Below are 115,343 nucleotides of genomic sequence, written 5' to 3'. Positions count from 1 at the left end.
AATGAATTAAGTTCGTTTTTATTCGCTCTATTTGTTCTTGAGTGAGCGAAATTTCTTTACTTAGTTCCCTTTCTTCGCTCAAAAAGGTATTATAGCTTTTCTCTTTCTCCCTTGCTTTTTGAATTGCCTGGGAGCTTTGCTTTAATTCAGCCAGCTTTTGATTCAGAATAGGCTTCTTTCCACCTGGCTTAAATAGACTGTCCATTTGCTTTTGCAAGCCTGCTTCCATCTCCCAAAGCCTTTCACTGCCACTCATGCCAGCAAAAAAGAGATATTTGCCCAATTGATCTTCTTCCAGACGATAGATATCCTGCAAGCCGTCTAGATTAAAGGAGTATATAGATTCATAGAAGTTTCGGTCGACTCCCTTCAACCATTCTTTTATTTTCTCCTCCCCCCCTATTCTCCCAAACCTGTTATAAACTCCACATTCTGTACCCTGGTGCCCTTTAACTCTTTCAATCGTTATTTCACCTATTTCAGGGAGCTCAATGACCAGTTTTCCACCATACCGGCCGCTCCCCGACGGTTCGTAGGAGGCTGTTGTTTGGTTCTTAGCAGGGAATCCAAATAACATGGCATGGATAAAGGAAAAAATCGTTGATTTACCAGCCTCATTTTCTCCGTAGAATACATTTATATCTGATGTTAATTCTTGTTTGTAGTCTACAAATTTACCAAATCCATATATATGTATTTTCTTTATAATCAAAGCATTTTCTCCTCATTTTTAACGATTCAGGCGCTTTACTAATTCAAGCGTTGCCTCGTCCAAGATTTGCTGCCACTCGCTATCCTCCCATGGCTCTATATATTTCCTTGCCGCAGAATGAGTAAAGAGAGCTTCGCCGTATTTCAGATACTGCTCAGAATTCATATTGGCAGTTGTCCTCAAAAGTTCATCAATAAATGTATCTGACAGCTCTCCGCCTCTGCTTGCATAGCGGGGTGGAATCAGTGTACAGGAATGGATCCATACAGAAATCTCATCCATCTCCTCATCCTGGAGACCTTCAAGTAAATGATCCATATCCACAAACAGCCATTCAGGATTCATTTTGCAATCAGATGCATCGATCATAATATTCAGCAGAATAGACTTATCCGGCTCATACGCACCCTCTTTTATTTTATCCATTTCAGCTATAAGTTCGTTTACAGATGAAATATGATCTGCCTGAATGGTTTCTGTTTTCCATTCGACTGTCGATACAGGTACAAATTCTAAAGAAGTATCTGACCCTGACATAGAGACTATATAGAACCCTTTTTCACCTGTCTCTTTTTTATTTCTCCCCTGCAAGCATCCTGGATAAATGGCTGGTGGATCCTGCAGGATTTCCATTCGTTTATGGATATGCCCCAGAGCCCAGTAATCAAATTGCTTACTAAGCAGTTCACTTCTGGTAAAAGGAGCATAGTTTCCATGAGCACTCTCTCCATCTAAATTACCGTGTAAAATACCAATATGATAATCACCATCGTCTGCCTTTTTATACTCCTGAATAACCCGGTCATGTATATGACGCTTGTCGTAACTGAATCCATAAAGATTTACGGCAGTTGCATCATTTTCTTTAATAAATTGTTTAACTTCTACTTCGCGTCCAAACAGATGAACATTCGCTGGTAAGCTTATATCAAAGTAATTCCCATTCATGTAATCATGATTTCCATGAATTAAATAGACAGGAATCGAATAGGTTTCCAATCTTTCCATTTCAGCCTTAAATTTCAATTGTGCTTTCAAGTTTCGTTCTTCATTATCATAAATATCTCCAGCAAAAATAACAAAATCAATTCTTTCCTGAATTGCCGTGTCCACGAGCCTTGTTAATGCTGAATATCCGCTGTTTTTTATTTTTTCATAAATGGCACTATGCATATGCTGAAATCCTGAAAAAACGCTGCCCAAATGCAAATCAGCTGCATGTATAAATTTTACGCCTCGCACTGTACCACACTCCTTCCATGCCATTTTACTACAAACGATTGTTCTTTTAATCAAAAAAAACGTAAATTTAATTATCTCATATACAAATATTATTAGATAATTGTTACCTCCCCGTAATCAGCCAGGTGATTGCAAAGGATGCCTTTATTTAAGCAAATCAAATATCCTGCTAAGAACCATAAAAAACTCACTTCCCATTTGGAAGTGAGTCCTTGTTTACTTATTGCTGTTTGTTAAATCAAGTGCTTTTTTAATATCTTTAAAAGAACTTGAATTTCCATACATTAAAACTCCGCCTTTATAGACTTTAGCTCCAAAATAGGCTAATAGTCCAATCGTCACAAGCAGAATACCAATGCTTATCGCAATTTCGATATTGGATATTTCAAGCATTCCTATACGCATAAACATTAGCATAGGCGTGAAGAACGGAATATAGGATGACACCTTTATAAAGGTTGCTTCCGGATTGCCAAGCCCGGTCATGGCAAGCATGAAAGCCAGGATAACCAGCATGGTCATTGGCATGATCATTTGTTGCAAGTCTTCAATCTTACTTACTAAGGAACCAAGAAACGCTGCCATTGTTGCATATAATAAATAGCCTAAGAAGGTAAATATAACTGCATAAACAATCGTCTTCGCTTTCATATTGTCAAAGCCAAAAGCCTCGAAAATTTCTCCCATCCCACTGCTGCTTTTAAATGATAAATATCCAACCAGCACAAATATGGCAAGCTGTGTCAATGTCAGCAGAGCAATTCCAGTGATTTTCGCGAACATTTGCTGAATTGGTGACACACTTGAAATTAAGATCTCCATCACACGTGATGATTTTTCAATGGCCACTTCGTTGGCAATCATACCGGCATACACAATAACAGAGAAATAAATGACAAAGATCATCACATAGACTAGGCCGCGGGCCTGATTAAGCTCTTCCTCTGATTTAGCCTGATTATTTAATGGGACGACTTCAAAGGAAACGGGCTTATAGATAGCTGCCAGCTGCTCATCTGTTATGTTAACCTGCTTTGTTAGAATACTTGTTTGTATTTGCTGCAAAGCATTTTGAATTTCTGTACTTTCATTTGAATTGGCGATGGATTGGGCCTTATACACACCTATTGGAATACCGTCTTGCTCTTCAAGCAATAAATATCCTTCCAATTCTCCCTCTTCTTCAGCTTTCTTTACTTCAGTTTCAGATTTATATGCTTTCAGGCTTAATTCGCTCCCACTACTATCAAGCTGCTTTTCCAGCGCGGCATAGAAATTGCCTGAATTTTCCACAACTCCAATTGTTGTATCACCTTCATCAAACAAACCGATAATTCGATCCAAGTTCGTAAAAGCGAGAACCATTAATAAAATAACTGCAGTCGAAATGACAAATGACTTACTTTTAACCTTTGATATATACGTCTGAAATGTCATAATCCAAAACTTATTCATATTGAGCACCAACCTTTTCAATAAAGATATCCTTCAAGGATGGTTCTTCCAATTCAAATTTACGTATGAAACCACGCTTAACTGTATCCTGTAAGATTAATTCGGCATTCTTCTCATCCGCAATTTGCAAATGAATTCCTTCCGTTACTTCTACTGCTTTTGTCACACCAGGATAATCAGTCAGGAATTTAAGATCAAAATCAGCATGTATAGATACATTCTTTTTGCCATAGGAACGTTTGATATCCTTTAGTGAACCATTAACGACTGCCTCTCCTTGCTTAAGTATGCAGAGCTGTTCACATAATTCCTCTACGTGTTCCATACGGTGGCTGGAAAAGACGATAGTTGTTCCGTTTTTTCTTAAATCATGAACCGCTTTTTTTAATAATTCAACATTTACAGGGTCCAAACCGCTAAATGGTTCATCCAAAATTAACAATTCTGGCTTATGTATAACAGAGGCAATAAATTGTATTTTTTGTTGATTTCCTTTAGAAAGGTCACCAACTCTTTTATCGAAATATTCCGGGACATTAAAGCGATCCAACCAGACTTTTGCTTCTTGCATTGCATCCGATTTGTTCATCCCTCGCAAACGAGCCAGATAAATTAATTGTTCACCCGTTTTAATCTTTGGATACAACCCTCGCTCTTCAGGAAGATAACCTATCGTCGAGCTTGTGGAATAGTCAATTTTCCTTCCCTTCCAACTAATGCTCCCTTCTGTAGGGTCCAATAAACCAAGAATCATTCTGAAAGTAGTAGTCTTACCAGCCCCGTTTGCCCCGAGCATACCAAACATCGTTCCCTCTCCCACATCAAGTGAAAGATGATTTACTGCTGTAAATTCTCCAAATTGTTTTACTACGTTATTTACCAGTAAAGTCAAAAGCATTTCCCCCTTTTATCAATTTTTATGTCTATATATATTCTAATATATCCACCTGATAAATTGAAAGGTAATTCTAAACTTTACAAATTTTGTCTTCTTATGCGAAAATAATATCAACTGCTGATCAGCTGAATTTAGGAGGAATAAAGATGAAATTCTATAAATTAACCGTGTTTGAAGCAGATGGTGAAAAGATTTTAGAAGAATCGATTCAGGCAGAGAATGATGAAAGCGCAAAAGAACTTGGACAAAAGCTTTTAGCTGAAAAAGAATACGAAGAAAAGACACATCGGTTCACCTCACCGCTTGGCAAGCTACTATTATTCCATAGATAAGAAAGGGTTTGTATGATCCGTTTATAACGGAATCATACAAACCTTTTTATTTCCCTTTAAAATTAGGCTTCCTTTTCTCAACAAACGCCTTGATACCTTCTTCATGATCCTCTGTTTGTCTCATTACATATTGCGAGTATTTCTCCAATTCAAGCATCTTCAATAGCTTAGGACGATTTGTTTCAGCAAGAATTTTCTTCGTCCGGATCATAGACAAAATTGGTTTTGCCTGCCATTCTTTTACCTTTTTCTGAACCTCATCCTCAAGGCTATTCGTTGTTACCAGATCAACCAATCCAATTTCTGATGCCTGCTCAGCGCTCATCACTTTACCTTCCCAGATTACTTCCTGAGCTTTCAATTCTCCCAGTCTTCGTTCTAGAAAGAAGTGCCCTCCGCCATCAGGAATCAAGCCGATCCCAATGAAATTCATGGCTAATTTACTCTCCTGCTCTGCAATAATGCAGTCAGTGGCCAAGGCAAGGCTGAATCCAAGTCCCGCTGCTGCCCCGTGAACTGCTGCAATTGTTAATTTTGGCATCGTATACATGGCCATGGCTAGTTCGTTAATACAATCCATTATTCCATAAAAATCTTTTTCACTGCCTAAATTAAACATCGATTTTATATCGCCGCCTGAGCAAAATCCGTTGCCATTTCCTTTAAGAATAATAATTGTAATTTCCTCATCAAGACTCAATGCTTTTAATTCCTTGTTTAATTCAACAAGCATCTCTTTATTAAGAGCATTTAATACTTCAGGACGGTTTAATGACACGGTAGCTACAGTGCCTTCCTTTTCCACAAGCACGCTCTTGATAATAGAGGCAGGTTTCACTGGCAAAATCCCCTTTCAAATTTGATATATATTTATTATAAAGGTTTATGTAAGCGTTTTAACACAAAAAAGGTGTAATTTATTAGAATTATTTGTATATTAGAAGAAAAAATAACCGAGTTCTTCATCCAAACAAGAACTCGGTTTGTTAATTTCAGCGCAAAAATAATTCTTTTAAGTAATCAATTTTTTTAGTTGTATAATGCTCATAACTATCATTATAGGATTTTGGATCTTTTGGGTTGGCAAAGTGCGTGATTTTTCCAGTATCAGGATCAATGAATTTACTTGCTGCCCCACATCCAAGTCCTATGATCGTTTGCTGCTCCTCCATAATCAGGATATTATACAAGCTCTCCATTCCAGGTAATGAATATCCGACATTCTCCAGGTTACCCAGTATATTCTTTTGTCTGTATAAATAGTATGGATGGTATCCATGGGCTGCAGTCCACTTTTCAGCTTCATTCATCATTTGTTCTACTTCCGTACGATCCGCAACCTTATAGCGCATTTTATTTCTCGTCATCTCAGAAGCCCGTTTAAAGGATAACGTATGAACAGTCAATGATTCCGGCATCAATTTTTCTGTTTCGTGTAAACTATTCTTTAATTCAGGGACACCTTCACCCGGAAGCCCTATAATTAAATCCATATTCACATTATTCATACCGGCCTCTTTAGCCAGTTTATATTTTTCAATTGTTTCCTCTACCGTGTGATGTCGCCCAATCGCCTTCAATGTTTCCTGTGTATAGGACTGTGGATTAATACTGATTCGATCAATATTCCATTTTTTTAAGACCTTCAATTTTTCCGGTGTAATCGTATCCGGCCGACCTGCTTCCACCGTAATTTCCCGTACATTTTTAATATCAGGGAATGATTCATATAGTTCCTCGTAAAGAATGTCCATTTCTTCAGCTGATATACTCGTAGGTGTACCGCCGCCAAAGTAAATAGTAGTAATTTTTATATGATTGTCCTTCAGCCATTTACCGATTTCTCGCATTTCATAATGCAGTCCACCCAGAAATGATGTTACATTTCCCTGACGTCCATTAATTGCATAAGCGGGGAATGTACAATAGGCGCATTTAGTAGGGCAGAAAGGAATTCCTATATAAATGCTCACTTCCCTTTTCAAATCATATAAATCTGGAATGACTTCTAATTGACGGTCAGCAATTTCCTCCAGTAAATTTAATTTCTCGTCTGTAATGGAGTAGGAGGCGCTCAGCTCTCTCTTGGCAACAGATGCATCTATATTCTTTTTCACATATTGATGCCACAATTTTGTGGGACGAACACCTGTCAACAATCCCCACTTCTGAATCATTCCTGTATGTTGTTCCAAAACCTTTAAAAAAACATAAGAATAGGAATGCTTTTTTTGCTTAAAAAGAGCCTTTTCATCCGTCTGATTCAAGACATCTCTTTCAAATGTGGATTCATGTACTTTATTAGATGTAGAATCCTCTAGTATCGCTTTTGTATATAATGTATGATTAATCATTTCTTGTTTTAATGTAATTGATAAATCCGATGGTGATTCATCGCTATTAAGCAGTGTTGCCTCTTCAAAAAATAAGTCCGCAATTAAAGATAAGGGCCGATACAGCCTTTCATCCTCAATGCCATTTATTAAAATACGCATGCCTATCCCCTTTTCAAAAATTCAATCCATATCAGTTTACTGAACATCAAGACAGCGGTCAATCACAAATAAACCATCTCTTCCTTATCATGACTATTTGGGAATGAAGCTATTCAGCCAATAAAAAAGCTTAGGAGACTGCCTAGGAGCGACAAGCATAAGAAGAGTACTGAGAGGAAGGGTCCTATTGAGCAAAGACTAAGAAGCACCACATCGCGTAGAAAGATCATTGTGAACTAAATCCTGCAGGCCTCCGCTGAGTATTTACTGATGACTTGAGTTCCTAGAAGCCGAAGCTGGATTCCATCAAAAGAGTAAAGGAATGGCCCCATTTAGGCGTTTGGCTCGATTATTGTTTGAATCGGCTGGATTATTACGGAGTTTGGCTGGATTTTCAGCTGAATCGGCCGGATTATTACGAAGTTAAGCTGAATCTATGCTCAATTCGGCTGGATTCATCCTCGTTGGGCTGAATATCCTACATCTCTTGCCAAGAATTAAGTACACAAAATTAATTTAATTGCCAAGAAAACTGTTTCAGCCCTACATAGCACCTTTATCATCATAACGAAACCCTAAACCGACAATATTTATTACCGAAGCCCAATAAAAAAGGATAACCCCAGAGGAGCCATCCTTTTGGTAGGTGGTAAAAAACACCTTCAACACCTATTTAGTCAGTTTTGATATTCATCTTTTTTAAGAAGCCAATTGGATGCTGTCTTCTGAATACCTCTTTAATGAGATAGGCCACACCCAGTTCATCATTACTGCGGGTAATCCATTTGGCTGAGCGCTTTACCGCTGCATCAGCATTTGCCACAGCTACACCAAGTCCCACATTTCTTACCAGCTCCGATTCATCTTGATCACTGCCAATTAAGACCACTTCATTTGCTGCTATACCCCTGTTTTTTAATAAGTAGTTAAAAGCCTTCTCTTTTGTGACTTGTTCTGGTAAAATCACAAGTTTATTCGGATGACTCTCCTGGATCATTACGTTTTCAAACATCGCTTCAAGACCAGACTTTGCATCTATTCTGTCCTGTTTCTTATCTATATATATATCAATTTGCAATGGAGACATCGGATGGGTGCGTAAATACTCATCTAGAGAATCTACAAATTGCTGGGCATATATATTGGTCTCTCCCGGCGTCCATTTGATTCTTGCAAAGAGCGGTGTTGGAAGATCCATTCTATTTCCGATTGTCATATCCTCATGAATTAAACGGATGTGCCCGCTTAATTTTTCTAAAAAACGAACGATATCGAGGGTAGTGTTCTCAGGTATTCGCTTAACAAAAATAGGATTATGAAGATTCTCCAAAATAAAGCCACCCTGATGCGCAATAATATGCGGATTACATCTAAGAGCTTTTCCGGTTCTTTGTGTATAGTCATAATTTTCAGAGGTCATCAGAGCTACTTCTACTCCCTTTTTAGCAACGTATTCAATTGATTCTCTTGTATGAGTGTGGAGTTTTCCTTTTGAAGATAATAGTGCACCATCCATATTAATCATTAACAGTTTATATACCATGATGTCCAATCCACCTTTCATGATGCCCATATACATTCTGTATGAGGATTTTGGCAGAAATAGAACAGTTATAAAGAAAAAAGAACCGATTTAGCGCCCTGAACTTCCCTTCACCAATTAAATAAATCTAACTGGCAGAGAAGCTTCGACACTAATCGGTTCCATATATGCTTAGGATTGTGTTCCGTACAAGTCTTCCAATGGTTTTGTGATAATACGATTGAGATCTGTTAGGATGACGCTCATTTTTTGTTCAGCATCCATTAATTTAGAAATCGCTTCATGTTGTTGCACAAGCGCAACAGTTTTTTGAGCCTGCATTACTTCTTCTTCAGTAATTTCCTGACCCATCATTTGTTTTTGCTGAAGATTTAGCTGAATATCTCTGAAATTGTTAAACATCGTTCTTGCTTGCTCATCAGCCATTATCGCATTGTATTGATTCTTTAGTTCTTGGTATTCTGCACTTTCACGTATTCCTTTTTCTACTGTATACGCTAAATCATATAAATTAACTGACATCATATACCTCCTGTTTTCTATTACACTGAAGTCTCTCTTACTATACCATTATCGAAAGCATTATACATCCATTGTATGTTTACTGGAATGGTTTTAATTCATCAAAATCATAAAGATTCCCTGGAAAACTCCAATCAAGCCTCCTAATAGGGCTCCTAAATACGTAATCATTTTCAATTCACTTTTTGTGATAGACAGTACCATTTCTTCCAGACGAGCCACCGGAAAAGAAGCAACCTGATCACGGACAATTTCCTTTAGTTTCAATTTTTCCATTATGCTTGGTACTTTTTCAATTAAAATCGCTGCAACCTCTTCAATAACATTTGGCAGCAATCTTCCCTTGATGGTCTCATTCCATTCACCAGTTATCTGATTAAGTGTCAGATTAGATAAATCCACTTTTTTATAGCCGGTTATAATTCCTTTATGGAGTAAACTTCTCATTTCATCCAATGAATAGAATTCCTCCACGTCTGAAATCTGCTTATGTTTTATTTTATGCCACTCACTATGCAGGAGTTGTGTCAGCGTATCCCTAGTCCCAGGATTTGAGAGAAATTTAATAATCTCCGGCTGAAGTTTCTCGCCAAGATTTACATTTCCTAATAGCATCTGCATAATTCCACCGAGTTTTCCCCGTTCCCTCATGAAATCATCTGCCATTTTTTGAAGTCTTTCCTTACCTTGATTGCTGGCAAAAAAAGCGATTCCCTTATCCAAGATATAATGAGATACATCCGGTATTTTGTTCTCTATTTTCTCCTCAACACTTGCTGGTATAAAGGCTGCTATAGGTTTATTTTTATGCTGCAAATACCAATCCTCTAACCAATTTGTTGAATGGGATTCAATTTTTCTTACGATTAAATCCGGAATATCAGCCAACCCAGCTTTTTCAAGCGCCTTTTCTATAGAGATATCAGAAAAAATTGTTTTATCTAATATATTTTCTCCAATTCTCTTAGCTTCCACTTTGACAGTACCAGTAAGCAATTTATTTTTAATACTATCTGGAGTGATTAAGTGTTCTACAACCATCTTCCCCATCTGCTCGGCCAATTCGTCTCGTCTTTTTGGTATTAACCCAGGCGTAAATGGCAAGCGTTTACCAAAGATATAAATAGCCTCATAGGGGTGGAATAGCATTTTTATGGCCAAGGCGTTTGTAATACCGCCTATTAAGGCCCCTACTACAACCACTGTGATAATCGTTATAAATGTACTCATAAGTAACTCCTTTTTAAAACTTCCTGTTTGTAAGAAATAGTTTAGTCTTATCTACTATTAAATTGCAACCATCGGTGTCCATTTTTCAAAGATTTTGATGATAGCTTTCTTTATGCGAGGTTGTAATTGGATATAAATGCTTATTTAAAGTGTATAATTATAATTATTGCTATTAAATTTAGATTTGAGGTGCAATCTATTGATTAATCATTTTGAATGGAAATCATTATATGAAACAGAAAAAATACCTGGTTGGAAGTTTTCCTTCTACTTTGAAAAAAAACGGTATAAAGGAGTTTACCATAAGGATGGTTCTATTACTTGGATTGAAACACAGCCATCTGACTATGCTAAACCAGAATTAGAATCCAGAGTACACGAATTGATGCTTTATCATGTATATGATAATCAATAGACTATGATACAAAATATTTGGAGGATTACTCATGAACACTGACTTACTTATACTCTTTCCCAACGCAATCCGTGTTTCATATCCGTTGGAGGATCAATCCTATTATTGGTACATAGAAAATGCGAATCAATATATCGGTATTCCAAAAAGGTCTGTATCATCTGATCAATTGGCTCTATTAAATATTTTTTTAGAACCCTTTTTGCTTCATACTGAAGAACTTAATAGATCTGCCCAGCAAATGCATTGGCACAAATTATTATACCAACAGGATTCTGCACCATTGCCGAAAATTGAAGATGGGTCATACCGCTTTATTCATTATAATCTTCCAAACAATGATATTAATATTACAGACTTCTCCGATGCTATAAATGGCTTTTTTCATGACCCGGTCATTTGCTGGAAGGACCCATCTAGCGGAGTCATTATAGAAAACACCAAATCCACTTTGCTCACAAATCAAGATTTTAATGCTGTCATTCATACCCTTGAAAGCGATTTATACGCACATTTCCGTTTATTTATAGGAAATAATTATCCGCTTTCGAATGAAATCATAACGTATTTTTCTTCAGAAGATACTTGCTTTAAAACCATACGTCTGTATAACTCAAAAGATAAAGTCATTACTTTTTCTTCAGCTTTTTTGGATCTTTTATTACTAGGTAAAAATCAAACTTTATGTATAACTCTAGCTAAAAATCTACTCGGCACTTTAGAAAATGAAAAAGATCTACTCCAAACTATTATGATTTACATTAAAGCTAATGCCAATGCTACTGTTGCTGCAAAACAGCTTTTTCTTCACCGTAACAGTCTAAAATATCGTCTTGATAAATTTTATGAAATTACCAATCTCGATGTTCGAAAATTCGAAGACAGCTTATGTGCCTATTTAGCTATCCGGTTACTGGAGAATACAAATTAACTATAAGTGCAACCAGCCCATTTCATAATCATTATATTTGTGCAAATTGAACATATATTTTTAACTATTAGACTAGTAAAATTATTTGTGAAAAGGGTTTCATTATTACATAGTTATCAAGGAGGACATTTCAAGATGGCTCAGTTAAAATTAGAAAATATTTATAAAGTTTATGATAATAAGGTAACTGCAGTAACCGATTTTAATTTACACATAAAAGATAAAGAGTTTATCGTTTTCGTAGGTCCATCTGGATGTGGTAAATCCACAACCTTACGTATGATCGCCGGATTAGAAGAAATCTCTAAAGGTGACTTCTATATTGATGATAAACGCGTGAATGATGTACCTCCAAAAGACCGTGATATTGCAATGGTTTTCCAAAACTATGCATTATATCCTCATATGAGTGTATATGATAATATGGCTTTTGGACTAAAGCTTCGTAAATTTGATAAAGCTGAAATCGATCGCCGCGTTAAAGATGCTGCACGTATTCTTGGTCTCGAGGAATATTTAAATCGTAAACCAAAAGCTCTTTCCGGCGGTCAACGTCAGCGTGTTGCATTGGGCCGTGCTATCGTTCGTGACGCAAAAGTTTTCCTTATGGATGAGCCTTTGTCTAACCTGGATGCTAAATTGCGCGTACAAATGCGTGCTGAAATCGCTAAGCTTCATCAAAGATTAAATACAACTACAATTTATGTAACACATGACCAAACAGAAGCAATGACAATGGCTACTCGTCTGGTAGTTATGAAAGACGGCTTCATCCAACAAGTCGGTGCACCGAAAGACGTTTATGAAAATCCAGAAAACATCTTTGTAGGTGGATTTATCGGATCTCCTGCCATGAACTTTATTAATGGGAAATTAGAAGATGGATATTTTGTAACCGGCAGCACTCGCATTGCCGTACCTGAAGGTAAATTAAGCTATTTGCGCAAACAAGGCTATATAGGTAAAGACGTTGTCCTTGGTATTCGTCCTGAGGATATCCATGATGAACCTATATTCATGGATGCATCCCCAGAAACTACAGTCAGCTGCATAATTGAAGTGGCAGAATTAATGGGTGCTGAAACGATGCTCTATACTCAAATTGAAGGTCAATCCATCGTAGCACGTATCGATTCCCGTTCTGATATCAGTCCAATGGATACCATTAAATTAGGATTAGATATCAACAAAGCACACTTCTTTGATAAAGACACTGAGTTAAGAATTCGCCCATAATTAATTATAAAAACTCAAAGCCAAATCTCTCGGGATTTTGGCTTTTTTGTTTCCTGATATGGCTTTAATTCAGTTTTCAGGAATTATAATTATTCTCAAATATACATTTCGTGAATAGATACTACCTCGTCGTTTCCACATTGACTGCAGGATAAAAGATGTTGGCATATATTTTGTCTTACCGATTGAGGATCTCCGTCCGTTTGTTTTTGTATATTGGTTTCCAGGTATGCACTATAGTCGTCATAGTAATCCATTACCTTCCCAAAGTCCTCCATATTTATATCACAATTTTTACATAAGTATTCTATAGAAGTTAGACCATTACATAAAGGACATTCCATATTATCCTCTCCAAACCTTTTCTTTTCCTTAGCGTTTCACCCATGAGATTTTTTATGTTCATGGAATCCAGATAATATTTTCCTGCTTGTACACCCTTACGAATCTTATCAACTCCAGCTTTTACCTTTTTATATCTATGTATAAATTAAAGTGTGACCTTCCATACTAGCTAGTAGAAAGACGCACTCACATCAATGGGTCAAGCCGTTTAGGGCTTAGGAGATTTCATACGATAATCTCCTGTATGTCGGTTCAAATCCGACTGACCCAGCCAAATAAATCATTTTTTTAAAGGAGATTAACATCATGGCTCAAAACAGCTCAAACAATAACTCTAATCAATTGGTTGCTCCAGGTGCAGCAGAAGCAATCAATCAAATGAAATACGAAATTTCTACTGAGTTTGGAGTACAACTTGGTGCTGAAACAACAGCTCGTGCAAACGGATCTGTTGGAGGAGAAATAACAAAAAGACTTGTTCGTATGGGTGAACAACAAATCAGCGGCAGATCTCAATCTTAATTAAAAATTTCATATAAAATGGCTAAAACCCCCTTCCGAACAATTCGGAAGGGGGTTACGAATGTTTTTAGGATTTTTGTTTGACCATATCTTTTGGATTTACCCATTGATCAAATTCTTCCTCAGTTAAATAACCCAATTTCAAGGCTGTTTCTTTTAACGTACTGTTATCTTTAAAGGCAAGCTTAGCAATTTCAGCTGCTTTCTCATAGCCTATATGCGGGTTTAGTGCCGTTACGAGCATAAGGGAGGACTCTACATTTTTTTGAATGCTTTCAATATTAGCCTCAAGTCCAACCAGGCAATTAACCCTGAAGGATTTAAGCGAATCTGACAATAATCTGGCAGATTGCAGGAAATTATAAGCAATCACGGGTTTAAATACATTTAATTCGAAATTCCCCTGGCTTGCAGCAAATCCAATGGATGTATCATTTCCCAATATTTGAACAGCTACCATTGTTAAAGCTTCACTTTGCGTTGGATTTACTTTACCAGGCATAATCGAACTCCCAGGTTCATTTGCAGGAATGGTAATCTCCCCAATACCACTGCGAGGGCCGCTTGCCAACCAGCGTATATCATTGGCCACCTTCATCGCATCCATAGCCAAAGCTTTTAATGCACCATGCGCATAAACAATCTCATCATGGCTGGTCAATGCATGAAATTTGTTTGGTGAAGAAATGAAGTTATAACCGGTTTGTTCAGATATATATCCCGCTGTTTTATCCCCAAATTCGAGATGGGCATTAATGCCTGTACCAACAGCAGTACCTCCTATCGCAAGGCTAAGCAGCTTCTCGGCACTTTCCCTAATCATCTGTTCTGAACGTTCAAAACTGAATCTCCATCCGCTTATTTCCTGGCCAAGTGTTAATGGTGTAGCATCCTGCAGGTGAGTACGTCCAATTTTAACAATTCCCATAAACTCCTGCTCTTTTTCTTGAAGTACTTTCCTAAAAGCAATAATTTCAGGCAAAACATTTTTATGTATAGTTTCATAAGCTGCAATATGTAAAGCCGTTGGGTATGTATCATTGGAGCTTTGAGACATGTTTACATCATCATTAGGGTGCAGCGTTGCTTCAAACCCATTATTCTCCAGCCATTCATTCCCTTTACGTGCTACTACTTCATTCACATTCATATTGCTTTGGGTTCCACTTCCAGTTTGCCAAACTTTTAGAGGAAATTGACTATTTAAATTTCCTGCGATAATCTCATCACATACGTATGATATCGCATTCTTTTTTTCTTCCGATAAATTACCTAAATCAAAATTGGAATAAGCAGCGGCTTTTTTTAGGTGGGCAAAGGCATATACAATCTCAATTGGCATTAATTCTTGTCCAATTTTAAAATTGTTGCGGCTACGCTCTGTTTGAGCCCCCCAATAGCTATCAGCTGGAACACGCACTTCTCCCATCGTATCTTTTTCAATCCGATATTCCACCTTCATCATCCCCTATAAAGTATTATCTTACTATTAAGAACATACTCTCTATTATAGCAGATGGTCAAATGATAGCGCTTAAATCTAGCCCCCTTGACTGTTAGCTTTTAGGAGATATTAGGTTTACGCATCCCAAAGCATGTGCCCGATAAAAAAGCCTAAAGTCATGATACTAGCTATAGCAAGCGTTACAGTATAATCAATCATTTCCCCTACCTCCTCATATCCTTATAATGATAAAAATAGCACATTTAACTCTGGGCTGACCGGTTAAAAAATGAAAATATTTTACAATTCTATGACTATCACTCATGTTGATTCCAATCCATCATTAATTTCCCACGTTATCTATATTTTGTTTAATTAATTTAACACAGGGTAAATAGTATATAAATTAGCTCAATAACAGAGGAAAAGGTGAGACAAAATGCAAAAATATGAAATCGGTTCTTCTGAACTTTCCATTCAAAAACAAATAACACTTCCACAATTAATGTGTATAGCACAATATGCGAAAAACTTTAATGGAACAATCAAATTGGTAAGGAATACACAAGAAATTAACGTAAAGGATATTTCTTCTTTAACAGCTTTTTTCCTAACATTAGGTACGGATGCACATGTTAAAGTCCTTGTTAAAGGCGAAAATGCTCAAGGGGCAATTGAGCAAATCGAAACAATATGTCTGACAGAAAATACTGAGTTAACACCCTCTATGTCTTAATTACAGCATAGTAGAAAAGCCCATTTGAGACCGTAAAATTTACGATTTCAAATGGGCTTTTTTCATTCCTATTGAATATGGAAGGCAACTTATTTTTTAATTAATTTTTCCAGCGATTGATCCATTCATCAAAGTTTTTCTGAATCTTTTCCTTTTGCTCAATCCAATAGTTTTTAAAACGGTTCTTTTCTACTTCCTTTTCCATATCATCTATTGTTGGAACATCAAATGTTTGATTTTCGACATTTTGTAAGGCTTTTGTCATGATTTCCTGAAAAACAATATTTGCACCGCTTATTTTATCTTTGTAAAGATACTGATTGGCTGTTGTTTTATCATAGCCCATCCACACGGCACCAACGAGGTTGGGAGAATAACCGACAAACCATTGGTCCTTTACCGCGTCCTGTCTAGACACATTATCTACCTGAGTTGAACCTGTTTTTCCAGCGATATCTCTATTTTCAACCTTTGCATTTGTTCCAGTTCCACCTTCATAATCAACCACACCCTTTAGCATGGCAGTCATATTTTTTGCTACTTCCTTGGTCGTTACTTTAATTTTTTTCCCTTTAAAGACAGCAACTTCTTTGCCGCTCGCATCTACAATCTTCCGGATAAGGTGTGCTTCCTGACGTACACCTCCATTTGCAAATACAGAATAGGCTGAAGCCATCTGCAGTGGAGATACTCCCTCGTTTAGCCCACCTAAAGCAAGACCCAGTGTTCGGTCATTCTTTCCAAGTTTAATGCCAAATTTCTCTGCATAATCCATTCCAGCTTGTATGCCTATTTCATTCAAAAGCCAGACTGCAGGGATATTTTTCGATTTATACACAGCCTCGAACATCGGAACTTCTCCTTCATACTGATCATTATAATTCTTCGGTGAATAACCTCCTGCAAATTCCATCTCCGTATCTTTAATCAAATCTGTAGGTTTATATCCTTTTTCAAGGGCAGGTGTATAAACTGCGAGCGGCTTCATCACTGAACCTGGCTGGGCTTTTAATTGTGTCGCTCTGTTATATCCAAGAAAAACATGCTCTCCCCTTCCCCCAATAAGGGCTCTGACACCGCCAGTCTTTGGATCAAGCAAAACGGCACTGCTTTGTACTAATTCATCTGCATTTGAACCTTTTGCAAACAAATCATCTTGTTTATATACTTCTTCCATATCTTCCTGCATACCTTGATCTAGTTCTGTGTATATTTTATATCCACCTGTTAACAACTCGTCCTGCTTTATTCCATATGTTTTGTCAGCTTCCATAATCACCTGGTCAACATAGTAGGGAAACATTCCTTTTAAGGGATCGCTTAACTCTGTGAAACTTATTTCTTCTTCAGCTGCTGATTCCCTCTCTTCACTCGTAATAAACCCACTATTTTCCATCTGAACCAACACTACTTCTTGCCTTTTTTTTGCCGCCTCAAAGTTTTTATAAGGATCCAGAACAGAGGGAGCATGTATTAAACCAGCTAACAAAGCTGCCTCAGATAGATTGACCTTTTCGATTTCTTTTCCAAAATATACTTTGCTGGCATTTTGAATTCCCCAAGCGCCATGCCCAAAATAAATTTGATTTAAATACATCTCCATGATTTCATCTTTTGAGTATTCACGTTCAATCTGGCTGGCTATCGAAACCTCCTTCAGCTTTCTCTTCAAGGTTTGTTCAGGCGTTAAAAGTGTTATTTTTGCTAGTTGCTGCGTGATAGTACTTCCACCCTGAACAACAGTTCCTGCAGTGAAATTCTCATATGCTGCTCGAATAATCCCTATATAATCAATCCCACTATGTTCATAAAAACGTCGGTCTTCTATTGATATAACAGCATCAATCACATGCTCTGGAATCTGATTAATTGAAACCCCTTCTGTCTTATTTGCTGAAATTTTACTAGCCTCTTCTCCATCCATATCATAAATGATGGTTGGCTGCATAAGCTCAGTTTTCAGATGAGACAAATCAACTTCCTGATTTAAGAGCAGATAAAGGAATGAACTTATGATAAGGGCTATGAACGATAGACCAAGCAGAAGAATGTGTACTAAACGAGAATGGTCAAATATTTTTAAAAACTTATAACCCATCCAATTCTCATCCTCTCTAAAAATCAACTAAATTTCTATCCATTGTTACATATTATACACAAAAAATAAAAAACAACTGATAGACAGTTGTTTTAGGTTTACCTATATCTTTCACTTGTTAATCTCATTATTCGAGTTTCCAATTTCTTTATGCAATGTTTCCATATACATATAAACAATTTGCTTTAATTTTACATCTGCTCCCAAAACATCCAAGTGAGTTAAGCATTTTTTAATAATTGGGTGAATATCCTGGGGTTGTTTTTCATCTAACATCCTCATCACCTCTTTTTTCTATAATACAAGAATACAAGATATTTGCTGGTATGACCATTGGTCTTTTGGCATATTTATCTATTTTTCGAACTTCTAAATAGGTAATCTTGATTTGACCCTATTTCACAACAAATTAAGACCAATTTTCCAAATATCCCAAAAATAACATACCTACTCTTTTAAGGCATAAGGTCACTATATAGGATATTGGATTGACAGGTTCCCTTGCCTGATGTTTCCAAAAGCCAAATAAAGGATAAATAATAACGAGTGCAAATAAAATGAAGGGACTGAGTTATATGTTTAACCATATATTGGTGGCGTTCGACGGCTCAGATTCGGCTAAATTGGGTTTATCAATGGGATTAAATTTTTGTAAGAGTAAAGAGAACTCCTTATTATCAGTAGTTTATGTTTATGAAGAAAATAATGAAGGATTAATTCCTGAGAATACATTTGTAGCCTCAACCAATAGCACATTTTACGCAGACTCCAGCCAGGGGCAGGCAATCGTTCCAGAAACTAATTCTTTAATAAACAATAACTCTGCGAATAACAATCGACTTGAGGAAATTGAACGCTATGTAAACAGCTTGGAAGGTAATAATCTTATCCATTCACATTTTGTAGTACTTGAAGGGACAATTGATGATATGATTCTTCAATATGCTGAAAAAGAGGGAGTCGATTTAATTATTGTCGGCAATAGCAGCACTACCGGTCTTCGTAAATTGTTTCTCGGCAATATCTCTGAAAAAATCATTAAAAATGCCTCATGTCCTGTGTTAGTGGCAAAATAATTAATTGTTCCTTAACTATATAAGGCCTCCTGCCTCATAGAGAGCAAAAGGAGGCCATTTATTTTGCTAGAAAATCCAAATCTAAAAAAATCATCAAACTAAAAAAAGAGACATTCCAGGCAACTTCATACACACGTACGTTCAACAGGAATCTCTCAATATCAGAGTATTATTGCAACACTTTATTAACCAATTCTTTATATTTATTATGTGCATCATTCTCGTTTAATGAACTATAGATTCGATACTGATCCCCATCTAAAATACGATAGTGCTCACTAATCATATTTTGCTGCAGAACATACCCGCCATCATTAAGAATATCTTTCCACCATACCTTACCGCCAAGCATTTTTTCTTTCCTGTAATCAATTCTTTCTCTTGAAACCGTTTCAATGACCTCGAGAGGGTCCCCGCCAAATAAAGTCTGCACTGTTAATGTTTCACGAAATAATGAAACGACAGCCACGACAGTAGTCCAGCTTGCTTCATTACGCTCTTTTTCAATTTGTACCAATGTTTTTTTAGAAATACCGATTATTTCGGCCATCTTGTCTTGTGTATAATCAACTTCCACACGGATTAATCGCATACGTTCAGATATTAGACGAATAATTTCATCCTTACTCATAATCATCCCACTTCCCATCAATATAAAATATAATATTTATACTCCAAATTTAATGTTCACTACTATCATTATAATAGAAATAAATGGAAGATAGGTATTATTATGTATAAATTTACTAATTTTTTTATATTCTCTTCTTCTTTTTACAAAAAACTGCTTTCTATTAATTAAAAAGGACGATAGAACTATAACTCTTTCAGGAGCGAAGCCAAGATGGGTCGGGTTCAAGTACATGGAATGAGAAAAACTCAAAAAGACTTTCGACTATGTCGAGAGCCCTAAATTCAAATTATTAATCTTTTTAGGAATGATGTACAGATTTCCGCAAGATAACCCGTGGTGCTGCTGCAAATAATAGCATCATTACCATTCCGCTTACAATAACACTTGGCAGCATATAGGATAAATTATAAAACAATGAGAAAACTGCGACTGATTGGCCATCTGCTGCGCCAGTTCCAAAGAAAACCATTCCAGCAATAAAGTGTGCAAAAAAACGCATCGTACTTCCCAGTAGTATTCCTAAAACAATAATACCTGATGTTTTAATATCCTTTTTGCCAATTCGTTCTCTATCTGCATATTTAAATACAATCCCAGCTAAGCCAACAACCGTATAAGCGACAATATAATCGAGAAAACCTTGTACAGGATGCATGATATAAGCAGTTCCTGATAGAATTTGTAGCAAACCCAACAGTAATCCTGTGGTTACGCCACCTTTAACACCCCATCGATAAGCCATTAAAAAAACAGGTACCATAGCGATTGACACGCTGCCACCCTGCGGCCATAAACTAAAAGATACAACAGTGGCCAACAAATCAAAAATAAATGCCAAAGCAGAAAAAACAGCAATCTCCACCATAAATAATAATCGTTTGTTTCTCATCTTACTTCCCCTTTCTAATCAAGAGCTCCTGAATCGTAACCTCCATCTTGATCGGGCATCCAAAAATGCAAAAAAGCAATGCTCGCACAAAAATGGCTCGCATTGCTTACATTACATTCATTCAGCCACATTCCTACGCTAGTGCTAACTAACAGGTTCGAAGGGTCAGAACTCGATCGTTCACTCTCAGCCATAGGCTCCCCTTGTGGAATACTATTCATTTCTTACATCGTACTAATTTTTCCATACATTAGCAAGTATTATTAATCCAAATCTAACTAAGCAGTCATTTCTTCTATTTTTATTGTATCTGCTTTATCTTCTTTTTCTTCACGTTTCTTTTCAGATTCGGCAATAATTACAGCACAAGATGCATCTCCAGTAATATTAACTGCTGTTCTCGTCATATCAAGTAAGCGATCAATACCGAGGATCAAACCTACACCCTCAACTGGAAGGCCAACCTGGCCAAGAACCATAGTCAACATGATTAATCCTACACCCGGCACACCTGCTGTTCCAATACTTGCAAGAACAGCTGTCAGGATGACAGTAATTAATTGCGTCATTGTAAGGTCCACACTATATGCCTGGGCAATAAATACAGTAGCAACCCCTTGCATAATAGCAGTTCCATCCATATTAATGGTAGCGCCAAGCGGCTGCACAAAGCTGCTGATACTTTTTGGTACATTCAGCTCTTTTTGTGTAAGCTCCATAGCTACCGGCAAAGTTGCACTGCTCGACGAAGTACTAAACCCGACTGTCATAGCTGGGAAAAACTTTTTGAAAAACTCTATTGGATTACGTTTCGCGAATATTGCAATCGCTCCCCCGTATATGACAATTGTATGAGCCAATAATGCCAAAAGAACTACGATCATATAAAGACCCATATTTTTAATAGCCGGAAGACCTTGGCTTCCGACAGCAGTTGCTATTAAGGCAAATGTTGCATAAGGTGCTGCCTTCATAATTAGGTTAACTAAATACATCAGTACTTCATTACCTTGCTCCAAAAGGTTGATAATACCTTTTGTTTTTTCTCCAAGAGCCGTAATTGCGATCCCAAAGAAAATAGACATTACAATTACCTGAAGCATATTTCCATCCGCCATTGCCTGAATTGGATTCTTTGGAATGATATTAATGAGAGTTTCAGTTATAGAAGGGGCTGTAGTGGCTGTATATTCAGCTGAGGCAATATCAAAATTACCTCCGTTCCCTGGTTTAATGACTAAGGCCAGGAATATACCAATTGTGATAGCAAATGCAGTCGTTGAAAGAAAATAAAGAATGGTTTTACCACCAATTCTGCCGAGTTTTTTAGGATCCCCTAAACCCGCCGTACCTAGAGTAATTGAGATAAGTACAATAGGAACAACCAGCATGGTAATAGCGTTAATGAACAGACTGCCGATTGGTGAAAATACTAAAGCATTTAAGATTTCAAATGATTGAGGTGAAAAAATGTTAAGCATCAATCCAACAATCGCACCAAAAAACAATCCTAATATAATTTTAACTGTAAGGTTCATAGATGTCCTCCTTCAATTATCTATTAGAAAAAATCTACTATACTCCACATAAAAGGAGAATTTAACGAAAAAACACCCCACAAATTAGAATGGTTTTTCTTATTTCTATATAATAATAGTAGATTATTCCTAAGATGACAATGGAAAGAATTACAGGGAGGTGTGTACAATCTTGCTCTTAGCTTGAGTGAGGGCCTGTTTTTCTCGTTTTGTCCCTTGATCACATAAATATAAATTTTTATATTTCCGTCTTTTCTGCATATCCTCATACAACAGCAAAAAAAGACGCATACATGCGTCTTCTGTGAAATGATCGTATTTTTAACTAATATGTATGTATGAGATTGATTAATGACTTTTTAGTTCTACTTCCTTCTTGGACTCAGATGCTTCCTCAGCCATTAATTCATGACCCAAATCAGAGAACCCTGAAATAAATACATTTGAAAATATTTCATTACGTGATTTTGTCTTTTCAATGATAATTCCCTGCACCTTAAATTTAGATACGATATCCATACACACTATCTCCACCTCTAATTTATACTAATCCATACAAATATACCCTTATATTAATCCCTCAAACCAAAATACAAGCATTTTATTTGACATTTATATCTGTTTTATTTACTAACTGATTTTATGTAAATAACACTATAATTATGTTACTTATGTAAATAATTCCACAACTTAAATTTTACTAAATTGCTGAAAAAAAGATAGTCCCAAATTTCATATTTATTGAAAATATAGTCAAATTATTAAATTAGGAATAAAAACAAATGCTATTCATTTATAAATTTAATATAATGGATAGTAATAACTCTTTTTCAAATACTTCTCTTTTATAATCCAAGGGGTGATTCACATGGGAAGTTGATGACCAAAAACATTCATATAGTCGATCTTTTATATTTAAACCATTTAGCTGATAGCAGCTTATTACTACAGGAGGTGACTCCTTGACCGTCATAAACGGTTAAAGGAAATTTATTGGACATATGGAATTTGGTTTTTATAGCCATTTTGATTGCATTAACCGCATTTTTTGTTGCATCGGAGTTCGCAATTGTTAAAATTCGTTCTTCACGGATAGATCAATTACTTGAAGAAGGAAATAAAAAGGCAATAAGCACCAAAAAAATCATCACAAATCTGGATGAATACTTGTCTGCCTGTCAGCTTGGCATAACGATGACGGCACTGGCACTTGGCTGGATCGGAGAAGAAACCTTTGCCACTATCATATCTCCAGTAATATCATTCTTGACATTACCGGATGCTGTTGCCAAAACACTGACCATCATTCTCTCTTTTATGTTAATTACATTTATTCACGTAGTCATTGGTGAATTGGCACCAAAGACTGTTGCCATTCAAAAAGCGGAATCAATTGCTCTTCTTACTTCAAAGCCACTTATGACTTTCTATAAAATCATGTATCCTTTTATATGGGCTCTTAACGGGTCAGCAAGGCTGATTGCCAAATCAGTCGGAGTTGAACCCGCATCAAAATATGAGATTGCACATACAGAAGAAGAACTGCAAATTATTTTGTCTGAGAGTTTGAAGAGCGGCGAAATTAATCAATCTGAGTTTAAATATGTGAACAATATATTTGAATTTGATAACCGAATTGCAAAAGAAATTATGGTACCACGAACAGAAATGATTTCCTTATCAAAAGATGACCTCGTAAAGGAATTTATTGATGTATTTCATGCTGAGAAATTCACTCGTTATCCTATTATTGATGGAGATAAGGATCACATCATTGGATTAGTAAATGTAAAAGAAATACTGACAGATATCGTCCAGCATAAACAGGTGACAACTGTCACTCTTGATCCCTACATTAGGCCGATAATCCGTGTCTTAGATACCATGCCGATTCATGACTTATTAGTCAAGATGCAAACTGAACGCATTCACATGGCTGTTCTGATGGATGAGTATGGCGGAACTTCAGGTTTAGTCACTATTGAAGATATAGTTGAAGAAATTGTTGGAGAAATCCGCGACGAATTCGATGCTGACGAGATACCTGAGATTCGTAAAAATCCAGACGGCTCCTATATCGTTGATTCAAAAGTACTTATCAGTGAAATTAATGACTTGCTTGGAACTAATTTGGATGACTCAGATATTGATACAATCGGCGGATGGGTTCTAACCGAAAATTATGATGCCAAGTTGGGGGATACGATTGACCTCGAAGGATATGAAGTAACCATCATCGATATGGAAGACCATCATATCCATTATGTTGAAATTAAGCAAAAGGTTAAAGAATATCAGATAATCGGTATACCACAAAAAAACGTCGCTGAAGAAGATAATGTCCTCTTCTCTTAATATTTAAATTATTTATAGAATACCAACCAACAAACCGCTTCTCCAAATTGGAATTTAATTTCCTTAGAGAAGCGGTTTTTATAATGTATGCCTCTTTTCCTGATTAGCTACAAGATCCTTTCGAGCTAGCTTATTTACTTCAGGAAAACAAAATTAAGCAGAACCTTAACAGGTCCTGCTCAATCATTACTCGGTTATAACAGTCGTTTTCGTCTTATACAATCTATAGAGCCTTACAATATTTTTGGTGATCGTTTTTACAACAGCATAGGTCGGCACGGCTAATATCATCCCCATTATACCAGCTAAACTTCCTGCAACCAATAATATCAAGATAATGGTCAATGGATGAATATTAAGTGATTTCCCAATAATCAACGGAGAAATCAGATTACCATCAATTTGTTGAACTATTACAATCACTAAGATGACCAAAATAGCTGTTAGCGGCGATTGGAATAGACCGACTACCACTGCCGGTGCAGCCCCAATAAACGGGCCTACATAAGGAATAATGTTTGTAATTGCAATTACTAATCCCAGCGTCAGTGCATATGGTAAATCCAGTATTAAGAAACCGATAAAACAACACGTACCGACAAAAATACAGACAATAATTTGTCCCTGTATATAGCTTGCCAATGTCTCAGAGGTTTCCTGAATAATAACCATTCCTTCTTTCCTAAAAGAAGATGGTAAAAATCTCATGATTGCATTGGGAAGTTTATTCCCATCCTTCAACATATAAAACAGGATGAACGGAACTGTTATGATAATTAATGTCAGATTTGTGATAAAGGAGAAGACGGCCGAGACTCCAGTCGTTATATTCTTTGTCACAGTGGTTGTGAATTCAAGCAATCTGTCCTTCAGTTCGTCTATTTTAACTATATCCTGTTGAATTACATAATTAACCAAAGGGGAATCAGATGCATCCTCAATGATTCTTCCAATATCATCAATGATTTTAGGCGTATTCTCGACTATATCTGTTATTTGATTCGAAACGATTGGCCCAACTGTTGCTCCACCAAATATAAATAAACCAATCAGGGCTATGTATACGATCAAGATTCCAATGATTTTTGGTACTTTCCGCTTTATCATAAATTTTAAAAGTGGATTTAATAAATAAAACAGAAATCCTGAAATCAAAATTGGGAAAAAAAGCGTAGATATGAAGATCCCAATCGGATTAAATAAGAAGGAAATTTTTGTACTTACGAATATAATCAATAACAGTAACAAGATTTCCAATGTCCAAAAATGTAATTTTGATTTCAATTGTATCCTCCTCTCCTCATATTCGGTTATTCCCCATTATATCGTATTTATTCGTTAGAAAAAACATTCCCATTAATATAATGTTTTAATACATTAGATGTCATACTTTTTATAAAAATCTGTTTTCCTACTGATTGTTGTATAATATTGGTAAGGCGGTGTTTAAATTGAAGAACTACACAGTGATGTTTCTGTTGATATTTGTTGCAAGTATCGCAGGTGGTATGGCGCTAAAAAACATTTTCGGATATTCAATGTTAGTTGGAGTTGGGTTAGCATTCATATTTTTGCTTTGTTCAGCTTTTTCACTAAGCATAAACAACCATAAGAACCAAAACACAGAAATGGGAGATGAAATTAGAAGATTGTCTTAATATTCAATTCCCGAACTTTGAAAAGGGTATAACAATTCACCAGCTATTACGGAGTATGGATAGAGAAACATAATGATGAGATTTTCAAATATCATATTATGAGTTATGACCCGGGAGTTAGTTTCCATTCGGCATTTTATCCTAAGATGTCAATCACAGCCGTAATATGTTCTAACAAATCTAAAGGTGCATATGATATTACGCAGGAAATTGAGAAAGAAATTTTAACCCTTTGGGATCATAGAAAGAGTAACTCAGGTTAAAGTGAGGTTAATCCATAACAATGTTTAATGTAGAATTAATGGACTTATAGAAAAATACTATGTAAAGGAGTGACACTATAGTGGAAACAGTAAAGCCAGAGGTGGAAACATCGAATTTTGTAGATATCTTTACGAATGTTTTACCTTTTTTTCTATTGGCGGTAATGATTTTAATTATTATCGCTATTATATATATTGTTAAGATTTTTAAGCGTTATCTAACTAACAGTAAAATAGTTGAGCAAAAACTAAAGCTGATAGAAACAGATATACAGGAGACTAAACAACGTCTTGACCGAATTGAAAAAAATCTTAAATAAAATTTAATATATTTTTTTAGTATGCTAGCTAGGGGCTTCAAACAAAGTAATGACAGCACAAAAGCTGTCTTTTTTTATTGAGATATCAGCAATATACTATTAGAAAAGAACTAATACAAATAAACCGGAACTTTTATGTTCCGGCTCTATCTCCAGCTTTGTTTAGAACGCCCAATTCCCTTTTCGGAAAATAGGTTCTTTTGTTCCATCCGCCAATTCTCCATCAATGTCCATTTCAGCAGAACCAATCATAAAATCAACATGATTAATACTTATATTGACACCATCATTCGCTAATTGATCTTCATTCATCTCTTTGCCTCCTTCAAGACAAAAAGCATAGCCTGAGCCAATAGCCAAGTGATTGGATGCATTTTCATCAAAGAGAGTATTATAGAATAAAATATTTGTATCAGAGATTGGTGACTGATGAGGTACTAGGGCAACTTCACCAAGATAGCGAGATCCTTCATCAGAGTCAAGAAGATTCTTAAGAACATTCTCACCTGTTTCTGCCTTTACATCTACAACTTTTCCTTTTTCAAATGTTAACGTGAAATTGTTAATGACATTTCCGCCATAGCTTAAAGGCTTCGTGCTTGTAACAGTTCCATTCACGCCTTCTTTATAAGGAACCGTAAAGACTTCCTCTGTTGGCATATTAGCCATAAACGATATACCTTTTGAATTCACACTACCGGCTCCGCACCATATATGTTTATCAGACAGCTCAATGGATAAATCTGTTCCTGGCGCTTTATAATGAAGAACTTTATATTTTTTTGAATTTAAATAGTCTGCTTTTGTACGCAGGGTTTCATCGTGTTCCTTCCAAGCAGCAACTGGATCCTCACTATCTACTCGGACTGCTTTAAAAATCGCATCCCAAAGTAATTCCACACTGTTTTCGGAATCAGGGAAAATCTTGTCAGCCCAGGCCTTCCCTGCAGCAGCTGTTACACACCAGCTCACTTTATCAGATTGTGTAGCTTGTCTAAATTTATTTAATGCAGTGCCTGCCGCTTTTTGAAAGCTAGCAATTCGATTCGGATCGATTCCTTTTAATAGGTCAGGACTCTGAGAAACAATTGATAGGAAAGCACCACCTTTTTCTACCAACTCCTCTCGTTGAGCCACTATCCATTGCGGAAATTCATTAAAGGCTTCATCTGGAGCCAATTCATATTTGATTCTGCTAACCTCTTCATCAGCCCAATCCACGTATACATGCTTTGCACCGGCTTCATAAGCTTTTTTAACAACTTGGCGTGTAAACGATGCTGATTCAATTGAGGATGAGATTACCAAAATTTGCCCTTCTTGAATATTGACTCCCACTTTAACAACCAATTCTGCATATTTGTTTAATTTTTGTTCAAAATTCATTCTTTCAGCTCCTTTAAAACATCATTCCCATTCGTTACTATTTTACCACTCCTTGTTGGAATACACAGTTGAACGAATTGGTTTTTTTGAAAATTATAAAAAAAGAGAATACCTTTATCAATACTGGTTATTATCACTTGATTCAGTAACTGGACTTCCCGCTGTTCTTTGTTTAATCATACTCAGGAAATTTTCCACTGTCTTTGCCAGATATCTTTCTTTGGACCAAATAACACCCACCGTAGATGTTAAATCTTTTTCTTGAAGCTGATAACTGTATAATTGGTGTGTATCATATGTCTTTACAACTGATTCCGGTACAACAGTGACCCCAAATCCCTGCTTTACCAATTGAAGTAATAGCTTGATGTCTGAGCATTCGCTTTTCACTAACGGTTTTATGTGCAGCCTTGAGAATTCACTGACAATCATTTTGTAGATTCCCAATCCTTCATTGCTTGGTAGAATTAATGGTTTTTTACTAATGCTTTTTAAAGAAACGATTGTTTCAGAGCTCTCTATTTTTTCATTTGTTAAATAAACAAATGGCTCTGTTTTAATGGGCAGTATATTCACCTCATGAGACTCAATTGGAAAGATGACATATCCAATGTCAAGCAGCCCCTCCTTAATCATTTTCGTCAATTCCACTGAATTCCCTTGATAAACGGTGTAATAAACATTAGGATATTTTTGATGAAAGTCATTTAGATAACCTGCTAATTGATAATCAGAAAATGTATTTACTCCAATGCGGAGATTACCACTTAATCCTTCCACCATTTCTTTCGTTTCAGTTATCATTTCTTCAAATACTCTAATGATATCCACTGCTTTTTGATAGAGAGAGGCTCCTGCCTGAGTTAATTCAAGAGTGTTTCCTTTCCTATTAAAAAGGACAACTTCTAATTCATCTTCCATTCTCTTTAATTGTTGACTGAGCGGCGGCTGAGCCATATGCAATCGTTTTGCCGCTCTAGTAATTTGTTTTTCTTCTGCAATGGCTACAAAATAGCGTAACTGTTTTATATCCATATCCTGTCCTCATTTCCGTTATATCAAAAAGATATACTTATCATACAAAATAAATATTTTTCATATATTACACACAATGATAGCATGGGAAGGTAGCTTTTTAAAAAGGAGAACGACACATCATGGAAAAATTATTTAAATTGGATGCGCACGGTACTACCATAAAACGTGAAATCCTCGCTGGCTTTATTTCTTTTATCACCATTGTTTATATCGTAATTGTCAATTCCAAAATCCTATCAGAAGCCGGAATACCATATGACGCAGCTATGATCGGAACTATACTTACCTGTGTATTCGGTTGCATGATTATGGGACTTTGGAGTAATACTCCCATCATCGTCGTCCCGGGCATGGGAATTAACGCAATGTTCACATATACAATTGTTATCAATGGTAACTATAGCTGGCAGGAAGCACTTGGAATTGTTTTTCTTTCAGGTGTGCTTTTCATGCTTATTGCGTTCACACCGTTAGCTAAAAAAATTACTGAAGCAATCCCGCATTCCTTAAAAGCAGGAATTACAGTTGGGATTGGAATTTTATTAATGTTTATAGGGTTTGAGCAAAGCGGAATTATCGTTTCCTCACCTGAAACTATTGTTGCTCTTGGTGACTTAACAAATGCGGAAACCTTGTTAACCATTCTTGGTCTTATAATTACCTTTATTCTATTTACTCGTAATATTCCTGGAAATCTCCTAATCAGTGTCGCTATCATCACCATCCTGGCCATCTTTCTTGGAGTGGTAAACCTTGATGGGTTTGAATGGACTCAACCATCATTTAACTCGTATGGAGAAGTTTTTGGAGCCATGTCATTTACCAATATCTTCTCAATCGGTTTTCTGTTAACTTCTTTTTCAATGGCCATGGTTGTAACCTTTGAAAATATTGGTTTAATTCATGCGCATACCGCATCAATTAAGCAACCAGAAAAAAATAATAAAGCACTTAAAGCGAATGCTATATCTGTCCTGACATGCGGTATATTTGGATCTAGCCCAACTGTTGCCACTGTCGAAACAGCTGCTGGAATTACAGCAGGCGGACGTACCGGTTTAACTGCAGTGACTACAGGTTTGTTTTTTTTAGCTTCATTGTTTTTATTACCTATAATTAAAATCATTCCAAATGCAGCTATATCCCCTATTTTGATTTTAATTGGGGCATTAATGATTCAAAATATCGCAGAAATCGATTTAAATGACTTAACTGAAAGCTTCCCTGCTTTATTGGTAATTGTTTTAATACCATTGACATTCAGCATTGCCAACGGAATGGCTATTGGTTTCATAGCTTATCCATTAATTAAGCTATTTATAGGGAAAAAGCGCGATGTTTCAGTACCACTTTATATTATCGCTCTTTTATTTACGCTCAATTTTGTCTTTCAATATACTTCGATATAACAAAAAAACCGGACAGGTGTGAGATGGCTGTCCGGTTTTTTAATGTTAATTAAATTTTGAACGTTGGATAACTAAAATATGCGGTGGGACAGAACGAAAAAAGGCCAATTTACAATTAACATGTAAATTGGCCTTCGTTTATTCCGGAAAGTATGGATTTAAATGAATGAGCACTTCTTCAATATGGTCAAATTTCTCCTTTAGAGAGTTCTTAATCTCTCTTGATAGGTCATGACCTTCTTTAATTGTTTTATCTTGATCAATTGAGATACGAATATCCATTATTATGTAGTGACCGTGTTCTCTTGCCCTTATTCGGTCAATACGTCTGACTTCATCAAAACTAAGGATAACAGCCTCAAATTGCTCCATCATTTCCGGCTGTACATTGCGTTCGATTAGAATATGGAAGGCTTCTGTCAGCATTTCCCTTGCAATTTTGAAAATCAAATAGGCTACAAATATACTTGCCACTTTATCCCCATACAAGAGAAAGGTGATTCCTAATTTATCCCCAAGATAAGATAAAAGTATACCTATTGCTGCAGCCAATGATGCCACTATATCCGCCTGATGATCATATGCTACCGCTTCAATCGCTTTACTGTTTACCCGTTTACCGACATTCATGGAATAACGGAATAAGCATTCTTTCGCTACATAAGAAAATAAAGCAATCCAGAAGGCAATCATACTTGGGGTTTCAATAGGATGGAAAAATCCCGCTACACCTTCATACACAATATAAAGGGATACTAATAATAACAAGATTCCAATTACCCCGGAAACAATTACTTCAGCTTTGCCATGTCCGTATGGATGCTCAAGATCCGCAGGTTTATTTGAAACTTTAAGTACCAATAATACGATAACCGCTGCAAAAACATCTGCTGCTGAGTGTATCCCATCCGCGAATAAGGCATCACTGCTTGCGATTATTCCGATTACGATTTTTCCAACCGTAAGAATTATATTGCTCCAAATACTAATCCAGGCTACCCTTTTTGCCATTGACTCTCTAAGTTCCAAAATAATTCACCCCATACTTTTACACCTTTATGAAATAGTCCATACATTAGTGCAGAAAAATGTTATATCACTTTTTTATCGAACTGTACAGAACATGTTACCAAACAAATCAATTATGAACACAAAACAATATTTTATCTTTTTCACGAAAGAGACTCAACATATTTAGCTTACCCCAAAAAAAGAGATAGCTTTTGCTATCTTCAAAAGTATCTCTTTTTCCAAAATATTATAGTTGTAATGGATGATAACAATAGGGCAACACAAATAACACCTATAAACGCATACGGGTTATTTTGAAATGGTAAATTAACGTTCATCCCATATATACTTGCTACAATGGTCGGGAATGATAAAATAATTGTAATGGAAGTTAAAAATTTCATTACGATATTCAGGTTATTAGAAATAACTGAAGCAAATGTGTTCATCATACTCGTTAAAATGGAATGATACGTCTCAGCCATCTCAATCGCCTGGGTGTTTTCAATAATGACATCTTCTAAAAGATCCTTATCCTCTTCATACATTTTCAAATGATTCAACCGCAAAAGTTTTTGCAATACGATTTTATTGGATTTTAGCGATGTCGTAAAATACACCAAACTCTTTTCTAATGAAAGGAATGCATAGAGCTCTTCATTTTTCATAGATTGGTGTAATTCTTTTTCGATGTCATCTGTTTTACGATTGATTTGTTTTAAATATCTTAAGTAATAGCTAGAGATATTAAACAGTATTTGAAGAGCAAATCTTGTCTTTTTATACGTAAAAAATCCCTTCATTTTCTTACTCACAAAATCAGTAATAATGGGATTTTCAATGAGTGAGATTGTAATAAAGCATTCGTCCGTTACAATCAGACCAATTGGGAGAGTTTCATAAAGCGGGAATCCCCCATCATCATACGTAATGTATGGAAAGTCTACAATGATTAATATATGATTATCTTCTCTTTCAAGCCGAGACCTTTCTTCATCATCCAATGGGTCTTTAATGAAATCTTCCGGTATATCCAAACGATCCGAAATTAACTTGATTTCAGCTTCACTTGGCGCAACCATATTGACCCAGCACCCTTTTTTCAGTTCATCAATTTTCTGTAATTTACTATCTGTATCTGAGATATAATATTCTAACATTGATTTAACCTCCTCTCATTATGAGGAAGCAACAACTCTTTTTAATGGAATGACAATTATCTTTCCCCACCTTTTATAAAAAGCACTGTTGGTTTCCTCAGGCAAGCTCGTGTCTGGGTCACTCGAATCGTAGTTACTCAATAATTTCAACTCCTTTGAAGATAGTTTTGCCTCTTACATCTTATACCTAACATTCAAAGCTGTGCAATGGGAAATTAACTATTCATAAAAAGATTACCTTAGTCTGACTGTCATACTCCCTTTTTTTATAATAGCCTTTGCTCTTTCGTTCTCTAAAAAGACAATTAACCCCCTTACTTATCCCAACTGATTGGAAAAAGCATTTCTTACACCCTAAATAATAAAAAATAAAATCTACATAAAAACAAAGCATCCCCTTTTAATCTTAAGGGATGCTCTGATTGCGTATATCAATTACTTATTATTTCTATATTCTTTTTCTGTTCCGTCATTAAATGAAATATCTATATCAATCGCCTGATAATTATCATCTAATTCAAATGCTGAAATAACTTTGGATATAACATCATCCTGTGATGTATTAGAATCAATATCTAATTTTTTAAATATAGGATTTAAGCGGTCAACTGCATCATTACCATTTACTCGCTCATTATTTCGATCATCTTCAATCGAAGCTTCTACTCCATCGTTATCATTTTCGTAGCTAACCTCATAATCCTTATTATTTTCGTATTTCACTTCAAGATCAAAATCTCTAAAAGAATAAGCTGAATCATTTGTATTAGTACCCGTATTATTGTCTGTTGCTTGATTGTTTGCGTTGTTATTGTCTGTCGCTGTATCATTCGCATTGTTATTTTCTGTTGTTTGATTGTCATTTGCTTGATTATCTTTTTGTGCATCATCATTATTATTGCACCCTGCTGCAAATACTGTTAAAACGCACATACACATGATTAATGATAATTTCTTCATAATGTCTCCTCCTAAGTTTGTTATGTAACTGTTGTTTTAGTATTTCCCCACTTAGCTTCTAAATACACTATCTTTTCATATTTATAGTGATAATTATTTCATTATACTTACCGGGTAAAACCTATGATAAACTGCTTTTAAAGTTTAAAATGTTATATAGCGGGAGGATATATCTTGTATACATGGGTATAGAGAATTGTGGCACATAGAGCTAAAAGAGGAGGTTTATTGAATGATGTATACATATCGTAAAATAATCTTAGTGATTTGGATTATTTTCACATTGGTAATGGGATTCTTCGCTCTAAAAATGCCTGGTATTCTGCAAGGCAGCGGCTTTGAGATGGAAGAGTCCTCCTATGATAAAACAAATGAGCTATTAGAGGATCGGTTCGGCCAATCAGCCTCACCTTATATCATTTTATTTGAAAATAAGGATAATTTAGAGGAAAAGGATTTTAAACAAAAGATAAACTCAGTATTGAATGATGTGAAAAAAATCGACGGGTTTAGCTCAGTAGAATCCCCCTTAGAAAATGATTCACAATATAAAAAGGAGATTGCCTATGCCTATATCTCTTTTGACGAAGACACACAAGAACCTGCAGATTATATTAAAGCTTTAAACCAAGAGATTGCTGGCCAGGATATATCCGCTTCTCTGACTGGTAGCCATGTCATTGAAGAAGATATGAGCAAAGCATCTCAAACTGATTTAAAAAATGCCGAAATGATTGGGATTCCAATCGCCATGATTGTATTGTTATTAGCTTTTGGAGGATTGGTTGCTGCTTCCATTCCCCTGATGACCGGGATTGTAGCCGTTGTATCCTCGATGGGGATTATTTATTTTATTGGTCAGAGTATTAATCTTTCCGTGTTTGTTTTAAATGTTGTTCCCATGATTGGGTTAGCAGTCAGCATTGATTTTGCCCTTCTCTACATCCATCGATTCAGAGAAGAACTGCAGCATCATGAAGTCAGTAAAGCCGTGAGCATTACAAACAAAACTGCCGGGAAAGCAATTGCTTTTTCTGGAACCTGTGTTGTTCTTGGTCTTGCAGGGATGTTTTTCATTAATATTGATATATTCCGAAGTATAGCTGTCGGCGGTATAGTCGCTGTTTTCATTTCTGTCATTTCTGCCCTTACCTTCCTGCCGGCCTTATTAGGCATTATCGGTAAAAACATTAACAAAGCTATGATTCTAAAAACTAAAGAAAACTCGGACAGTAAATGGAGAAGTTTCGCAAACTTCGTAATGAAACGCCCTATAATTATGGCCTTAGCCGCTTTACTCATTTTAATGATTGCAGCCACCCCTATTCGCAATATTGATTTAGAAATACCTAATGCTGATTCTTTGCCGGCTGACAGTCAAACAAGAATTGCATATGAAAAATTTGAAGACTCTTTCCTTCCAAGCAATCAGTCAAACGTACCGATTGTTTTAGAAACAAAAAATCAAGAGGACATATTATCAAAGGAATCCCTTGAGAACATAGAAGCATTTATAAATGAGCTTAAGGAAGATGAGCTTGTCGATCAAGTTGATTCAATATTTACGTATACAAACACAAACTCCGCTGAAGAGTTATATCAAACCTTACAATCTGATGCGGCTAGAGAAAAAATGGCTCCTGTCCTCGAAAAGCTAGTGAACGAAGATACAACCCACATAACGGTTAAACTCGATGCAGCATACAAAACCGCGAAAGCAAAAGATTGGGTTCGAGAGGCTGAGAATCAAGACATACATCCAGAGCTGACTCACACTATTGGCGGTCAGGCAAAATTCACACAAGAAATTTTTGATGAAATCCTGGAGCAGGTCCCAAAAGGTTTATTACTGATTATCGGGGCTACTTATTTGATTTTATTAGTTGCATTCCGGTCTGTACTCATTCCGGTGAAAGCTATTCTGATGAATATCCTTTCCCTTGGAGCTGCCTTTGGTATCATTGTATGGATTTTCCAGCACGGGAATTTAGGAGTTGATCCTAACCCAATTGCACTAATGATACCTATCTTAACCTTTGCAATTGTTTTTGGATTAAGTATGGATTATGAAGTTTTCTTAATCTCCCGTATCCAAGAGATTTATCTCGAAACTGGAGATAACGATAAAGCTACCCTTGAAGGCTTAACTACAACAAGCAAAATTATCACCTCGGCAGCCGCCATAATGATTGCTGTTACAGGTGCCTTTGCTTTTACAGATATTGTACCGGTAAAGCAAATCGGGGTTGGCGTGGCCTTAGCTATTTTTATAGATGCCACCCTTGTCCGTATGGTCCTTGTTCCTTCTCTAATGAAATTGCTGGGCAAATGGAATTGGTGGTTCCCTGGACAAAAAAGGGCGAAAAAAAGCAATAATTGATTGTATACCAAACTCGCATCCTCAATTGTTTTGGATTACACTTTAACTGAAGAGATTTATCAATTTGGAGGTGTTTGGCAATGAACAACCATGAAATTGATTACAAGATATACGGAGACGATATGCAATTTGTAGAAGTGGAATTAGATCCGAAAGAAACAGTCGTGGCCGAGGCCGGAAGCTTAATGATGATGGATGAGCAGATTCAAATGGAAACCATTTTCGGTGACGGTTCTTCTTCCCAATCTGGAATGATGGGCAAATTATTCAGTGCCGGAAAAAGAGTCCTGACTGGAGAAAGTTTATTTATGACCACCTTTACAAATGAAGGAACTCAAAAAAAGCATGTATCTTTTGCTTCTCCATATCCGGGAAAGATCGTTCCTTTGGATTTAAGTGAATTGGATGGAAAGGTAATCTGCCAGAAGGACTCCTTTTTAGCAGCTGCGAAGGGTGTATCAGTAGGTATAGAATTCCAGAAAAAAATTGGGGCTGGCTTTTTTGGCGGTGAGGGATTTATCATGCAAAAACTCGAGGGTGATGGGATGGCTTTCGTGCATGCCGGAGGGACATTACATCAAAAAGTATTAGCTCCAGGAGAAAAAATACGAGTAGATACCGGCTGTATCGTTGCAATGACCAGAAATGTCGATTACGATATTGAATTTGCCAAAGGTATTAAAACCGCGTTATTTGGCGGAGAGGGTCTGTTTTTTGCTACATTGCAGGGTCCTGGAACAGTCTGGGTTCAATCACTCCCCTTCAGCCGCCTTGCAAGCAGAGTGTTTTCCGCTATGCCGTCTAGAGGCGGGTCAAGCGATGAAGGCAGTGTAGCAAAAGGTCTTTTCGATATGTTTGGTGGAAAATAGAAGAATAGCAAATTAGTAGCCCAATAGAAAAGTCTATTGGGCTTTTTTTGTTTTATCCCCTATTCATTTGAATTATATGGTAATTTAAAGTAAAGGGAATATTTTCATAGTCTCTAATCCATAAATTGCTTCCAAAAAATACGCACTTCAATCCCTTTACAATCACGTTTTTAAGTCCTTATTTTCGGGACAACTCCTCTCCCACATAGGAGGTGTTATAACTTCCGTAATTTTACCTGTCATTATTCTTGAGCAAACCCGTTCTATAGCAATGGGTAGAGTAATCTCCATTAATTCCTTACTCTTTATCAGTATCCTTTCTTTTTTCAGTATCCTTGTTAATAGATTGAATCGTGTCTAACTTATCCCGCTTGTCGGTTTGGCTGTGAAACGATTCATATGGCTCTAAGTATAGCTATTTTAAAATCGTGTTTCTTACATTCCAGCACAATGAAGTTCGCATTTTTAATTAAATTAGGAAAGATGAAAACAGGAATAACATGTTATAATTATATTAATATAATAAATTTTCTGAAAGGTGATGCTATATGAGTATCTTGAATAAGTTTCACCATACCAACCCAACTGAAGAACTTTTATATAAAGCACTTAATGCTGATGAAAACACAGAAACGGATACAATTATTAAGCTTTTAGAAACCGCCCTGCAATCCATCTCGGGTAAAATGCCAAAGAGGGTCAGTAAAATGGTGTTTCCTGCTACAATCCTTTTGGCTGATCAATATATAAAAGTGAATAACCTGCAAAAAGCTAGAGATACATATGAAGCAGCCTTATCACTGGCTAAAACAGACATGGATAAAATGCGTGTTCATGAATCAATCGGGAAGATGAATTACTTACTTAGTGATTTTGAAAAATCAGCAAGCCATTATCTTAAGTCCCTGCACTATGCCGCTAAGTACACACCTAAAGATGCGATAAAAAATGTCCACTCCCATTTATTGCATCAACTAGGTCACGTATTACTCGATAACCATCGTTCTGTTACGGAGGAACAAAAAAAGCAAGCTGATGAGTTTCAAAAATATTTACTGAATCAACCTAACTCCTATAACTTAACAAAATTAAATTTTTATCGGGATATTGGAATGGATTGGTGGAAAGAGTTTCATCTATTTAACCAGTAACTAAGTAAGACCGCGAATGACCATTTCCGGTCTTACTTCTTTTTATATCCATATAGTAATCAGTCATTTACTTCGCATCTATCGCTAATAACCCTTATCCATTTTTATGGAATATTTTAGCTGACTGTTAAATTGAGTATAATAAGAGAACCTAGAAAAAAAGCGAAGAAAGCTGGTTGTACTCGATGATTTTATTTGAAAAGGAATTTTGGAAATTTAATATGGTTGGCATTGTAAATACAATCAACTATTATATTTTGTATTTACTTTTTAAAGAAGTGTTTCAGATGAACTATATGACTGCCCATTTACTTGGTTTTTTTATCAGTATGATTGGCTCCTTTTATCTGAATTCCTATTTTACCTATCGAACGAAACCAACTTTAAAAAAATTCCTTCAATTCCCATTAACCTATGTCGTTAATATCTTAGTGTCCACGCTTGCCATTTATATTTTAGTCCAGTTGCTTTCCATACATGATAATATAGCACCTATAATCGCTACTATTATTGCGATTCCTTTTACCTTTTTACTCTCAAAAATGATTCTTGCAAAGGATTAATTTAATTCGGGATTAAGATTTGAAAGTATTGATCAACCTTGAAATAAAAAAATCCTATAAAAGCATATCATCACTGCTTTTATAGGATTTTATTTTTAGAAAGCATTAATGGTGGTGTGTATGGATAAATTTTGTATTTCTTGTATTTGCGCCTACCAGTAACAAGGAGTGGGTACTCATTTTCCCGCTTGGTAACTTCCTGACTCCATTCAAAAACATACCGTCGGTGATTGCCGTTGCAGAAAATAAACAATCATCTGTACGAATAATTTCATCCAGCTCGAAAATTTTAGTTGGATTTTCAATACCCATTTGTACACATCGGTTATATTCTTCCTGATTCATAGGAACTAGCTGCCCCTGAAAATCTCCTCCCAGACATTTTAGTGCAGTTGCAGTGATGACACCCTCTGGAGCTCCGCCTGTACCGACAAGCATATCAATATCCATTCCATCGATTCCAGTTGCTATAGCGCCCGTTATATCAACATCAGAGAATAACTTCAACTTCGCTCCCAGTTCGAGAACCTGTGCCATTAAAGTACTATGCCTGTCGCGGTCCTGAATCATAATGGTCAATTCTCTTACATCTTTTCCAAGGGCCTTCGCAACTGATTGCATATTCTCTTTTAAGGAGGCATTTATATTAATACATCCTTTTGCATTTGGCCCAACTGCGATCTTTTTCATATACATATCAGGAGCATGAAGCATGCTTCCACTTTTCGCAGCAGCCAACACAGCCATTGAATGATTTTTCCCTTTAGACATTAACGTAGTACCTTCCACCGGATCAACAGCTATATCAATTGCCGGACCGTTCCCATTTCCCAGCATTTCATTGATATAAAGCATTGGCGCTTCATCCATTTCTCCTTCACCAATTACGACTCTTCCACACATATCGATTGTATTTAAATGATGCCTCATAGCCCTTGTCCCTGCACCATCTGCTTCAATCTTATTTCCCTTTCCTATCCAGGGATATGAAGCAATAGCTGCCTGTTGAGTAACATGTAGCAGATCTTCTGCAATTTGCTGTACGGTGTGTTTCTTACTCGCATACTTGGTGAATTCCATAATCAACTTCCTTCGTTTAATAGTAAATTTCCCTATCCATTTTAGGGTTCATTTATACAAATAAACAAGTTTATAATTTTGGTAATAAACTATGCAGCCAGATAAGCATTTTAATTAGGAAAAAACAACTTTATTTACATGTAAAGATAAGGCTGTTTTCATAACATTATTGCTAACGACTAATAAAAAAAGTAGACAGCTTTTTAACTGTCTACTAAGAAACCTGCACAATCAACTAATCCTAAAACACCTTCTAATTCCTAGAGTGGATGATGACCGTTTATGTAAACAACTTTAGCAAGATTTCTCACTCTCACAAACAAATTGCTCCAACTTCTGAATTGCTTCCACTACCCTCTCAGCTGTAACCAATCCAATTGACATTACATGAATCGACTCACCCGTAACTGTTGCTTTTTCAGCAACCTCAGCAATCAGCGCTTCCGTTATATCTTCCACACCTAAATCTGTTAAGGATAATGGAAGGCCCAACTCCTCATAAAACAGTCGAAGCTCTTCAATTTCTGTCCATTTGTCTTCCAGCACTAGCTGAACTAAAATGCCATATGCCACCTTATCACCATGCAAGGCGTGATGAGTTTCTTCAAGTACCGTTAAACCATTGTGAATCGAATGAGCGCCAGCAATTCGACCGTAATAATCACCATAGCCCCCAACCATGCCACCAAACATAATAATCGTTTCCACTACTTTGACGAAATCATCATTTACTTCCCCAGCCTTTGCAGCTTCAACAGCTCCACGGGCGAATTTTAGCAATAAATCCTTACATTCTCTTGCAGCAAAATGAGCAATTTGCAGTGGAACAGTCTTATTATCAATTACAGCCATCTGTACATCCGCTTCGTACCATTTCGCAAGAGTATCTCCAATACCGGCAATTAACATTTCTATTGGAGCATCAACTAAAATTTGCGGCTCCACTAGCACCAGACTGGTACAAACCGGATATATATCATAACGAATGAAAGCTCCGGAATCATCATATATAACGCTTAAAGGCGTCCATGGCGAACAATTAGATGCCAATGTCGGAATGAGAATGGACTGCCTTTCAGTCGCATCGCAAACCGCCTTAACAAGATCGAGTATCTTTCCGCCTCCGACACCTATTACCGCATCCAATGAATGATGCTTGACCAGCTTAGTAACCGCCTCGATTTCGGCAAATGAGCACTCGCCTCCGTACGTATATTCTTCCAATTCTACCTCTGCCATTTGCGGCCAATACGGCTTTACTGCCTCCCAGGACTTTTTCCCACGAACCACAAGAACTCTGCGGAGATTGCGTTCCAGCAGCTTAGCTTCCAATAAATCTAAAGCGTTATCTTTCAAAATATATTCACTTGGAGCACCATGAACTGAAAAAACAGTCATTTTCATCACTCATTTCTATTTGCTGTTAAAAACATTAATAAAGTGGGAAGTGTTATCTTTATATATTCTGTATGTCTAACCTTACACCCGCCATGCTCCTTCTATGGTTTTGTATTGTTTACGAATTAGTTGTTTAATCTAAGGGATATACAGCCTTAGTATTTATACATAAAACAAAGAGAGAACTGAGGACATTTTTTCTTATTATTTCATCCATTCAGGCTTGCCGAAGCCGACAAATTCTTCATCGATTATTTTTTCGAATTCATCAGATTCTACCACTGATAAAATATCCTTAGCTAGCTGTGAATCATCATTATTAGCCTTTACAGCCACTAAATTTCGATACGGATCAAGCATATTCTCAAGCGCTAATGCACTTAATAAGTCCATATCTGCAGCTAATGCGAAGTTTCCTGGTACTGCTGATAAATCTGCACTGTCAATAGATCGAGGTAGCTGTCCTGACTCTAGCGGCTGGAATTTTAAGTTTTTCTTGTTTTCGATTATGTCCTTTTCAGAAACTTTAAGGGGTTCTGCATTTTCATCTACTACAATTAATCCTTCATCTTGAAGTGTATTGAATGCGCGAGCTGCATTTACCGGATCATTCGGAATTGTAATCGTCGCTCCGTCCTTCACTTCATCCAAAGATTTATACGTGTTTGAATAAATACCCATCGGCGCAGTCGGTACTTTAATTAACCCTGTCAAATCCATGCTGTTCTCTTTTTCAAAGTTTTCCAAGTAAATAGTATGCTGAAAAAGGTTCGCATCAATATCTCCACCATCTAACGCTTTATTCGGTTGAATATAATCACTGAACTCCACCACTTCTACTTTGTATCCCAATTCTTCCAAGCCTGGCTTGATTGCTTTCGTTGCCATATCACTATAAGGACCAGAAGTAGCTCCAATTTTAATATCCTTTGACTCTGAGCTTGCATCCTCAATGCTTTCATTGCCGCTGCAAGCTGCCAATGTACCTACCACTAAGAATAAAATAAATGCTGTTAACCCCTTTTTCATGAAATAATTCCCCTTTTCTATTATCTTTTATCTATAACTTTTGCGATGAAATCACCGGCAAGTTGGATAACCTGAACCACTACGATTAAAATAATAACAGTTGCAATCATAATGGTATTATCATAGCGATAATACCCATAGCGAATCGCTAAATCACCAATACCGCCACCACCGACCGTTCCTGCCATAGCAGAAAACCCAATCAAGCTAATTAATGTAAGTGTAATACCCGAAATGATACCTGATCTCGCTTCGAGCAATAGTACTTCCTTAATAATCATCCACGGTGTCGCACCAGCTGCTATCGCGGCTTCAATAACACCTTTATCAATTTCTCGTAAAGACGTTTCAACGATTCTCGCAAAAAACGGAATAGCTGCGACTGACAGCGATACGCTAGCAGCTGTTGGTCCAATCGTTGTCTTTACAACAAATTCGGTCAATGGCATAAGAGCAACCAATAAAATAATAAATGGTATTGATCGGACCAAATTGACGACAAATCCTAATATCCTCTGAACCGTTTTGTTTTCCCAAAATAAACCCTTTTCTGTCACATATAATAGAATTCCAACTGGTAAACCAATCACGATTGCGACAGCTAAAGAAATGGAAATCATGTAAATCGTCTGCAAAAATGCTGTGTTAATTTCAGGAATAAGCTCTATAAAGTGGTTGAAATCAAAGCCCATGTTGGAACACCTCCACTTCTGCCTCTCGACTTTCTATATAAGATATCGCTTTATTAATCTCTTCCTTCTGTCCGCGAAGCTCCATGATAAAAATACCTAAAGGCAATTCCTGAATATATTCAATTGAGCCATGAAGAAAATTGCCTTTTACATTAAATTGCTGAAGCGTATCCGATATGACTCCCTCACCGGCAACCGTTCCCCTAAACGTCACCTTGACAATCGGACCCTTGCAACTTTGGTAAATAGCGTCAGGTATATCGAACGAAACAACACTGTTAATGAATTCCTTCGTAAGATCGGCATGGGGTTTAGCAAAAATATCATACACCGAGCCTTCCTCAATGACCTTGCCATCCTGCATAATCGCCATTCGATTACAAATTTCCTTTACTACATTCATCTCATGTGTAATCAACACAATCGTAATATTGAGCTCCTTATTGATTTTTTTCAACAAATTCAATATTGATTTCGTTGTCGTCGGATCTAGTGCTGAGGTCGCCTCATCACAAAGGAGTACTGTCGGGTTATTCGCCAACGCCCTTGCAATCGCTACACGCTGCTTCTGTCCCCCACTTAGCTGCGAAGGATACACTTCACGCTTTTCAGCTAATCCGACCATTTTCAACAGTTCTTCTACTCGGTCTTGTATTTGAGTCTGCGGCACTTTTGCTGCCTTTAAAGAAAAAGCTATATTTTCAAAAACTGTTTTCTGGCTAATAAGATAAAAGTGCTGAAAAATCATCCCGATTTTTAAGCGTGCATGACGCAATTGCTTGCTTCTCAACTTAGCCAGATCAATTCCATCAACTGTGATATTTCCCGATGTTGGACGCTCCAACAAATTAATACAGCGTAGCAGCGAGCTTTTACCTGCTCCTGAGTACCCGACAATCCCGAATATCTCGCCTTTTTTAATTGTTAAGGAAACGTTGTCAACTCCATTTACTATACCGCTTTTAGTTTTGTAAATCTTATTAATATTCTGAATTTTTATCATATGCCAACCTCTATCTCTACACATTTTTTGAAACAAAATGCCCCTCTCATCTGAAAGGGGCATCGAAATACATCTATCTCGACTTATCTTTCAGAATGTAATACATTCTGCAGGAATTGGCACCTTCCCTATTAAGGGGGTTGCCGGACGTCATAGGGCCTAGTCCCTCGGTCGCTCTCGATAAGCTATAGCTTTATTTGATTTGTTTATGATATTACAGACTTCAGAATAGTCTGTCAACAAAAACCTTTTTGACGTAAACTGTTGAACCGCTTTCATCATTGCAATTTCAATAAAATATTCCAATCCACATACATCGGATTAAAAAACTCCCCATTCTTCTTCGTAGGGCTGAACTGACGATAATGTAAAACTCTACATTTTCGCAAGCTTACTGAATAACACTTTCATCGCTCACTATTTTCATCTGCCAAACAAGCTCATTTAATGTATAGTCTCCACATTTCACATTTTCCGAAAAACAATCATTTCTGAAAAAGCTACCACACCCACTTCATCAAACGTTCCCCTATAATCTATGACTCAGCAAATCTAATAACCATTTACTACCGCTATATTCAAATTCTTTCAGCTCACTATAGACATTTCTAAATAAAGGTTATAGAATTTTATCTATTATTTAAATATTCAAAACTATATTCTCTTCGTAAAGGTGAATTATATGACATATTCAGAACGCTTAAAAAAACTGCCAGTCCAATTTTTTGCAACACTTGTCCTAAAAGTTAACAGCGCTATAGCTGAAGGCAGAGACATTATTAATCTCGGACAAGGAAATCCTGATCAACCTACTCCTGCGCATATCGTCAAAGCCCTGCAAGTGGCGGCTGAAGATGCACAAACTCATAAATATTCTCCATTTCGGGGTTTGGAAGAGTTGAAAGAAGCGGCAGCACAATTTTATCACAAGCAATATGGCGTCGAGGTTGACCCTAAAACTGAAGTTGCCATCCTTTTTGGAACGAAGGCCGGACTAGTTGAGCTACCAATGTGCTTGCTCAACGATAGAGAGCTAATGCTCTTGCCAGACCCAGGCTATCCCGACTATTTATCTGGAGCTGTATTAGCAAACGTAAACTATGAAACTTTTCCACTAACAAAAGATAATCAATTTTTGCCGGATTATGAAAGCATCCCTTTAGAACAAAGGACCCATGCAAAGCTAATGTATTTAAACTACCCAAATAATCCTACCGGAGCTACCGCAGATCATGCTTTTTTTGAAAAAACAGTATCATTTGCAAAAGAAAATAACATTACCGTACTTCATGATTTTGCCTATGGAGCTATTGGCTTTGATGGACAAAAACCTATCAGTTTTCTTGAAACGGAGGGTGCAAAAGAAGTCGGCATTGAAATGTACACACTCTCGAAAACTTACAATATGGCAGGCTGGCGTGTTGGCTTTGCTATCGGAAACCCAGCTATCATCGAAGCACTCAATCTCATTCAAGATCATCTTTACGTCAGCCTCTTCCCTGCTGTACAAAAAGCGGCAATCGCAGCCTTGACAGGGGAGCAATCCTGCGTAGAAGAGCTTATCGAACGCTATGAACGACGACGAAATTCCCTCATTGGCGCTTGCAATAAAATCGGCTGGAAAGTCGAAGCCCCAACTGGTTCATTCTTTGCTTGGCTTCCTGTCCCTGCCGGTTTCAAGAGCGAGAGCTTTGCTGATTATTTGCTTGAAAAAGCAGATGTAGCCGTTGCAGCAGGAAAAGGCTTTGGTGAATACGGAGAAGGCTACATTCGTGTCGGCTTATTAGTAGACGAAGACCGGCTAATAGAAGCTATTGAACGTATTGGAAAGCTAGGAATATTCACTTAAACAACTGCGGTATTGAACTGCTCCCTGTCTAGTAAACAATGAATATAATAAAAGCAGAACCCTGAATTCTAAGGGGTTCTGCCGCTCAATCTCTATTGATAACGTTGTTACAGATGCTATTAACGCCTCTTTTAAAATTCGTTTTTTTAATAATACTATTCTATTTTACTGTGCCCCAAAATGAATCGCCCCATGTGATCAATACAGCGTTCTTTTTTTTGAGCACAGAAAAACTCCCCATTAGGTAAGCCAGATTTTTCAAACTGTCTTACCTAATGGGGAGCATAAAAAAAGACCGTCAACATGACAGCCTTGATTTTCTGCTATTGACCTGTTAAAACAATAGCTACGGTTTACTTATAACTGGATATAGAGAGATTATATTCTCTAATTCTTTAATCAAATCATCTAAATATGATTGATTTGATACAAATTCAAAGGATAATACAGCACCACTTCCTGTCGGATAACAAGTCTCTCCAGACCATTCTATATGCCCCAACTTATCCATTTCACATTCAAAATAAATAAAGCTATCTAAATTTTTCAATATAGCTTTACCCGATAAATCCTTATTCATTAACTTCAAATCATTTAAAAAATCCCTAATGTCATCAGTTCTTAAACTAGCAATAAAATCAACATAATATCCAGGGATTTCAACTTTCACGTTTGAAATAACCCAGTTTCCATCCCAATAATCAAAGCTATTCGGATATTCACGAGCTATGATATCTATTTCTACTTTAGCTTTTTCTCCCAATAGATGGAATTTCATTTTACCACCTCATATTTTATAACTTATTAGCTTTGGTCATCTTGTACTAATCTGTTCCTTTAACCGAATAGCAAAAAAGAGCTGATCAACCAGCCCTTGATATGAAAGTAATACCCTCGTTAGGGAATAAGACTATTTTTCTATAATTATATAATCTTTCGTTTTAGAATATGGAATACCATGTTTGTTAGCAAAATCAACTAATTCTTTGAAAACGTCGTTGGGATTGAAATTTACAATTCGGATGGTAAGTCCTTTTTTAACTTGCATAAAAGCACCTTTGGTATACCAATTGACTCGTTTAAATTTAATCTGTTTTATTTGATGGGGAAATATACTTGTTTTATATAAAGGCCATTTAAAAAACAATATTTGATACGTCAAATAGTCATTATTTATCACAAATTTATATCTGATACATAATAAAACAAGAATAACTAAAGAAAATATCATTTGGAAGTATAATAACCAATCGAAAAAGTCATTTATTGAAATTGTCAATATCATTAATAGCATTATATACCATAATGCTACTCTTTGAGTCTTTGCGAAATAAACCAACTATCTCTCCTCCCTACATGTTCACTTTAACATAAATATCCATACTCCATTGAAATATACTGCCCCTAGCTGCATAGCAAAAAAAGAGCTGATCAGTATTACACCCCAAAAGTCAGATTTCTAACTTATTGGGGTCACTACATCACAGCTCTGATATTGGAGCGGGTACTCCCGATAGTTTCAGTTTATTCTTTCACAAAGAGAGTTAGCATTAGCTAAGTGCTTCTTTTTCCTCAAAGTTTTACTTCAGCTGAGGATTAGCTCTCCCTTTTTCTTAAAAGTTGCAAAGTCCCTTTTTTCTGTTCTTTAAAGTCCTCTAATTGTCTAGGAACATTAGTTACTCCATGATATATTGCATAAAACTCTTCCCACGGTTTTCCATCCAAGCGATAATATTTTTCTAATATATCTATATAAGTAAACAAAGCCTGTTCCACCACAATTTCAGATAGCTCATACTCGCTTGGCAATTCCATATCCAATCTTTCGCATAACAATTTTTGTATTCTCTTTGCATACTTTATCTGTCCCATGGAAACATCTAGCTTCTCATATTCCTCTTTAATGCTCACTTTCATTTGGTTCCCTTCCGATAAAAAGTCGTTACAAATTATACTCTAATTATTAATTAAAAACAGATAATTTACAATACCTACTATAATATTAAGATAATAACTAATTTAGTTCCTAATCGAATTGCAAGTCATTCAACCAATTACTAAATGTTATTAAAAATCAGTCTTTTTCTACAAGTTAATCATCAATTTATTCCATGTATGGATTAATGTAGACTTGAAAGTTTACAATGCACTATTAAATGTAATGTCTTGACTTGAGTAAACATCAGCAAACCAGCGTAATACACCGTTATGATGGTTTATAATTTGTTGGGCAGTAAGGTCTTCTGAATCCCAAGTGCTGTGTGTATCTGAAGCTAAAGTGACTTTATATCCCATACTAAAAGCTCTTCTGCAAGTTGTATCAACACAGGCTTCTGTTTGAATTCCGGCAAGTATTAAATGTTCAATCCCTTGTCTTTTCAGTTCATCATCTAAAGTAGTATTAAAAAATGAATCAGGGGTAGTTTTTTGAATAATGATATCTTGATTATTTGGATTAATTTTAGGATGAATCTCCCAACCTTTTGTTCTATATTCTAATAGGTGTCCAGCAGATGCATTATGCTGTATATAGAAAATCGGTATCTTAGAAGAGCGTGCCTGATCAATCAGTCCTTTTAATTTTTTTAGCAGGACATCTCCTTTATACACAACGTTCCCTTCTTGAAACATTCCATTCTGAACGTCTATAACCAATAGTGCTTTTTTCATTATTCTCCCCCAATGTTTCTTTGAATAGATTCTACTTTTGTTTTTCATTGCCTTCATCCGCTAATCTTCACCTGTTCTATAAAGAATAAAGAATGCAAATTTACAGACTCGACCTTAAACTCTATTTGATATCAATATTTTTCAGCTGTTTCTTGAGCTCCCATTGCTTTGGTTTCTCTTTCTCCTGAAACCATTTAGCTCCCTTTTCTATCCACTCTTCTCGATAACTTTCAAATGTATATCCCAACTCTTCATCGTCGTACCCTGGTTGAAATCCACAGCAAGCACAAATAAGGCTTACATCAGGAATATCTTTTTCAAATAAAGGTCCCGGTAAATGATCATAACCACATACCCGAGCAAACAAAAAATTTCTTCTTTCTAAGAAACATTGCATTTCCCTCTAAAAAATATTTCTCTATTATTACTGAGATTCGTTCTTCCGCTAATCTCCCTTAATAGATAAAGCTATCCCAAGTGGCTATCTTTATTTAATGGTACCACGAAATGGATATTTACTCCTTTATATACAGGAACAACAATCTATACGATAACAGCCAAAAATAAAGACAGCTATCGTTTTTTCGATAACTGTCCTCCCTCTTAGTATTCATCTAAAAATTGATCAATTAATTTAACATAGTTTTCTTTTGGGTAACTCATATAGAGCCCTGAAGCCAATCTGACTGCGTCGCCAAAAAAGAATCGTTCATACAGGGATTGTCGCGTTCCGAAAGCACTCATGGATATATCCCATGCCAACCGAAAAATCTTCACTTTTTCTTCTGCTCCAACGATGGCTCCCTGCATATACAAATCAAGATCCGCACCGATTTCTGATGAAAAATCAGCTTCTGTTGGAATGGCCATAAGCCCACTCGCTCCGATTAATTGAAGAATTTCCGTACATCTTGGATACAAACGAGCAAACAATAAAATGGATGCCTGTAACGGATTTGCATCCGGTACCATTGTTCCCCACTTATCCGCCTTGGCATTTACTTCAGATGCAAGCAACAAAGCCTTTAATGATTCCAATCCGACATATATTTCACTTATTTTTTCATGTATATGCTGATACTCCCCCACCTGTATGGAATCAATTAGCTTTTGGGCAATTCCTAATACCATCTCCAGCTTGATGATTCTTCTGCATGTAACCTGATGTGCAGCTAGTAAATGGAAGCTGCTTTCCTGATAAATTTTTTGAGCTATAAGAGGATTCTCATAAAAGAGCACTCTATCCCAGGGAACCAATACCTGATCAAACACGACAATGGAATCCACTTCATCAAAACGGGAACCAAGCGGATGATCAAATGCCGAATCACGGTAGCTAAATGGTTCTCTGCATATAAATCTCAATCCAGGCGTGTTGCTTGGAATGGAAAAGCCATAAGCCAAATCTTTATTATGCCCAGCGGCATTGGCAGGGAACACTAGTATTTCATCCGTAATTCCTCCCTGTGTGGCTAAAAGCCTGGCTCCATTTATAACAATCCCATCATCCTTTATTTCTGTCGTCTGTGCTGATATTGTCTGGGTGAAATTTTCAACATAATAGGATGAGCGATTAACCTGTGGATTAATAAATGTATGGGTGAAAGATAAATCTTGCTCGCGGGCATTCTCAAATATCGTCAGCATGTTTTTAGTGAAGCGTTCATCCTGCTCAGAAAAAATGACCGCGGCAGACGCAAAGGACATCATCACAGTATTCATGTAGTCTGGTGATCTGCCCAAAAACCCTCCGCTTGATTTAGCCCATACTTGTGTCATCAGTCTTCTTTTTTCTAAATCCTCTTTTGTTTTTGGTTCCAAAAAAGAGGTCCCAACCAGATTGCCAGTAACAGGTGAACGAAATGTCATGATATCTCGGTTGAATTCCTTTAATTGTAAATCATATAAGGCAGCCTGACTTTTCATGACTCCTTTAAAAGCTTGATGTTCAGAAATTTTACCATTTACTTTTTGTCCATCGATCCATATCGTTGAATGAAGATTATCTATTCTCTCGATGTATTCCAAACCAGATCTTATCGGCATAAAACTCCACCCTTATATTTCAGATACAATAGACTATGTACATACCATCCTAATAATGTATGTACGATTGTCTGTTAATTATCCAAAGGGCATGATCTTTTTTACCGAATGTTTATCCTCTGCCTGCCTGGAAACCTGGATATTGTGTCATTCCACCATCTACAAATAAGCTTAATCCTGTCACATAGCTTGATTCCTTCGAAGCAAGCCAAACTGCACACGCCGCAACCTCTTCAGGCTTACCGATATATCCCATCGGAATAAGATCAAGAACTTGCTTCTTCGCTTCAGGATCATTGAATTTTTCTTCATTGATAGGTGTATTGATTGCGCCCGGACATATATTATTTACGCGAATTCCTTTCGGAGCATACTCCAAGGCAAGCGTTTCACTCATTAGTTTAACCCCACCTTTACTTGCCGCGTAGTGGACAAAATGGGGCCATGGAATTTGCTCATGTACAGATGACATATTAATGACGGAACCCTTTATTTTATGTTCAACCATATACTTAATGGCTTCTCTGCTTCCTAAAAAACATCCTGTTAAATTCGTGGAAATAACCTTATTCCAATCTTCAAGGCTTAATTCGTGTGAAGGCATTTCATTTTCAACTCCAGCATTATTAACCATGACATCAAGTGTACCAAATGTCTCAACTGCCTCATTTATTAACCTTTTAACGTCCTCTTCTTTCGAAATGTCCGCCTGAACAGTGATGGCGTCCCCACCACAGGCTTTAATGATTCGAACAATCTCATCTAGATCTTTTTCAGTTGAACGATAATTAATAACTACTTTTGCTTTCTCTTCCCCAAAACGAAGGGCCATTGCCTTTCCAAGCCCTTTACTTGCTCCAGTTATAACAACAACTTTACCTTCTAAATCTTTATACATAGTACGTTTCTCCTCTCGACTATTTATTTCTTGGTATATCCCAATATAACGCCTCCGGCAATAACAAGGAGACAGCCTGCGATGACCATTATCAACCTTTTCTTATCCTTTTTCTCACCCAATAAGAAAATCCCCCCGAGCGTGGAAATCACAATACCTGTTTGAGAAAGAGAATAACTTGTGGCTACTCCGATTTTTGGAACTGACAGAAGAAGTGCAATATTACCCGTTGCCCAAACAAGCCCCGAAAGCATATTTCTCACTGTATATTTATCAAACGCATGTTTCCAAAAGCCTATTACAAGACCAACAATTAGCATTCCGGTAGCCTGCGGAAGAATAGCTGACCAGCCATCAATTTCATACCATCTGATAATAACAACATAGCCTATATACCCTAATGACGATAATGTCAGAGTGATTAAGCCTTTTTTTAACTGACTTCCTTCTTCATCGCTATCATTTCCGACTGAATTAAGAATCACGCCTGCAATCAAACAGCAAAGAGCCAGTATCCCCATAATAATTTGAACCTTCGTGCTCCATTCATTAAAAACAATCAAACCAAATAAAGAAGTTCCGATTAATTGCATGCCCGTTGAAATGGGTACTGTTTTCGATACACCTATATACTTGACGCTAATAAACTGCCCTGTTTGCCCAATTGCCCACAGTCCTCCTGAAATCAACCCTACAATCCAAACTGTAGGATTAAATACAGGTTCAGAAAAAAACAACATAATTACAGCAAAGAGAAATGCACCCAATGTGATTCCCAATGTTTGGCTATAAGCATTTCCACCAAGTTTTACGCTAATTAATACCAAGCTGCCCCAGCATACAGCAGCTAATAATGCTAGTAATATTCCCGACATACATATCCCACTTTCTACCCTTATAGAATCTTTTTACTTTTATATGGCTGTAAAATACCCTTATTTACCTATCCGGAAACGTTAGGCTGAATTTCCTATTTATATTTAATTCATAATTTTTCACTTGCTTATTATGTAAGCGCTAACATATAGTAATAATTGACAGAATTATCAAAATACTCCTTCGCAAGAACTCGAACCCCTTCGCTTTGTCATGGACTACTTTTTATTTTAAGGAGGAATTGGTTTGAAATCGAAAGTAACAAATCTTATTTTGGTCACAGGATTAATCATTAGCTTTTTTGCTTTTTTGCCACAGACAAAGGTGAGTGCCGCTGAAAACCAAGGCAATGATTATCCTATCGTGTTGGTCCATGGTTTAGGTGGATGGGGAGAAGGCGAATTTTTAGGTTACAATTATTGGGGCGGACTAAAGGATGTTCCGGAGTACTTAGAAAGCATGGGCCATCAAACATTTGTAGCAAGTGTCAGTCCAGTAGCCAGCAACTATGATCGTTCAGTAGAACTCTATTATTATATTAAAGGCGGCACGGTAGATTACGGAGCGTCCCATGCCAAACAGCATGGACATTCACGTTATGGGCGCACCTATGAAGGGGTCTACCCTGAATGGGATGCTAATCATCCGGTTCACCTTGTAGGCCACAGCATGGGAGGATTAACAACACGCAGTTTAGTTGATCTTCTAGAAGACGGCAGTGCAGAAGAACGTGACTATCATCAGGTCCACCCGAATGAAAGTATGTCCTCTCTTTTTGAAGGCAATAAATCGTGGGTGCACAGTGTGAGCAGCATTGCTACCCCACATAACGGTACAACATATGCAGATGATGAAAATAGAATAATATCTTTTGTTAAAGATCTAATCATTAATGTCGCCAGTGTTACAGGAATCAGCCAAGAAAACTTAGTATATGATTTTAAATTGGACCATTGGGGAATTCGCAGAGAACCCGGGGAGTCTTTTAAATCGTATCTCTCCAAAGTCATTAACAGTAAGATTTGGGAGAGTACTGATATAAGTGCATATGATTTAAGTACACCAGGGGCTGCTGTACTTAATCAAAAGGTAGAGACAAAATCAGATGTTTATTATTTCTCCTACACCGGTCAAACCTCCAAAAAGAGTATTTTGACAGGTCAGCATATACCATCTGCTTACACACATCTGTTTCTCCATCAACCTACCAGTTTCTTAGGGAAATTTAGTAGAACTAATCCACAAGATGGACCCATTATAGATAAAAGCTGGTGGCCAAACGATGGATTAGTCAGTACGGTTTCGTCTTTTTCGCCATTTGGACAACCAGCAAAAGCCTATAATGGGGTAGCAGAAAAAGGGGAATGGAACTACTACCCTATCATGAGCAATTGGGATCATATTGATTTTATCGGTATTCTCAGCCTTAGCAGCAAAACGCCAGCCTTTAACGTTTATCCGCTTTATAAAGATATAGCTGAAAATGTACACTCATTGGATGAATAACTGCACTTTGCTTGAAAAAAGGAAGTAAAAAAATGCTTATGCCAAGTTCACTTATTTGTGAATTTGGCTTTTTTATGCTCCATCGAAAGTTGTAGATTCTATCCGTAAAATTACGGATGTAATCTTCCATTTTTAAAAATAGAATAAGAAATAGAAACAATATTCCATGTTTTCTTAATTTATATTGAAATATTATCAGAATGTTATAAAATTACATAATGGGAAAAGGGGAGGGTCAACCATGGGTTTTAAACAGTTTCACCGTACAATTAAAATACGTATTATAGAGTCATTTTTAAGTTCCGCCATTGGAGGTATGATATTTCCATTCATGGCGATTTATTTATCTTCACATTTCGGGGTAAAAATGGCGGGACTTTTATTGCTGATTAATGTGTTTGTCGGCATAGCGATTAATTTCTTTGGAGGATATTTTTCAGATAGCTTCGGCAGAAAAAAATTAATCGTATTTGCTGAATCGCTTCGATTTTTAGCATTCGTTACCATGATGATTTGCAATTCACCATGGTTTACAGAACCGCTGATTACATTCTTTATGATGACTGTTAACAGTATATGCTGGGGCTTAGCAGGGCCTGCAAATCAGGCAATGCTGATTGATGTCAGCCGTCCTGAGGAACGAAAATCGATGTATACCATTATGTATTGGGCAAATAATCTATCCATCGCTTTTGGCGGTGCCATTGGCGGATTTATGTTTAGAGAATACTTCTTTGAATTACTCCTCGCTCTTTCAATTACTTCATTGATTGCATGGACCTTAATTACATTTTTTATTGAAGAAAGCTACATACCAAATAAAACAGAGAAAAAAACACCACCCCAACATGTCAAACAATTATTTTCAAATTATCATTCTGTTTTTAAAGATAAACTCTTTGTCTTATACGTATTAGCAGGAATCTTTGTTCTATCAATGGAATTCCAATTAACAAGCTATATGAGTATTAGACTGTCAGAGGATCTATCCATTCAGAATCTATTAGGAATCGAATTTGGCGGGATTGAGATGGTCGGGTTCTTACGTACAGAAAATACGATTTTGGTTGTAATTTTAGCCCTGTTTGCGACAAAGCTTGTTTCTAATTTGAACGACCGAAATGTATTAATCACCAGCTGCATTGTCTTTGTAGCCGGCTATGCTGTGATTTCTTACTCTAATAATATCTGGTTCTTATTCGGAGCAATGTTCATCGCAACTGTTGCTGAAGTATTGCGTGTGCCCGTCCAGCAAAATTATATGGCTAATTTGCCCCCTGAACATGCGAGGAGCTCTTATTTAGCTGTAAACGGATTAACCTATAATGTGGCCAATTTAATTTGTTCTCTAACGATTACATTAAGTGCGTATCTATCCAATTTAGCTACATCCATTTTTATTACTGGTATCGGTGTAGCTGGGATTGTTATTTTTATCAAGATCGTTCCTGCTCTCGACAGAAGGATACATCCTGAAACTGAGGCAGAGATTAAGACTCCAATGAGCATAACCGATTAATCGATGAAGTAAGCTGGTTTTAAGGTAAATGGAGAATCAACCCCACTCCTCATCTGTTTTATATTGAGTTTAGGGGATCCTCTTTAGCAGAGTAAATATGTAGTTGTACACGGAAATAAAGCTCAAAGCAAAATGCTTTGAGCTTTTTTCGGCGTAAGATAGTGAAATAGGTATTTATTCAAATAAGTCTTCCATAAGATCTTGTACACGTTTTTTCCTTCTTTCAGTCTGCGTTAAATCAAGCTTATAGTTACCATCCTTTTCAATAAGGATATCTCCTTCCCTTACATCAACAGGCAATTTGCTCAACTCAACATCCACCATACTTTTATCAGTTTTCTCACAGACTGCCAAATTACCTTCTATTCGATTAACAATTAATATCATCGTTTGTTCCTCCTTATTGCTTTGTAAAAGATATTTGCATGTTATATGTCCTCATTTGTCTTTAAAAAGGACTCTCTCTTTTCCCTCGGCGAGTAGTAATTGGCTGGATTTGTTGCGACTTTTCCGTATTCACCCAAATATCCCCTCAATTGGTTCAACGAAAAATAGACAATATCAGTTAGAGCCATTGCATAAAACAATTAATTATGATTAAATAACAAATCCTTTTACACTAATAATGATTAACGAAAAAAAGGTAATAAGAAAGAGGGATAATATATCATCTTCCCTCTCTTTAACATTTATTACGCATTAATTTAGTATAATCATTTTTCCTTTTATTTCTTATCTTGGAGAACAAGTAGGATGCAGACATGAGTAAAATGATTATTGCCACTATCATGTATTCATTGATTCCGCTAGAATATAAACCTGCTGGAATAAGGGCCAAGATGAAAAAATAAATAAAGTTTCCAACGGCCGTACCTAATATAAACTTTTGCAATGTAATTGAACTTAATCCTGCAATTATATTAATGATGCTGGTTGGTATAAAAGGAGTAACTCTAGCAACCAATATATAAGAAACACCTTTATCTTCAATTTTTTGTAATTGTTCAGGAGAAATTTTCGACGAAAAACGATCAGTGAATAGATACCTAATGAAGATAAAAATGATCATTGCCGCCAGAACACTTGTAAGCCAGCTCCAAATAAAGCCTTTAAAAAATCCAAATACAGTAATGTTGATAGTAATCACGAGAATCAGGGGAATAATTGTAAATGAGTTCTGGATAATCATGATAAACAGCATGAAAACGTAGACATATAGAATGGAGTCCAATACAGTTGTTTTTATATATTCGTGATTACCATTTATAATGGCCTTATAAAGGGTACTTTCCTGTATTTGAACAAAAAAGAAAATAGCAAATAGGAGTAAAAGAGTAATAAAGATTTTTCTGCCATTTAAATGATTATAAATGTTTTTCTTCATCTCTCACCATCTTCTCTTTTGCCTTTTTCTTTCCAGTTTGCACTGGAAAGACAGCATATTACCCTATACCCTAAAATTTAAACTTATAGACTATTTATTCATACATTCAATCCATATTCTTCAAAAAATATTATAATAACATTTCCCGGGTAATAAAAAAAGAAGGCTCAAATTTGTGCCTCCAATATAGCTTATGATTGATGAGTCCATACTGACTTTGTATAGGCTATTTTCAACCCTGCTCTTTCCATATTATTTTGACTGATACCGCCGAAGCTCGCCTGACCAACTATTACCTTACAATTATTTCGTTTTGCCTCTATAATCCGTCGTTGTATTAAAGCTCCCTGAACTCCTTTATTTCTATACTGCGGTATGGTTCCTGCTGCAGCTAAGTATGCCCCCCTCTCTCCCATAAATAGTACACCTATGCCCGCAGGTTTATCTTTATAATTAGCTAAATAAAATTTCCATCCAGGCATACCATACAGTATTTCATTATTGCGGGCGATATTTTCTTTTAAAAATAACGGCATATCGAAAGCGTCTATATACAGCTCTGCAAATAAATCAAATTCGTTTGATTTAAACTCGCGTATTGAAACTGATGAATTTTCATCTCCATCTATTAATAACTTTTGTGGATCAGCATACAGATTGGTTAAAAAATCGGTGTGTAAATAGCCAAGGTTTGCAAGGGCCGAATAGAGAATGGATGTTGCATGTGCAGGGGTAATTTCAAATCTCGCTGGAACCCCTTTATCGTTGTATAATTGGATCAATTCATTCAATAAAGGAATATCTTTATATTCCTTTTATTTTGTTAAATGCTGGACCTGGGATATTTTGAGCCACAAAAGCTATCGCATTACCGAACTTCCGTATTTCTATACCCATAGGATTATCCGGAATTTTTTCTATTCTTGATAATCTCGAATAGAATGCGTCAGTTTCAACTTCTTCAATCCACTTTGCTAATTCGTTAGTTACTACTTGCATCATTACCCTCCCCCTTCACATTTATTGTAAAATATATCAAAAATAAAACAAGGGACTTCCGTTTTGGATGTCCCTTGTCCTTAATGCTTTAATATATAGGCGACCTTTTTAATTGCTTTCTGCATTTTTTTACTATTTTTTAGATACATCTGTTTTGCTTCATTGTCATCTGATGATAGTGCTAATAATTCTAAATCTGCCTGGCATTTTTTCATCGTGGCATATAATAGGGGTCTTTCCTGAGGAGATGGAACGCGAATCTTATCGTCGAACAAATCGACTGTTAGTTCACCATATGTATTTACTTGTCCGATGAATACATTATCCAATGTCACATTCATTTTAGCTAATTCATTGTTCAGCCATGACTGATTTTTGCCAATCCGTATAAGTGGTTCAGATAAGATTACTCCATCCATTATAACCGTTTGTGGCTCTCTTTCCTTTGGAACCTTCATATTCAAGTCTTTTGCTGTTAATGGTCTATTTTCTTTTTTCAATAGGACATTCAATACTCCGTTTGCCTCTAATACAGCATAATCTACTTCTGAAATATCAAAAACACCATTCTTACGACACATCTCTAGTAATTCATCAGTAGTAACTTTCTCTTTCTTTAAATTACCTTCCAAAACCTTACCATCCTGCATTAAAACAGTACCATTGCCATCAACAAAGTCACGCAACTTCTTGCTTTTTAGAGTGATCCGGCCTGATACATAAGGAACAGCTGCTGTTGCAACAATCGCAATGATTCCCAGATGGATTTTTTGATCCAGGCCTGTCACAACTTCAGCTCCAATATTTCCTATTGTTATTCCTGTGACATATTCAAACATGGATAACTGGGCTATTTGCTTTTTCCCGAGTATTTTGGTGATGAAGAATAAAATTAGTAAAAAAAGAACGGATCTTACTATGACATCTAACCATTCTGGCATTTCCAATACACATCCTCCGAATGATAAAGAGTTTAGCTTGTTAATATTTCGACTCTTTTTTTAATATCTGTAACAATCTCTCCAACAAGCAACATTGCCTGATGCAAATCCGCAGCAGTCTCTTTTTGTTCTGTATTTAACGCTAAAATTGATAGACTAGCTTCAATTCCTTCAAGATTTGCCAGGCATATCCTTACTGTTGCTTTAACAGTCATCATTCCTACCTCCACTACATAAGGTAATTACCCATTTTATTTTAGTATGTGCTCTAATATTTCTTCTATACTGTCCTTGATGCAGAAGGGCCGGCTTTATTAGCCGTTCGAATATATGAGTATTCATTTGTGGCCTATTAAATCTTCCTCTTCCATTAAATCGGTTAGTATTACGGCGTTTTTTGCTATTGCTTCCTGGAAAAATGTTCGGTATTATACACACGATCTTTACTTAACGCTAAAGCTTCAAGGTTTCCCTGTTTATGTTTATGTATGCTTTTCAAAAATAAAAAAGAGTATATTTCATTTGAATATACTCTTCACTTATTATTCATAAATATTATTTTTTGCTATTTCCTTTAGCCTATTGAGATCCTTAACAAATAATTTACCATTCGATCTACTGATTATATCCTCATTGCAAAGAGTTTTTATTATACGGTTTAAATGTCGGTAGCTTGTTCCAACCATATCCGCAATATCCTTTAAACTTGAACCTACAGCTTCTTCATGATAAACCGGACGCTCACCATCTGTAGTTGTTGATAATAAAAAACTAGCTAATCTCACTTCAACAGGATATAAAAGATTTAATGTTGCTGCATCAGTTTTAGCACGAAATCTACGTGTAACCACGTCTAGTAAAAATGACAGAAACCTTGCGTCATTACCTACAGTATGTCTAATGGTATGAAACGGTATTTTTAACACCAGACAATCAGTACTAGCTTCAATCGTATGAAGTACAAGCGTACCTTGTATATATTCAATATCGCCAATAATTCCTAATGATTTTTGGAACCGCAATATTAAGCGTTTATCATCAGGGGTTATGGTATATATTTTAACTTTTCCTTCAACGAGAAAATACATATCATTGATTTCATCGCCTTTAGAACAAATCAACTGTCCTTTTTTTATTTGCACAACATCAATATCATTTAAATCAATGCCAGAAAAAATCTCGCACATATCATATTTTTTTAGATACTTTAAAATGAACTTCTCTCTTTCAGCTTTTTGCATCAGATGTTTCACCTTCAATTATTTAACCTTCGTTTGTCAGTAATCTTCCCTATTCCATCACGAATTACGAGTAGAAGTATAGCTTTTATATTTGAGATGGTAAATATATAATCATTTCCAACCAAAATAAGAGTGACCTTTTCTACCAAAGTCACTCTACTTTAAATCTATCAAATTATTATGCAATCAGTATATGTTCTTTAATCGTTTCGATCACGCCTGACTGATTATTTGTTTTTGTTTCAAATCTGGCTATGTCCTTTATTTGATCATGGGCATTTCCCATCGCAAAGCTATAATAAGCACTTTGCATCATTTCAAGGTCATTTAAATAATCACCGAATACCATTGTTTCATTATGGTGTATATTTAAAAGCTCTTGTACTCGCTTTATGGCGATGCCTTTATTGGCACCCGCATTCATAATATCCATCCAAAAATAGCCACCGATCGTCACTTGATAATCCTTTTTAAATGAAGTAAAGAAGGTTGCACTGTTTTGCTCAGCCCCCTTGAAATCAAGAAGGCTTACCTTTAAAATCTCATCTTCTACAAGCATTAAATCTTCAACCAAATCACATCGGGCATAATATTTATTTACTTCTGCAAGTGCCTCTGGTTCCGACCTTTCAATATAGGCTGCTTTTTTCCCACAAAGGACGATATGTACTCCCTCAATGGTTCTTGCTATTTTTATAAATTTTCTTGCCTCTTCAAGGTTTAGTGTATGAGAATATAACTCTTCCCCTTTATATACAACATATGTTCCATTCTCAGCAATAAATAGCATTTGTTCTTTTATATCATGAAATCTCTCTACAAGATTATAATATTGACGCCCACTGGCTGCTCCAAAAATAATCCCTTTCTTTTTTAATTTATAAAAAACTTCATAAAAATCCTCAGGGAATTGGTTATGATCATCTAAAAATGTGCCGTCCATATCTGTTGCTATTAATTTAATCATGTAATGCCCTCTCTCCTCGATGCTATTTATAAATTTATTATAAATGACTTCTACCTCTTTTACATGATTCAAAGCATTTTCCATCATCGGTCTCACTTTTTAGAAAATTTTTATATTTATTTTAAAGTCATTATTGGGACATATGTCCTTGTAAGTCAGTTTGTTATATAAGTATAATTCTTCAAGGCTGATGGTTATTTTTATTGCCATTGAGCAAAATGATTGTAAATAAATAAAAAGATTGAGAGGTTTTTTTAATGAGCATTATTCTCGGTATTCTCGGAATCGCATTGCTAATAGGAATTTCCTATTTATTTTCCAATGATAAAAAGAATATCAATTTTAAAGCTGTTGCCATCATGATTGGCTTCCAGTTAGTTCTAACTTTCTTATTACTAGGTACAACTGTCGGTTTAAAGGTAGTTGATGCAGTGGCTGGAGCGTTCAATAAATTATTAAGTTACTCCCAGGAAGGTATCGAATTCGTAATTGGTGGATGGATTCCTGAAGGAGGTTCTCCATTCTTTGTAAATGTCTTAATGCCTGTTATTTTTACATCTGCATTATTATCTGTACTTACACATTACAAAATTCTTCCTTATATTATCAAATATATTGGCGGACTTATTTCAAAAATCACTGGTTTACCTCAAGTAGAAAGCTTCAATGCTGTTAACTCTATATTTTTCGGTCAATCAGAAGCAATTCTTGCAATTAAAAGTCAAATTGGTAAGCTAAATTCAAACAGACTATTTATTGTTTCAACATCAGCAATGGCAAGCGTATCTGCAGCATTGATTGCATCCTATATGACAATGCTGCCTGCGAAATTTGTATTAATCGCTATTTTCCTTAATATGTTCAGTGCATTAATCATTACTTCCATCATGACACCAGTTAAAGCAACGAAGGAAGATACTGAAATCGATATTAACGATATGGTTCAAACAAAAAATGTATTTGAAGCCATTGGTGCCGGAGCATTAGACGGTGGAAAAGTAGTCGTAATTGTTGCTGTAATGCTAGTTGCATATTTAGCAATCCTAGGACTTTTAAATGGTATTGTTGGCGGAATTGTTGGAGTTGATTTAACTACAATTGTAGGATATCTCTTATCTCCAATCGCTTTCATTATGGGTATTCCAGCAAGCGAAATGATCACAGCAGGATCTGTAATGGGTACAAAATTGTTAGCAAACGAATTTGCTGCGATTTTACAATTCCAACCTTTAATGGCTGACATGTCTGAGAAAGCAGTTGCTGTTATTTCCACATTCTTAATTTCATTTGCTAACTTCTCTTCTATTGGTATCATTAGCGGATCTATCCAAGCGATCAATGGTGCAAAAGCAAAAGAAGTAAGCGCATTTGGTTTCAAACTATTCATCGTAGCTACAATGGCATCTATCTTGTCTGCTACAATTGTAGGATTATTTATTTAATAATTACCTCGGATAGGATTCTTGGAGATAACCCAAGAATCCTATCTTTTTTTATAAAAATTAGCGATCCCTATTCCTACGATTTCTCCTAACTTGTACTTGTATATTTTCCCTTTAAAAATAGTAATGAAAAACCAAAGAAAGGTTACCCTAAGCTTAATCCACGAAAAGGAGTGAGTAATATGGGTAAAGACCGACAAGAAAAGAAGCTGAGAAACAGCAAGCGCGTTGAATCTGACCGTGATCAAGCACTACATAATAATGGTTCTACGCGTTTGGACACAGCTGATGAAGCACGAAAAGACCAATAATCTTGTAGCTTATATAAACTTCTTCTCAGGAGGCGTCCAAATGTTTTTTACTCTCATGAAAACCTTACACCTCGGGATTATTGGCGGCGCTCTTTATTTGTTAGTAGAGCTAATATGGAGGGGACATACTCATTGGACAATGGGGGTGCTTGGTGGTATTTGCTTCACTCTGTTTGGGTTCCTGACTCTAATTAAGATCCCGCTGTATCTGAAAGCTTTGGCAGGTACTCTTTTAGTGACCTTCCTAGAGCTATGCGCCGGTCTTATTTTAAATATATGGCTAAAGCTATCTATATGGGATTATAGTGCCCTTCCTTTTAATCTTTATGGACAAATTTGTGTACCCTATGCTCTATTATGGTTGCCTTTATCAATAGCTGGAATTATCCTATATCCGCGTTTACACTCTTGGTTATTCCAGAAAAATCACTCAAACCTTCGCATAAATTAATAAAGGAGACCAATGAGCTTCATTGGTCCCTCACCTATTCAATCATCAATCTAAATTGTTCTTCCGTTATAATAGGCACTTTAAGAGATTTTGCCTTTCTATATTTGACTGTCCCTACCCCTTTTGACCCCATTAATAAGTAATCTGTTTGGTTCGTAACCGCTCCCGCCAGTACTCCACCAGCTTGTTCAATTAATTTCCTGAAATCATATCTTCTTATTGAAAGTGTACCAGTTATAACCACAGTCTTACCTTTTATTCCATGCTGCTCTCGATTGAATACCGGTTTTTTCCTGCAATCGCTATTTGTACAATATAGTTGCTCACCATCATTCTTTACTTTATCCCCACAATTAGGGCAAAATTCAGGTAGGACAAAGCAAGTTTCTGTACCTGTCCGTTTTTCTATTTCCACCCCTATAATAGTTTGTACATCCGACATCAAAACCTGGTCGCCAATTCGAATATCCATTAACTTGATTAAAGAGAATCCATGCATCCGAAGGGAATAATAACGTTCTCCTGCTAGATCAATCGCTTTTATTCTGACAATAGGCTCAATCCTTCCAGATGGAATTACCTCAGGACAAATATCATCAACTGTTAAAATTGCTTCATCAGATGAAAAAGGTAATATGAACCCTTCGTTGCAGTCATGTGAATCAGCAGAAAGTATTTGCAGACCTGATACGGAATAGCCTATCTCTTGACGGTGATACTCCATAAAAGTCTCGTAAAATAAATGAATTCCTTCAATACTATTTTCAATTTGCTCATAATAGACCACGTGAAATCCTTGATTCTTTAGAAACTCTACCTGTTCAATCTCATTATAACCACTGTCATTATCCAAGCCGAATATATCAACAATATTTGAAACAATGACCCTTAGCTTTCTTTGCTCATAATCCATCTGCTGCTGGAGTATTTTTTTCGTTAAATCTTTATGATGTAAATACAGGCCATTTCGATTCAACTTTTCAAAATCCGAGAAGGTGTGAATGACATGTGCCCTCACCTTTAATAATCCCTTAAACAAAATCTTGTCAGGGACATCTACACTGATTCGAACCACTTGAGTTACATCCACTTCAAAATGGTTTTGATCAACCATGATTACCTTATTAAGAAGTCCATTTTGATATGTCATTTCTACTGTTAAACCATTGATGAGTAATTTGATAAGCAAAGGATTGCCAGCTTGCTTTAAGTATTCTTTAAGTCGTAGTTGGTATTTATCTGTATGAGTCATTGTCAGTTCCTTTATAAAATCCTATTTGACTTGTAAATTGTATATCTATATTTTAACAGGTTGTTTGAACATTTTATTTATGGAAAATTTAACATCTACTATCTGTGATAACGTTCAATTTTTTCCTTCAAACAGGTCTTCCACTTATTCAGTCGCGCACTGGTACATAATCCTTACTGCATTATAGATAATTGAGGTAATTATAGATAAAGAAACCTTATACCAAAAAGTCATCTTTCGATGTATGATAGTTGTTATGACAACTTAGAAGAAGGATGTGGACTATGAAAAAGTGGATTGCGATTATCACCATACTCATACTAGCCATTCTGACTGCAGCCAGCTTCTACTTTTATAAAGTAGCCGTTTATCGTTCTGATAAGGATTTTCTAGATGATAATCCAGATTTAGATGTCTCAACCGACAACTCTCTACTGGAACAGGCACTTTCATGGATGAGCAAATCAAACTTTGAGACTGTATCAATCACTTCTATGGATGGTCTGAAATTAAAAGGCTATTATTTGGAAGCTAATGAACCAACCAATCAAACCGTTATTATTGCGCATGGATACGCAGGCAAGGCTAAGAATATGGCTGCATACGCAAAATATTATCATGAAACTTTAAATTATAATGTGCTTATGCCGGATGCGCGTGGACATGGTGCTAGCGAAGGGGATTATATTGGTTTTGGTTGGCCAGAGCGCAAGGATTATCTTCAATGGATTGATTATATAATCGATCGTAAAGGAGAAGATTCAAACATCGCCCTGCATGGTGTTTCGATGGGGGCATCTACTGTCTTAATGACAAGCGGCGAAGAGCTGACAAATCAAGTAAAAGCAATTATTGCCGATTGCGGATATACGTCTGCCAAAGATGTTCTATCCTATCAATTGAAAAGAATGTATCATCTTCCAAGCTTCCCAATTATCCAAACTACTAGTTTGTTAACAAAAATCCGGGCAGGGTACTCTTTTGGAGAAGCTTCAGCTATCGAGCAGGTCAAGAAGACAAATTTACCCATCCTCTATATCCATGGTGAAGCTGATACCTTTGTTCCAGTTGAAATGGTACAAGAGCTTTATGAGGCTACTCCATCAGAAAAAGACCTCTATTCAGTACCGAAAGCAGAGCATGGCAATGCCTATGATATAAATCCAGCATTGTATGAAGAAAAAGTTAGTTCATTTTTAACGTACTATATGCCAAACAAATAATAAAAGCCCTTGTCCTCCATTTCATCTGGAGAATAAGGGCTTTTCAAGTTTACTTCCGTTCTTTTCTTTTTCGAATATACCAAACAATACACAGGATAAATAGCACAATGAGTATGACATAGATTACATTTGAGAAAGTGTCCATATAGTTTACAATCTCATGCCAATTTTCTCCCACACTTGCTCCCAGGTTGACCAGGATGGTATTCCAGACAACTGTCCCTATTGTTGTAAACAAAATGAATAATGGAAAATTCATATTGGACATCCCTGCAGGAATAGAAATTAGGCTCCGAATTAAGGGAATTAGACGGCAGAATAAGACTGTCCAAATACCATACTTATCAAACCAGGCATCAGCCTTATAAATGTCTTCTTTTGTAAGACGAAGGATCTTCCCATACCGATCAATTATTTTTTCCAAACGACTGACATCAAGCAATCGGCCAATGAAATATAAAATGATTGCACCGGAAACCGAACCTATTGTAGATACCAATATGACACCAACTACCGTTAACTGAGTTTCATGTGTCATATATCCTCCAAACGTTAAAATCACTTCAGACGGAATAGGAGGAAATACATTTTCTAAAGCAATTAGGAGAAACACTCCCCAATAACCAAATTGATTCATCAAGTCCATTATCCAAGACTCCAATTGGACCATCCTTTCTATGTATCAGTTATGTGTTATGACCAATCAGAAATACCTTTAAAGCACTATCATAATATTCCTTCTTTGGACAATCATAGTAATCTTCATTATACAATATCAACATAAAGCTAGGAGAAAGTAAAATAAATGCCCTTAGCCTCTCCTATAATATAGGCTAGGAAGAAAAACATATAGATGTATATTTCCAAATTACTGCTGGTGTCTATCATTATTATCATTATAGGATGTCAACTCAGCAGATATAAATCCAAGGAAATTTATGCAACCTATGAGTAAATCACGATACGTATTTGACTCCCTTTCTTTCCTGACTTGTCGGTATCATCTATGGAATATCGAAGAGAAGTGATTCTGCTGTTAAGGGGGCATAATAATTATGTTTTCAATCCTATTATTTATTGGTGCCCTTCTTTTTCTATATCTGTTTATGTATAGATTATTGTATGTAGTATATAACGAAATAGCTTTAAATTGGTTTCAAAAATCTATTGAAGTAATGTTTTCGATATTATATTATATTTAAATAATAATTACCAAGTTATACGAGGAGGATTAAATTATGCTTAAAAATCCAATCCTATGGACAAGCATCACTGCCATACTTACTGTTCTAGTTTATATCGATACTTTTTTTCTTGGCGTATTTTTATTCACTATTCCTATGGCAGTGGTAGTTGCTATTATTTCAACAATTATATCTGTACTACAAAAAAAATATAAATACATATTCTATAACTTAGTTTTAGCTATAATTGCATGTTTGTGTTATCTCATATTTCCGTGGTAGTAATAACTTTTCAAAGGATGCCTATTTGGGTGTCCTTTTTTAGTTGGCTAGTTTCCAGAAAAATGTCTTATTAATACGTTCACTCATTACTTAACATTTCTATATTCCGTAACCATTTCTTCAAACATTTGATACTTAAACTTTTTTAAATCTAAATATCTTTTATTATCAATCCTTTTTACTGCTTCCTCTTGATTTACCTTTTTAAATACATTTTTCATATTTATTAAATTCTTCGGTGGATCCAGCCAATTTGAATCTACAATCCTGATAAAACTGGTTAAGTCTGGGGTTATTGGACACACAATCTAGTCTTAAATACATATATCGACCGGAAAATATCTCTTCAATCCACCGAATTATTTCACACCCCAGTCCCTGCCCTCTATATTCATTATTTACAGCAAGGCGATGTAAATATATGGAACTATCCTCTTGATTCCCCCATAAATCGAGATCCCATTCACTTTGAACAGATGATAAAGTAAAGGTCCCTATCAGATTATTTTCATACTTTGCTACATAGGTCTCATTGTTGAGAATAGCACGCTCTATATCGAGATCCTCTCCTCCGGACAATAAATAAGACCATTGATCAATTTCCTCAGATTTGAGCCATGACGCAGCCCCTTTTAATAGTTCGATAATCTCCATGGTTTCTGAATCCTTGGCTAATCGAATTTTTAGTTTCATCTATCGCTTACTCCTTTGCGAATTTAATAAATCTGGTTACAGGTTAATAGACAGGGTATAGCTTTTATTCAGGGACAAACTCTCTGTGAATCACGTTTGAAAAAGTTTATATCTTAATCTTACGATTGAACTGAAACGTCGATTACTATCTATGTCTCTTTATAATACCTCAAAAATGCTTGTCCGATTATTGGACGGACCTCCTTCACTACACGATTATATGCTGAAGGAGATAGAAAAATGAGTTTTAAGAAAATCAATACAGTGATATTGCCCATAAGTACTTTAAAAATAAAACCAGCCGCGCAAAAAAACACAGCTGGTTTGCCTCTAATACAATCAATCTATGACTGGACTTCCGTTGTCCTTTCACGCCATACAAAGGAAATCAGCAAGCTAATTCCCAATAATATAGCCGCAAAAATATATGGGTAGATCAGATCAATAACAAATAAAATCCCGCCAATTGACGGTCCGATAATATTCCCAACACTCGTGAATGCTGAGTTCATACCACTGACAAATCCCTGATCTTTTCCGGCTATACGAGATAGATAAGTCGTTATTGCCGGTCTAATTAAGTCAAAAGCAAGGAATACCATAAACGTTACCGCCAACACGCTCCAATAAGCGGATGCTCTTGTTAAAAGGAACGCAAAAACAGCTCCTACCAGTAAACATAGCTTAACCAGCCATATTTCCCCGATTACTCTTGTAATTCTCTCGAATAAAAATACTTGTGCGATGACTCCTAATATGGCACTAACCGTAATGAGCATCGCTATATCTTTAGCAGTGAAGCCATATTTTTGATCAACGAATAAGCTATACATAGATTCAAAGGTAGATAGACCAAGTGAAGATGATAAGATAATTAGGAACGGAATAAGGTAAATAATCGTAAATAGCTTATGATATCCTTTCTTGCCAGGTACTTCTTTTGAAGAATTCGTTTCTACTGTGCGCTCAGGTTCCTTCAACATTAAAATGGAGAAGATTCCCGCGAAAATCCCTAGTCCAGCGGCGAAATAAAAAGGCACTCGCGTACCTATATCCGCTAAGAAACCACCAATTCCCGGTCCAATGATAAAGCCTGTATTAATTGCTGCTGATAAATACCCCAATGCTCTTGGACGTTCCTTCATTGTGGTAATATCTGCGATAAATGCTGTTACTGCAGGCATAATAAATGCCGCACTAACTCCACCTAAAATTCTGGACAGGAACAGTACCCATACCTGTTCTCCCAAACCGAATATCAACTCTGATATGCCAAATAAAAACATACCGATTATAATCATACGCTTACGTCCGTATAAATCCACCCATTTCCCTGCAAATGGTGAGAAAATGAGCTGTGCGACCGCAAACGCTGAAACGAGGTAGCCCATAATCATGCCATCGAGGTTAAGTTCTCGCATAAGTGTAGGCATAACTGGTATTACAAGGCCAATCCCTAAAAATGCAATAAACATATTACTTAATAAAAGGATAAGTACTTTATTCTGATTCTTGCTGCCTGACATCGTTTTACTCCTTTTCTTGTATACTAGTTTATAATTCCTACTAATAAAAATAAACCCTATAGTTACTATAGGGTCAAGTAGATTTTATTCGTACTTTCAATTCAACGATAAAATCATCTTCATTGACTGCCGTATCGGTAAAAGGCATATACAACTCATAGACGATTTTTTCAGTTGGTATTTTTCTGTTTATAATATAAGAATAAAGCGTCTCATAAGAGGATTCATATACTCCTTCTGCTGAATGGAAGGCAATACATACGTATTCACCGGCAGGTAATTCACCAATCTCCATATATTTATTTGAGACCGTGATTTCCTCGTCCGTGAGAACTGGTGTAAAGATAGACGTATATTGCCAATCAAGCATAGAATCATATTTTTTTAATGGATACGTCGCACAATAGACACTGTCAAATACCGTTCCATGGTCTTCTAATACTTTCATTAAATGGCCATATTCTTTTACTGGAATGATAGTGGCGGATGAAGGTGCCTGATTATAAGTAAGAATACGCTGTTTATCATATTTTTTTATATACACTTTTTCTAATTGTTCAGGAGAGGGTTGATTTAGTATTTGCTTCTTCTTATAACGCAGAATGGCCTTAACATCCTCCAGCCGACGCAGCTGCTGCTCAATTTTACTTTCCTGCGCATCTAAAAATTCAGCCATCTCCCCCGCTGATAACTGTAATACAGATTTTATCTCACTCAACGGGACTCCGACATGCTTCAGTGATTTAATGATATCCAAATAAAACAGCTGCGTATTGCTATAATATCGGTATTGGTTATCAGGATCGGTATAGGAAGGTTTAAATAAGCCAATCTTATCGTAAAACCGTAGTGTTTGAACGGATGTATTTGTAAGCTTTGACACTTCACCAATCAAAAAATATTGTTTCTCCATTTCTGACTCCTTATTGTCTCTTTCATGCAATTAGATATACTTCATTATAGACTATCAAAGACCGTTTATAAGCCAAAATAAAACTGATTCTAAACGAATCAATGCGATCTGCTCGAATCACCTTTAATTTGTAATCCGTTCAAACTCCAGTCCCAAAAGCTTCTCTTTTATATCAAGTCCACCCCCATAACCGACCAATTTTCCAGTAGCACCGATTACACGGTGGCAGGGAACGATAATAAAAATCGGATTCTTATTATTCGCCATTCCTACTGCTCGAGAGGCACTAGGATTCCCTATCCTCTCTGCCACCTGTTTATAGCTTCTTGTCTCTCCATAAGGAATCTGCAATAATTCCTTCCATACACTCTGTTGAAATGGAGTACCATGAGGATTCAGTTTTACAGAAAATTGTTGCCGTTCCCCTTTAAAATATTCCTCCAGTTGCATAACAGTTTCTTTAATTAACTGTGTTTCCTTAATCTCAGCTTTTATTGGCTTTTCACCTAAAAACACATCTGTAATCCCGATCCCATCTTCTGCGATTCCTACTTTACCTATTAGCGTCGTATAATAATAGGCATATTTATTCCCCACCTAAAATATCCTCCTTTACATTAATCATTCTGTTCATTATTATCTAAAATACCTAATAAATGAGTCATACTCATTATCTAAAGTAAAACCATTATTTTTATACAGTCTTCGCGCTTGTTCATTGTCAGGTGCTGTTTGAAGGGATAATGATTTTGCCCCCGTTTCCGTGCATAAGTTAATAGCTGCATCCATTAACAGCTGTCCAATTCCCTCTCGTCTTGCTTCTTGTATAACATACAAATCATTAAGTATCCAAGTTCGTTTCATGGCAATAGAGGAGAACGACGGGTAAAGCTGTATAAATCCCACATACCTTTTATGATTCACAGCCACAAAAATAATTGAATCCCTCTTTTCTAAGCGCTCACTAATAAAAGTCATTGCACCATCAAAATCACTTGGTTGATGATAAAATTCTCGATACGAATTAAATAATTGGCTAACCCCTTCACGATTCTTTAGAGTGGCCTGATAAATTTCCAACTATTTTATCCTCCTCTTGATTAATTAGTGATTGGAAAATCCATTGCACAGCATCCTTTAAATCTTCAGCAATATACTCTATTGTCATTCTCTTAATTTTTTTCTGATGTTTCAATAATGTTGCATGTCCTGATCCCGTTTTTACAAGTATTTTTAAACAATTTGCCTGTTTAGCTGCTGCCATATCACTCCATCTATCCCCAATCACAATGCAATTTTCTAAGTTTAATAGATGTTTAGAAGCAGCCTTCAATAACATTCCTATCCCTGGCTTTCTGCACTTACATCCATCTTCCGGAGAATGAGGACATATTAAAACATTATCGAAACCAAAGCCTTTTAACTCATCGATAAAATCTTGCTCGGTTGCCATTCCTCTAGAAATCCCTGGCTGATTTGTAAATGCGAAAATTTTTATATTATTTTCTTTAATCTGCTCGATACAAGAATGCGTAAAGGGAAAACACTCAAATTTACCCGGATAATGAATCGTATCATCTCCACCTATTGTTCCGTCTCGATCAATAAAAACTGCTTCAATTTTATTTATCTTATTCATAATATATAATCCCCTTCTTCTTACAATTTCTATATATCAATTACAAAATCCTTTTATATAAAAAACAGGAAGCAAATTGCTTCCTGCATCGTCTCTATTCTTTCACTCTCAACAATCTTAAACTATTTAATGTCACGATTAACGTCGCACCCATATCAGCAAAGATAGCAATCCATAATGTTAACCAGCCTGGAATGACTAATAATAGGGCAATCGCTTTAATTGCCAATGAGAAGGTGATGTTTTGTTTGATGATGGTCAGCGCCTTACGACTTAACTTAATTGTATATGGCAATTTACTTAAATCATCAGACATTAAAGCTATATCAGCTGTTTCCAAGGCTGTGTCTGTTCCAGCACCGCCCATGGCAACACCAAGATTAGCTGCAGCCAGCGCAGGAGCATCATTAATTCCATCTCCAATCATAGCTACACGCAAATTACTTTTACGGAGATTTTTAATATAGTTTAATTTATCCTCTGGTAGTAAGTCAGCCTTTATATCTGAAACACCAACTTCATGACCAATTGCTGCTGCTGTTCCTTCATTATCTCCTGTGAGCATAATCGTTTTTTGTATTCCAATTTGATGAAGCTTCTTAATAACCTCTTTAGAGGATTCCCTCACTTCATCAGCCACTGCAATGATAGCTAATATTTCTTTTTCCGTACCAAGAATCATCATCGTTTTACCTTGGGTTTGAAGTGACTGAATCTGATTCCTTTGCTCTGTTTTAATCTGATCCATTAACAAATCTTCAAATAAGTGCAAGCTTCCTACATAATACGTTTCTTTATTAACGCTAGCCTTTATTCCCTTACCTGTAATGGATTGAAATTCATCCACGATTATATCTTTATAACTCAGACCCATTTCTTCAGCTTTTTTTGTTACCGCTGAGGCCAATGGATGCTGTGAACCATTTTCTATTGCAGCAGCAATCATGAATAACTCATTTTTATTTTCAGCAAAGGCGATATAATCTGTTACAGTAGGGATACCTTTTGTAAGGGTACCTGTTTTATCGAAGGCTATTGCATTTAAATGTCCAGCTTCTTCAAGATGAATACCACCTTTAATCAAAACACCATTTTTAGCAGCATTCCCTATGGCTGTTACAATAGCAACCGGTGTAGATACAACCAAAGCACATGGACAGCCTACCACTAAAGCAGCCAACCCTTGATAAATCCAAGCACTCCACTCCGCACCGAAAAATAATGGAGGTACAATGGCAATTAAGAACGCAATCACGATGATTGCAGGGGTGTAATACTTAGCAAATTTATCTACAAAAGCTTGTGAAGGAGCTTTTTCCGCTTGAGCCTCTTCTACTAAATGAATGATTTTAGATAATGTTGTATCTTCTACTCGTTTTGTAACCTCTACTTCGAGCAATCCCTCTTCATTTAATGTACCCGCATACACATCATCATCGATGGCTTTAAAAACCGGAACACTTTCACCCGTAATGGCTGCCTGATTTAAAGTTGACGTTCCTTTTATCACTTTACCGTCCATTGCTATTTTTTGTCCCGGCTTTACAATCATGACGTCACCGATCACAATATTTTCGACATCCACCATAATTTCATGATGCCCACGCCTAATCAAGGCTTCTTTCGGAGCAATATCCATTAAAGATTCAATCGATTGTCGCGCTTTATCCATTGAATAACGCTCCAATGCTTCACTAATGGCAAAAAGGACAACTACAGTAGCTCCTTCACTCCACTCCCCAATCAACGCTGCACCAATAATGGCAATGGTCATCAAGGTATTCATGTCAAAGGTTAATTTCCCTAAATTTTTCAGGCCGTTTATAAAAAGGGTATAACCACCTATTAAAATCGCTGCTCCATATCCAATTGTAGGAATTATCTGATCTTCACCATATATCTGGCCTAAAAACCAGCTAATCACTATTAATATAGCTGAGATATAAACTTTGTAGGTTTCTTTCTGTTTCCAAAACGGAGTCTTTTCGATTTTTTTCTCTTTTTCATCTCGTATTTTTAAATGCTCAAAAGCACCCGCTTTTTCTATATCTTCAATTGTAGCTGAGCCTTGCACATAAATCTTGGATGCTCCGAAATTCACCTTAGCTTCTTTGACTCCATCTAGATTTTTTACATTGTTCTCAAATATATTGGCACAATTAGCACAACTCAACCCTTCAATACGGTATGTTTTTTGATCTGTTTTTACATGTTCATTCATTTCATTTCACCTCTTTCTTGTGCGTTAAGGCAATCATGATGATTTGTTTAATATGTTCATCATCCAATGAATATAGAGCTAATTTGCCCTCTTTTCGATATTTAACAATGTCTTGTTTATAAAGAGTCCTTAGATGGTGAGAAGCAGTCGCAACTGATGAACCAATAATATTCGCTATATCACAAACACATAGCTCTTCATCCTGGCATAAAGCATACGTTATTTTCGCTCTATTCTCATCAGCTAGCGCTTTGAATAATTGAGCAACGCTGGACAAATTTTCTCTTTGTATATCTGTCCTTATGCGATCAACCTTAGTTTGATCAAACCCGTATACATCACATGTATCCTTTTTACTCATTATTTCACCCTCTTCATTCAAACCTTCGTTTGATTATATTATATATCCCTTCTACTTATCATTCAAATATATGTTTGAATATTGAAAAAGGTTTGGGTTATTTTATTATTTAAGCAAAAGTCTATTTCCTTTACTTTCTCGCAGGTATAATCTTATACGGTTATTTTCTAACCTTCCTACTTTCCCAATAATTTTGATTTGATGGTAAAATGAAATACAGAAATTCCCTGTAATCCAACAAAGAATAGAGATGGGGTTGATGGATTGTTGGCAAGGTGTACACACTGTAATTTCAAGTGGAAAGTTAAAGACATTTGGTCACTCGGCTTTACTAAGGAAGGAAAGGATTGTCCAAGCTGCAAAAACAAGCAATATGTATCTTTTAAAGATAGAGGTTTTATATTGGGGTTGGGTTATTTAAGCGGAACAATTGCTATACTAATTATTATTTTTTTCCCTTTTTTTATTAAATTAAGCAATCAGGATGAAACCATATTTTAATTGACGACACCGAGGAAGTTCTCCTGCTTTAAAGTCCCGGAAGTTTTCGTGCTAAGCGATATCTACAAAAAAAAAGACTGTCGACATTGTCGGCAGCCTCTAAATTGAACTAAGTAAATCTTTATTGTACAAAAAATTAATATTACAATTCAATCGGTTCATTTTGAACTTCACGGTTCCACCGCATCCTCATATTCGGATAAGCAATTCCGCATAAAATAATAATTACGCCTATCCATTGTGCTCCAGTTACTACTTCATTAAGCACAAGAGCAGACATTAATACAGCCATAGGCAATTCTGAAGCACTTAAGATAGTCCCGAGCCCACTTCCTATCTTAGGCATACCTATATTAAAGAATATAGGAGGAATTAAGGAAGCACATAAACCTGCAACTATACTATATATAAATAAGCCATCCATCAATGTACCATTTAGAAGGAATACTGGCGGGAATACGATTAAAATGAGTAACGCTGCCCCCGTTGTCATAAATGCACTCTTATAAATAGGATGAATTTCGATATTGCTGCGTCCACTTACTACAATGAAAGAGGCAAATGATGTCGCAGATAGGAGTCCCCAAACTATACCCACTAATGAAACATCGCCATTACTTGCCAAGATACCTGATGCAAGAATGGATCCTAATAAAATGATCACAGTGGCAATAATATTTTTCTTACCAGGAGCCTTTTTATCGAAAATATATTGTAATACAAAACTAATCCATGTAAATTGCAAAAGCAAAATGATGGCAAACGATGCATCTACATAGGTCAGCGATTTATTATAAAAGATTCCCGTCAGTCCCATTGGGAAGCCGCTGATTAATAAAATTATTATTTGCTTACCTGACAACTTAACCTTAGGTACAAATAATGCTACAATCCACAGCATAACAGCACCCAACAAATACTGACTACCTGTAATTTCACCCTGAGTGAACCCTTCCCCATAGGCAAGTTTCACAAAAGTAGAAACCACCCCATACGAACAACCGCCTAAAAAAACAAGTAAAGCATATCTCCAAATCCCCATAAAAACCTCCTAAAATAAAAAGCTGAAACGGCTCGCTCAGAAACGAGGAGCATAAGAAAGAGACTCGAAGGGGAGGTTCATCCCCCGTAGAGGCTATGCTTATGTCCTGAGTTTCTAGCCGTTGAAGCTAGATTGCATATAAAGCTAAAACTCAAGGAACGAAGACTAAGAACGCCACGTCCTGTGGCAACGTCTTCATGACCTACATCCTGTAGGCCCGCGAGGAGTATAAGACAAAGGCACAGAGGGAGTTTCATCCCCGTAGTGGCTTTGCTTATGTCCCGAGCTCCTAGGCCCTGAAGCTGGCCAAAATAAAAAACACCCACCCCTTATAAAGGGATGGGTGGCGAAAACAAAACATTCAAAAATCCACCTGCCACACACTTGCTCTGCAGCTTTTAAAAAATTAGCATTCCATTTAGATTATAATGACTATTTCTTTGAATGTAAAATATAAACTCTAATCTTCTTTTGAGAATTCTCCTTTTAATAATTTTTCTTTTAACCAACTAATTAAACGCTAATATAAAAACATTCCTAAAAACAAGAAAGACATTGCACAAAATCGCAATGTCTTTTTTGTAATTATTTTACGAGTAATTTAACAACCTTGCTGCTTTTATCTTTATTCTTCGCTGATACTGTTAATTCTTTACCAGCCTTTTGATTCTTGATATTAATTATAAATTCTCCATTTTCATTAGCTTTTCCAGAACCAATTGTCTCTTTTCCTACTTTAACAGAAATGGTAGCTCCAGGTGCAGTCATTCCTTTTATTTTGGTAGACTTACTGGATACATCTTCGATTGTCAGCGGTAGGTATGGACTGTTTTCTTCTAGAATATCAAAAATAAATTTTGCTTGGTCTGTGTTATCTATTAAACCACTAAATCTATCTTTTTTAGGTCCATATGCAAAGACTGCCACATCGTCCCCAGTGTGTCCGCTTGTTGTCCAACCTGAATTTGAACGTGCATTATAAATGTTCTCAATCGCATTATCAATTTTTGTAACGTCTTTTACACCGTCAATCGGTTCAGCGGCTATCACTACCGTATCTAGCTCTTCACTCGTTAGTTCTAAGCCACTATACTTATTTAGTGTTTCTTCAACAGATTTACCGGCTGCTATTTCTGCTGCCATGAAGTCTGGGGTTCTTTTTGCGCTTTGGACCGGTTCAGGAAACCAATTATATTCTCCGTTTGCTCCCATAGTATATCCACCAGTTGAATGGTCTGAAGTAAGGACAACCAAAGTTTCCTTATCTTTTTTAGCAAATTCTATTACAGCTTTAAATGCTTGTTCAAAATCCTCCATTTCGCTCATTGTACCTACAATATCGTTATCATGCGCAGCCCAGTCAATTTGCGACCCTTCTACCAATAAGAAAAATCCATCTTTATTTTTATTTAATTTATTTATTGCAACATTTGTCATTTCTTTTAATGATGGGATTTCTTTAGTACGATCGATCATTTTTGGAAGGCCACCATCCGCAAACAACCCTAGAATCTGTTTATTTTTATCCGAACTCATTTCGTTTTTATTTGTAACGTAACTATATCCTTTATTTTGGAATTCTTCTGTTAGATCACGATCAGTGCGTACAAAATTCTTTAGTCCGCCACCTAACATAACATCCACTTTATGTTTTCCATTAATCATTTCATCAAAATAATCATCGGCAATCTGATTCATATTATGCCTGGAAATATCATGGGCTCCAAAAGATGCTGGTGTTGCATGTGTTAATTCGGATGTAGCTACAAGTCCGGTTGATTTCCCAAGCGCTTTAGCTTCTTCCAGGACCGTTTTAACTTCATTTTGATGAACATCTACAGCGATTGCTGCATTGTATGTTTTAACACCTGAAGACATAGCTGTTGCTGCTGAAGCAGAGTCAGTAATGTTTTGTTCCTCATCATCAGCATACGTAGTTTGCATGCCTACCAAATATGAATCAAATGTTGTGTTTTCGATTATTTTTGTGTTTGGATTATCTTTCATATATCTGTGAGCAGCTAAAAATGGGACTCCCATTCCATCCCCCACCATAAAAATGATATTTTTAACTTCTGTTTTTTTCTTTCCTGCCGCTTCGGCATGTTCTTTTTTTTCAAGAGATAGAAAACCGGTACTTAAACCAATAAGCAAACATAGCGCTATAAATACAGATAAAACCTTTTTGTTAACCGCTTTCAATTCATCCACTCCCTAAAATAGTTTAACTATCATAAAGTATACATGTTAATTATTGGAATAAAATTTGTTATCTATATATTTTTATTTACATTTTTTGCTACTAAATTCATAAGTATCTTTATAAATATTACATTTACATGACATAACGTGTTAAAAGACCTACTATTTTCTCACTTTTCAACATTAATCACAGCAAAAAGGCGTTCAACAAATATTTTGTTGAACGCCTTTTTAAAAAGATTATTTAGATTTTCTTAACAAATTCTGATTTTAATTTCATTGGTCCGAAGCCATCGATTTTACAATCAATGTCATGATCAGCATCCACGAGACGAATATTCTTCACCTTAGTACCTTGTTTCAAAACCGAGGAGCTTCCTTTTACTTTTAAATCTTTGATAACAGTAACAGTGTCACCATCATTTAAAATATTCCCGTTAGCATCTTTATACACTTTCACATCTTCACTTTCAGATTCTAACGTCCACTCATGCCCGCATTCCGGACAAACTAAAAGCGGACCATCTTCATATGTGTATTCAGAATTACATTTAGGGCAATTTGGCAATGTTGTCATATTATTAACCTCCGAGCAATTAATACTATCTATACACTAATAGTATTCGCATTTTACATATTTTCATGTTTATCCATAAAGTAGATTATAACCATGACAACCAGCCTTTTAAAAGTAGTGTTTTATTGGTAAATAGCCACAATATATTTAGGTTGAGTTGAAATAAGGTTTCTATTTAACATTTTTGCTTCATGACTCTCCCTTTCAACTGTACGCACAAAATATCTACTCGGTAGAATCAAATAAAACCCGTATTGGCTTTGGGAGAAATCTTCTTTTATAAATGAATGACGTCAAATTGAGGATGAAGGTTGGAACTTTTTTAGGGAAATATTTTTTTGAGTACATCTGAAAATACGCTCTCTTCAAATCTTTCCACTGGTTATCTTTTTCCTGTTGCATGAAACGAGCAACATCAATCACTTTTACTCCTCCATCAGAAGTAATGATAATATTTTTAAGATGTATATCAGCGGGATTTAATCCAACTTCCTCCGCCATTTTTAAAGCTTTGCTTATCTCTTTAACTTTCTCTTCAGGTACAAAAATACCTTTTTGTAGACATTGAAACAATGTATAGCCCTCAATAAAATCAATGATAATATAATTATTACCATCATCATATAACGACGGATAATAATCTATATGCTGCAATTTACGGTAAATGGTCGCTTCCTCAAGGGCTATTCTCTTTTTATGAGGAAAATATATTTTTAAAGCCAAATCCTTATCTTTAATTTTAAATACAAAAGCACTCCTGCCTGTACCTATTAGTATTAGATTCTGGCTATATTTAATTAATCTTGGTTTAGATCCATTCATTTCAATCTCTACACTATCTGCTAAAGCTTTATAGGATATAGTAAACACCTCATTTTAAAATAAAAACCCCATATCATATAAGTCCAAAACTATCTAGGCTTATTTGAAATGGGGACTTCCTTTATTAATATTAAGAATTAGTATCATTATACTATATACCTTTGAAGTAATTAAAATTTCTGCTTTATATTATTTATTGGGTAAAAAAAACTATTCATTTAGAGATGTCCAAATTAACAATATCCATTTTTTCTTCAGCACTGGTAAACAGTTTATAAGATAGGTGAAAAGATTTGAAAATCTGTATATTAGAATATTCCAGATTACTTTTTGATAATGTCATTTTGTTTTAACAACAAGAAGTTTTAAAGCCTTACAGCATATCAATTATTCGTATATTTCTATTAAAGAGATATACGAACTCCTAAAATACCTAAAGGGGATTAGTATATCCTATCCTACACTAAGTTCCATTTGTACATTTTACTTGTTGAGCATATGGCTGAATAAAGGCTCTATTCCATATGGAATAGAGCCTTTCAGAATGCCTATTTCGTTATTAAATCAAAGAAAGACTCTCAAGGGAGAGTCTTTCTTAATAGCTTTGGCTATTATGCTTTTTGAACATTAGTAGCTTGGGGTCCACGTTGACCTTGTTCTACTTCAAATGTTACACTTTGACCTTCGTCTAAAGATTTGAAACCTTCGCCTTGGATTGCTGAGAAATGTACAAATACATCTTCTCCGCCTTCGCGTTCGATAAATCCAAAACCTTTTTCTGCATTAAACCATTTAACTTTACCTTGTTCCATGTTTGTTGCCTCCCAGTGTGTATATCACACAATGTATTAATATCCTTGCTCAAATTACCTTAGACGAAAAACAAAATCTTTTCTCAATCTGCTTAGAACAAAAATAATTCTTCTTAAGAATAACATGCTTTATAAAAATTAGCAAATTTTAGAATCTAAATGATAGAAACTACTTAAAATTATTTCAAGACAAATATAAAAAATCCTGCTTTAATACTCCTCATACTAGAGAATGGGTAATTATCTTTATTTATTCACAGTTTCATCTGCTCCTGTTCTAGATTATATCCATAAATCAAGGCTGATATATTCCCCATTTTCTTTATTATCCTTTCTGTATTTTCAGAAAATAACAAATTGATTGGAAGTTAACAAGAAGACCATAAGTATCTAACAGGTATGTTAGATATACAGAATCAAAAAAATATTATGCTAGTATAAAATCAAGAAAACTATGAGGTGACTATTATGAAGGAAACTATCGTAAATACAAGCTTAAAAAGCATGATTAATATAGAAATCTTAAAGGCTGCAAAGGCGGTTGACTCGGCTACAGATTCCTCTGAATACTATTATAAAATCAAGGAATATAAAAGAGCGAGAAAATTAAAAGAACTAATATCCGAATTAAATAAAGGTAATGATTATGTCTTACAAAGATTAAATGAACTATCCAACAGAAAATCAGCTTCTATATAAAAGTCAGCAGACAGGCTGACTTTTATCTTTTTTTATAAATTGGTATCCTATAAAGACCAGTAAAAAGGACCTTTCCACTGTAGATCTAAATCTCGTAAAATTAACAACCAAAGATTTAGTTCTTTACTTGAGTAAAATTCTTTAGATATTCGCTTTCATTTACAGATATCACTTTTTTTAAATCCGTCGTTCTTAATACAAACTCCTTAACACCAATAAATTCAGATTCTGCAATCAAATAAAACTCTGTTTCTTTTTTAAATCCCTTAAACGGTCTGTTTAATCTAAATAACTTCATTAAATAACTCCTGGCGATCAATTAAAATTCGATAAATAATTCCTGTCCATCTTCTGTTTCATAAAATTATTGCAACAATTTATTATACTTTACTAAGAGCTGCAGTACACTTCGAATTCAAGCTTCTTAAGTCAAATACAAAGTACCATATTTAAAAAAATGTTGGTTACAAAGGTATTGGTGAACAATGGACTAATTTCCCCCTTGATTCTAATACATTCTTCCTCTATTTTGCATTTAGGACACCCTGAATATTTTTCCATATTTATAGTCTACTAGAACGGGTAAATTAATTATAACAATATAATAATATCTGGAGGTGTGCAAAATGTTGGTTTTTCTTGTACTAGCCTTAATTATTGCCTTTATAGCCTTTTTGATATTATCCATTATTGGCTTTATCAAGAAGAATGGGAAAGGTAAAAAGAATTTAATTCTAGCGGGTGGCTGCTTTCTAGCTTCCTTTGTTTTTCTTATCATTGAATCCATTGTAAACCCTATTCCTATGGAAATCAGCCTGAATGTAACAAGTGAAATACCTGAAGAAGTGAAAACTACTCAGGATACTATCACTATTAAAGGTACTGTAGAACATGCTGATCAATTAAAGGTTAATGGTAAAACTGTAACTATCAAAGAAGACAGCTTTTCTACTGATGTGGTACTTGAGGAAGGAGAAAACCCAATTGTCATTTATGCCAATAACGAAGAGTATAGTAAAGAGTTAAAGTATGAAGTAATGAGAGCGTATCCACCTATCGATTTGAATATTTCATATGATAGTCATATAGAAGTGCCTTCTTATACTTTAAAAGGCACCGTACAACCTGGGGCAACCGTCATATTAAATAAAGATGGCACAAAAAATGGAGAAGTTACCGCTGATGCAAATGGCACATTTTCCTTCAAACTTGATACAAAAGCTGAAGGTACCTACAACTATGTTGTAGATGCTAATAAAGAGGGATATACAGAAGAACATTTGAACATTTCCATAAACAGAACAATCCCTAATATTCCTCTTACTGTTACAAATGATAGCCAGATACAAGCACCTTCCTATACGATTAAAGGTAAAACAGAACCTGGTGCAACAGTAACGATTATGAAGGATGAAAAAAAGCTGGATCAAGCTACTGCCGGAAAAGATGGGACTTTCTCCTTTAATGTAAATACAAAAGAAAAAGGTGAATATAAATACACCATAAAAGCTACTAAAGAAAATTTCAAGGAACAAACAAAAGAAGTGGCTTTTACAAGAACCTTATCAGCAAAAGAAGAAGCACAAGCTAAGAGAGCAAATGCTAAAACCATTAGTTTTGACAAGCTGAATAAAAACCCTGACCGCTACAAAGGTGAATATGTAAAATATAGAGGTGAAATTGTTCAAATAATGGAAAGTGATGGAATGACTGCAATTCGCCTTTCTATTACTCCAACCTCTTACGGCTGGTCTGTATCTGATATTATTTATGTAGCTTACCTCGGTTATACAGATTTTGTTGATGAAGACGTTGTCACTATTTATGGTGAAGTAAACGGTTCCTTTACTTATACATCTCAAGCAGGATGGGATATTACACTCCCATTAGTAATTGCAGATTCCATTGAATAAATAAGAGAGAGCCAGGTGGCTCTCTCTTGTCATTGCATTCATTACATATCTAATTCTGTAAAAGCATATGGCACTAATTCTTTTAAAGTCAATTCTTTACATTCTTTCTTTGCATTCGTTAAATAAACTGGCATGTCAGGAGAACAAAATTCAACTAAAACCTGTCTGCAAATACTGCAAGGCGGTAAATAATCCTCTGTGGCCCCTGAAATAGCTATCGCCTGAAAATCACCTTTTTGATAACCTTTTGTAATTGCCGTAAAAATGGCTGTTCTTTCTGCACAGTTTGTTGCACCAAAAGATACGTTTTCAACATTTACACCATTGATAATACTTCCATCTTTAAGTAAAAGGGCAGCCCCAACAGGAAATTGAGAATACGGCATATAAGCATTTGATTTTACAGCACGGGCACTTTCCAATAATGTTTCTTTATTTACCATCTAGATCATCTCCAATTACAATAAATTGAAAAGACACTCATTTATACGATTGTACCAAATTAATAACGATATTTTCTTCTTGTCACTAAAATGATTATAATTGCTGGCAATGTAAAAATAGCCATTCCGGCAAAAGAGAGTCCTGGAGAAATATCATATAAAAATCCTCCTGCCAGTGTCAATATCGCTGTGCTAAAACTCATAGCAAAAGCCGAGTATACACCTTGTGCATTGGAATTTTGCTCTTTTGGCAGCGAGTTTGTTATATAAAGGATAAATGCATAATGTGCCAAAGCAAAGGATAGTGCATGCAAACTCTGCGATAACATGAAAACCCAAACATTCGGGAATACAGCTACCAATAACCAGCGCAGAGTTGATCCAGCAGCAGCTACCAATAATAAAGAAGATGGCTGCCATTTTCTAAACAGATGATCAGCCTTCGCAAAACAGATGATCTCAAAAATAACAGCAATATTAATGATCATACCGATATAGTATGTGTTTACACCTAAATCCTGTAAATAAATATAGCCATAATTATAATAAGATGCGTGAGCACCCTGAAGTAAAAATACGATTAGCAAAACAATTGAGAAGCTTTTAATCTTCCATAAGCTGCTCATTTTCATTGTATTTTTACTTTCATTTTTGATCGGTTTTTCAGTTAGTATATCCGGGCTAGGTAAAATATACTTGATAAGCATTAAAACAAGCATGAACATCATTGCCCATAAAATCCCACTATCCCCAAAATACCCAGTAACCATACTAATTACTAGCACAGAGACAATGAATCCAAGAGAGCCATATGAGCGAGCTTTTCCATATGCCCCATCCCCCTGTCTCATTAAAATACTAGCAGTACCTTCCACTGCGGGAAGTAAAGTTGGATAAAAGGCACTAAAAATAAGAGTGACAACAAATAGGGAAGTAAATGATGTCGATGGTATATATAGGATTGTCACTGCTAATGAGCAGATAATTAAAAGGAAAGCGACTTTATGAGCACTCCAGTATCTGGAGGCGATTGGATAAACAAAGAGCGCTGATAGCCCTCGTACCACCAATCCAAATCCCATAATTAAGCTTGCTTCTGATACTGTCAATCCTTTTCCTTGTACAAGATAACCTGTCCAATAAGGTAAAAATATACCCCATGTCATAAAAAATAAAAAAAAGTTCTGTGAAAACCAACGCGGATTGTTCATTCTTTCTCCCTCCATACTTATTGCATCATAGCATGTTTCACGCTTACAATAATGTGAGATATCTCATATTTTTTTAATAATTTGGAGGAAAAAAGTGCAGATTTTATCTGAACCATTGCGCAGCCAATATATTGATTTAAACAGTATCCAACCCTTTTCCAGTGTCTCGATAAAACCATTTATTCAAGTCCATGAATTTGAGCGTGGTGAATTCATTTACAAAGAAGGTTCTATACCAGAGTATCTATACCTTATTGTTGAAGGGAAAGCGAAACTATATATCACGCTTGAAAACGGAAAAGTATCTCTCCTTAATTTTATTGAAGCACCGTCACTTATTGGCGAACTCGAATTATTGGGAGTAGAGCAATATTCTATAGGGGTCCAAACATCAACAAAAACGGTCTGTTTAGCTATTCCCATGCATATATGTAAAAATCAATTATTAGAAGATCCGGTTTTCCTGAGGCATTTGTCCATATTTTTAAGCAAAAAAACACATTATCTTTCATTTAAATCTGTCCAAACTCAAATTTATCCGCTCGAAAATCGGTTAGCTTCATTTATTTTAATGTCAGCTGAAAATGATTTTTACAAAGAAAAACACACAGAAGTCAGTGAATATTTAGGAGTTTCCTACCGTCACTTATTACATGTTATCTCACAATTCTGTAAGGGAAATCTTATAAAAAAATATGATCGTGGCTATATCATTTTGGATAGGGAGCGGCTTCAGGAATTAGCTAAAATTGATTAATGATACATATGTTGTCCAATTCACTGCCTAAGTAAAAAAAGCTAATCTAAATGATTAGCTTTTTTCATTACATTATCTTTAATAATTAACAGGCTTATTCCCCAGTTTTAGCAAACCAATCAATCCGATCCCTTATCTCATCGCGTACCCTTTGGAAGAATGCCCATTTTTCTTCCTCACTTCCTTCCGCTTTTGCCGGATCATCAAATCCCCAATGAACTCGTTTTACTCTGGGCGGTGTTACTGGGCAATGTTCATCTGCATGCCCACATAAAGTTACGACCAAATCTGCATGATTTAAAATATCCGGATCAATCACATCTGAAGTGTGATTAGTTATGTCTATATTTACTTCCTGCATCGCTTTCACTGCATTCGGATTTAATCCATGGGCTTCAAGTCCAGCACTTTTGACATTCCAGTCAGGCAGGATTTCCTTTGCCCACCCTTCCGCCATCTGACTGCGACACGAATTACCTGTACATAAAAAATAAAGTGTTTTTTTCTTTGGCATTAAATTATTCCCCCTGATTGAACTTTTGTTCAGACGTTTCTACTTTGTTCCTATGGAAGTATTTCTTTTCCCAGCGCAGTGCTACACTTACAAGTGCAATCAAAACAGGAACTTCCACCAATGGACCGATAACAGCTGCAAAAGCTACGCCGCTATTAATCCCAAACATAGCAACCGCAACTGCAATTGCCAATTCAAAGTTATTACTCGCTGCTGTAAAGGATAACGATGCCGTTACAGGATAGGATGCTCCTGCTTTTCTTGAAGCAAAAAATGATACAGCAAACATGATTAAAAAGTAAATGAGCAATGGTATAGCAATTCGAATGGCATCCAATGGGAGTTCAACAATTTTATCTCCTTTTAAGGAGAACATCATCACAATCGTAAATAATAAAGCAATAAGTGTAAGAGGAGAGATTTTAGGTAAAAAAGATTCTTGATACCACTTTTCCCCTTTTAATTTTAATCCAATGAATCGTGTTGCCATTCCTGCTATAAAAGGAATACCTAAATAAATGAGAACGCTTTTTGTAACTTCCCACATCGAAATGACAACAGTAAAATTCTCCAACCCAAATACGCCTGGCAAGATATTTAAGAAAAAGTAGGCAAATGCCGAATAAAATAGAATCTGAAATACAGAGTTAAAAGCGACAAGTCCAGCTACATATTCTCGGTCCCCGCGAGCCAGATCATTCCAAACAATAACCATAGCTATACAACGCGCAAGACCAATCATAATCAGGCCGGCCATATACTCAGGATAATCATGTAAAAAGATAATTGCTAAGAAGAACATTAGAACCGGACCGAGCAACCAGTTTTGGAATAAGGATAGCAATAATACCTTCCAATCCTTAAATACACGCCACATCTCTTCATACTTCACTTTTGCCAATGGCGGATACATCATTACAATCAATCCAATAGCAATTGGAATGGATGTCGTCCCTACGGACATAGTATCTAACATTGTTTTAAAATCAGGTACTAACAGCGCAATTAAAATACCCACTGCCATGGCTGCAAAGATCCATACCGTTAAATATCGATCTAAAAAAGACAGCCTTTTCGTCACACTTTTTTCTGCCATCTGGTTCTCCCCCACTCTTTGTTGATTTAACAATCTGATGAACAGCATTTCACACTAATTGGCTCCAGCTGGTCAATGATTGCCTGAATATACGGCTGTTGAGTTTCATTTAGGCGAAAATGTTTCCATGTGCCTTTTTTTCTTTCCAGAATAATTCCTGCATCTTTCAACTTTTTCACTTGTTGGCTGACTGCAGGCTGGGAAATTTGAAGAACATCCACAAAATCACAAACACATACCTCTCCCTTTTTCAGACAAGCCAATAATTTTAACCGATTCGGGTCACTGACTGCTTTTAATTGCTGAGCCATTTGCTCAATTGTATTCATATATACCTCCTTTATATAACCAAACGCTTATATAAGACATTACTTATATTATATGACTTAATAATTAAAATCAAGAAAATAAAAAACAGTAAGCTAAAGTATCACCAGCTTACTGTTCAACTTTCCAAAACCATAAGTAAAATCTCTTCTCGACTAGCAGTATTCTTATTAAAAATATCCACCTATACCAATAACCAGGTAAAACACAATGATTCCTGCTATCTTTGCCTTTGACTCTCTACTTTTAATAAGCAAAGCTGCACAAAGAATAGTAAACAGTATATAGGCGATTAATCTTAACTGCCCCGTATAGGGACCCATATTATGTAATAGAAAAACAATGATTGATATAAAGGCAAGTAGCCAATAAAACCATTTTTGTAATAAACTCAAATTACCGTCCCCTTATATGTTATTAGAAATACTCCTCAATCACGATATTATGAGTTCCGTCTTTTTCTTATCTTTACTATAGATCTTTTAGTATCATTTAACCCTTTCTTCAAGAGGTAGTTTAATATTTTGATTCTCTGTTTACCCTATTAGACTTTTTTCTCATAACCACTGCCCTAGTTGTCCTTATAATATATAAAACCAGAAACAAAGATTTCCATCTACAATCTTTATAACTACTAACCCATCCGTTTGCTTTTTTGACGAAGACTTCTACCATCAAAACTCATTTATTCGATTTTCCACTTTAATAAATAGCATATAACTAAAATATCTACTAATAAAACAAAAATAGTACGAGTAAAAGAATGATAAAAAAAATATAATTTACACATTGAAACCAAATCATAAAAGAGAATTCCGCAGATCTAACAAAGGAAGTCTCATTTGCTTTACTTAGGATTTTATAGAATTATCTGGTTATCTTAAATATGTAAGCGGTTTAGACTATCAGATAAAAAGTATTAGAAATAATACGTTTATTTTTATAAAAATATTGTGTTAGGAGTGTTCAACATGAATAATCAACATACTACTGATACAGAAAAGAATGGACAGTTTCCATGGATGGACAAGTCATTGTCACCACGTGAGCGTGCTGAAAAGCTTGTAGCTGCAATGACATTGGAGCAAAAAATTGCCCAACTTCACGGCGCCATGAATACGATTAATATTTATGATATGCCATCTATGGATGAAATGAATGCCATGAGCCCTGAGGAACAAGATCGACTTATGGCCCAAATCCAGGTACAGCGCCATGTAAAAGGTATTGAAGAGTTAGGAATTCCACGTTTTCGTATTACCAACGGCCCTGTAGGCGTAGGTATGGGTGACGGACACCCAAGTCCACCAGCTACAGCATTGCCAATGTCCATCGGTGTTGCGGCTGGCTTCGATCCTGAGCTCGCACGTGAGTACGGTAATATCATTGGTTCTGAAACTGCAACACTTGGCCAGCATGTACTTGAGGGACCAGGGGTTTGTTTACACAGAACACCAATTGCCGGACGTAACTTTGAATATTTTTCAGAAGATCCATATCTATCCGGAGTGATGGGCGTCGAGATTACAAAAGCTATCCAAGAACACGATGTTATCGCCATGGGTAAACATTATGTAGTTAACGACCAGGAGTACGAACGTTTCCGTACGAGTGTTGAGTTGGATGAGCACGTATTGCGCGAGCTTTACCTGCTACCGTTCGAAATGTTGGTAAAAGACGGTGATATCGCTGCAATCATGAGCGCATACAACCGTGTTCGTGGTGTATACGCAACCGAAAACCGCTATATCCTTAACGATATTCTGCGTGACGAGTGGGGCTTCCAAGGTTACGTACAATCAGACTTCTGGTCATGCCGCTCTGCTGCCGCATCATTGAACGCTGGTATGGACCATGAAATGCCTGACGCTAAATGGTTAAACGAGACGAACGTCAAGAATGCACTCCAGGATACTAGCCTCGAGATTGAAACTGTTGACCGTGCATTGGTTCGCCGCTATACGCAAATGTTCCGTTTCGGTCAATTCGAGCGTCCTTACAATCCTGGTGAGATTGATGCAAAAGGCCATGGCGCCATTTCTCGTAAAATCGGCTCGCAGGCTGCTGTCCTTCTGAAAAATGAAGGTGAAATGCTTCCACTTGATCCGAAAGCTTATGACTCCATCGTAATCATTGGTCAATCTGAGTACGTGGATGACGCCTGCAACGGTGGTGGCGGTTCATCCAAGGTTACTCCGCTCTACACGGTACCACCGGTAGAAGGCATGCAAAATGTCCTTAAAGGTCTTGGTTCACACACGTCAGTCAGCAAGGTTACTGTCGCTAAAGATCTTTCAAATCTTGACGAAGCCAAAGAAGCTGCGGCTAAAGCTGATATGGTTATTCTAATGGCCGGCTTAGTTGCCTCTGAAGGTTTTGATTTACCTAGTCCAAACATGCTAAATGATCAGAATCGTATGATCGAAGAACTATTGGATATCAACCCGCAAACGGTTGTAGTCATGAAAGACAGCAGCCCTGTCATGATGCCATGGATCCAAAAGGCTAAAGCTGTTCTTGAGGCATGGAACCAAGGTACTGAAGATGGTCACGTCGTTGCCGATTTACTCTTTGGCGTTGTAAATCCATCCGGTAAAGTTCCTACCACATACGCAGCTTCTGAGGATGATCTTTTGTACGCAGGAAGACCTGAGCGTTATCCTGGTACAGATGAAGGCAATGGCTTCCCAGTTATCCGATATTCTGAGGGCCTTAACATGGGTTATCGTTGGTTCCAATCCCAAGGAATTAAGCCATTATTCCCGTTTGGATACGGTCTATCCTACACATCCTTTGAGCTTTCCGGATTCTCAGTAACACCATCACAAATAGATGGCAAATCCCCTATTACGGTAAAGGTGACCGTAACCAACACAGGAAAAGTTGCTGGAGCTGAGGTTGTTCAAGTATATCTAGGTATTCCTGTCCAAGGACAGCCACCTAAACGTCTTGTTGGTTTCCAAAAAGTTTACCTAGATCCTAATGAGTCACGTGAAGTTAGCATCACGATTGACCCAACTGCTACGAACCATCCAATGGGTGTATGGGACTACTACGAACACGATTTCGTGGTGAAACCTGGCGAGTACACTGTATATCTTGGTACATCCAGCGAAGATACTCCATACAAAGAAACAGTAGTCGTTGAATAAATAATATTAATTAATAGTTAGAAGGATTGAATCAACAATAGGATTCAATCCTTTTTTCTTGCTCTTAAAATAAGTTTTCCAAATGGAAGTACTCTATTAAAGGCTTTTTTCTTCCCTCGTTATGCCATTTATGATATTCTTTCAAAACTTGTTTAGGGTCATTATTAGCAACCTCTTCAACCAAATACTTTACTGCAAGAAAGCTTCGCCAGTAATCGAACATAATACTTGTTAAACTCCCTTGATAACTGTCACTTCCGAACTCCTCTAACGAATGGTTACCATATTTGTGCTTAAACAGACCCATCAATTCTATCTCAATATTTGTAATCTGCTTATTTTCTGTATCAGTTAGTAAGTATTTTCTTGATAAGTACTCACACATTCCTTCCTCAAACCAAATACTGTTCTCTCTCTCATCATCAAATTCATCCAAAAACAAATCGGAGTGATGGGTTAATTCGTGTCCAAGTATAGTTAATATATGGTTTTCAGACATATTAGTATAGAAGTCTTCTATTTTAGAATGTTTCTTTCCCTCTAATTGTGTAAGAAATAACCTCCTCCAGCTTACCAAATCAGGAGAAAGATAAATGAGATCTTTATTTGTAAAGGCTGGGATCGGTATATTGGAAAAAACAGTTGTGGCTAGTTCATCTGTTGTCCATACAACTCCTTTTGGCAATTCTTTGAGCTCATAATGATTTACTAATTCAAGCTGATAGCCTTTTATTTTTTTGGAAAACCTCTCAATCAAATATTTGTATTCCTGAAAATCCTCTTCTTTCTCAAATGCAAATATATGCTTCAACACCAAAGACTCCCTCTACTATAAAATTCAAGTTAAACCTTGATATTATTTTAAATGAATTTTCTGTAAATAAATAAAAATAAGAAATCCTCTTATTAAATTATTTTGTTGAGGGAAAATCAGGCGCTATGATTATAATGTGTAAGAAGGAGTTGCCTTTTCCGTATTCAGAGCATAATAATTCGGTTGGAAGTCCCTTTATTCACTGGATGAGGAAACATTAGAAGATGTCCACGTGACTAATAAATAGAGCCAAAAGTGGGATAGAAGATTTGATAAAAAACCCCTTGCAAGTAAGCAGGTTTAAATTAGGGATTATTCAAGCACTGTGCTATACTTAGCCTACCATTTGCTATACAGTTTCATTCTTTTGTTGTCTAAGCTCTATTCATTTCTTGAATAGGGCTTTTTTATTGCGCAAATTGATTTAAAAACAAAAAAGACCCTGCATATGCAGGGTCTTTCATTAGCTCTTATTAAGCTTTTTGAACGTTTGTAGCTTGTGGGCCACGTTGTCCTTGTTCTACTTCAAACGTTACGCTTTGACCTTCGTCTAAAGATTTGAATCCTTCGCTTTGGATAGCTGAGAAATGTACGAATACGTCTTCTCCGCCTTCACGTTCGATAAATCCAAAACCTTTTTCTGCATTAAACCATTTCACTTTACCTTGTTCCATAATTGTTGCCTCCTAGTGTGGATGTCCACACAATGTGTTACTATCCTTGCTCAAATACCTTAGACGAAAATCAAAATCGCTTCTCAATCTGAAACCGAACAAAAATAATTCTTCTTAAGAATAACAGGTAATTCCAATAATAGCAAACTATACGACCTCACCTTTCATAATTGGATATTTATCTATGATGCAATATATACTCTGAAACATTCAAGAGGAACAACCACATGATATAACCCGTTTCGCAGAAAAATATAATGTGCCTGCGACGGAGGGAGGTTATCCTAAAAATAAGTGGTGATACCTCCTCGACCAATGGTGAGGGGGTATTCTCTAATGGTTAAGGCACCAATAACGAAGGAAAAAGCCACATTCCCTTTAGCTAAGATATTGGTTTACTCTCATTCTAAGGGAATTTAAACAGATTCATCCCCTAGTCTGACTTAATCTTGAGATTCAAAGTATTCCTGTATAAAAATATATTCTCACCAATGATCATTCCCAGGGTAGAGTATATATAGACATCTTGTTCATTAAAAGGAAAGGTAGATATTGAAAGAATTAGAAAATTCCAACCGATTGTTTGTCGTGCCGATTATTGCTATTTTAATATTAGGGATTATTTTTATGACAGCCGTATTGCCAATGGTGAAAATGGAGACTTATTCTTTAGCCATGAAGTCATTAATAGTTTATAGTGTTGTTCTTCTTAGGGTGCTAGTCGTGGCACTTATATTAGTTTGGATATCAATAATTTAGTAGAAAAAACAGATACGAAATATTCATCATAATAAATCTAGCCATTTTGCGCTTTTGCCAAAATGGTTTCTTCATGAAATAAAAAGGAAGGTAGAAAAATGGGATTTTCATTATTTGGACCATATCATATTGCATGGCTCATTATAATAACGTTGACCGTTATCAAGGTTAGTAAGCATTTCAATAAATTAGATGCCAAAAGTCAGAGTATTGTACAACGAAGAATCGCATGGTTTATTTTATTATTTGAGATAATTAAGAATATCTATTTGATTAACAGAAATGAATTTACAGTTGACTATCTACCGTTTGAATTATGTAGTTTTGCGATTTTTGCGATTTTATATCATGCCTATACAAATAGCTTAATAATTGGTGAAAAGCTCTATAACTTATTCTTACCTGGTGCAATTGCAGCTTTATTATTTTGTAACTGGACACATCGCCCGATTTATGAATTTATGAGTTTATTTAGCTTTATTTTTCATTTAGCACTTGTTATGTATTGTGTCATGGTGTTATACGCTGGGATTGTAAAACCAAATAAAAAAAGAATAGTAGGTTCAGTCCTATTTTTAGCTGTGACAGGATCAATTATCTATCCATTAAATAAAATATGGGATACAAACTTTATGTTTTTAAATGTCCCCTCACCTGGTTCCCCACTTGTTCCGCTTGAAAAGGTACTTGGGAATCCCGGGTACATATTTGGTTTAGCTTGTATGATTGTTATTTTATGGGTTGTGATGTATTTACCATGGAATAAGCTTCAACGATTAAAAGAGACTAATGATTTCTCAACTCATTAAAATCGTTACTTCTTTTACTAGGTAATTTTTTTATTACTCGTTAAATTCATATAAAAAATGACATTTTTACTGAAGAAGAAATCGAAGGCGAATTTCAGTAAATGGCTTGGAGAGTTGGAAATATGCCCGTGATTAGGGATTTTTGTTGACCAAATTGAATAAAAAACAAAAAAAGATCCTGCATATGCAGGATCTTTCATTAGCTTTATTAAGCTTTTTGAACGTTTGTAGCTTGTGGGCCACGTTGTCCTTGTTCTACTTCAAACGTTACGCTTTGACCTTCGTCTAAAGATTTGAATCCTTCGCTTTGGATAGCTGAGAAATGTACGAATACGTCTTCTCCGCCTTCACGTTCGATAAATCCAAAACCTTTTTCTGCATTAAACCATTTCACTTTACCTTGTTCCATAATTGTTGCCTCCTAGTGTGGATGTCCACACAATGTGTTACTATCCCTGCTCAAATACCTTAGACGAAAATCAAAATCGCTTCTCAATCTGAAACCGAACAAAAATAATTCTTCTTAAGAATAACAGGTAATTCCAATAATAGCAATTAATACGACCTAACCTTTCATAATAGGATGTTTATTCGTGTGCTATATACTGCTTCATAATGTCTAAAGAACTCATCCATATAAGATTTTTCATTTAATTTAATTTACTTATATTATTTAGAATCATAAAGGACACTACACAGCGGTTACATACCAATCATGTAGTGTCCTTTTAAATTTGTATCACCAGTATTGTAAAAACTACCTATAATTTTGCTGCTGCTTCTTTAACTTTTTCCAAACCTTCCGCGATAATCGTTGCGGCATTATCAGGGTCTTGCGCATGGCCTTCGATGATTACTTCGTCAATAATTTCAAAGCCGAAGAAGTTTGTCATAACGGTACGCATATAATTCACAGCCATGTCCATGCCGTTCATTTCTGGAGAACTATAGAAGCCGCCACGAGCATTTAATAAAATCACTTTTTTACCTTTTAATAAAAATTCCTTTTGACCTTGCTCATTGTACTTAAATGTAAAGCCAGCTTGTAAATTGTAATCAATAAATGCTTGTAACGCTGAAGGAATGGTTAAGTTCCATAATGGGAAAGCAAAGACTAGCACCTCTGCATTTGTAATAGCTTTTTGTGCTTTTTGCTGTGCCGCTATTGAAGCAGCTTCCCTTTCGTTTAAGTCTTCGCCAATTTGCAATTTGCCAAAGGCATCGAACAAATCTTGACCGTAATGTGGCATGTTCTCTTCAAACACATCAAAAGTTGTTACTTGTAGCTTATTATTTTTTGCTGCTTCTTCCACGAATGTTTCATACATCTTTGTTGAAATACCATCTGGACGATTGTTTGCCTTAATTACTAATACGTTAGTCATGACATTAACCTCACTTTAGAATGTATTTTCCAACAAGAATTGGTCTATATAAATATTACGAAAATATATAGATTTAAATAAAAATATTTTTAAAAAGTAATAATGTAAGTTGGTTTAATCTGTTTATCTACTTAATGCACTACGAACCATTGGGGCAACTTTATTTGCCAGTAAGTCAATGGCTTTTACTAAACGAGCAGGTGGTTGATTCCCCATATCAAACTGACCCATAAAACGTGTATGACCGAATAATTCATGCTGGTACAGAATTTTCTCCGCTAATTCTTCAGCACTTCCTACTGCTAAAATTTGATTTGCTGCTCGCTGTGGCATCGTTTCTTCAGCAGTAACAGGATTAAAGAATTGCCCACGATCTTTCATAAAATGCTGCATGTACTGATTATAATGAGGGGTAAACTCGCGTATCGCTTGACCACCATCTGATGCAATATAGCCATGTCCTGTTACAGAAACTTTTAATTTTGATAAATCATGTCCTGCTTCATTCGCAGCTTTCCAATAAAGATTAGTTAAATATTGAACGCGCTCTGGTTCACCAGCCAATAGCCCCATTGCCATATTTACCCCAAGCTTTCCTGCACGCACTGCACTGGCAGGCGTTCCGCCAACTCCAATCCACATTGGAATTTTTGGTTGCACAGGCCGAGGGGAGATCTGTGCGTTACGAAGTGGCGTACGGAATTCTCCATGCCAATTGACGACTTCATGTTCTTGTAATTGCATATATAGATCAAGCTTTTCTTCAAATAAACGATCATAATCATCTAAGCTTGCTCCAAATAATGCGAAGCTTTCTAAAAAGGCACCACGACCTAGAATTATTTCGGTACGCCCACCACTTAATAAATCAAGCGTGGCAAAATCCTCATATACTCGTACAGGATCTGCTGTACTAATAACGGATAAAGTGCTCGTTAATTTAATCTTCTTTGTTTCACGCGCAATGGCTCCAAGTAGCATGGCATAGCTTGATGTAACAAAGTCTAATCGGTGATGCTCACCTGTACCAAACACATCAAGTCCCGCTTCATCTGCCCACTTCGCCATTTGAATGATGTTTTCTACCCTCTCTTTGGCAGATAACACTTGGCCGTTTGCATCCGGGATACGTTCACCCAATGAATAAACTCCAAATTCAAAATTCATTTTTCTCCACCTACTATAAAAGAATGACTACTAACATTATTGATAAAATTCCCAAAATTCCTATCATAGCTGTATCCTTAAACGTATCTTTTACGCGGATATGTGTAATCACTCCCCCGATTACCAACTGCCACTAAAATCAAAGCTCCTAGAATTGCGAAACCTTCAATCCAGAATCCTATAATTAGTAATACAGCTGCCCCTAACTCGACCAAGCCAGTTACGACTCTAAACCACTGAGGGTATCCCCATTTAGCAAACACTTCTCTGTGCATTTTGGAACCATAGGTTTTCTGAACACCAGCCATTAAAAACAGTAACGCTAATATTCCTTGTAAGATCCAAGCTAATATAGTCATTTTCCATCCCCCTTTTTGTTGAATACAATCGGCATTTTGCCAATCCATTCATTTTTACTGATCGCGTCGTACATACAATATGCGATATTTTTGCGTGAAACGCTCATTTTTGCTTTTGTGTCTCCAAATGAAATAGCATAACCATTACCGTCCGTTTTTACATTTGGATTAATGATTCTGACGACTGTCCAATCAACTTTACTTGCCTTCACCAGCTGCTCAATACCTTTCATTTCCAGATATCCAGGAGGGAAAAACAACTTCGGCATAAGCGCAGGCATAATCGTTGCGAGTTGTTTTTTGTCTTCCTTTGAACTTACAGAAGGTGTTGCAAGAGTAATGAAACGTTTCACACCTTGTGTTTCCATCACGTTTAAAATTGTTTCATGTGCATCACGAATTGGTAATTCTTTTACTTTTCGTCCACCATTCAGTTTAGGACCAAGAGTACTCACGACTGCATCTTGCCCTTTAATCGCTTTTGTTACGACCTTTTCATCTGTTAAGCTACCTACGATCGTTGTCAAATTGGCATGCGATACGTTTAACGCACCTTCCCGGCGAACGAATGCCGTAACCTTAGCTCCATTTTGCAGGGCAATATTGATAAATTGTTGACCAATCTGTCCGTTGGCTCCAAAAACAGTAATATTCATTTAATAACCTCCGACACCTTTTGTTTATGCAACACTTGTTGTAAATCAATAATAATACGAATATACACACCGAACAACCAACAAACCGATAGGAAAATCGTATATACAACATTTAAGCCTAAATGTTGAAAAAGTAGGAGATTTTCGAAATGATTAGAATCAATTTCTTTAGAGAGAAAAGAAAAAATGCCTCCGTAAACTTTCGTTTACAGAGGCGTAAATTTTAACTCAATAATTTTTGCAATGCTTCTTTAACAGATGTTGGTTTACGTCCAAGGAGCATTCCTAAATCTGAATGAGGGTTCTCTAATCCGCCTTCACGAATACCTTGTTGAATCATCGTAGTCATTGCTACTGCTTCTTCTGGTAAATTCGCTTCTTTTAACATGTTGCCGTACGTAGCATCATCCACATTCATTACCTGAATTTCTTTACCTGTAACTTCATTTACAGCATGAACAAATTGACCTTGCGTTAAGTTTTCACCTGCTAATTCATACGCTTTATTTTCGTGTCCTTCACCTGCAAGTACATTTGCTGTTGCTTCTGCTAAATCTGGACGGTAAACCCATCCTACTTTACCTTCACCTGCGGCGGTAACCCAAGGGGCACCATTTAAGCTTTGCTGAATACTGCCTAATTCATTTTCAACGTACCAGTTATTACGTACAAATACGTATGGAATACCTGATTCTTTAATAATGTTTTCACGGACACGATGAATTCCTGCTAAGACAAACTCACTCACGTCTGCACGCGGAGCACTAGAATAAACCATTTGTGCAACGCCAGCTTCTTTGGCTGCTTCTACCGCATTATTTTGTTGGCGAGCTGAAGTTTCTGGATCACTGAATGTCGAAATGATAAATACACGATCGACACCTTGGAAAGCCTCTACTAATGTTTCTTTTCTATCAAAATCAGTTTCACGTATTTCAATACCCTGGGCAGCGAAATAATTTCCTTTTTCTGATTCTGTTTCACGCATACCTGCAATAATATCTGAAGTTGGAACCTTCTTCATTAAATGTTCCACAATTTTTGATCCTAAATGTCCTGATGCACCCGTTACTAAAATGTTCATACTATCTTCCTCCTATTGAATCATTTATCCTAGTCCAACTCGTTTGTTGGCACTTTTCAGATAAACAACACTTGTTGTATAATTAATTCTATATTTCATCAATAAAATGTACAATCAACAATACAAGCAAAACATCGTATATACGACATTTCGTTAAATATGACGAAAAAATAGGAGGATATTATGGAGAAAAAGTTAGATCCTCGATTCCTAAGAACACGTAAATTAATTATGGAATCATTTATGGAGTTAGTAATTGAGAAGGATTTCAAGGATATTACAATAAAAGACATTACGCAACGAGCAACTGTTAATCGCGCAACGTTTTATTATCACTTCTTTGATAAATATGACTTATTGGAAACAGTCATCAGTGAAGATGTGTTGCAGGGGATATTAAAAGATGTAACTTCGCACGAAGCATTAACACCAGAAGTTTTAAATGACATATTCTTTAGTTTATTATCCTTTCAAAGTGGGTTGGCCAATCAATGTGCACGTAGTTATGAAGCATTTACACCCAAAATTGAAACTATCGTAAAAGAAGAACTCGCAAGGGTATTTAAAGATTTATTAAAGAAAAAGTACCCCTCTTGGTCAAATGAAAAAGCAGACTTGCTTAGTATTATGATTAGTTGGAGCCTATATGGGATGTCAACTAAATATGTAAAAAGTGGAGACCATCCATCTGAAGAAGTGATGAAGGAAACTTTTGTTACCTTATTAAATGTTTATTGAAGGATTTTTAAGAAAGCTAGCAGTTATTGTATTTGTAAAAAGTAATAGAAAAATACTCCCTTTGCAAGTAAGCAAGTTTAAATTAGGGATTATTCAAGCACTGTGCTATACTTAGCCTACCATTTGCTATACAGTTTCATTCTTTTGTTGTCTAAGCTCTATTCATTTCTTGAATAGGGCTTTTTTATTGCCCAAATTGAATAAAAAACAAAAAAAGACCCTGCATATGCAGGATCTTTCATTAGCTCTTATTAAGCTTTTTGAACGTTTGTAGCTTGTGGGCCACGTTGTCCTTGTTCTACTTCAAACGTTACGCTTTGACCTTCGTCTAAAGATTTGAATCCTTCGCTTTGGATAGCTGAGAAATGTACGAATACGTCTTCTCCGCCTTCACGTTCGATAAATCCAAAACCTTTTTCTGCATTAAACCATTTCACTTTACCTTGTTCCATAATATGTTGCCTCCTAGTGTGGATGTCCACACAATATGTTACTATCCTTGCTCAAATACCTTAGACGAAAATCAAAATCGCTTCTCAATCTGAAACCGAACAAAAATAATTCTTCTTAAGAATAACAGGTAATTCCAATAATAGCAAACATACGACCTCACCTTTCATAATAGGATGTTTATTCGTGCGTAATAGTAGCAGAACCATCACCACAACCTATCGTCATATAGTAGCATCCTCTAATACCTCGTTCACATTCCCTATCCTCATCCTCTAAAAAAGACATCAAATATAAAGCACAGCTCAAATACCATCCGTTTTCCTAACAAAAATAGCTAATGATTGAGTAAACCTATTAATAAAAAATAAGCTTGGGATATCCCAAGCTTATAGATCTTTAACGAAGAACTATTCTCTCGTTCATCTAGTTTGTCTCAGAGTTAAAAGTGTTACTCCCCTACCATTCCATCATTATCGTTATCGCGCATATAAGGATATAACCAATGGTCACTCGTTATGGGCATACTGAAACCTGCATCTTTTGCTTCTTTAATTGTCACTTGTCCATTACCATTCACATCAACACTAGAAATATCACCTTTCGTGTTTGAACTAGTTGAACTACTAGAATTACTTGAACTAGTTGAATCAGAAGGCTTACTTTCTGTTAAACCGAGCGATGCGTTTACTTCATCAGGGTTTACATTGTCAAATTTATCCACAATCTCGTTACCCCTTATATTATAGGAATACTGGTAATGGGAAGGGACCTGTGTTTTCGTATTCGGATAGGTGATAATTGCTTCGAAATTAGTAGCTCCACCCGCACGACGAATCGCATCTTCCATATAAGCTTGGTCACCATGTCGGTTGAGTGTACTATCCTGCGGGGTAATATTATAAGCATTCGATACCCCGCCGAGAGAATCAGCGATGATATGTCCTTCATCTAAATTATCACTCTCAACACCAGGAACTTTCGCCTCATCAGAGTAGTATCTTCCAGATGATGTTACAGGTTCGCTACGATCATCTTGCAGAATAATTTCGTCAGCAATGACACGCACTAATTGCCCGTATTCATTCGTAAATGCCCAATATTCACGATCCCCATAGCCAATGTCAACGACAACGTTAGCTTCACGATATCCAGACAAATCGCCACCATCAACCTCAATCCGTTTGTATCCTGAGAACCGTTCATCCTTTGATTGGGTTTTTGTTTCCTCTATTACTGGTTCATCAACTAATTGTTCCTCTACTGCTGGTTCATCACTAACCGTAGGGGTAGTTTCTTCTTTTTCTTCTTTTTGACTATTTTCTTCTGTATTAACTGTGGTTACTTCTTGTGATTCTTTTTCTACATCTGTAATAGATGTATCATCAGCATTCGAACAACTCACCAAAAAGATAATCGTTAAAAGTGAGATTATATAGTTTATTTTCTTTTTCATTCTAGGACTCCCCTATAATTAACGTTAATAACATGTAAGTATATTTTATCACATAATATTATTCTATTTTTACTTTCGTTTTCATTTGCCTTTCATTTCCACGATTTTTGATTTAGGATTCGCTGCATATAAATTAAATAAAGAAAAATAAATCACAACAAAAAAACGCACGCAGATTTCATATGCGAAATATTGTACGTTTTGGCTGGATATTTACTAATATGTGGCTCACGAGTAATCCCAGCAAGAGAAGTCCAATTAACAAAATGTTCTTCATCTATCTCTTCCTATTGAATGGCATTTTTAAGAATGCAGCTCCATTTTCAAGATTTATCCATTAAAATAATTATATAGCCTGCTTGAAATAAAGAAATATAAAAACAACTACCTCAAAATTTTAAATAATATTCTTTATAAATAACAAATTTACGGTAAGGTTATTTCGAAATACCAGTTGAATTAAAGTTATGTGGATTATAAGAGGAGGATGAGCAGTATGAACAGTTGGCGAACGGCTAAAGGATTTGGATTGGTTCTGTTCCTTCTGCTAGGGAGCCTGTCCTTTCCCACTACGGGAGAGGCTTTGAGCTGCGCGGAACCTGAACGCGCGGAAAAAGCTTTCAAGAACGCCGATTTCGTATTTAAAGGGATGGTAAAGGAGCAAAAAGGAGACAGTTACATTATCCAAGTGGACACGGTCTATAAAGGAGAACTGAAACCTAGGGTTAAAGTGAAAGACATGATCGGAGATTGGTTACAAGAAACTCTCAAAGAAGGCGGAATCTACCTCATTTACGGACATAAAAAAGGATTACACATTGAGGTTGATCCGTGCGGACGAGCAGATGAATGGCCGAAGCTGACAACGGACGTGGAAAAGTTTCCAAACGGGGAACTGGCAGATTATGATGCAGATGACTTTTTAGAATATACCCGAAGCCGCGATCAAAGAATTGCTGGTACCATTGCAGGATTACTTCTCTTGTCAAACGTGTGGATTTGGCGAAGGAAACGAAGATAAACCAGCAATAGCTGGTTTTACTTGCTCAACCCTCCTGTAATGTTCCATTGAAATCTTTAGACAAAACAACTCCAGTCTCCCTTCTTCTAAGAATCTTCCTTGCTTAATTGATACAGCCACAATCTCACCAAGAAGAAGGAGATATTAAATGTAAAGAAATATCCTCTAAGCGGATTAACTTCCTTGATGACCAAACAGAGCAGTAGATTTTAATATGATGTGAAACCTGTAAGGTTTAGCATTAACCATGTAGGGGGAAATGTTGATGAACAAATGGTTGAAATGGGTTATCGGAATCTTATTGATTTTTACCGTTTCAGGGTGTTTTGCAGAGGATTATGATGTGGGGCTTCCAAGCGCTCGTTTAGAAGTAGGCGAGATGGATGGACTCCTAGCATACCCGTTAACCGAAGCCAATATCAGCTGGAGCTCGTCGAGTGGCGAAGTAAAGAACGTTGTGTTAGATATTGAAGAATTCGGTCCTAATCAGAATAAAATATTTGCACATCCCAACCAGGAAGCCAGGATTGACATTATTGAAAATGAGGAAAATAGCGGAAGCAGTGGGGCCAGCTGGCCAGACTCCATTGCCGTCACATTGTGGAAAAATGGGGAAGATACCGATCTCGATGTGAATGAAGACGGGGAATTCACCTTCCCTAATACCGAAGGAACCTTCGTAATGGAAGTGATTACGAGAAACTCATCAAATAAGGCTCAGTATGTCGGATATGTCGAAATAAAAAAATAGATACCGAAACCAATTAAGTTAAAAGGTCAAAAAATCGTTTTATTACCATTAGATAACTCATTCAATTTCGAAATATTATACTTAACAATAAAAAGGAAGCCAATCGCTGATTGGCTTCTACTTTAACACACATATGAACACTAGAAATTACTCTCATGAAACGGAATCGTTTTTTTCGTGATCTACCTGGCGAATTGGAACCAGGTCACGCAGAACCCACCGAGTCTGCTTTGACCATGAACTGGTTTTTCCCTGTTTGATCAATGGCGTACCATATCCAGGTTCACCTCACCCCGCTCCTCATAGTCGGGTTTACCGGCCAAACCTGCAATACAGGATCATTCGTAGCAAACATTATCCATAAAATTAACAGAAATGAAGTTTTCACCTTTTATTTTTCACACTTTATCTATAATTAGTTTCATAATCTTATGCAAATCATCTTCTGCTATGGATGGATAATGCCTGTAACACCTAACAAAAAGAGTAGCAAAACTGCTACTCTAGTCAAAAAAATTATTCTATTACTCTAGATTATCTATTGCATATTGAGCTTCTTCTGGAGTGAATTTTTCTCCATATTCAGAAACTAATTGGTCATATATAGCGCTTTTTGACATATCCATATCATCAGCATAAGAGTTTGCTTTCTTTAATGCATTTGCATTCCAATCAAATTCAAGATTATTAATAGCATATTGAGCTGCATCAGCAGGGAACTGTTCTCCATATTCAGAAACTAATTGGTCATATATAGCGTTCTTTGACATATGCATGCTCTCAGCATACTGTTCTGCTTTTTTCAATGCAGAACTAAATTCTCTTGAAACACTTACTTTTTCAGTTTTTGCTTCTTCTTTCGGTTCTTCTTTTGCTACTTCTTTAGTAGTTGTTTCTTCTTTTTCTTGTTCTTTGTTTTTAGTGTCATTAACTACACTTGTTTCTTTTACATCAGAAGAATCAACGGCCTTACTCTCCTCATTTTCTTCAGAAGTACCCACTGCTATAATCAATATGATCGCAATTAACCAAACCCACCATTTTTTATAAAATGGCTTTTTCTTCTTTTCTACTGCCCCCACTATATACACTCCTTTATACTTTCTATACAAACCACTTTAGCATATTTTTACTTTATTTACCGATGTTTGTGCTATTTTTCACAATTTATCCATTTGTTTTATCACAAGTATGGTGGCGTACTGGAATACAAGCTTTCTTATGTCACAAATGGAGAGCAGCACTCCTATATTAAAAGAAAAATAATATGAAAAAGTTTATGGCTGTGAATGAATATTTTTAAATAAAGCAAAATTAGGAAAGAGAAATACTGGTTATCCCTAACTGCAAAAAAAGCCAATCTTGGATTGGCTTCTTCTCATCACTCACACATACTTCCGACTCACACTCTTCCCATCATAACTAAACAAAATTCCCTTACCTTCCAACACCGTTTCCATATGAACCGTTCGTACCCATAAATAATGCATATGCGGCAAAACTTTCTCTAGATATTTTACATCCAGCTCAATATCCTCAAACCAATGCTTCAGGTAAAGTTCCCCATTTTTTAAATAGTCCCCGTCATTCACCGTAATATACGGGAACCCTCCATTGACCCGCATGCCGACAAGCTGATCTCGTACCGCTTTCCATTGCTTATCGACAATCTTATAGTCGCGCCCTTTTTTCTGAAATAGATACATATCCTCGCGCATGACTAAATCCTTTGTGAGGTAATTACGGAGAAAGGAGATATCCGATTCAATCTCCCGCACTTCAAACATTTTCTCACGGCCTGAATTTGGTTTAACCCCTCGCCTTTTCATCTCTTCGTCTGGGTTGTTATACCTCTCTTCAATATCCTCAAACATCTTGATGCCCAAGTAATAAGGGTTAATGCCTGTTCTTGACGGCTGCACCACACCTGCATTGAGCTTCGCAAATTCGATCGATTCCCCGCTTGTTAAATCAAGTTCACGGAGAATGCGTTGGTGCCAGTAGCTCGCCCAGCCTTCGTTCTCCTAAGGATCTTCATTAATGGCGCTATTTATAAACATTATTTCTAATAAAAGAAGGTGCTTTTAAACTGTCTCTGTTATTCCATTAACGCCCCTGTTAGTTTAAGTACACTTTTTCACAAACTTAATTTAATTTGCCTCTGCAGTAAGCGGCGTGTCCCAGGAGGAAGGCGATTTCGTCTTCTATCATAATGATAAGAGCCACCGATTTTTTGGCGGCTTTTTAACCTTAATTTTCACTCTTAACACATATAATTTAATAATCAAGGACCTGTGCCGCAAGAAACACTATACTTCTCGTTTTCATTTTGTTTTGCGTAGCAAATAGTGCCTGTCATTCCAGTTTCATTCTTCCAATCGTGCCATATTACCTCGTACTTATGTCCGTAATCTTCATCATAAATATCTCTAGAGATTATGATGGCAAAAAAACTTTGATAGGGATAACCATCATCTCTAATAGAAGCTCTTATAGCACTTCTAGGAGAATCGTTATCGTGTATGACTGAATCTAAAAGAGGAGGGAAGACTAGAACAATTATTAGTACGCCTATAAGAATCCATATTTTCTTCCTATTACGTTTCATATACTTACACCTCCTTTTTTAAAATTATACTATTTTCGGTAAATAACAAAGGGTTCAGTTCAGCTAACCTGCTCCGTTTGTGGAATAAAAAAAAGAGCTGATTACAACTCTTGATATTGAAGTAATGCCCCTGTTAGGCACAATATGAAAGATATCACTCAACCTCACTTAAGATTTTTTTCAATTCGGTCAAGACGTTGTTTAATCTCTTGTATATCTCTTTCTTCCATTTTTAATTTCTTCTCGGCTATTTTATTGTTTGCTAGATACCGCTTAACTATCTTAACGATATATATAATTGCTACAATAATTACACCAATTATCACCAAAAGAACAATTGGTAAAACGGCTGTAATAACATCTACCCAACCAGATGTCTCTACTACTGGCTTAATGGTTTCACCCACTTTTGCATCACCCCTTAGAATAGTACCTTTAATAAATCCTCTAAATGTTAATTAATAATTCTACATCGTTATTGAATTAACCTGCCCCTTTAGCTGCATAAGAAGGGACCGTCAATTTGACAGCCTTGCTTGAGAAAAAGTTTTCCTAAGTTCACTTGCTATATCCACTAGATTACGTAATCGTGTATAATTTCCGTAACTTCAATTTTTCCGTTAATCAATAGTTCAGGAAGCTTGTTTTTCACATTGCCCTTCCAATATTCTCTGGCTTGTTCAATTTTCTGAGAGAAAGGAACTCCATCTGCCTTTGGTAAAAGGTCTCCATCACCCTCAAAATAATTTCCTACAACTCTTAGTTTAACAATCTGAATAACTTTTCGGTTGTAAGTATCGAACAATTCTTTCCATTTCAGAGCTTCTTCATAGCTCTTCGCAGCATATAAACAAGATAATCTAGAAGGATATTCAGGATATTCTTGCAGTCTAACCATTTCTGCTAGCACTTCTCTTATTGCTCTAATTGTTTGATCCGCATAATCTACAACTACCTTGGCATTCTCTTTATTCAAGTGCAAGCCTTCATCTGTAAAATGGCTATATAAAACTTGCATAAAGTCTTCGTCTTTAGAATTTAATATTTCCCTTTCAAAAAAGAAGCGATATAAGGTGTTTTTTTGGTTCCTATCAAAGTTAATGATCTGTCCCATTCTCATTTCTTTATTAGTAACAATGTGATAAGCATAAAACTCCGTCTCTTTCATACATCTGCCTCCTGTTGAACTAATCAAGTTGGCTTATAATGCAACTTATCCATCATATCCACTAAGAATAGTTGTTTAAATTGTTCTGTAACCTGTTACGTTACTACTATAAAAAGTTCAACAAAAAGGCCATTAATCCTTCTTCCGCTAACCTGCCCCGTTTGTTCCATAAGAAATTCAACACAAAAAGGCATTAATCCTTCTTCCTGGATCAATGCCCCGTTAGTTTAAGTATACTTATTCACAATAATAGCAAATACCTTTAGAAATGCTATTTGTATTTATATTTCACTAATTATATGTCCCTCATTATCTAAGAAGTCTATGTTTATGTTAGAAAAGTTTTTTGGTTTATTGTTCATCAAAATCCAAACTCTCGTTTTATCATTGAGCCTAACAATATCTGCCTCTATTCCATTCACTTTTATGGTCTTCGTTTCAGCCACTATATCTTTTGGTATGACCCCGTGCAAAAGAATATCTCCATCAGTAAAACTTGTATAGGAAGAACCTCTATCCTCATCGTGAGAATAATAGGTTGGTTTCCAACCGAATATCCCTTTTTCAAACTGGACTAATGAAACAGTATTTCCAACTTCAAATGGCACAAATGTAGAATTCCCAATTCGGTAAAATTCTTTATCACCGATTTCAGTTTGAACAAATTCATTCTTAAACTTTTCAAATGCTTCATTGACAGTTTTAGAACTTAGTTTTACAGTCTCTATACTTGCAAATATCGCATATATAACAATCATTGATATAACATAAAATGAGATTGTTTTTGTACGTTTCCCCAACTCATCTCTTCCCCACGTTTTTTATTTTAACTCTTAAAATACTTGAATTAACTTAATATTATTTTCTCAGTTGCTCTTGTTAAACTAAACTGCCCCTTTAGCTGTATAGCAAAAAAGAGCTGATCACAGCCCTTGATAATAGAGTAATGCCCCCGTTAGTTGAAGTGCATTCTTTCCAATTATAGTTAGTGTTACATAATTAATCGTATCCTTCAATACAAGATTGCTACCCGATAACCCAAATAAGGACAATCAATCACAGTGTTTCTTAATCAATTTTTATTTCAGGATGAATGTTCAAAAACTGATTATCTTTTTATAATCACGACCAACACATATGTTATAATTCATTTGGAAAATAACGGGTTTTGTATTAGCAACTTCAATTTTATCTTTATATTTTTTAGCACACCCCAAAAAAGTTATCTTTTAATTCGTCCTCATTGCTTATTTCGATTTTATCCTACTTTCAGGAGAGTGATTGATATGAAAATGAAAATACTAAATCTTCTTGTGTTCCTTATTACAGGAGCCGTGCTTGGTCTGGAATTTGCAGTGGAATTTCTACCTGACTACTGGGCCGCGGACATCCTGTTTCTTGTCGTTAAAATCGTATTTTTCGGTTCGTTCCTCGTTCTCTTTTTTCCGAGCAAGCCAACCGAAGATTAATCCGCTGTCAATTTCACCTATTCTTATTGACCTAACCTGCCCCTTTAGCTGCATAAACAAAAAGAGCTGAATACAACTCTTAATATTGGAGTAGGGCCCCCTTTACTTTAATCTTTAAGCACAACAGTAAATAGATTTATCAAAAGCATCTTCAGGAGTATATATAATTCCATCTTTAATTTTATAAGGTATTCCATTTTTCTTTAATAATTCAGTTGCATTACTGTTGGTCTTTTCTCCCCATTTTATATATTCACCCTTATACTCCTTTTGACAAGCTGTTATCAAAAGAGAACACAAACATAGAGATAAAACTATTTTTTTCAAAAAACCAAACTCCTTATTATGTATTGATATCCCAAATTATATTTTACCTTAAAATTCCATTTTGTTGAGGGTTATTATTGAACAAACCTGCCCCGTTAGTCAAATAAGAAAGGGAGTTCAATAAGCAACAATATCTACGAACAGAGCCTACAAAAAAGAGCCGATTAACTATGAGGTGTATCATTATTAATCGACTCTGCAACACTTTAACTATTCTTGGATAGCTCTTGCTAAAATCTTATCCGTTCTAGTTTGTTCGATAATGTAACTCATCACAGTATCTCCATCTCCCATTTCGAAACAATTTTCGAAAGGTCTCCCCAAAAAGTCGTAATCAGATTTAGTCTTAATGATTTGAATAGCTTTCTTTGCTCTGTCTTTTGTTTCTGAGTTCATTTAAACCTCTCCTTTGTGTGTGTTTCACACATTATAAGGCCGATTTTTATGAGTGGCCCCTTTAAACTAAAAAAAGATAGGTAACCAGTATAGGTCATCTATCTTTCTATCTTTTTAATGGACTCTTTCTTTATACTTTGTCGCTAATAAGTCGATGATATCAACTAGGTTGACACCTTCTTCCCATTCTTCTCGGTCGTGTACGTAATCATTCATTATGCGTTTCTCTGTTTCATTGTCTACAAAGCAAGAAGAAGGGGATAACCATTGTTCTATTAAATTCTTTACTTCGTGTGTATCGACTTTAATAAGGTCTAAACTTTCCAACGTTTCTTCCAAGATTGCTGTATCAATTTGCATATGTAATTCTCCTTTCGGCTGTTGCCTACTGTATTTTCTAGATATTACTATACTTTTCGTATGTTGCAGGGGAAATACAAAAAATAAGGAGTGACGGAAAAAAATACGGTGTATCATTATACACCGCTGGTAAATCGATAACTTAATTATTAGTTTAAAAGAAAGATTCCAGCAAAAAACAGATACATTGCAAGTATACCTAACATCCTACCTTTTGAATCTCTGCTTGTAATAAGCATATATCCAAATAATATGGTAAAGAGAATGAAACCCAAGATGGTTAAGACACTATCATATGATGTCTCACCTTTTAAAGCAGCGATAGTACAACCGAGGAATGTAATAAGTATATAAACATAATTTTCTTTACTTTTCTCTTTCAATTGACACATCACCTTTCTAAATTTTTAGAATTTTTTAAATAAACTATTTTCCAATTATTCATATTATTGTATAATAATCAATGACAACAAACAAGGGGGACTCAAGGATGAGAAAACTATCACTACTGTTTTTAGCTATTATTATTGCTGTTTCAGGTCTATCGGTTAGTGGTGTATCAGCAGCGAGCTTTGATGTAGTTGGCTCGGAAAATGCGCTACAAGTAGAAAATAGAGAAATGCAATCTGTTACAATCGTTGAAGAATTCAATGATGAAGGGCAAGTTGTATCAGAAGAGGTAATCAGCATAGATGGATTAACGGAAGCTGATTTCGAAGTTGCTGGTGTAAATGCCGGAACTCTTGGTGGTGGAATTTCCACTTTTGCGGTTATTAATGATGGAAGTATGAACTATGAATTGATCGACACCTTCAAAGGGGACTCAAAAGTTATTTCAACAACTGCAAAATGGGTTTACAATTTTGCAATCGCAGCTATTCCTGTAAAGTTTAAGAAAAATCCTTGGTCTTCAGCTGCTGGTACAGCTACGGCGTATACGTTTGTGGAACCGCCTGCAACAAGGTACTATACAACTAAAATCTATCAAGCAAAAGACTCTGTCAATTATTATGGGAAAGCAGTTGCTAAAGAATATACAAATTCTTCTCGTACTACATTGAAAAGAACTGTTACTCATTTATCAAAGATTCCAAAATAAAACAAAAATCACACAATAGAGTTTGTTGTCGAATTGAATTGTGTATAAAAAAGCGGCTAATAAATATTTATCGGCCGCTTTATTTTTTTCGAAATTAACTTGCTGAATGACGTCAATTAGTCGGAAAAAGGGCCCGATATGACGTTTTTTCGTCAACCGAACCCTTTAGCTGCATAAAAAAGACCACCAATTTGACAGCCGCGATCTTCTGCTATTTTCCCTGTTAGATAAATAACATTGAATAAGAGCTAACGATTATTCAACACTTTATTTAGTTGAACTAGTGCTTCACTTACTTCTTTTCTTAGTTGTTGTTCGGATATTTCAAAAGCAGTTTCTTGTCCAGGGAGACATTCGTACCAATAGCTATCAACTGCTTCAAAAACTTCGTTTAATATTTCAAACAGTGTGTTATCCATTCTTTCTGTCTCACTTTTAAATGTATTTAGATATTCACGTTCAAAAACTTTAACAGTAATTATTTTATTTACAAAATCATCCATCAACCTCTTATACTTATACGCAAACATTTTTTACCTCTTCTAATAAATTTGTTTAATCCATTCTTAGGATATTGCTTTTTAAAGTAAATGCCCCGTTTGTTCCATAGTGAATGTAGGTAATTATTAAAGTCCTTAATTCTCAGATGATCTATTGATTTTCATCTCTTCTTTCTTTGATATGGCTCCTTTGCCCAATCATAGAATGAAAGAAGTAAGAATGCTATGAAGCACACCGCTATGTTTTCAACCCAATTAATCTCTGTTTCGGTAATGAAATCCCAACCGATTGATATTACAAAATAGATTATGGGGAAGCTAATATTCTGTTTGAAAATATTGATTTTGCCACCAACTTTCGTTTATTCATTTGGTAGAGAATTTTCGTTTGGTGTTCGCTGATAATAATATCTATGTAATAATTTTACATTAATATAAAAAGTCCTTCTTCAACTAACCTGCCCCTTTAGCAGCATAGAAAAAGACTCAATCGATCAATTATATAAATTGATTGAGCCAACGAAATTAAATAAGTCATTAATCCTTTTCTTGGTTTAATGACTTGTTTAATTTTCTTATTTCTTCTGTTTGATCAATAATATTGTTATTTAAAGGCTCTGTTCGTAAAGATTGTCGCTAAAGGTAAAAAAGAGACAGTTTTTATGCTGTCTCGCTATTCAACACCCCTGTTCAAGTAAATTCCTTCACAAACTTTGAGTAAAATGGGGTCAAACTCCGAGGAAAAATATTTTAATATTAAAGATATAATTTGTATGCAATAAAAAATTGAAAAAGAGCATCGTATTCGATGCTTTTATAACATCACCCTAAGAGGAAGTACCAGCCAAATACCCCAAGTATGCAAGAATAATCCCTGCTACATAGGTGATGATTGTATATAAGAAAAATATCCTTTTGTAATTACTTAAATATCTTTGAACCATTTCTAGTTTGAGTGTAGAGAAGGTTGTAAAAGCACCCATAAATCCTGTTCCAAGCAAAAGAACTATCATCGTATCCGCTTTAGCACCAGTAATAATACCTAATAGAAAGGCTCCCAATAGATTTACTGTAAGAGTTCCGATAGGCAGTTTAAATGTTGATTTACTGTTTAGTTTCTTACTAATTGAATAGCGAGAAATCGCTCCGAAAAAGCCGCCAATGCCGACCAATAAAATATGTGTGGCTGTCACTATTTTTGCACCTCCTGACTTACTCTAAAACCTAATCGACTCATTGCTAATCCACCAATAATACTTACGAATACATAAACTAAACCCAATACAATATTTCCATCCTGAAACAATTTAACGGTTTCGACACTAAGGGTTGAAAAGGTTGTAAAAGACCCAACAAATCCTGTTCCTATCACTGTTGCTACCGCAGGAGAAACGGAAATCCTCTTAAATAAATTAGTTGTTAACCAAGCCAAAAGAAAGCTACCAATTAAATTAACAATTAATGTAGCATAAGGAAATGTGCTATTTGTAAATAATGAAACTCCAACTATATACCTTAAAATAGCTCCTAATGCTCCTGCAATTCCTATCCAAAAGTAAATCATTTTGTTTCCTCCTTCCTAAAAACAAAAAGACTCCTGCCAGTATTAGTTTACCAGCAGGAGTCATTAGCCATTCGGCGGTTAAAGGCGAACTCCATCACCTGTTTAAATTTCATTAATATTATATATTCTATTTTATCGGATCGGAAGTAATTCCTTTTATCGTTTAGCGATAAAATTTAAAATGGCATCCATTTTAAACGAAAAAATCTGACCACTACGCTATAATCGTCAAGGAATATTTCAATCACCTTTGGAATGCTGTCCAACCTAATCACCATTTGTTAATATTATACAATTAGAATAGGTAGTTTTCTTCTTCAACTAAACTGCCCCGTTTGTCCAATAAGATCTTAAAAAAAGAGTTAATCCCTCTAAGGACAACCCCAATTAGTTGAAGAAATAATTATCAATAGCTATCCAATAAAAAAGAAGTGCAACAATAGACCAAATTAAGTAGTCCTTACGCTTTTTTTCTCGGATCATAAAATCTTCTATGCCAATTAAAAGAAACCCTGTCCCAAGCATAAGGTAGATAATTGCATAATAACTCCAAGAATCATCAAATTTATATCTCACTAGAAACCAACCAAATACTGCACCGACAAATAATATTAATTGTGCATACATTAGAGGTTTAACGCTACGTCCAGTTTCTTTAAAGAATAAACTCATAAATCTTTCAAGAAAAGAATTCATTTATCCTCCTTGTAAATCATTGTTATTTACACGGGGATAGCTGGTTTTTATTTATTCATAATATATCCCCATAAAACCCAGGTATATTTATATTCGATAAATTTCGATGAAATCCTTCTTCCGCTAACCTGCCCCTTTACTTCTATAAGAACTTCAACATAAAAAGGCATAAATCCTTCTTGGATCAATGCCCCAGTTCGTTTAATGCAACTCTTCATTATCTATATCCACATTTCATCTAATTTATCGGCATAGAAATTAATTGCTTCTTTATAACTCAGTATTTCAGAGTCTGTTGTGGTATCTATCAAACATTTCAGTAAAAACTCCATAGCCTTTTTATGCTCGTTTAGATTATATAAGGTCATTGAATAAAACACTTGAACGGCTCTATTAGTTGGAAATAATTCTATTCCTTTTAAAAAAACTTTTTCGGATTTTTCATATTCCCCTAAAGCTCTATATGTACTTCCAAGTCCCAATATTGCTCCTTCTAAATCTTTATCAGATAACCCTTGCTTAATAGACTTTTCATAGAAGGGAACTGCTTTTGATTCTTCTCCTAAAACATCAAAGCTCCAAGCACATTGGTAGTTAATAATTGCATTATCAGGATATTTCTCTACCATCTTTAATAGGATTTGATTTGATTCTTTCTTCTTACCATCTTTTCGTAATTCAAGTGCTTTTATCAATTGTTCTTCATTCAATGTTAATAAACTCCTTTACAAAATGTATTTGTTAACAAGTTCATCACATCACTACAAAAAATCCTTCTTCCGCTAACCTGCCCCGTTTGTCTAATATTGACTAGAACATACTGATATCTATTTACTGTTTATTTTCTTTTTGGCATCCACATACCCAACTATTCCAACTATTGTAATTAAAATCAAAACATACATATCTGTAGTCAGTATGCCTTTCGTTACTAATGACAGTTCATCGTATGTTCTAATCAAGAGACCAATTGGCGGGAAAATAAGAAGCGACAAAAAGAACTTTTTCCTGACTTCTAAATCTTGCATAATAATCCCCCTTAAAGCATTACTTTCCTTCTTCCGCTAAACCAGCTAATAGGTTGTCAATATCTCTCTGTATATTTCATTTTTTTATATGCTATACTGTTTTTGGGTATGCCAAATAACCCTCCAGTTTCTTTTTGGAAGGTTTTTCTTATGTTGGATAAATATCATTTCCTAAGCTAAATCTAGGAAATTCTCGTTCTTTTTCAATAAAGCATAAATCCAGTGAAGCAGCTTGTTGATACAAGCTACAATGGCAACTTTTGAAGGTTTTCCTTCTGAACGTTTTCTATCATAGAACTCTTTGAGCTTTTTATTTCTAGAGCCTCTTATCCCACATAAAACAGCTAAATACAAACTATGCCTTAGCCTACTGGATCCTCGTTTGGTTATACGATTTATGTTCGCAGTAAACTTACCAGATGAATAGACACTGGGATCGACTCCAGCGAAGGCCACTAACTTTTTAGGGTGATTAAACCGATCAATTTCTCCTATCTCCGAAATGATTGTTGCCGCAATCTTTTCACCGATACCAGGAATCGATTGGATAATCTTATATTCTTCTATTTCATTTGCCAGGGATACCATTTGGCTCTCTAAATCCGTAAGGTGTCCTTGGTAGTGAAATAAAATATCGATATACATACTAAGATTGATAAGATGGCTTTCATATCGCACTTTCTGAAAAGGATTTTGAGAAGCTGAATGAATGAGCTTTCTTGCCTTTTCTTTGGCCCACTGTACAGACCGACTGGGACAATGTTCTCGTATCCTATCTTCTAGCTCTTCCTTGCTAGCCCTTAGAACCTTCTCCGAGGTAGGGTATTCCTTTAATACCGATAAAGATACTTTCGAAAATAGATCCCCAAAAACCTTTCTATATTCAGGGAAAACCTGATCTAAAATCGTATGGAAATGCAATTTTGCCTCCACATACATATTCGTCATTATCTCTTGTTGTCTCGATAGATTCCGAATATTTAGAAGTTGAATTCCTCTCCTTTTTTGAGGTTCAAATTCTTCTTTATAATAGAGAACACATAATTGATACGCATCAAACGCATCAGTTTTCACCTTTCTTAAACTGGCCTTCTTCGCTTGATGAGAAATGATTGGATTCAATAAGATATAAAGTATGTCATTCTCTTCTAAGCATTGAACAACTGGGGTATGATAATGTCCTGTTGATTCCAATATAACCACAGGCATCTGCCCAGTTGTTTCCTTCATTTCTTCTAAGAAATAGATAAACTTCTCCAACTCTTCACGATTATGCTTAATCGAAAAACTTGTTCCATACGGCTTTCCTTTATCTAAAAAAGCCTGTACTTCACTTTCTTCTTTGGCTATATCTATACCCACAACTGGGTTCATTCTTTCTCCTCCTCTGATAAATTCACCAGTACCCCTATTTCCTCCAAGTAGTATTATAGCTTCGCTTGTTATACGAGATCTCAGTCCCAACCAGCCTCAAACATATTTCTACAAGTAGGGGGTGAACAGTTTAGCGGACGGGATCATTTGT

At 36.0% G+C, this 115,343-nt stretch carries 125 protein-coding genes, 3 pseudogenes and 3 riboswitches (1 of these 131 running past the window's edge); of the genes and pseudogenes, 34 read left to right on the top strand and 94 right to left on the bottom strand.

Going from position 1 to position 115,343, the window contains the following annotated elements; all coding sequences use genetic code 11:
- From AC4G3O_RS06495 to AC4G3O_RS06480, 4 genes are all read right to left on the bottom strand, one after another.
- Window positions 1-712, bottom strand: partial view of an ATP-binding protein gene (locus AC4G3O_RS06495; RefSeq protein WP_491135983.1) — the beginning only. The gene continues 2,267 nt to the left of window position 1, outside the view; 712 of the gene's 2,979 nt are visible here — the first part of the coding sequence; the start codon lies at window positions 710-712; its stop codon lies off the left edge, out of view.
- A gap of 18 nt (window positions 713-730) precedes the next feature.
- Window positions 731-1,954, bottom strand: coding sequence for a metallophosphoesterase family protein (locus AC4G3O_RS06490; RefSeq protein ID WP_066101903.1), 1,224 nt, complete (start codon window positions 1,952-1,954; stop codon window positions 731-733).
- A gap of 216 nt (window positions 1,955-2,170) precedes the next feature.
- A complete protein-coding gene (locus AC4G3O_RS06485) occupies window positions 2,171-3,409 on the bottom strand; it encodes an ABC transporter permease (RefSeq protein ID WP_139891502.1) in 1,239 nt (412 codons plus the stop codon).
- The gene (locus AC4G3O_RS06480; RefSeq protein ID WP_148630830.1) at window positions 3,402-4,301 is read right to left on the bottom strand and encodes an ABC transporter ATP-binding protein; all 900 of its coding nucleotides are present in this window, start codon (window positions 4,299-4,301) and stop codon (window positions 3,402-3,404) included. The genes AC4G3O_RS06485 and AC4G3O_RS06480 overlap by 8 nt, the downstream gene beginning before the upstream one ends.
- A gap of 152 nt (window positions 4,302-4,453) precedes the next feature.
- Between AC4G3O_RS06480 and AC4G3O_RS06475 the strand changes: the two genes are divergently transcribed.
- Window positions 4,454-4,639 (top strand): YhzD family protein, encoded by a 186-nt coding sequence (locus tag AC4G3O_RS06475; protein WP_491135982.1) that lies wholly within the window; start codon window positions 4,454-4,456, stop codon window positions 4,637-4,639.
- Between the two features lie 46 nt (window positions 4,640-4,685).
- On the opposite strand, the gene AC4G3O_RS06470 is transcribed toward AC4G3O_RS06475, so the two are convergent.
- The 5 genes from AC4G3O_RS06470 to AC4G3O_RS06450 form a co-directional block, all read right to left on the bottom strand.
- Window positions 4,686-5,477, bottom strand: coding sequence for an enoyl-CoA hydratase (locus AC4G3O_RS06470; protein WP_139891505.1), 792 nt, complete (start codon window positions 5,475-5,477; stop codon window positions 4,686-4,688).
- A gap of 154 nt (window positions 5,478-5,631) precedes the next feature.
- Window positions 5,632-7,134 (bottom strand): coproporphyrinogen III oxidase, encoded by a 1,503-nt coding sequence (locus AC4G3O_RS06465; protein ID WP_066101923.1) that lies wholly within the window; start codon window positions 7,132-7,134, stop codon window positions 5,632-5,634.
- Between the two features lie 673 nt (window positions 7,135-7,807).
- Window positions 7,808-8,677, bottom strand: coding sequence for an HAD hydrolase family protein (locus AC4G3O_RS06460; RefSeq protein ID WP_491135981.1), 870 nt, complete (start codon window positions 8,675-8,677; stop codon window positions 7,808-7,810).
- A 171-nt stretch (window positions 8,678-8,848) separates the two neighbouring features.
- The gene (locus AC4G3O_RS06455) at window positions 8,849-9,199 is read right to left on the bottom strand and encodes a YlbF/YmcA family competence regulator (protein WP_066101929.1); all 351 of its coding nucleotides are present in this window, start codon (window positions 9,197-9,199) and stop codon (window positions 8,849-8,851) included.
- 93 nt (window positions 9,200-9,292) lie between these two features.
- Complete coding sequence (locus AC4G3O_RS06450) at window positions 9,293-10,429, bottom strand: DUF445 domain-containing protein (protein ID WP_491135980.1); 1,137 nt, start codon at window positions 10,427-10,429, stop codon at window positions 9,293-9,295.
- A 199-nt stretch (window positions 10,430-10,628) separates the two neighbouring features.
- On the opposite strand from AC4G3O_RS06450, the gene AC4G3O_RS06445 reads away from it, so the two are divergent.
- From AC4G3O_RS06445 to AC4G3O_RS06430, 4 genes are all read left to right on the top strand, one after another.
- The gene (locus AC4G3O_RS06445) at window positions 10,629-10,844 is read left to right on the top strand and encodes a YheE family protein (RefSeq protein WP_490552129.1); all 216 of its coding nucleotides are present in this window, start codon (window positions 10,629-10,631) and stop codon (window positions 10,842-10,844) included.
- Window positions 10,845-10,875: 31 nt separating this feature from the next.
- Window positions 10,876-11,775 (top strand): PucR family transcriptional regulator, encoded by a 900-nt coding sequence (locus AC4G3O_RS06440; protein ID WP_066101938.1) that lies wholly within the window; start codon window positions 10,876-10,878, stop codon window positions 11,773-11,775.
- 135 nt (window positions 11,776-11,910) lie between these two features.
- Window positions 11,911-13,011 carry an ABC transporter ATP-binding protein gene (locus AC4G3O_RS06435; protein WP_490552132.1) on the top strand — a complete coding sequence of 367 codons (1,101 nt, stop codon included), beginning with the start codon at window positions 11,911-11,913 and terminating at the stop codon, window positions 13,009-13,011.
- A 651-nt stretch (window positions 13,012-13,662) separates the two neighbouring features.
- Window positions 13,663-13,878 (top strand): alpha/beta-type small acid-soluble spore protein, encoded by a 216-nt coding sequence (locus AC4G3O_RS06430; protein ID WP_066101945.1) that lies wholly within the window; start codon window positions 13,663-13,665, stop codon window positions 13,876-13,878.
- A 67-nt stretch (window positions 13,879-13,945) separates the two neighbouring features.
- Here AC4G3O_RS06430 and fumC read toward each other — a convergent pair whose 3' ends face one another.
- Window positions 13,946-15,334: a class II fumarate hydratase gene (fumC, locus tag AC4G3O_RS06425; RefSeq protein WP_148630828.1), complete on the bottom strand. Its 1,389-nt coding sequence runs from the start codon at window positions 15,332-15,334 to the stop codon at window positions 13,946-13,948.
- A gap of 427 nt (window positions 15,335-15,761) precedes the next feature.
- Here fumC and AC4G3O_RS06420 point away from each other — a divergent pair, with 427 nt between their 5' ends.
- Window positions 15,762-16,058: an HPr family phosphocarrier protein gene (locus AC4G3O_RS06420; protein WP_066101953.1), complete on the top strand. Its 297-nt coding sequence runs from the start codon at window positions 15,762-15,764 to the stop codon at window positions 16,056-16,058.
- A 100-nt stretch (window positions 16,059-16,158) separates the two neighbouring features.
- Here AC4G3O_RS06420 and AC4G3O_RS06415 read toward each other — a convergent pair whose 3' ends face one another.
- Window positions 16,159-18,156, bottom strand: a complete 1,998-nt coding sequence (locus tag AC4G3O_RS06415; protein WP_066101956.1) for a transglycosylase domain-containing protein — start codon at window positions 18,154-18,156, stop codon at window positions 16,159-16,161.
- Window positions 18,157-18,267: 111 nt separating this feature from the next.
- On the bottom strand, window positions 18,268-18,432 hold the full coding sequence (locus AC4G3O_RS06410) for a hypothetical protein (RefSeq protein ID WP_175354229.1): 165 nt from the start codon (window positions 18,430-18,432) through the stop codon (window positions 18,268-18,270).
- Window positions 18,433-18,731: 299 nt separating this feature from the next.
- Between AC4G3O_RS06410 and AC4G3O_RS06405 the strand changes: the two genes are divergently transcribed.
- Window positions 18,732-19,232 (top strand): universal stress protein, encoded by a 501-nt coding sequence (locus tag AC4G3O_RS06405; protein WP_066101960.1) that lies wholly within the window; start codon window positions 18,732-18,734, stop codon window positions 19,230-19,232.
- A gap of 169 nt (window positions 19,233-19,401) precedes the next feature.
- Here the strand turns inward: AC4G3O_RS06405 and AC4G3O_RS06400 are convergent, their stop codons facing one another.
- The 4 genes from AC4G3O_RS06400 to AC4G3O_RS06385 all read right to left on the bottom strand — a co-directional run bounded on the left by AC4G3O_RS06400 (window position 19,402) and on the right by AC4G3O_RS06385 (window position 22,812).
- Window positions 19,402-19,863, bottom strand: coding sequence for a helix-turn-helix domain-containing protein (locus tag AC4G3O_RS06400; RefSeq protein ID WP_066101963.1), 462 nt, complete (start codon window positions 19,861-19,863; stop codon window positions 19,402-19,404).
- A 301-nt stretch (window positions 19,864-20,164) separates the two neighbouring features.
- On the bottom strand, window positions 20,165-20,755 hold the full coding sequence (gene thiT, locus AC4G3O_RS06395) for an energy-coupled thiamine transporter ThiT (RefSeq protein WP_066101964.1): 591 nt from the start codon (window positions 20,753-20,755) through the stop codon (window positions 20,165-20,167).
- A 113-nt stretch (window positions 20,756-20,868) separates the two neighbouring features.
- A riboswitch (TPP riboswitch) is annotated at window positions 20,869-20,969 on the bottom strand.
- A 64-nt stretch (window positions 20,970-21,033) separates the two neighbouring features.
- On the bottom strand, window positions 21,034-22,293 hold the full coding sequence (locus AC4G3O_RS06390; protein ID WP_066101967.1) for a dicarboxylate/amino acid:cation symporter: 1,260 nt from the start codon (window positions 22,291-22,293) through the stop codon (window positions 21,034-21,036).
- A 348-nt stretch (window positions 22,294-22,641) separates the two neighbouring features.
- A complete protein-coding gene (locus tag AC4G3O_RS06385; RefSeq protein WP_180349928.1) occupies window positions 22,642-22,812 on the bottom strand; it encodes a hypothetical protein in 171 nt (56 codons plus the stop codon).
- Window positions 22,813-23,286: 474 nt separating this feature from the next.
- Here AC4G3O_RS06385 and AC4G3O_RS06380 point away from each other — a divergent pair, with 474 nt between their 5' ends.
- Window positions 23,287-24,648, top strand: coding sequence for a hemolysin family protein (locus AC4G3O_RS06380; protein ID WP_077247972.1), 1,362 nt, complete (start codon window positions 23,287-23,289; stop codon window positions 24,646-24,648).
- A gap of 186 nt (window positions 24,649-24,834) precedes the next feature.
- Here the strand turns inward: AC4G3O_RS06380 and AC4G3O_RS06375 are convergent, their stop codons facing one another.
- Complete coding sequence (locus AC4G3O_RS06375; protein ID WP_066101969.1) at window positions 24,835-25,932, bottom strand: AI-2E family transporter; 1,098 nt, start codon at window positions 25,930-25,932, stop codon at window positions 24,835-24,837.
- 167 nt (window positions 25,933-26,099) lie between these two features.
- On the opposite strand from AC4G3O_RS06375, the gene AC4G3O_RS06370 reads away from it, so the two are divergent.
- From AC4G3O_RS06370 to AC4G3O_RS06360, 3 genes and pseudogenes are all read left to right on the top strand, one after another.
- Window positions 26,100-26,306 carry a hypothetical protein gene (locus AC4G3O_RS06370; RefSeq protein ID WP_491135979.1) on the top strand — a complete coding sequence of 69 codons (207 nt, stop codon included), beginning with the start codon at window positions 26,100-26,102 and terminating at the stop codon, window positions 26,304-26,306.
- A gap of 47 nt (window positions 26,307-26,353) precedes the next feature.
- Window positions 26,354-26,569, top strand: a pseudogene (locus AC4G3O_RS06365) (hypothetical protein); the annotation flags it as partial.
- An 80-nt stretch (window positions 26,570-26,649) separates the two neighbouring features.
- Window positions 26,650-26,889: a hypothetical protein gene (locus AC4G3O_RS06360; RefSeq protein ID WP_066101977.1), complete on the top strand. Its 240-nt coding sequence runs from the start codon at window positions 26,650-26,652 to the stop codon at window positions 26,887-26,889.
- Between the two features lie 162 nt (window positions 26,890-27,051).
- On the opposite strand, the gene AC4G3O_RS06355 is transcribed toward AC4G3O_RS06360, so the two are convergent.
- Both AC4G3O_RS06355 and AC4G3O_RS06350 read right to left on the bottom strand, forming a co-directional pair.
- On the bottom strand, window positions 27,052-28,275 hold the full coding sequence (locus AC4G3O_RS06355; protein ID WP_066101980.1) for an aminopeptidase: 1,224 nt from the start codon (window positions 28,273-28,275) through the stop codon (window positions 27,052-27,054).
- Between the two features lie 117 nt (window positions 28,276-28,392).
- Window positions 28,393-29,310, bottom strand: a complete 918-nt coding sequence (locus AC4G3O_RS06350; protein ID WP_066101984.1) for a LysR family transcriptional regulator — start codon at window positions 29,308-29,310, stop codon at window positions 28,393-28,395.
- 122 nt (window positions 29,311-29,432) lie between these two features.
- Between AC4G3O_RS06350 and AC4G3O_RS06345 the strand changes: the two genes are divergently transcribed.
- Window positions 29,433-30,722, top strand: a complete 1,290-nt coding sequence (locus AC4G3O_RS06345; RefSeq protein ID WP_066101987.1) for an NCS2 family permease — start codon at window positions 29,433-29,435, stop codon at window positions 30,720-30,722.
- 138 nt (window positions 30,723-30,860) lie between these two features.
- Here AC4G3O_RS06345 and AC4G3O_RS06340 read toward each other — a convergent pair whose 3' ends face one another.
- From AC4G3O_RS06340 to AC4G3O_RS06325, 4 genes are all read right to left on the bottom strand, one after another.
- Window positions 30,861-31,754, bottom strand: coding sequence for a cation diffusion facilitator family transporter (locus AC4G3O_RS06340; RefSeq protein ID WP_262366020.1), 894 nt, complete (start codon window positions 31,752-31,754; stop codon window positions 30,861-30,863).
- Between the two features lie 200 nt (window positions 31,755-31,954).
- Window positions 31,955-32,893, bottom strand: coding sequence for a magnesium transporter CorA family protein (locus AC4G3O_RS06335; protein ID WP_066101990.1), 939 nt, complete (start codon window positions 32,891-32,893; stop codon window positions 31,955-31,957).
- An 18-nt stretch (window positions 32,894-32,911) separates the two neighbouring features.
- Entirely contained in the window at window positions 32,912-33,034 is a 123-nt protein-coding gene (locus AC4G3O_RS06330) for a hypothetical protein (protein WP_258187980.1), read from the bottom strand.
- A 294-nt stretch (window positions 33,035-33,328) separates the two neighbouring features.
- Entirely contained in the window at window positions 33,329-33,853 is a 525-nt protein-coding gene (locus AC4G3O_RS06325; protein WP_066101994.1) for a YusW family protein, read from the bottom strand.
- Window positions 33,854-34,085: 232 nt separating this feature from the next.
- On the opposite strand from AC4G3O_RS06325, the gene AC4G3O_RS06320 reads away from it, so the two are divergent.
- From AC4G3O_RS06320 to AC4G3O_RS06305, 4 genes are all read left to right on the top strand, one after another.
- Window positions 34,086-36,233: an MMPL family transporter gene (locus AC4G3O_RS06320; RefSeq protein ID WP_491135978.1), complete on the top strand. Its 2,148-nt coding sequence runs from the start codon at window positions 34,086-34,088 to the stop codon at window positions 36,231-36,233.
- Window positions 36,234-36,313: 80 nt separating this feature from the next.
- Window positions 36,314-37,102, top strand: a complete 789-nt coding sequence (locus tag AC4G3O_RS06315; RefSeq protein ID WP_066101999.1) for a TIGR00266 family protein — start codon at window positions 36,314-36,316, stop codon at window positions 37,100-37,102.
- Window positions 37,103-37,650: 548 nt separating this feature from the next.
- Window positions 37,651-38,253: a tetratricopeptide repeat protein gene (locus AC4G3O_RS06310; RefSeq protein WP_491135977.1), complete on the top strand. Its 603-nt coding sequence runs from the start codon at window positions 37,651-37,653 to the stop codon at window positions 38,251-38,253.
- Window positions 38,254-38,438: 185 nt separating this feature from the next.
- A complete protein-coding gene (locus AC4G3O_RS06305) occupies window positions 38,439-38,816 on the top strand; it encodes a GtrA family protein (RefSeq protein ID WP_066102005.1) in 378 nt (125 codons plus the stop codon).
- A gap of 105 nt (window positions 38,817-38,921) precedes the next feature.
- On the opposite strand, the gene glpX is transcribed toward AC4G3O_RS06305, so the two are convergent.
- The 5 genes from glpX to AC4G3O_RS06280 form a co-directional block, all read right to left on the bottom strand.
- Window positions 38,922-39,896, bottom strand: coding sequence for a class II fructose-bisphosphatase (glpX, locus tag AC4G3O_RS06300; protein WP_066102008.1), 975 nt, complete (start codon window positions 39,894-39,896; stop codon window positions 38,922-38,924).
- A gap of 294 nt (window positions 39,897-40,190) precedes the next feature.
- Window positions 40,191-41,294, bottom strand: coding sequence for an iron-containing alcohol dehydrogenase family protein (locus AC4G3O_RS06295; protein ID WP_140461124.1), 1,104 nt, complete (start codon window positions 41,292-41,294; stop codon window positions 40,191-40,193).
- 204 nt (window positions 41,295-41,498) lie between these two features.
- On the bottom strand, window positions 41,499-42,323 hold the full coding sequence (locus AC4G3O_RS06290) for a MetQ/NlpA family ABC transporter substrate-binding protein (RefSeq protein WP_077247973.1): 825 nt from the start codon (window positions 42,321-42,323) through the stop codon (window positions 41,499-41,501).
- A gap of 20 nt (window positions 42,324-42,343) precedes the next feature.
- Window positions 42,344-43,015, bottom strand: a complete 672-nt coding sequence (locus tag AC4G3O_RS06285) for a methionine ABC transporter permease (protein WP_491135976.1) — start codon at window positions 43,013-43,015, stop codon at window positions 42,344-42,346.
- The gene (locus AC4G3O_RS06280; protein WP_066102017.1) at window positions 43,005-44,018 is read right to left on the bottom strand and encodes a methionine ABC transporter ATP-binding protein; all 1,014 of its coding nucleotides are present in this window, start codon (window positions 44,016-44,018) and stop codon (window positions 43,005-43,007) included. The genes AC4G3O_RS06285 and AC4G3O_RS06280 overlap by 11 nt, the downstream gene beginning before the upstream one ends.
- A gap of 80 nt (window positions 44,019-44,098) precedes the next feature.
- A riboswitch (SAM riboswitch) is annotated at window positions 44,099-44,205 on the bottom strand.
- Between the two features lie 495 nt (window positions 44,206-44,700).
- Here AC4G3O_RS06280 and AC4G3O_RS06275 point away from each other — a divergent pair.
- A complete protein-coding gene (locus AC4G3O_RS06275; RefSeq protein ID WP_491135975.1) occupies window positions 44,701-45,867 on the top strand; it encodes a pyridoxal phosphate-dependent aminotransferase in 1,167 nt (388 codons plus the stop codon).
- Between the two features lie 346 nt (window positions 45,868-46,213).
- Here AC4G3O_RS06275 and AC4G3O_RS06270 read toward each other — a convergent pair whose 3' ends face one another.
- The 7 genes from AC4G3O_RS06270 to AC4G3O_RS06240 all read right to left on the bottom strand — a co-directional run bounded on the left by AC4G3O_RS06270 (window position 46,214) and on the right by AC4G3O_RS06240 (window position 52,356).
- Window positions 46,214-46,645, bottom strand: a complete 432-nt coding sequence (locus AC4G3O_RS06270) for a WapI family immunity protein (RefSeq protein ID WP_490558993.1) — start codon at window positions 46,643-46,645, stop codon at window positions 46,214-46,216.
- Window positions 46,646-47,463: 818 nt separating this feature from the next.
- Entirely contained in the window at window positions 47,464-47,784 is a 321-nt protein-coding gene (locus AC4G3O_RS06265) for a hypothetical protein (RefSeq protein ID WP_066102026.1), read from the bottom strand.
- Window positions 47,785-48,006: 222 nt separating this feature from the next.
- Entirely contained in the window at window positions 48,007-48,537 is a 531-nt protein-coding gene (locus AC4G3O_RS06260) for a cysteine hydrolase family protein (protein WP_491135974.1), read from the bottom strand.
- A gap of 121 nt (window positions 48,538-48,658) precedes the next feature.
- Window positions 48,659-48,904: a hypothetical protein gene (locus AC4G3O_RS06255; protein ID WP_491135973.1), complete on the bottom strand. Its 246-nt coding sequence runs from the start codon at window positions 48,902-48,904 to the stop codon at window positions 48,659-48,661.
- Window positions 48,905-49,140: 236 nt separating this feature from the next.
- Window positions 49,141-50,583, bottom strand: coding sequence for a 4-hydroxyphenylacetate 3-monooxygenase, oxygenase component (gene hpaB, locus AC4G3O_RS06250; RefSeq protein ID WP_491135972.1), 1,443 nt, complete (start codon window positions 50,581-50,583; stop codon window positions 49,141-49,143).
- 112 nt (window positions 50,584-50,695) lie between these two features.
- Window positions 50,696-51,481 (bottom strand): glucose 1-dehydrogenase, encoded by a 786-nt coding sequence (locus tag AC4G3O_RS06245; protein WP_139891519.1) that lies wholly within the window; start codon window positions 51,479-51,481, stop codon window positions 50,696-50,698.
- A gap of 23 nt (window positions 51,482-51,504) precedes the next feature.
- The gene (locus AC4G3O_RS06240) at window positions 51,505-52,356 is read right to left on the bottom strand and encodes a GRP family sugar transporter (protein WP_491135971.1); all 852 of its coding nucleotides are present in this window, start codon (window positions 52,354-52,356) and stop codon (window positions 51,505-51,507) included.
- A 247-nt stretch (window positions 52,357-52,603) separates the two neighbouring features.
- On the opposite strand from AC4G3O_RS06240, the gene AC4G3O_RS06235 reads away from it, so the two are divergent.
- Window positions 52,604-53,863 (top strand): esterase/lipase family protein, encoded by a 1,260-nt coding sequence (locus tag AC4G3O_RS06235; RefSeq protein WP_491135970.1) that lies wholly within the window; start codon window positions 52,604-52,606, stop codon window positions 53,861-53,863.
- Window positions 53,864-54,104: 241 nt separating this feature from the next.
- On the top strand, window positions 54,105-55,382 hold the full coding sequence (locus AC4G3O_RS06230) for an MDR family MFS transporter (RefSeq protein ID WP_066102042.1): 1,278 nt from the start codon (window positions 54,105-54,107) through the stop codon (window positions 55,380-55,382).
- A gap of 174 nt (window positions 55,383-55,556) precedes the next feature.
- Here AC4G3O_RS06230 and AC4G3O_RS06225 read toward each other — a convergent pair whose 3' ends face one another.
- From AC4G3O_RS06225 to AC4G3O_RS06190, 8 genes are all read right to left on the bottom strand, one after another.
- Entirely contained in the window at window positions 55,557-55,769 is a 213-nt protein-coding gene (locus tag AC4G3O_RS06225) for a DUF3006 domain-containing protein (RefSeq protein WP_491135969.1), read from the bottom strand.
- 295 nt (window positions 55,770-56,064) lie between these two features.
- Complete coding sequence (locus tag AC4G3O_RS06220; RefSeq protein WP_491135968.1) at window positions 56,065-56,766, bottom strand: TVP38/TMEM64 family protein; 702 nt, start codon at window positions 56,764-56,766, stop codon at window positions 56,065-56,067.
- Window positions 56,767-56,957: 191 nt separating this feature from the next.
- Complete coding sequence (locus AC4G3O_RS06215) at window positions 56,958-57,557, bottom strand: GNAT family N-acetyltransferase (RefSeq protein ID WP_491135967.1); 600 nt, start codon at window positions 57,555-57,557, stop codon at window positions 56,958-56,960.
- Window positions 57,558-57,570: 13 nt separating this feature from the next.
- Window positions 57,571-57,768 carry a hypothetical protein gene (locus tag AC4G3O_RS06210; protein ID WP_491135966.1) on the bottom strand — a complete coding sequence of 66 codons (198 nt, stop codon included), beginning with the start codon at window positions 57,766-57,768 and terminating at the stop codon, window positions 57,571-57,573.
- 77 nt (window positions 57,769-57,845) lie between these two features.
- On the bottom strand, window positions 57,846-58,706 hold the full coding sequence (locus AC4G3O_RS06205; RefSeq protein ID WP_139891580.1) for a DUF421 domain-containing protein: 861 nt from the start codon (window positions 58,704-58,706) through the stop codon (window positions 57,846-57,848).
- Window positions 58,707-58,738: 32 nt separating this feature from the next.
- Window positions 58,739-58,921: a DUF1657 domain-containing protein gene (locus AC4G3O_RS06200; protein WP_066102053.1), complete on the bottom strand. Its 183-nt coding sequence runs from the start codon at window positions 58,919-58,921 to the stop codon at window positions 58,739-58,741.
- 327 nt (window positions 58,922-59,248) lie between these two features.
- Window positions 59,249-59,947, bottom strand: coding sequence for a Crp/Fnr family transcriptional regulator (locus AC4G3O_RS06195; protein ID WP_066102056.1), 699 nt, complete (start codon window positions 59,945-59,947; stop codon window positions 59,249-59,251).
- A 178-nt stretch (window positions 59,948-60,125) separates the two neighbouring features.
- The gene (locus AC4G3O_RS06190; RefSeq protein WP_066102422.1) at window positions 60,126-60,914 is read right to left on the bottom strand and encodes an HAD family hydrolase; all 789 of its coding nucleotides are present in this window, start codon (window positions 60,912-60,914) and stop codon (window positions 60,126-60,128) included.
- Between the two features lie 257 nt (window positions 60,915-61,171).
- On the opposite strand from AC4G3O_RS06190, the gene AC4G3O_RS06185 reads away from it, so the two are divergent.
- The 3 genes from AC4G3O_RS06185 to AC4G3O_RS06175 all read left to right on the top strand — a co-directional run bounded on the left by AC4G3O_RS06185 (window position 61,172) and on the right by AC4G3O_RS06175 (window position 63,118).
- Complete coding sequence (locus tag AC4G3O_RS06185; RefSeq protein ID WP_066102060.1) at window positions 61,172-62,356, top strand: NupC/NupG family nucleoside CNT transporter; 1,185 nt, start codon at window positions 61,172-61,174, stop codon at window positions 62,354-62,356.
- A gap of 182 nt (window positions 62,357-62,538) precedes the next feature.
- The gene (locus AC4G3O_RS06180) at window positions 62,539-62,667 is read left to right on the top strand and encodes a YpzI family protein (RefSeq protein ID WP_066102064.1); all 129 of its coding nucleotides are present in this window, start codon (window positions 62,539-62,541) and stop codon (window positions 62,665-62,667) included.
- 40 nt (window positions 62,668-62,707) lie between these two features.
- On the top strand, window positions 62,708-63,118 hold the full coding sequence (locus tag AC4G3O_RS06175) for a putative ABC transporter permease (RefSeq protein ID WP_066102067.1): 411 nt from the start codon (window positions 62,708-62,710) through the stop codon (window positions 63,116-63,118).
- A 34-nt stretch (window positions 63,119-63,152) separates the two neighbouring features.
- Here the strand turns inward: AC4G3O_RS06175 and AC4G3O_RS06170 are convergent, their stop codons facing one another.
- The gene (locus tag AC4G3O_RS06170) at window positions 63,153-64,370 is read right to left on the bottom strand and encodes a BRCT domain-containing protein (protein WP_491135965.1); all 1,218 of its coding nucleotides are present in this window, start codon (window positions 64,368-64,370) and stop codon (window positions 63,153-63,155) included.
- Window positions 64,371-64,654: 284 nt separating this feature from the next.
- On the opposite strand from AC4G3O_RS06170, the gene AC4G3O_RS06165 reads away from it, so the two are divergent.
- Window positions 64,655-65,593: an alpha/beta hydrolase gene (locus AC4G3O_RS06165; protein WP_491135964.1), complete on the top strand. Its 939-nt coding sequence runs from the start codon at window positions 64,655-64,657 to the stop codon at window positions 65,591-65,593.
- Between the two features lie 49 nt (window positions 65,594-65,642).
- On the opposite strand, the gene AC4G3O_RS06160 is transcribed toward AC4G3O_RS06165, so the two are convergent.
- The 15 genes and pseudogenes from AC4G3O_RS06160 to AC4G3O_RS06090 form a co-directional block, all read right to left on the bottom strand.
- Window positions 65,643-66,254, bottom strand: a complete 612-nt coding sequence (locus AC4G3O_RS06160) for a DedA family protein (protein ID WP_066102076.1) — start codon at window positions 66,252-66,254, stop codon at window positions 65,643-65,645.
- Window positions 66,255-67,263: 1,009 nt separating this feature from the next.
- Window positions 67,264-67,752, bottom strand: coding sequence for a GNAT family N-acetyltransferase (locus AC4G3O_RS06155; protein ID WP_491135963.1), 489 nt, complete (start codon window positions 67,750-67,752; stop codon window positions 67,264-67,266).
- Window positions 67,753-68,096: 344 nt separating this feature from the next.
- A complete protein-coding gene (locus AC4G3O_RS06150) occupies window positions 68,097-69,278 on the bottom strand; it encodes an MFS transporter (protein ID WP_491135962.1) in 1,182 nt (393 codons plus the stop codon).
- A 73-nt stretch (window positions 69,279-69,351) separates the two neighbouring features.
- Complete coding sequence (locus AC4G3O_RS06145) at window positions 69,352-70,191, bottom strand: MerR family transcriptional regulator (protein WP_066102093.1); 840 nt, start codon at window positions 70,189-70,191, stop codon at window positions 69,352-69,354.
- Window positions 70,192-70,314: 123 nt separating this feature from the next.
- A complete protein-coding gene (locus AC4G3O_RS06140; RefSeq protein ID WP_066102096.1) occupies window positions 70,315-70,788 on the bottom strand; it encodes a methylated-DNA--[protein]-cysteine S-methyltransferase in 474 nt (157 codons plus the stop codon).
- Between the two features lie 39 nt (window positions 70,789-70,827).
- Window positions 70,828-71,271: a GNAT family N-acetyltransferase gene (locus tag AC4G3O_RS06135; RefSeq protein WP_066102099.1), complete on the bottom strand. Its 444-nt coding sequence runs from the start codon at window positions 71,269-71,271 to the stop codon at window positions 70,828-70,830.
- Window positions 71,237-71,821: an HAD-IIIA family hydrolase gene (locus AC4G3O_RS06130; RefSeq protein WP_066102425.1), complete on the bottom strand. Its 585-nt coding sequence runs from the start codon at window positions 71,819-71,821 to the stop codon at window positions 71,237-71,239. The genes AC4G3O_RS06135 and AC4G3O_RS06130 overlap by 35 nt, the downstream gene beginning before the upstream one ends.
- Before the next feature lie 103 nt (window positions 71,822-71,924).
- Window positions 71,925-74,051 (bottom strand): heavy metal translocating P-type ATPase, encoded by a 2,127-nt coding sequence (locus AC4G3O_RS06125; protein WP_139891537.1) that lies wholly within the window; start codon window positions 74,049-74,051, stop codon window positions 71,925-71,927.
- Window position 74,052: 1 nt separating this feature from the next.
- Window positions 74,053-74,412, bottom strand: a complete 360-nt coding sequence (locus AC4G3O_RS06120) for an ArsR/SmtB family transcription factor (protein ID WP_066102105.1) — start codon at window positions 74,410-74,412, stop codon at window positions 74,053-74,055.
- 643 nt (window positions 74,413-75,055) lie between these two features.
- Window positions 75,056-75,955 (bottom strand): EamA family transporter, encoded by a 900-nt coding sequence (locus AC4G3O_RS06115; RefSeq protein WP_491135961.1) that lies wholly within the window; start codon window positions 75,953-75,955, stop codon window positions 75,056-75,058.
- 585 nt (window positions 75,956-76,540) lie between these two features.
- The gene (locus AC4G3O_RS06110; protein WP_262366019.1) at window positions 76,541-76,762 is read right to left on the bottom strand and encodes an Ig-like domain-containing protein; all 222 of its coding nucleotides are present in this window, start codon (window positions 76,760-76,762) and stop codon (window positions 76,541-76,543) included.
- A gap of 21 nt (window positions 76,763-76,783) precedes the next feature.
- Window positions 76,784-78,157: pseudogene (locus AC4G3O_RS06105) on the bottom strand (alkaline phosphatase); the annotation flags it as partial.
- Between the two features lie 244 nt (window positions 78,158-78,401).
- Window positions 78,402-78,734, bottom strand: coding sequence for a zinc ribbon domain-containing protein YjdM (locus tag AC4G3O_RS06100; protein ID WP_066102117.1), 333 nt, complete (start codon window positions 78,732-78,734; stop codon window positions 78,402-78,404).
- A 225-nt stretch (window positions 78,735-78,959) separates the two neighbouring features.
- On the bottom strand, window positions 78,960-79,556 hold the full coding sequence (locus AC4G3O_RS06095) for a protein kinase domain-containing protein (RefSeq protein ID WP_140461114.1): 597 nt from the start codon (window positions 79,554-79,556) through the stop codon (window positions 78,960-78,962).
- 611 nt (window positions 79,557-80,167) lie between these two features.
- Window positions 80,168-80,368 carry a cold-shock protein gene (locus AC4G3O_RS06090; RefSeq protein ID WP_066102120.1) on the bottom strand — a complete coding sequence of 67 codons (201 nt, stop codon included), beginning with the start codon at window positions 80,366-80,368 and terminating at the stop codon, window positions 80,168-80,170.
- A 468-nt stretch (window positions 80,369-80,836) separates the two neighbouring features.
- Here AC4G3O_RS06090 and AC4G3O_RS06085 point away from each other — a divergent pair, with 468 nt between their 5' ends.
- A complete protein-coding gene (locus tag AC4G3O_RS06085) occupies window positions 80,837-81,067 on the top strand; it encodes a hypothetical protein (protein WP_066102123.1) in 231 nt (76 codons plus the stop codon).
- Between the two features lie 115 nt (window positions 81,068-81,182).
- Here the strand turns inward: AC4G3O_RS06085 and AC4G3O_RS06080 are convergent, their stop codons facing one another.
- Window positions 81,183-81,365 carry a hypothetical protein gene (locus tag AC4G3O_RS06080; RefSeq protein ID WP_066102125.1) on the bottom strand — a complete coding sequence of 61 codons (183 nt, stop codon included), beginning with the start codon at window positions 81,363-81,365 and terminating at the stop codon, window positions 81,183-81,185.
- Window positions 81,366-81,693: 328 nt separating this feature from the next.
- Between AC4G3O_RS06080 and AC4G3O_RS06075 the strand changes: the two genes are divergently transcribed.
- The gene (locus tag AC4G3O_RS06075) at window positions 81,694-82,980 is read left to right on the top strand and encodes an Ig-like domain-containing protein (protein ID WP_140461113.1); all 1,287 of its coding nucleotides are present in this window, start codon (window positions 81,694-81,696) and stop codon (window positions 82,978-82,980) included.
- A 41-nt stretch (window positions 82,981-83,021) separates the two neighbouring features.
- On the opposite strand, the gene AC4G3O_RS06070 is transcribed toward AC4G3O_RS06075, so the two are convergent.
- Entirely contained in the window at window positions 83,022-83,423 is a 402-nt protein-coding gene (locus tag AC4G3O_RS06070) for a cytidine deaminase (protein WP_066102130.1), read from the bottom strand.
- Between the two features lie 59 nt (window positions 83,424-83,482).
- Window positions 83,483-84,634, bottom strand: coding sequence for an MFS transporter (locus AC4G3O_RS06065; RefSeq protein WP_066102133.1), 1,152 nt, complete (start codon window positions 84,632-84,634; stop codon window positions 83,483-83,485).
- A gap of 94 nt (window positions 84,635-84,728) precedes the next feature.
- Between AC4G3O_RS06065 and yeiL the strand changes: the two genes are divergently transcribed.
- Entirely contained in the window at window positions 84,729-85,391 is a 663-nt protein-coding gene (yeiL, locus tag AC4G3O_RS06060; protein WP_139891541.1) for a transcriptional regulator YeiL, read from the top strand.
- Window positions 85,392-85,485: 94 nt separating this feature from the next.
- On the opposite strand, the gene arsC is transcribed toward yeiL, so the two are convergent.
- The 4 genes from arsC to AC4G3O_RS06040 all read right to left on the bottom strand — a co-directional run bounded on the left by arsC (window position 85,486) and on the right by AC4G3O_RS06040 (window position 87,723).
- Entirely contained in the window at window positions 85,486-85,905 is a 420-nt protein-coding gene (arsC, locus tag AC4G3O_RS06055; protein ID WP_139891542.1) for an arsenate reductase (thioredoxin), read from the bottom strand.
- 4 nt (window positions 85,906-85,909) lie between these two features.
- On the bottom strand, window positions 85,910-87,001 hold the full coding sequence (gene arsB / locus AC4G3O_RS06050; protein ID WP_066102138.1) for an ACR3 family arsenite efflux transporter: 1,092 nt from the start codon (window positions 86,999-87,001) through the stop codon (window positions 85,910-85,912).
- A 26-nt stretch (window positions 87,002-87,027) separates the two neighbouring features.
- A complete protein-coding gene (locus AC4G3O_RS06045; RefSeq protein WP_066102141.1) occupies window positions 87,028-87,330 on the bottom strand; it encodes an ArsR/SmtB family transcription factor in 303 nt (100 codons plus the stop codon).
- A gap of 168 nt (window positions 87,331-87,498) precedes the next feature.
- Window positions 87,499-87,723, bottom strand: coding sequence for a hypothetical protein (locus AC4G3O_RS06040; protein WP_066102144.1), 225 nt, complete (start codon window positions 87,721-87,723; stop codon window positions 87,499-87,501).
- 576 nt (window positions 87,724-88,299) lie between these two features.
- Here AC4G3O_RS06040 and AC4G3O_RS06035 point away from each other — a divergent pair.
- Window positions 88,300-90,480 (top strand): beta-glucosidase family protein, encoded by a 2,181-nt coding sequence (locus AC4G3O_RS06035; RefSeq protein ID WP_491135960.1) that lies wholly within the window; start codon window positions 88,300-88,302, stop codon window positions 90,478-90,480.
- 64 nt (window positions 90,481-90,544) lie between these two features.
- Here AC4G3O_RS06035 and AC4G3O_RS06030 read toward each other — a convergent pair whose 3' ends face one another.
- Both AC4G3O_RS06030 and AC4G3O_RS06025 read right to left on the bottom strand, forming a co-directional pair.
- Window positions 90,545-91,291, bottom strand: coding sequence for a hypothetical protein (locus AC4G3O_RS06030; protein ID WP_491135959.1), 747 nt, complete (start codon window positions 91,289-91,291; stop codon window positions 90,545-90,547).
- 476 nt (window positions 91,292-91,767) lie between these two features.
- Complete coding sequence (locus tag AC4G3O_RS06025) at window positions 91,768-91,968, bottom strand: cold-shock protein (RefSeq protein WP_066102150.1); 201 nt, start codon at window positions 91,966-91,968, stop codon at window positions 91,768-91,770.
- A gap of 552 nt (window positions 91,969-92,520) precedes the next feature.
- On the opposite strand from AC4G3O_RS06025, the gene AC4G3O_RS06020 reads away from it, so the two are divergent.
- Entirely contained in the window at window positions 92,521-92,727 is a 207-nt protein-coding gene (locus AC4G3O_RS06020) for a hypothetical protein (protein ID WP_491135958.1), read from the top strand.
- Window positions 92,728-92,825: 98 nt separating this feature from the next.
- Window positions 92,826-93,536, top strand: a complete 711-nt coding sequence (locus AC4G3O_RS06015; RefSeq protein ID WP_491135957.1) for a TMEM164 family acyltransferase — start codon at window positions 92,826-92,828, stop codon at window positions 93,534-93,536.
- A gap of 208 nt (window positions 93,537-93,744) precedes the next feature.
- On the opposite strand, the gene AC4G3O_RS06010 is transcribed toward AC4G3O_RS06015, so the two are convergent.
- The 6 genes from AC4G3O_RS06010 to AC4G3O_RS05985 all read right to left on the bottom strand — a co-directional run bounded on the left by AC4G3O_RS06010 (window position 93,745) and on the right by AC4G3O_RS05985 (window position 98,187).
- Window positions 93,745-93,945, bottom strand: a complete 201-nt coding sequence (locus tag AC4G3O_RS06010; protein WP_066102150.1) for a cold-shock protein — start codon at window positions 93,943-93,945, stop codon at window positions 93,745-93,747.
- Between the two features lie 352 nt (window positions 93,946-94,297).
- The gene (locus AC4G3O_RS06005) at window positions 94,298-94,921 is read right to left on the bottom strand and encodes an FMN-dependent NADH-azoreductase (RefSeq protein WP_491135956.1); all 624 of its coding nucleotides are present in this window, start codon (window positions 94,919-94,921) and stop codon (window positions 94,298-94,300) included.
- A gap of 123 nt (window positions 94,922-95,044) precedes the next feature.
- Window positions 95,045-96,088, bottom strand: coding sequence for an LLM class flavin-dependent oxidoreductase (locus AC4G3O_RS06000; RefSeq protein ID WP_491135955.1), 1,044 nt, complete (start codon window positions 96,086-96,088; stop codon window positions 95,045-95,047).
- A gap of 77 nt (window positions 96,089-96,165) precedes the next feature.
- Window positions 96,166-96,447 carry a DoxX family protein gene (locus AC4G3O_RS05995; protein ID WP_491135954.1) on the bottom strand — a complete coding sequence of 94 codons (282 nt, stop codon included), beginning with the start codon at window positions 96,445-96,447 and terminating at the stop codon, window positions 96,166-96,168.
- Window positions 96,444-97,103, bottom strand: a complete 660-nt coding sequence (locus AC4G3O_RS05990) for an NAD(P)-dependent oxidoreductase (protein ID WP_491135953.1) — start codon at window positions 97,101-97,103, stop codon at window positions 96,444-96,446. Before AC4G3O_RS05990 ends, AC4G3O_RS05995 begins: the two co-directional genes overlap by 4 nt.
- Before the next feature lie 223 nt (window positions 97,104-97,326).
- Entirely contained in the window at window positions 97,327-98,187 is an 861-nt protein-coding gene (locus tag AC4G3O_RS05985) for an SDR family oxidoreductase (protein ID WP_491135952.1), read from the bottom strand.
- 183 nt (window positions 98,188-98,370) lie between these two features.
- Between AC4G3O_RS05985 and AC4G3O_RS05980 the strand changes: the two genes are divergently transcribed.
- Window positions 98,371-98,925: a TetR/AcrR family transcriptional regulator gene (locus AC4G3O_RS05980; RefSeq protein WP_490995660.1), complete on the top strand. Its 555-nt coding sequence runs from the start codon at window positions 98,371-98,373 to the stop codon at window positions 98,923-98,925.
- Between the two features lie 251 nt (window positions 98,926-99,176).
- Here the strand turns inward: AC4G3O_RS05980 and AC4G3O_RS05975 are convergent, their stop codons facing one another.
- Both AC4G3O_RS05975 and AC4G3O_RS05970 read right to left on the bottom strand, forming a co-directional pair.
- Window positions 99,177-99,377, bottom strand: coding sequence for a cold-shock protein (locus AC4G3O_RS05975; RefSeq protein WP_066102150.1), 201 nt, complete (start codon window positions 99,375-99,377; stop codon window positions 99,177-99,179).
- A 449-nt stretch (window positions 99,378-99,826) separates the two neighbouring features.
- Entirely contained in the window at window positions 99,827-100,831 is a 1,005-nt protein-coding gene (locus AC4G3O_RS05970; protein ID WP_491135951.1) for a DNA/RNA non-specific endonuclease, read from the bottom strand.
- A gap of 496 nt (window positions 100,832-101,327) precedes the next feature.
- Here AC4G3O_RS05970 and AC4G3O_RS05965 point away from each other — a divergent pair, with 496 nt between their 5' ends.
- Entirely contained in the window at window positions 101,328-101,852 is a 525-nt protein-coding gene (locus AC4G3O_RS05965; RefSeq protein WP_491135950.1) for a hypothetical protein, read from the top strand.
- Window positions 101,853-102,117: 265 nt separating this feature from the next.
- Window positions 102,118-102,603, top strand: coding sequence for a hypothetical protein (locus AC4G3O_RS05960; RefSeq protein ID WP_077247977.1), 486 nt, complete (start codon window positions 102,118-102,120; stop codon window positions 102,601-102,603).
- 524 nt (window positions 102,604-103,127) lie between these two features.
- On the opposite strand, the gene AC4G3O_RS05955 is transcribed toward AC4G3O_RS05960, so the two are convergent.
- The 6 genes and pseudogenes from AC4G3O_RS05955 to AC4G3O_RS05930 form a co-directional block, all read right to left on the bottom strand.
- Window positions 103,128-103,685, bottom strand: coding sequence for an Ltp family lipoprotein (locus AC4G3O_RS05955; protein ID WP_066102175.1), 558 nt, complete (start codon window positions 103,683-103,685; stop codon window positions 103,128-103,130).
- Window positions 103,686-103,988: 303 nt separating this feature from the next.
- Window positions 103,989-104,624, bottom strand: a pseudogene (locus AC4G3O_RS05950) (SpoVR family protein); the annotation flags it as partial.
- A gap of 263 nt (window positions 104,625-104,887) precedes the next feature.
- Complete coding sequence (locus AC4G3O_RS05945) at window positions 104,888-105,211, bottom strand: YjcN family protein (protein WP_066102178.1); 324 nt, start codon at window positions 105,209-105,211, stop codon at window positions 104,888-104,890.
- A gap of 164 nt (window positions 105,212-105,375) precedes the next feature.
- A complete protein-coding gene (locus AC4G3O_RS05940; protein ID WP_066102181.1) occupies window positions 105,376-105,618 on the bottom strand; it encodes a hypothetical protein in 243 nt (80 codons plus the stop codon).
- A gap of 167 nt (window positions 105,619-105,785) precedes the next feature.
- The gene (locus AC4G3O_RS05935; RefSeq protein WP_066102184.1) at window positions 105,786-106,379 is read right to left on the bottom strand and encodes a DUF2441 domain-containing protein; all 594 of its coding nucleotides are present in this window, start codon (window positions 106,377-106,379) and stop codon (window positions 105,786-105,788) included.
- 281 nt (window positions 106,380-106,660) lie between these two features.
- Entirely contained in the window at window positions 106,661-107,179 is a 519-nt protein-coding gene (locus AC4G3O_RS05930; protein ID WP_066102187.1) for a hypothetical protein, read from the bottom strand.
- A 486-nt stretch (window positions 107,180-107,665) separates the two neighbouring features.
- Here AC4G3O_RS05930 and AC4G3O_RS05925 point away from each other — a divergent pair, with 486 nt between their 5' ends.
- Entirely contained in the window at window positions 107,666-107,848 is a 183-nt protein-coding gene (locus AC4G3O_RS05925) for a hypothetical protein (protein WP_491090810.1), read from the top strand.
- A 114-nt stretch (window positions 107,849-107,962) separates the two neighbouring features.
- Here AC4G3O_RS05925 and AC4G3O_RS05920 read toward each other — a convergent pair whose 3' ends face one another.
- The 4 genes from AC4G3O_RS05920 to AC4G3O_RS05905 all read right to left on the bottom strand — a co-directional run bounded on the left by AC4G3O_RS05920 (window position 107,963) and on the right by AC4G3O_RS05905 (window position 109,314).
- Window positions 107,963-108,175 (bottom strand): hypothetical protein, encoded by a 213-nt coding sequence (locus AC4G3O_RS05920; protein ID WP_491135949.1) that lies wholly within the window; start codon window positions 108,173-108,175, stop codon window positions 107,963-107,965.
- A gap of 210 nt (window positions 108,176-108,385) precedes the next feature.
- Window positions 108,386-108,571, bottom strand: coding sequence for a hypothetical protein (locus AC4G3O_RS05915; RefSeq protein WP_491135948.1), 186 nt, complete (start codon window positions 108,569-108,571; stop codon window positions 108,386-108,388).
- A gap of 114 nt (window positions 108,572-108,685) precedes the next feature.
- Window positions 108,686-108,931 (bottom strand): hypothetical protein, encoded by a 246-nt coding sequence (locus AC4G3O_RS05910; protein WP_491135947.1) that lies wholly within the window; start codon window positions 108,929-108,931, stop codon window positions 108,686-108,688.
- A 149-nt stretch (window positions 108,932-109,080) separates the two neighbouring features.
- Window positions 109,081-109,314: a hypothetical protein gene (locus AC4G3O_RS05905; protein ID WP_491135946.1), complete on the bottom strand. Its 234-nt coding sequence runs from the start codon at window positions 109,312-109,314 to the stop codon at window positions 109,081-109,083.
- Window positions 109,315-109,421: 107 nt separating this feature from the next.
- Between AC4G3O_RS05905 and AC4G3O_RS05900 the strand changes: the two genes are divergently transcribed.
- Entirely contained in the window at window positions 109,422-110,030 is a 609-nt protein-coding gene (locus AC4G3O_RS05900; RefSeq protein ID WP_491135945.1) for a hypothetical protein, read from the top strand.
- Between the two features lie 248 nt (window positions 110,031-110,278).
- Here the strand turns inward: AC4G3O_RS05900 and AC4G3O_RS05895 are convergent, their stop codons facing one another.
- The 8 genes from AC4G3O_RS05895 to AC4G3O_RS05860 all read right to left on the bottom strand — a co-directional run bounded on the left by AC4G3O_RS05895 (window position 110,279) and on the right by AC4G3O_RS05860 (window position 115,192).
- A complete protein-coding gene (locus AC4G3O_RS05895; RefSeq protein WP_491135944.1) occupies window positions 110,279-110,560 on the bottom strand; it encodes a colicin immunity domain-containing protein in 282 nt (93 codons plus the stop codon).
- Window positions 110,561-111,357: 797 nt separating this feature from the next.
- Complete coding sequence (locus AC4G3O_RS05890; protein WP_491135943.1) at window positions 111,358-111,723, bottom strand: fluoride efflux transporter FluC; 366 nt, start codon at window positions 111,721-111,723, stop codon at window positions 111,358-111,360.
- Window positions 111,723-112,094, bottom strand: coding sequence for a fluoride efflux transporter CrcB (gene crcB, locus AC4G3O_RS05885; RefSeq protein ID WP_491135942.1), 372 nt, complete (start codon window positions 112,092-112,094; stop codon window positions 111,723-111,725). Before crcB ends, AC4G3O_RS05890 begins: the two co-directional genes overlap by 1 nt.
- A gap of 47 nt (window positions 112,095-112,141) precedes the next feature.
- A riboswitch (Fluoride riboswitch) is annotated at window positions 112,142-112,202 on the bottom strand.
- Window positions 112,203-112,481: 279 nt separating this feature from the next.
- Complete coding sequence (locus AC4G3O_RS05880; protein WP_148631136.1) at window positions 112,482-112,790, bottom strand: hypothetical protein; 309 nt, start codon at window positions 112,788-112,790, stop codon at window positions 112,482-112,484.
- Window positions 112,791-112,837: 47 nt separating this feature from the next.
- Window positions 112,838-113,008 (bottom strand): hypothetical protein, encoded by a 171-nt coding sequence (locus tag AC4G3O_RS05875; protein WP_187393504.1) that lies wholly within the window; start codon window positions 113,006-113,008, stop codon window positions 112,838-112,840.
- Window positions 113,009-113,011: 3 nt separating this feature from the next.
- Window positions 113,012-113,500: a tetratricopeptide repeat protein gene (locus AC4G3O_RS05870; RefSeq protein ID WP_066102683.1), complete on the bottom strand. Its 489-nt coding sequence runs from the start codon at window positions 113,498-113,500 to the stop codon at window positions 113,012-113,014.
- A gap of 117 nt (window positions 113,501-113,617) precedes the next feature.
- Entirely contained in the window at window positions 113,618-113,818 is a 201-nt protein-coding gene (locus tag AC4G3O_RS05865) for a hypothetical protein (RefSeq protein WP_066102689.1), read from the bottom strand.
- 171 nt (window positions 113,819-113,989) lie between these two features.
- Window positions 113,990-115,192, bottom strand: coding sequence for an IS110 family RNA-guided transposase (locus AC4G3O_RS05860; RefSeq protein ID WP_491089503.1), 1,203 nt, complete (start codon window positions 115,190-115,192; stop codon window positions 113,990-113,992).
- Between the last annotated feature and the right edge of the window lie 151 nt (window positions 115,193-115,343).

It is taken from the genome of Bacillus sp. z14 (2026) (assembly GCF_058313575.1).
Note: the sequence above shows the minus strand (reverse complement) of the source record. Positions and strands in the feature narration are given on the sequence as shown.

Bases quoted from the DNA above. Each gene is read 5' to 3' on its own strand.
- AC4G3O_RS06485 (WP_139891502.1), bottom strand. From the start codon at position 3,409: ATGAATAAGTTTTGGATTATGACATTTCAGACGTATATATCAAAGGTT.
- AC4G3O_RS06475 (WP_491135982.1), top strand. From the start codon at position 4,454: ATGAAATTCTATAAATTAACCGTGTTTGAAGCAGATGGTGAAAAGATT.
- AC4G3O_RS06465 (WP_066101923.1), bottom strand. From the start codon at position 7,134: ATGCGTATTTTAATAAATGGCATTGAGGATGAAAGGCTGTATCGGCCC.
- AC4G3O_RS06460 (WP_491135981.1), bottom strand. From the start codon at position 8,677: ATGGTATATAAACTGTTAATGATTAATATGGATGGTGCACTATTATCT.
- AC4G3O_RS06455 (WP_066101929.1), bottom strand. From the start codon at position 9,199: ATGTCAGTTAATTTATATGATTTAGCGTATACAGTAGAAAAAGGAATA.
- AC4G3O_RS06450 (WP_491135980.1), bottom strand. From the start codon at position 10,429: ATGAGTACATTTATAACGATTATCACAGTGGTTGTAGTAGGGGCCTTA.
- AC4G3O_RS06440 (WP_066101938.1), top strand. From the start codon at position 10,876: ATGAACACTGACTTACTTATACTCTTTCCCAACGCAATCCGTGTTTCA.
- AC4G3O_RS06435 (WP_490552132.1), top strand. From the start codon at position 11,911: ATGGCTCAGTTAAAATTAGAAAATATTTATAAAGTTTATGATAATAAG.
- AC4G3O_RS06430 (WP_066101945.1), top strand. From the start codon at position 13,663: ATGGCTCAAAACAGCTCAAACAATAACTCTAATCAATTGGTTGCTCCA.
- AC4G3O_RS06420 (WP_066101953.1), top strand. From the start codon at position 15,762: ATGCAAAAATATGAAATCGGTTCTTCTGAACTTTCCATTCAAAAACAA.
- AC4G3O_RS06415 (WP_066101956.1), bottom strand. From the start codon at position 18,156: ATGGGTTATAAGTTTTTAAAAATATTTGACCATTCTCGTTTAGTACAC.
- AC4G3O_RS06410 (WP_175354229.1), bottom strand. From the start codon at position 18,432: ATGTTAGATGAAAAACAACCCCAGGATATTCACCCAATTATTAAAAAA.
- AC4G3O_RS06405 (WP_066101960.1), top strand. From the start codon at position 18,732: ATGTTTAACCATATATTGGTGGCGTTCGACGGCTCAGATTCGGCTAAA.
- AC4G3O_RS06400 (WP_066101963.1), bottom strand. From the start codon at position 19,863: ATGAGTAAGGATGAAATTATTCGTCTAATATCTGAACGTATGCGATTA.
- thiT (WP_066101964.1), bottom strand. From the start codon at position 20,755: ATGAGAAACAAACGATTATTATTTATGGTGGAGATTGCTGTTTTTTCT.
- AC4G3O_RS06390 (WP_066101967.1), bottom strand. From the start codon at position 22,293: ATGAACCTTACAGTTAAAATTATATTAGGATTGTTTTTTGGTGCGATT.
- AC4G3O_RS06385 (WP_180349928.1), bottom strand. From the start codon at position 22,812: ATGGATATCGTATCTAAATTTAAGGTGCAGGGAATTATCATTGAAAAG.
- AC4G3O_RS06355 (WP_066101980.1), bottom strand. From the start codon at position 28,275: ATGAATTTTGAACAAAAATTAAACAAATATGCAGAATTGGTTGTTAAA.
- AC4G3O_RS06350 (WP_066101984.1), bottom strand. From the start codon at position 29,310: ATGGATATAAAACAGTTACGCTATTTTGTAGCCATTGCAGAAGAAAAA.
- AC4G3O_RS06345 (WP_066101987.1), top strand. From the start codon at position 29,433: ATGGAAAAATTATTTAAATTGGATGCGCACGGTACTACCATAAAACGT.
- AC4G3O_RS06335 (WP_066101990.1), bottom strand. From the start codon at position 32,893: ATGTTAGAATATTATATCTCAGATACAGATAGTAAATTACAGAAAATT.
- AC4G3O_RS06325 (WP_066101994.1), bottom strand. From the start codon at position 33,853: ATGAAGAAATTATCATTAATCATGTGTATGTGCGTTTTAACAGTATTT.
- AC4G3O_RS06320 (WP_491135978.1), top strand. From the start codon at position 34,086: ATGATGTATACATATCGTAAAATAATCTTAGTGATTTGGATTATTTTC.
- AC4G3O_RS06315 (WP_066101999.1), top strand. From the start codon at position 36,314: ATGAACAACCATGAAATTGATTACAAGATATACGGAGACGATATGCAA.
- AC4G3O_RS06310 (WP_491135977.1), top strand. From the start codon at position 37,651: ATGAGTATCTTGAATAAGTTTCACCATACCAACCCAACTGAAGAACTT.
- AC4G3O_RS06305 (WP_066102005.1), top strand. From the start codon at position 38,439: ATGATTTTATTTGAAAAGGAATTTTGGAAATTTAATATGGTTGGCATT.
- glpX (WP_066102008.1), bottom strand. From the start codon at position 39,896: ATGGAATTCACCAAGTATGCGAGTAAGAAACACACCGTACAGCAAATT.
- AC4G3O_RS06295 (WP_140461124.1), bottom strand. From the start codon at position 41,294: ATGACTGTTTTTTCAGTTCATGGTGCTCCAAGTGAATATATTTTGAAA.
- AC4G3O_RS06290 (WP_077247973.1), bottom strand. From the start codon at position 42,323: ATGAAAAAGGGGTTAACAGCATTTATTTTATTCTTAGTGGTAGGTACA.
- AC4G3O_RS06285 (WP_491135976.1), bottom strand. From the start codon at position 43,015: ATGGGCTTTGATTTCAACCACTTTATAGAGCTTATTCCTGAAATTAAC.
- AC4G3O_RS06280 (WP_066102017.1), bottom strand. From the start codon at position 44,018: ATGATAAAAATTCAGAATATTAATAAGATTTACAAAACTAAAAGCGGT.
- AC4G3O_RS06275 (WP_491135975.1), top strand. From the start codon at position 44,701: ATGACATATTCAGAACGCTTAAAAAAACTGCCAGTCCAATTTTTTGCA.
- AC4G3O_RS06270 (WP_490558993.1), bottom strand. From the start codon at position 46,645: ATGAAATTCCATCTATTGGGAGAAAAAGCTAAAGTAGAAATAGATATC.
- AC4G3O_RS06265 (WP_066102026.1), bottom strand. From the start codon at position 47,784: ATGAAAGTGAGCATTAAAGAGGAATATGAGAAGCTAGATGTTTCCATG.
- AC4G3O_RS06260 (WP_491135974.1), bottom strand. From the start codon at position 48,537: ATGAAAAAAGCACTATTGGTTATAGACGTTCAGAATGGAATGTTTCAA.
- hpaB (WP_491135972.1), bottom strand. From the start codon at position 50,583: ATGCCGATAAGATCTGGTTTGGAATACATCGAGAGAATAGATAATCTT.
- AC4G3O_RS06245 (WP_139891519.1), bottom strand. From the start codon at position 51,481: ATGTATAAAGATTTAGAAGGTAAAGTTGTTGTTATAACTGGAGCAAGT.
- AC4G3O_RS06240 (WP_491135971.1), bottom strand. From the start codon at position 52,356: ATGTCGGGAATATTACTAGCATTATTAGCTGCTGTATGCTGGGGCAGC.
- AC4G3O_RS06230 (WP_066102042.1), top strand. From the start codon at position 54,105: ATGGGTTTTAAACAGTTTCACCGTACAATTAAAATACGTATTATAGAG.
- AC4G3O_RS06225 (WP_491135969.1), bottom strand. From the start codon at position 55,769: ATGATATTAATTGTTAATCGAATAGAAGGTAATTTGGCAGTCTGTGAG.
- AC4G3O_RS06220 (WP_491135968.1), bottom strand. From the start codon at position 56,766: ATGAAGAAAAACATTTATAATCATTTAAATGGCAGAAAAATCTTTATT.
- AC4G3O_RS06210 (WP_491135966.1), bottom strand. From the start codon at position 57,768: ATGATGCAAGTAGTAACTAACGAATTAGCAAAGTGGATTGAAGAAGTT.
- AC4G3O_RS06205 (WP_139891580.1), bottom strand. From the start codon at position 58,706: ATGCCAGAATGGTTAGATGTCATAGTAAGATCCGTTCTTTTTTTACTA.
- AC4G3O_RS06200 (WP_066102053.1), bottom strand. From the start codon at position 58,921: ATGACTGTTAAAGCAACAGTAAGGATATGCCTGGCAAATCTTGAAGGA.
- AC4G3O_RS06195 (WP_066102056.1), bottom strand. From the start codon at position 59,947: ATGCAAAAAGCTGAAAGAGAGAAGTTCATTTTAAAGTATCTAAAAAAA.
- AC4G3O_RS06190 (WP_066102422.1), bottom strand. From the start codon at position 60,914: ATGATTAAATTAATAGCAACAGATATGGACGGCACATTTTTAGATGAT.
- AC4G3O_RS06185 (WP_066102060.1), top strand. From the start codon at position 61,172: ATGAGCATTATTCTCGGTATTCTCGGAATCGCATTGCTAATAGGAATT.
- AC4G3O_RS06180 (WP_066102064.1), top strand. From the start codon at position 62,539: ATGGGTAAAGACCGACAAGAAAAGAAGCTGAGAAACAGCAAGCGCGTT.
- AC4G3O_RS06175 (WP_066102067.1), top strand. From the start codon at position 62,708: ATGTTTTTTACTCTCATGAAAACCTTACACCTCGGGATTATTGGCGGC.
- AC4G3O_RS06170 (WP_491135965.1), bottom strand. From the start codon at position 64,370: ATGACTCATACAGATAAATACCAACTACGACTTAAAGAATACTTAAAG.
- AC4G3O_RS06165 (WP_491135964.1), top strand. From the start codon at position 64,655: ATGAAAAAGTGGATTGCGATTATCACCATACTCATACTAGCCATTCTG.
- AC4G3O_RS06155 (WP_491135963.1), bottom strand. From the start codon at position 67,752: ATGAAACTAAAAATTCGATTAGCCAAGGATTCAGAAACCATGGAGATT.
- AC4G3O_RS06150 (WP_491135962.1), bottom strand. From the start codon at position 69,278: ATGTCAGGCAGCAAGAATCAGAATAAAGTACTTATCCTTTTATTAAGT.
- AC4G3O_RS06145 (WP_066102093.1), bottom strand. From the start codon at position 70,191: ATGGAGAAACAATATTTTTTGATTGGTGAAGTGTCAAAGCTTACAAAT.
- AC4G3O_RS06125 (WP_139891537.1), bottom strand. From the start codon at position 74,051: ATGAATGAACATGTAAAAACAGATCAAAAAACATACCGTATTGAAGGG.
- AC4G3O_RS06120 (WP_066102105.1), bottom strand. From the start codon at position 74,412: ATGAGTAAAAAGGATACATGTGATGTATACGGGTTTGATCAAACTAAG.
- AC4G3O_RS06115 (WP_491135961.1), bottom strand. From the start codon at position 75,955: ATGGGGATTTGGAGATATGCTTTACTTGTTTTTTTAGGCGGTTGTTCG.
- AC4G3O_RS06100 (WP_066102117.1), bottom strand. From the start codon at position 78,734: ATGACAACATTGCCAAATTGCCCTAAATGTAATTCTGAATACACATAT.
- AC4G3O_RS06095 (WP_140461114.1), bottom strand. From the start codon at position 79,556: ATGAATGGATCTAAACCAAGATTAATTAAATATAGCCAGAATCTAATA.
- AC4G3O_RS06090 (WP_066102120.1), bottom strand. From the start codon at position 80,368: ATGGAACAAGGTAAAGTTAAATGGTTTAATGCAGAAAAAGGTTTTGGA.
- AC4G3O_RS06085 (WP_066102123.1), top strand. From the start codon at position 80,837: ATGAAGGAAACTATCGTAAATACAAGCTTAAAAAGCATGATTAATATA.
- AC4G3O_RS06080 (WP_066102125.1), bottom strand. From the start codon at position 81,365: ATGAAGTTATTTAGATTAAACAGACCGTTTAAGGGATTTAAAAAAGAA.
- AC4G3O_RS06075 (WP_140461113.1), top strand. From the start codon at position 81,694: ATGTTGGTTTTTCTTGTACTAGCCTTAATTATTGCCTTTATAGCCTTT.
- AC4G3O_RS06070 (WP_066102130.1), bottom strand. From the start codon at position 83,423: ATGGTAAATAAAGAAACATTATTGGAAAGTGCCCGTGCTGTAAAATCA.
- AC4G3O_RS06065 (WP_066102133.1), bottom strand. From the start codon at position 84,634: ATGAACAATCCGCGTTGGTTTTCACAGAACTTTTTTTTATTTTTTATG.
- arsC (WP_139891542.1), bottom strand. From the start codon at position 85,905: ATGCCAAAGAAAAAAACACTTTATTTTTTATGTACAGGTAATTCGTGT.
- arsB (WP_066102138.1), bottom strand. From the start codon at position 87,001: ATGGCAGAAAAAAGTGTGACGAAAAGGCTGTCTTTTTTAGATCGATAT.
- AC4G3O_RS06045 (WP_066102141.1), bottom strand. From the start codon at position 87,330: ATGAATACAATTGAGCAAATGGCTCAGCAATTAAAAGCAGTCAGTGAC.
- AC4G3O_RS06035 (WP_491135960.1), top strand. From the start codon at position 88,300: ATGAATAATCAACATACTACTGATACAGAAAAGAATGGACAGTTTCCA.
- AC4G3O_RS06025 (WP_066102150.1), bottom strand. From the start codon at position 91,968: ATGGAACAAGGTAAAGTGAAATGGTTTAATGCAGAAAAAGGTTTTGGA.
- AC4G3O_RS06015 (WP_491135957.1), top strand. From the start codon at position 92,826: ATGGGATTTTCATTATTTGGACCATATCATATTGCATGGCTCATTATA.
- AC4G3O_RS06010 (WP_066102150.1), bottom strand. From the start codon at position 93,945: ATGGAACAAGGTAAAGTGAAATGGTTTAATGCAGAAAAAGGTTTTGGA.
- AC4G3O_RS06005 (WP_491135956.1), bottom strand. From the start codon at position 94,921: ATGACTAACGTATTAGTAATTAAGGCAAACAATCGTCCAGATGGTATT.
- AC4G3O_RS06000 (WP_491135955.1), bottom strand. From the start codon at position 96,088: ATGAATTTTGAATTTGGAGTTTATTCATTGGGTGAACGTATCCCGGAT.
- AC4G3O_RS05995 (WP_491135954.1), bottom strand. From the start codon at position 96,447: ATGACTATATTAGCTTGGATCTTACAAGGAATATTAGCGTTACTGTTT.
- AC4G3O_RS05990 (WP_491135953.1), bottom strand. From the start codon at position 97,103: ATGAATATTACTGTTTTTGGAGCCAACGGACAGATTGGTCAACAATTT.
- AC4G3O_RS05985 (WP_491135952.1), bottom strand. From the start codon at position 98,187: ATGAACATTTTAGTAACGGGTGCATCAGGACATTTAGGATCAAAAATT.
- AC4G3O_RS05980 (WP_490995660.1), top strand. From the start codon at position 98,371: ATGGAGAAAAAGTTAGATCCTCGATTCCTAAGAACACGTAAATTAATT.
- AC4G3O_RS05975 (WP_066102150.1), bottom strand. From the start codon at position 99,377: ATGGAACAAGGTAAAGTGAAATGGTTTAATGCAGAAAAAGGTTTTGGA.
- AC4G3O_RS05970 (WP_491135951.1), bottom strand. From the start codon at position 100,831: ATGAAAAAGAAAATAAACTATATAATCTCACTTTTAACGATTATCTTT.
- AC4G3O_RS05965 (WP_491135950.1), top strand. From the start codon at position 101,328: ATGAACAGTTGGCGAACGGCTAAAGGATTTGGATTGGTTCTGTTCCTT.
- AC4G3O_RS05960 (WP_077247977.1), top strand. From the start codon at position 102,118: ATGAACAAATGGTTGAAATGGGTTATCGGAATCTTATTGATTTTTACC.
- AC4G3O_RS05945 (WP_066102178.1), bottom strand. From the start codon at position 105,211: ATGAAACGTAATAGGAAGAAAATATGGATTCTTATAGGCGTACTAATA.
- AC4G3O_RS05935 (WP_066102184.1), bottom strand. From the start codon at position 106,379: ATGAAAGAGACGGAGTTTTATGCTTATCACATTGTTACTAATAAAGAA.
- AC4G3O_RS05925 (WP_491090810.1), top strand. From the start codon at position 107,666: ATGAAAATGAAAATACTAAATCTTCTTGTGTTCCTTATTACAGGAGCC.
- AC4G3O_RS05915 (WP_491135948.1), bottom strand. From the start codon at position 108,571: ATGAACTCAGAAACAAAAGACAGAGCAAAGAAAGCTATTCAAATCATT.
- AC4G3O_RS05910 (WP_491135947.1), bottom strand. From the start codon at position 108,931: ATGCAAATTGATACAGCAATCTTGGAAGAAACGTTGGAAAGTTTAGAC.
- AC4G3O_RS05900 (WP_491135945.1), top strand. From the start codon at position 109,422: ATGAGAAAACTATCACTACTGTTTTTAGCTATTATTATTGCTGTTTCA.
- AC4G3O_RS05895 (WP_491135944.1), bottom strand. From the start codon at position 110,560: ATGTTTGCGTATAAGTATAAGAGGTTGATGGATGATTTTGTAAATAAA.
- crcB (WP_491135942.1), bottom strand. From the start codon at position 112,094: ATGATTTACTTTTGGATAGGAATTGCAGGAGCATTAGGAGCTATTTTA.
- AC4G3O_RS05880 (WP_148631136.1), bottom strand. From the start codon at position 112,790: ATGAATTCTTTTCTTGAAAGATTTATGAGTTTATTCTTTAAAGAAACT.
- AC4G3O_RS05875 (WP_187393504.1), bottom strand. From the start codon at position 113,008: ATGAAGAGTTGCATTAAACGAACTGGGGCATTGATCCAAGAAGGATTT.
- AC4G3O_RS05865 (WP_066102689.1), bottom strand. From the start codon at position 113,818: ATGCAAGATTTAGAAGTCAGGAAAAAGTTCTTTTTGTCGCTTCTTATT.
- AC4G3O_RS05860 (WP_491089503.1), bottom strand. From the start codon at position 115,192: ATGAACCCAGTTGTGGGTATAGATATAGCCAAAGAAGAAAGTGAAGTA.